Genomic DNA, 90,114 nt, shown 5'->3' with positions numbered 1-90,114 from the left:
ATACGAAGCACTATGAGCGAAAGGATGCGAATATGACCGATCCAACTCAACAAATCGCGAACGATACGGATAAGTCCAGGCATGAAGGCGATCAGATGCATCCTGCGGATCTGCTGACTATGAGGGCTCAGCGAGAGCATGCGGTCAAGGAGGATGCTGAAACATCTGACGCCTCCCGACCCGCTGGAAGCAATGCCGGTCCAATAGCACTGGCAGCGGCATTCGAAGGCTACCGCAAGAGCGAGAAGCGCACGCGTTCCGGAAAGGTGGCACTGATGCTGGCACGTTGTCGCAACATCATCCTTCCCTATCCGCGCCACATCGACGGTTTTGCGCAACTGGATGAACTCAGGCTCTTCGGACTGGAAAGGCACGGGCAACCTCAATTGGGCATGGTTTTCCTCGATCCGTCGGGAACCGGGAAGACGACTTTGGCGACGCAATATGGCGCGCTGCTCGCCTCGGAGGCGGAAGAGGGCCAGCTGCCCGCCATACACGCTGGGCTTGGCGTGGGAGGAACCGCGAGCGAACTGTATCTCTCGATCCTGTCCGCACTCGGCGATGACGTGGCAGCAGGCTCGCTCAACACGCTTCGTCGCCGTGCATTCGACGCACTGCGCGATGCGCGGACCGAGATATTGTTCATCGACGAGACGCAGATCGGAGGCAAGAAGAGCGGAATCGACACGGAGATCCTCGCCGAAGTCAAGATCATGCTCGATGATGGCTTGATGCCGATCGTCCTGCTCGGAACCCGCGGTGCGCTCGATCAGGTCCGCAAGGACACCGAACTGGTGCGCCGCATGTTCTCGCCCGGAAACCTCGCGCCGCTCGACTGGAGCCAAGACGAGGACCGGGAGATATGGACCCAGTTCCTCGCGCATTTCGACCGGGAAATGGTAGCACAAGGGATTGTTGAAAAGGAGGCAGGCTTCGCGGATAAAAATCTGGCCGAACAGTTGTGCATCCTGTGCGAGGGAATCATCGGCCAGTTCACCCGTTTGATCCTCATGGCTCTGCGCGAAGTCATCCGCGACGGACGAACACGCATCGAACTGGACGATCTCGCTCTTGCGGGCGACGAATGGTCGCTAAGGGAGGACGCAGGCAACACCAACCCCCTTTGGACTTTAGTCGATGGGGGTGCGATCGAGGATGAAAACATTGTCGATGATGACGAGGAAGGAACCTCCTTCCCAGATGAAGTATCGACCTCGATCTAATTGATGGATCCGACGCGGAATCGAAACCTCAATCAGCGATGACACGCTTGCACCATCATACCACCAAGCACCGAGCTCTCTACTTCGGCGTCGAGCCCCGCGATGGTGAGTCGCTTCGAGGTTTCATAGCCCGAGCGTGCCGCAGGAACGGAATCTCGAACACCTTCTCCGTCATGCGGCATCTCGGCCAGACGCACCGAAACAGACTACGGCCGTCCGAAGACGGATCGATCTCCAGCCAACGGCTCGCCGCCATGCTCGGATGTAGGGAAGAAGGGATAGACGCTATGCGCTATCCTGCCTTGGATTTGCGTCGGCGGTCTTTCCACGGAACTGCCATCCACCAGGATCGGATCGAAACCAGACGTCGACGCTTCTCCCCAAGCTTCCTCGCTCACGAGCAGACCCATCTCGCGCTGTGGGAACTCAGCGACCTGCCATTTTGCCCCATAGGCTGGGATCTGCTGCTGGCCCAATGTCCATGCCAACCAGGTGACGGGACAATCCAAGGATGGACGACGACGCGCTCTAGCGTAGGACATTGCGACCAATGCAACCAACGGCTTGATAGGCTAGATTCAGCGTCGGTGCCGGCAGCGATGCGGCCAATTCTCGCGATGGTGGCCGGTCTGGTCGATCCTGATCCCCTGTTCAGAAACCAAGCGACGAAGTGTCTGCCTTCCGCAATCCAGGATACGCCATCGGGGGACATCTTTGCCTTGGCGGTGAAGATCGCCAAGTTTGTCGATGCAAGAGGTGAATACGTGCCATCAATCCATACCGAACCCACGGTCGGCGGACTGCATGCGGCCGGAGAGATACTGATCGACTGGCCGAACGGCCTGGACCGGATAAACGCCTCCACACCGAACAGTTCACGCTCGCTCCAGAACCTGATCAACGATTATGTCACGCTCGGTGATATGCGAGTTGTAAACGAAGCCGAACCGGAGGCTGAAATCCGATGGGCCGAGCATGGTAGCGCGCATCTCGCGACAAAACCGGCATCCAAGATCGCAAGACTCAGCATCGAAACGCTCGAAGCGATCTGGAACGATGGATTGGTCGCCAGATATGGTCGGCGGCACGGAAACCGAATCGTTCCCGCCTTCGACGAGCCCGAACTGAGATCGCTTGCTGCGCGGTGGCATGACAGGCGCGACGCCATCGAAACCTCGACTGCTTACGGCATCGAGAGATACGGCGTCGAACAATTGGCAGCGTTGGAAATCCTGCCAGCGGACGGCATCGGCCTTTCAGGCAGCGGTCCGTATTTTACGACAGCGGCGTTAAGACGTTTCGAAGATGATCTGACCGCACTATCGGTAACCATCGTAAACGAAGACACTATTTCTCTTGGCGATGTCATGAAGATGGTTGGCGGCCGCGCAAAACCATGGGGCCCAACCATCCTCGCTCTGCTGGCGGGCAGGATCAACTTCGAATTCCGTAAGGGATGGAAGCTCACTGGAACTAGGATCGGCAGAAGCGATGCCGGCGAAGTCACTCGCTTACGCTTTAATCCCGACAACCATCCGACATCCACATTCGACCGGCATATGAACCAAGCCGATGCTTTGGGCGTGCTCAACGCCAGCGTTCATCGAACCCATCTTCTTGAAGGCCTCAGCCGCACGGTTGGCCACCCCAAGCTGTTGCTCGTCAGCGAGGTCGAAGAACTGGCAAAGCAGGTTATCACTACTGCAGAAATCGCGATGCGCCTGTCGATGAGCTTCGCCGCGGCACATGCGTTCGTCACCGAGGCCGGCCTCAAACCTGTCCGAAAGGGGGCGTTCAGTCGATCTTCCTTCGAGATCATGATAGGCGCAGAGATGCGTAGGGTGCTCTTGCGACTGAAGCGCTGGGACCCATAGGCTGGGATTACGCGAAAAGGACCGAACTATGGTTCTTTTCGACAGAATCGAGGTTTTGCGGGCTACTTGTTCACGAAATGGTATTGGGACTTGTTCACAGAATGGCGGAAAACCATGGCTAAGCTGCGTGGTTCTTAATTACAGGCTACAACCTTCCGCTGATCCCCGACTTAATCGGCGGCCTTCACCGCCATGTTGTCGATCAGCCGCGTTCCGCCGATCCTTGCCGCGACCAGCAGGCGTGCCGGCCTGTCGCCCGTCCTTTCCAGCCGTTGCAGGCTGTCCGCATCGGCCAGAGCGGCATAGTCGACACTGTCGAACCCGGATTCGCGCAGCACCCGTTCCAGCGTGGCGAGGGAGGTGGCCGCATCGCCGCGGGCCTCCATCTCGGCAATGGCGAGCTTCATGGCGTTGGGCAGGGCGGCAGCCGTGGCCCGCAATTGCGGCGACAGGTACCGGTTGCGGCTCGACATGGCGAGCCCGTCCGGCTCGCGCACGGTCGGAATACCGAGAATGTCCTCCGCCAGCGGCCGGGAGAGGTCCAGATCGCGCGCCATGCGCCTGATGACGGCCAGCTGCTGCCAGTCCTTCTCGCCGAACAGCGCCATGTCCGGCAGGACCTGGTTGAACAGCTTGCATACGACGGTGGCGACGCCCTCGAAATGACCGGGCCGGTCCGCACCGCAGAAATCGCTGCTGACGCCATCGACGCTGATCGAGCTGGCAAAGCCGCGCGGATACATGGCTTCGACTGTCGGGGCCCACAGCAGGTCGACGCCTTCCGCTTCCAGCATGGCGCTGTCTTCCGCCAGCTGGCGGGGATAGGCGTCGAGGTCCTCTCCCTCGCCGAACTGGGTCGGGTTCACGAAGATAGAGACCGCCACGTGATCGGCACGCCGCTTCGCCTCGCGGACAAGGGTAAGGTGACCGTCATGCAATGCCCCCATTGTCGGGACCAGGGCGATCGTTCCGCCCCCACCGCGCAGGCCGCTCACGGCATTTCTCAACATTTCCAGCGTGGTGACGGTTTGCACGGATTCCAGCCCTCCGGTAAAACTAGCGGCTCCTGATAGCGAGGGTGTGCCATCGCCGCCACTTTTCGTATCGCCTTTCACAAGGATGATCCCGACGTCATGAAAGCCCAGTCCGCCAGGAAGCCCCATCGCATCGTTTTCGCGAACGAGAAGGGCGGCACGGGCAAATCGACCACGGCCGTCCATATCGCGGTGGCGCTGGCCTATGGCGGGGCGAGGGTCGCGGCGATCGATCTCGATCCGCGCCAGCGGACGACCGACCGTTATCTCGAAAACCGCGCGGAGACGGCGAAGCGGCGCGGCATCACCCTGCCCACGGCGACATCGGCGGTGCTGGACAGCAGCGACCCGGCCGAGCTGGAAGCGCTGGTCGAAAGCCATGCGGGCGATGCCGATTTCGTTCTGTTCGACACGCCGGGGCGTGATGACCCGCTGGCCCGGCATGCTGCGACGCAGGCCGATACGCTGGTTACGCCGCTCAACGACAGCTTCGTCGATTTCGACCTGATCGGGCAGGTCGATGCGGAAACCTTCAAGGTCCGCCGCCTGAGCTTCTATGCCGAACTGATCTGGGAAGCGCGGCTGAAGCGGAGCAAGGCCACGATCGAGGAACAGCGCCGCGAAATGGACTGGGTCGTCGTGCGCAACCGCACCGGCCATACCGAAGCACGCAACATGGCCCGTATCGAGAAGGCGCTGACCGAACTCAGCAAACGGGTCGGTTTCCGCGTAACCGCCGGACTGTCGGAACGCGTCATCTACCGCGAACTCTTCCCCAGCGGGCTGACCCTGCTGGACAAGGGACATCTGGGCGATCTCGGCACCAGCCACCTCGTCGCGCGGCAGGAGCTCAGGCAATTGCTGAAGGGCCTGAACCTGCCCGTCATTCCCAATGTAGCGCGGCAGCTCGAACCGGCGTAGGGTGACCGCCAATGGTGCGGTTCCTTGTCATTGCAGCGCTCGTGTCGCTCGCCTGCCGGGTCGTCTTCGGCCGGTGGCCGTGGCAGTATCTGACATCGCGCAGCACACGCTCGCAGGCGATATTCAACGCGCGCAAGACGCTGGGCGTGCGCGCCGATGCCAACAGAAACGACATAATTGCCGCGCATAAGAGGCTGGTCGCCATGGTCCATCCCGACCGCGGCGGAACCAGCGCGCAGGTGCACGAGGCCAATGCCGCGCGCGATCTTTTGCTGAACGAACTTCCCGATGAAACGCCCAGAGGAACACCGCCGCGATGAGCCATGATTTCGACCCCACCATCCTGCGCGAATACGACATTCGCGGCATTATCGGCGAAACGCTGGACGCGGACGATGCCCGGGCGATCGGGCGCAGTTTCGGCACGATGCTGTCCCGCGCTGGCGGCAAGACCGTGGCGGTCGGCTATGATGGCCGGGTCAGCAGCCCGATCCTGGAAAGCGCGCTGGTCGAAGGGCTGACGGCAAGCGGCTGCGATGTCGTGACCATCGGGCTGGGGCCGACCCCCATGCTCTATTACGCCGAGGCGTCAGGCGAAGAGATAGACGGCGGCATTCAGATAACCGGCAGCCACAATCCCGCCAATTACAACGGCTTCAAGATGGTATTTCAGGGCCGGCCGTTTTTCGGGCAGGACATCCAGGATCTCGGGCGGATGGCCGCTTCCGGGGACTGGGCGGACGGGACAGGCGAGGTCGTGCACCGCCCTGTTCTCGACGATTACATAGACCGGATGCTCGCCGCACTGGACGGGGTCGATAGGGATCGTCTCTCCGACCTGCGCATCGGTTGGGATGCCGGGAACGGCGCTGCCGGACCCGCGCTCGAGAAGCTCGTCTCGAAGCTTCCGGGTGAACATCATCTCCTCTTCACGGAGGTCGACGGCAATTTTCCCAATCATCATCCCGATCCCACTGTCGAGGCCAATCTGGCCGACCTGCGCACCCTCGTCGCGGACAAGAACCTCGACTTCGGTGTGGCTTTCGACGGCGATGGCGACCGGATCGGCGCGATCGACGGCGAAGGCCGGGTCATCTGGGGGGACCAGCTGTTGATGATCTATGCAGAGGACCTCCTCGCAAAAACGCCTAACGCCACGATTATCGCCGATGTGAAGGCCAGCCGCGCCCTGTTCGATCACGTTGCCGAGCATGGCGGACAGCCGGTCATGTGGAAGACCGGGCACAGCCTGATTAAATCCAAAATGAAGGAAACGGGCGCACCGCTGGCCGGCGAGATGAGCGGCCACGTGTTCTTCGCCGACACCTATTACGGCTATGACGATGCGCTTTATGCCGGCATCCGCCTGATGACCGCCTCGGCAAATCTCGGCCGTTCGGTCACCGAGCTGCGCGGCGCGATGAAGCCGATGGTGAATACGCCCGAGATGCGCTTCCAGGTGGACGAGGAACGCAAGTTCGCCGCGATCGAGGAAGTGAAGGCGCGGCTGGCGAACAGCCCTGCTAATGTCGACGGGACGGACGGCGTGCGCGTGACGACGGATGACGGCTGGTGGCTGCTGCGCGCCTCCAACACGCAGGATGTCCTCGTCGCACGCGCCGAGAGCGAGGACGAAGCGGGGCTGGAGCGGCTGATGGCACAGATCGACGAACAACTGGCGCTGAGCGGCCTCGAACGCGGGGAAAGCGTGGGGCACTGACCCGCGAGCCTGAAACCTCGGCCGGAATGGCATGGGCTATTCTCGGCATTGCTCCGGGAGCGGGCCCGGCCGCGATAGAGGATGCCTATCGTCGCAAGCTGACAAGTCTCGACCTGTCGAGCGATGCAAATCTCTATTCGCGGCTGGCACAGGCGCGCTCGGACGCGCTTGCCCATCATGCGCGAGACAGCCGCGCTTCGGCGACAAGCGAAACGCCCGAAAATTCCCGGACCGCCGGTCGGCTCATTGTCGGCTCGAAAGAATTACCGCTAACCGGCGCAGCAATTCCGTCGCCTCGTTCTCGGGCAGGTTGGCAACTTTATGCCGGTCTCGCCGCTGTCCTCTTGCTGGTTTCAGGCCTTGCGGTGGAACGGCTGGTCGCGTTTGCCGATGCGCTGTCCGACATGGCCAGGGGCGGCACCTTTGACCCGCTGCCGGCAGGCGATCGCAGGGACAAGGCCGATGCGATGGCGCCCCTCCTGTTCGGTGAGGGCGTGACCTGGGCCGATGTCGAGGACGCCGATCCCTACATGGCAGACGCGCTGGTTCCGCCGCGAGATCCCGAAATTTCGACACACCAGGCTGCGGAAAGAGCGAGAGCAAATTTGCGTCGCGCGATGCTTTTTTCACGCAGGGACATGGGAAGGTCCGACCTTGCGCAGGTGGGACGGGTTTACCTCGGTTGGCTGAAAACCGCCCGCGCCGCTCCGGGCGATGCTTGCCGAGAGGTGACGGGGCGGGCCTTTTTCGACGAAACCCCTGTCATGGACGAGACTGCCCTGCAGGCTGAGCAAGCGTTGGCCTGGCGGCTGATGCAGGACGGTATTCTTCACTTCGACGAGCAGGAGCCACGAAGTCTGAACTACCCCCAGCCATTACTGGAGGGCGCGGTGGCGGCCACCGGCATGTCGGAGGAAGATCTGCTGCGCGCATCACACTCCCTGACGGATCCGGCCCATTGCGACGCGGTTATCGCCCTGCTCGAAGCTGCCCTGGAAAGATCGCAAACCGTACCGCTGGACGTATTGCAGGAACTCTAGTCCGCGCTGCGTGCACGCTTGCCCTGCCTTGCCAGGCGGCTACCATCGGCAGATGGGCTTCACGAAAAAGGGGGAAATCATGAGACTGACGAAATGGATCGCTGCACCGCTGGGCGCGCTGGCCCTTTGCATGGCGGCACCGGCGTCGGCCCAGGACGACGCGATGTCGGGTGGGAACATGTCGGACGCCGAAATGGCCGAGTTCGCGCAGATGATGGGCGGCGCGTTCCAGGCCGAACCGTTGACGGCAGAGCAGGAAGCCTTGCTCCCGCTGGCGAACGAGGTGGTCGCGAAACTGGTGCCGGAAGGGTTCTACGAACAATTGATGGTCGACGTCCTCGACACGACGATGCGCCCGATGCTGTCCATGTTCTCCGGACCGGATTTCGTCGTCATGGGCAGTGTTTATCTGGACGAGGGGATGCCCGAACTGACGGACGAGCAGATGGCCGAGCTCGCAGCCACGCTGGACCCTGCCTATTCGCGCCGCGCCGACGTGATGATCGAAGCCATGACCGGCGGCATGGGGGAAATGTTCGCCGCGATGGAGGGGCCGATGCGCGACGGCATGGCACGCTATTACGCGACCCGCTTCACCGGCCCTCAGCTGGGCGAGATCAAGGCTTTCTTCGAAACGCCGACCGGGGCGCTCTATGCCCGCGAATCCATGGCCATGGCAGCCGATCCGCAATTCATGTCGTCGATCATGGGATCGGTGCCCGGCATGATGGGCCAGATGGGCGATTTCGAAGCGAGGATGGAAGCCGCCATGGCCGATATTCCCGAACCGCGCGGGTTCGACGACCTGAGCGCGGAGGAACGCACACGCGCGGCCAGCCTGCTGGGCATCTCGGTTCCCGAGCTGCAAGCCGCGATGGAAGCAGCCGACGCCGAGGACACCGCTGACAGTATGGAAGACTGACAGGGCACGTCCGGAGACCCGGACCTGGAATGCCGGACCCGAGTGGCCGGGTCGCTCGTTATCCCGTCGATGACCGTTCCTCCCGAGATCACCGCCTGGTTTGCCGGGCAGGACTGGCGCGTGCGCCGGCACCAGTCGGAAATGCTGGGGGCCAGCGATGCGGGTCGCCACGCCCTGCTGGTCGCAGATACCGGCGCGGGCAAGACGCTGGCAGGATTCCTGCCTACCCTTGCCGCCTTCACCCCCTCGCGCCTTGGCGATGCGCCGCCGCCCGAGGGGCTGCATACACTCTACGTCTCGCCGCTGAAGGCGCTGGCGCACGACGTGCAGCGCAATCTCGTTCGCCCGGTCGAGGAAATGGGCCTGCCCATCAAGGTCGAGACACGCAGCGGTGATACCCCGTCCGATCGCAAGCGGCGGCAGCGGGACAAGCCCCCGCATGTCCTGCTGACGACACCGGAATCGCTGTCCCTCCTGCTCAGCTATCCGGAGGCGGAGACGCTTTTTGCCGGGCTGAAGCGCATCGTGATCGACGAGGTGCACGCCTTTGCCACCGGCAAGCGCGGCGACCTGCTCGCGCTCGCCTTGACGCGGTTGCAGGCCATTGCGCCCGACATGCAGCGCGCGGCACTGTCGGCCACGGTCGCCAATCCGGAAGGGTACCGCGAATGGCTGGCCCCGTGGGGCGATATCGATAGCGTCGCGCTGGTCGCCGGGGAGGATGGCGCGCCGGCCGATGTCGAGATCCTGCTGCCGGACGAGGAGCGTGTGCCATGGGGCGGCCACGCGGCGACCTGGGCGATCCCGCAGCTCTACGACCTTATCCGGGGCAATCGCACGACGCTGGTCTTCACCAATACGCGCTTCCTGTCCGAATATATCTTCCAGCACCTGTGGGATGTGAACGAGGACAAGCTGCCGATCGGCATCCATCATGGGTCGCTGAGCAAGGAAGCGCGGCGCAAGGTCGAAGGCGCCATGGCGCGCGGCGAACTGAGGGCGCTGGTGGCGACCGCCAGTCTCGATCTGGGAGTGGACTGGGGCGATATCGATTGCGTGGTGCAGATGGGCGCTCCGAAGGGCTCCAGCAGGCTGCTGCAGAGGATCGGTCGGGCCAATCACCGGCTCGATCTGCGAAGCCGGGCGATACTTGTGCCGGGCAACAGGTTCGAATTCCTGGAAGCAACTGCGGCGAAGGAAGCGGTCGATGCCGGACAGCGCGACGGCGAGGATTTCCGCCCGGGCGGCCTCGACGTTCTTGCCCAGCACGTGATGGGAACCGCCTGCGCCGGGCCGTTCGAAGAGGCTGCCTTGCTGGCGGAGGTACGGTCCAGCCTCGCCTATGCATGGATCGACGAAGAGATCTGGGACCGCGTGCTGACTTTCGTTGCGACCGGCGGATATGCGCTCAAGGCCTATGACAAGTTCCGCCGCATCGTGCGGGAGAAAGGTGCGGGCGGAGACGGGGCGGTCTGGCGGTTGAGACATCCCGAACAAGCGGCGCGCCACCGGCTGAATGCCGGGATCATCATGGACGGCGAGATGCTGGACGTGCGTTTCCGTAACGGCCGCTCGCTGGGCAGGGTCGAGGAACGCTTCGCCGCCCAGCTATCGCCGGGTGACACCTTCGCCTTTGCCGGGACGTCGCTGGAGGTCGAACAGCTGCGTGACATGGAAGTGGTGGTGCGGGCCTCTACCAAGGCGGCGATGATCCCGTCCTATGGCGGGGCGCGCATGCCGTTGACCACGCACCTGGCCGACAGGGTGCGGGCCATGCTGGTCGACCGGGCTGGGTGGGCACGCTTTCCCGACGATGTTCGGGAATGGCTGGAAGTGCAGGACTGGCGCAGCGAAATGCCGGGCCCGGACAACCTGCTGGTCGAAAGCTTCCCCCATGCGAAGCGGCATTACACGGTCTATTACACTTTCACCGGGTGGAACGCGAACCAGTCGCTCGGGATGCTGATCACGAAGCGCATGGAGGATCGCGGGCTGATGCCCGGCGGGTTCGTGGCGAACGATTACTCGCTGGCCGTCTGGGGCCTGAAACCGGTGGCCGATCCGGCGCCGCTCCTTTCCCCGGACATCCTGGCGCATGAATTCGTGGACTGGGTGCAGGACAGCCATCTGCTGCGCCGTTCCTTCCGCGAAGTGGCGGTGATCGGCGGACTGGTGGAGCGGCAGCACCCGGGCAAGCGCAAGAGCGGCAAGCAGGTCACCTTCAGCACCGACCTGATCTACGATGTGCTGCGAAAATACGAACCCGAGCACGTCCTCCTGGAAGCGGCATGGGCCGATGCACGGGAAAGGATGACGGATGTGGGGCGGCTTGGCGACCTGCTCGATACGGCAGCCGAACGGCTGGTCCATGTCGAACTCGACCGGGTAAGCCCGCTTGCCGTGCCCGTCATGGTGATGATCGGGCGCGAGGCGACACCGCAAGGGGCGGTGGACGACGAACTGCTGCTGGAGGCGGAGAGCCTGGCGGGACAGGCCATGCGGGTCGACGGCCTCGATGGGCTTGGCGAGGCTTAGCCGGCGCAGCGGGGGCCGGTATCCAGATGCATGGGGCAAGAAAAAAGGGGCGGATCGCTCCGCCCCTTCTCGAAAGTCTGTTGCAGCTACGCGGTTATTCGGCCTTGCCGAATGCCCGGTACTGTTCGTTTCCGACGAAGCCGAAGCGGCTGACGCCCGAACCCTTGATCACGTTGAGAACGCGAGCCGACAGGTCGTAACTAGCGGTCGCTTCCGGTTCGAACTGCAATTCGGGTTCCGGATTGATGTTCTTCGTGTAGTTGAGGTTCCTCACCAGCTCGTTCTGGTTGATCGAATCGCCGTTCCAGAGAATTTCTCCGGCTTGCGTCAGAACGATTTTGTTCTGGATCGGGTCAATATCGTTCGGGTCTACCGGCTCGTTGCTGGGCTGCGGGAGGTCGATATTTACCGCGTGAGTCGCGACGGGGATGGTGATGATGAACATGATGAGCAGAACGAGCAGAACGTCGATCAGCGGGGTCATGTTCATATCAAGCATCGGCGAACCGTCGTCTTTGCCGCCTGACATTGCCATGGTGTGTGCTCCTTAAATCTCTTCTACCCGATCAGCCGTTGGGGTCGACCGGATTGGAGATGAATCCGACAGTCGGGTAACCGGCTGCCTGGACGTTGTAGATGGTCCCGGCAACGCAGCGCCACGGCGCATCCTTGTCTCCGCGGATGTGAACCTGCGGAATCGCATCGGGGTCTTCCAGGATGGCTTCCGGGCCACCTGCGCGCTGCACGATTGCGTCGAGACGGCGGAACGCCTCGTCATACAGTTCTTCCGAGGTCACGGGGGTGATATTGTTGAAATAGACGCGGCATTCGCCCTGGCGCGAGGCGCCAAGATAGCCGGACTCACCGGCGCTAAGGCCGTTTTCGTCGGACGTGCTGACGGTAAGAAGAAGGTTTTCCACCTTATCTTCCGACTCGACCGATTCCATGATGGGGACTTCCAGCTGGTCGATCGTCTGGATAGCGACCGGAACCGCAATCAGGAAGATGATCAGCAGAACCAGCATCACATCCACGAGCGGCGTGGTGTTGATGTCGGACATCGGCGTTTCGCCGCCTGCCATCGAAATTGCCATGGTTACATCCTATCCGTTGGCCAGTTTTCGAGGGTGGAAGCGGGGCCGCCGGGACGGCCCCGCATTCGCACTTACTTCTTGACCGTGGTGGTGGTGGTCGTCGTGGCGGGCTTTGCAGCCGGTGCCTTGGCAGCGGTTGCGGCCGTCTTCGTCGAGGTCGAGGTCATCACAGCCGGCTTGATCGCGCCGTTCGAGTTGATGTTCGCCAGCAGGTCGGTCGAGAAGCTGGAGAGCTTTTCGGCAATCCGGCGGTTACGGCTCTGCAGCCAGTTGTACGCAAGCACGGCCGGGACGGCCACGAGCAGACCGATGGCGGTCATGATCAGGGCTTCACCGACCGGGCCTGCGACCTTGTCGATCGAAGCCGAACCGGCGAGACCGATGTTGATCAGGGCGCGGTAGATACCGATCACGGTACCGAGCAGACCGATGAACGGTGCGGTAGCGCCGACCGATGCCAGGAACGGCAGACCGCCAGCCAGCTTGGCATTGATGCTGTCTTCCGAACGCTGCAGCGAACCGTGCATCCAGTCGTGAGCTTCGAGCTTGTCGGTCATCTTGCCGTGACGTTCCTCGGCGACGAGGGCGTCGTCGACGAGCTGACGCCATGCGCTGTTCTTCTCGAGCTTGGTAGCGCCGTCCTTCAGCGAGTTGGTCCGCCAGAACTGCGAGCGGACCTGCTCGTACTGGCTGTTGATCTTGCGCTGTTCGAACAGCTTGGTGAACAGGATGTAGAACGAGCCCACGGACATGATCACGAGAACGCCGAAGATCGCCCATGCGATCACGCCGCCCTGTTCCATAGCTTCCATGAAGCCGAACTGGTTCTGCGGTGCGGCTTCCCCGGCCGCTGCGGTAAGAAGTTCGAAGGTCATTTGTCTGGTCCTCTCGAAAGGAGATTTAATCGAATAAAAGTCTTAGTCCGGCAGGACGTAACGGATCGCTTGCGTCGTCGTGCTGCTGATGGGGTTGCCCGCATCGTTCAGCGCAGGATTGTAGCGTGCATAACGCTGCATTCCGCGACAGGCTGCGTCGTCCAGCGAACTGGAGCCGGAGCTGCCAGTGACCGAACATGACGATACGCGTCCGTTTGCGCCCACGGTGATCCGCATCGTGACGGTACCCTGTTCCTCTGCGCGCAGTGCGCGGGAGGGGTAGTCGCCCTGGATACGGCCGGCCCAGCGCTGCAGGTTGTCCGGCGACGCTGCACGTGCCTGCGAAGGCGGCGGCGGCGGCGGGGGAGGCGGCGGCGGGGGCGGCGGGGCTGCTGCCGGCGGCGCGGGCGGCGGAATACGAACCGCAGGCGGCGACGGCGGCGGAATCGTCTGCACGGTACGGACCGGCGGAGGATTCGGCGCAATGCTGATGGGCGGCGGCGGAGCCACCGGCGGAGGCGGTGCCACCTCGGGAATTTCTTCGGGCGGGGGCGGCGGTTCTTCTTCTTCGGGCGGCGGCTCCTCGATATCGACCGTCGTCACGCGCTCCACGACCTTCTGGGCCGCTTCGTACGCAAGTCCGGTGACGAGGGTATAGCCGATAGCCACATGAATAAGAGCAACGATGATGATCGCAATTACGCGATTACCGCTCATCTCTTGGTCAGCGTAGGCCATGCAGTCGCATCACTCCGTCTGCACCGGGAAAGGATCCCGGCAGGGGGTTCTGTCAGGGGGTAAAGTCCCCGACGCTATCAATCGAATCCCGATTTCCGAACCATGATGGAGTAGAGGCGAGCCCCGCTCCGGCCGTCGACCGGGAGTGTCATGGAGAGACCGATTCTGATCGTCGCCTTCCCCAAGACCGGCTGGTTCCTTAGCATTCACCGGCATCGGCGCAAACGCTTTCTCGGTTAAGCGGTAATTCACGCCGATCATGGTCTCAATGGGTGCAAATTGCGAAAGTTCCGACTGCGGTCGGCGCCCATTCCCACCGGAGAACCCTATGCCACGCCCCTTCTGCATTCGTATCCACGGCCCTGCCCTCAAGGTGGTAGCGTCGGTCGCAGCGATGGGCGGTGCGATGGCGATGCCGGCTCCGGTACTTGCGCAAAGCGGCAGCCTGCCTGCGGCTCAGGGTGCGCCGACCTATGCCGATCTGGCGGACCTCGCCGATGGTGCGCCGCTCGTGCTGAAGGCAGAAGTGAAGCGGCAGGCGCAGGTCAAGCCGGAGCGCGCCCCCGGCCTCGCGCCGGGCCACGCGCGGCTTTATCTCGAGGCGGAAACCCTCTCGCTGATTTCGGGAACGGTCCCCGTCGGCGAATCCCTGAAATATCTCGTCGACGTGCCGCTCGATTCCCGGGGGAAGGCGCCCAAGCTGAAGAAGAGCGAAGTGATACTGTTCGCGCGACCGGTCACCGGCAGGGCGTCCGAGATCCAGCTCGTCAATCCCTCGGCGCAGCTGATGTGGTCGGCCCAGACCGAGCAGCGCCTGCGCCCCATTCTTGCCGAACTCGCGTCGGCGGATGCGCCGCCGCGCGTGACCGGCATCCGCGATGCCCTGTCCGTTGCCGGAAACCTGGTGGGCGAGTCCGAGACGCAGCTGTTCCTCGATACGGAGGGGCGGCGGCCCGCCTCGATCACCGTGACCCGCAGGCCCGACATGGAGCCTGCCTGGGGCGTGTCCTGGACGGAAATCGTCGATCGCGCCGCCATGCAGCCTCGCCCGCAAAGCCTGCGCTGGTATCGCCTCGCCTGCTTCCTTCCCGCCTCCCTGCCTGCCGATGCCAATCTGTCTTCCGACAATGACGACCGGCAGCGTGCAGAGCGCGATTACGCCTATGTGATGCAGTCGCTGGGCCCCTGTCCGCGTAATCTTTGATCCTTTTGCGAAAGGCCGCGCGCAGTCGGGCTTGCCGTCCCGATTGCAACGGGCGCTAGCGCGAGATGAAGATTAACTGCCTGCACGCGCGGCATGCGGGCAGCTATGCGCCGGTGCCATGACACATGCCGAGAAACCTGCCGCCCGAAACACCGCCCCGCTCCGCCTCGGTATAGCGGGCCTCGGGACCGTTGGCGTCGGCGTCCTTCGCCTGCTGGAGCAAAACCGGGACCTGGTGCAGGCGCGCGCGGGCCGGGCCATAGAGGTGGTCGCCGTCCATGCACGGGACCGCGCGAAGGATCGCGGTGTCGATCTCGCTCCCTATGCTTGGGCAGAGACGATGGAGGATCTGGCCTCCAACCCCGATGTCGACCTGGTGGTGGAACTGGTCGGCGGATCGGACGGTCCTGCACTGTCGCTGGCCGAAGCCGCGCTGGAGCGGGGCAAGGGCGTGGTCACCGCCAACAAGGCCATGATCGCCCATCACGGCCACCGCCTGGCCAAGCTGTCGGAATCCGGTGGCGGCGCCTTGCGCTTCGAAGCGGCGGTTGCAGGCGGCATCCCCGTCATCTCCGGCCTGCGCGAAGGCGCGGCGGGCAATGCGCTGGAGCGGGTTTACGGCATCCTCAACGGGACGTCGAACTACATCCTGTCGGAAATGGAATCCTCTGGCGCCGACTTCGCCGAAACGCTGGGGGATGCGCAGAAGCTGGGCTATGCCGAGGCCGATCCGGCCTTCGATATCGACGGGGTCGATGCGGCGCACAAGCTCGCCATCCTGTCGGCCCTGTCCTTCGGCACGCAGGTGGATTTCGACGGGGTGGAGATCGAGGGCATCCGGCAGGTGCGCGCCGTCGACATCGCCCGCGCCGACGCGCTGGGCTATGTCGTGCGCCTGATCGGTGTGGCGGATATCGATGACAATGGAAACGGTGGCGACGCGCCGCGCCTGCTCCAGCGGGTCCGGCCGTGCCTGATCCCCAAGAACCATCCGCTCGCGCCCATCGACGGGGCGACCAATGCGGTCGTCGCGGAGGGCAATTTCGCCGGCCGGCTGATGTTCCAGGGTGCAGGCGCGGGCGAGGGTCCGACGGCCAGTGCCGTGATGGCCGACATCGTGGCCGTCGCGCGCGGGGACCGCACGCCGCCCTTCTCCGTCCTTGCCGATACATTGCGCGCCGCCGAACGCGCCGATTCGGGTGCGCGCATCGCGCGGTCCTACCTGCGCTTCAGCGTGGCGGACCGCCCGGGCGTTCTGGCCGAACTGACCGCAGCGATGCGCGACGCCGACGTTTCCATCGAAAGCCTGATACAGGACGGCGAGTCGGGCGAGGACGGGGTGCTGGTCGCCATGGTGACCCATGCCGGCCCGGTGGCGAATGTCCGGCGCGCCATCGCGCTGCTCGAAAATTCGCCCAGCCTGACGGGCCAGCCGCTGGTCATGCCGATCCTGCGCAGCTGACGCCCCTGATTGCTCGACAGCGGCGGCGGTCGCGTTTAAGCGCGTCGCGACCCAACCTCCCGCGACTACAGGACCCTGCCACCATGAGCGAAACCCGCACCGAAAACGAACTCGACCGCGTTCTGGTCATGGAAATGGTCCGCGTGACCGAAGCGGCGGCAATCGCGGCATCGAAACTGATCGGGCGCGGTGACGAAAAGGCCGCCGACGCTGCAGCGGTAGAGGCGATGCGCGAGGCGTTCGACCATCTCTACATGGACGGCACCGTCGTGATCGGCGAGGGCGAACGTGACGAGGCGCCGATGCTGTATATCGGTGAAAAGGTCGGCGGCGCGCCGGGCAAGGGGCCGAAGATCGACATCGCGCTCGACCCGCTGGAAGGCACCACCATCACGGCGAAGGCCGGCCCCAATTCGCTGGCAGTGCTGGCCGCTGCGGAGCAGGGCTGCCTGCTGAATGCGCCCGACACCTATATGGACAAGCTGGCCGTGGGGCCGGGTTATCCCGAAGGCATCATCGACCTGGCGAAAAGCCCGACCGAGAACGTGAAAGCCGTGGCCGATGCCAAGGGTGTGGAACCGTCGGAAATCATCGTCTGCGTCCTCGATCGGCCGCGCCACGAAGCCATGATCGCAGAACTGCGCGAATTGGGCTGCGGCGTGGTCCTGATCGGCGATGGCGATGTCGCGGGCGTTATTGCCACGACCGACGAAGACACGACGATCGACATGTATATGGGCCAAGGCGGCGCGCCGGAAGGCGTGCTGGCGGCAGCAGCGCTGCGCTGTGTCGGCGGCCAGTTCAACGGCCGGCTCGTCTTCCGCAATGACGAAGAAAAGGCGCGGGCCCGCAAATGGGGCATCCCTGACGAGGATTTCGACCGCATCTACAAGGTCGACGAACTGGCGAAGGGCGACTGCATCTTCGCCGCGACCGGCGTCACCTCGGGCTCGCTGCTGGAAGGCGTGAAGCGCAAGCGCGGCGGCATCATGACGACCGAAAGCGTGGTCATGCGCGCCAGTTCGGGCACGGTGCGCTGGATCAAGGGTGAGCATCGCGCCTGATCGCTGAAAGGGAGCGCAACCGGGGAACCGGATGTGCGTTTCCTTGCGATTTCCCGCTGCCGGCCTAGACCGTTTGCCGACCCTCGCCCTGCTTTCGATACGTTACCTGCCAAGGACACTGCACGCATGAAAATCATGGCCGCCAATTCGAACCTGCCACTGGCCCGGGCCATTGCGGGCTATCTCGAGATGCCTCTCGTCGATGCCGGCGTTCGCCGTTTCGCGGACGAGGAAATCTTCGTGGAAATCCACGAGAACGTGCGGGGTGAAGACGTTTTCCTGGTCCAGTCGACCAGCTATCCGGCCAATGACAACCTGATGGAACTGCTGATCTGCATCGATGCGCTGCGGCGCGCATCGGCGCGGCGGATCACGGCGGTCGTCCCCTATTTCGGCTATGCCCGGCAGGACCGGAAGCCGGGGCCACGCACGCCGATCTCGGCGAAGCTGGTTGCGAACCTGATTACGGAAGCCGGCGCCGACCGCGTGCTGGCGGTCGACCTGCACGCAGGGCAGATCCAGGGCTTCTTCGATATCCCGACCGACAACCTCTATGCCGCGCCGGTCATGGCGGCCGATATCCAGGCGCGTTACGGGGACCAGGACCTGATGGTCGTGTCGCCCGACGTGGGCGGTGTGGTGCGCGCACGTGCGCTGGCAAAGCGGCTCGACAACGCGCCGCTCGCCATTGTCGACAAACGCCGCGACCGCCCCGGCGAATCGGAAGTGATGAACATCATCGGCGACGTGCAGGGCCGGCACTGCATCCTGATCGACGACATCGTGGATTCAGGCGGGACGCTGTGCAACGCGGCGCAGGCGCTGCTGGACCAGGGCGCGAAAAGCGTGGCTGCCTACATCACGCACGGCGTCCTGTCGGGCGGGGCGGTCGCCCGGGTCGACGGTTCGGCGCTGAAGGAACTGGTGATCACCGATTCGATTCGGCCCACCGATGCCGCACAGGATTCCGACCGCATCCGGCTTCTTCCCATTGCCCCCCTGATCGGCGAGGCGGTGCGCCGCATCGCGGATGAAAGCTCGGTCAGCTCGCTGTTCGATTGAGACGAGCGGGGCGGGGCCGCCCACGGCGTAGGCCCCGCCTGCTCATCGCGGGACATCATTTGCTCCAGGGCAGAGGCTCGTCCGGCGTCCACCGGCCCATCGCCTCCAGCCTGCGGCTTTGCCGGATTTCCAGGTTCACCCGCAGCAGCGGGATGGCCCGCTGGGGCAGTTCGGACGGGGTCATCCCGAAGAAGTGGCGGATTTCCTTGATGAGGTGGGACTGGTCGAAATAGCGAAGCTCCAATTCGCTCTGCTCGTCGGGCGCGACCACCCCGAGGATTGCCGCTGCCATGTCGAGTGCCCTCGCGCGGCGCAGGACCGTCTTGGGGGTCACGCCGTAATCGCGCATGACCAGCCGTTCGAGCGTGCGCGGGCTGATGCCGTGCTCCTCTGCAAAGCCGGCAATGGACATATCGGGCGTGGACAGGCTGGCCCGCTCGAACGCAGTGATGACCGGATCGGGCGGGGCCGTATCGCGCAGGCAGAGAAACTTGCGCATCTCGTCCTCCATGGCGACCAGCCAGTCCTCGTCGCTCGCCGCCGGATCGAAACGCGACGCCAGGTTTCCGTGGCCGACAATCGAATGGTGGTCGTAGATGCAGTCCCGGCTCTCGGTCTGCGCAGGCGCTTCGAGCACGGTCGATGCGCCTGCCCTGAGGTGCATGGTCAGGATGCGGAACGACCCTTGCACGGTCAGCTTCACATGCTGCGACTGCGGTCCGAAATAGAGCGCCATGCCGTCGCGCCCCGGGTCGAACTTCATCAGCCCGCTCGCCGTCTCGGCAATCCAGGTCCCGCCGGTGATGATCCGCAGGCAGGCATGGTCCGTCAGCATCCCGCCATGCAAGGCGGCTCCGGCAGGCAGGTCCAGCTTGCTGACGCCCAGCCAGTAAATCCAGTCGCGAATATCGCGCGCCGGGGCGCGCGCAGCCGAAAGCGGGCTGCCTATCGACGATCCATCGACAGGTGGCAGTCTCTTGGTCAAGAAAACTCCATAGGCAGCACCCCGACTGGCCTGTTTCCCCTACCGGACGGGCGGAGCTGTCGTTAGGGACGCGGCCCGACCCTCTCAGTGCAAGGACACCTACAGCAATGGCTTTGGAAAAGGAAATCGCGCTTGCAGGCCGGCTCGCCGATGCGGCGGGGCAGACTATCAAGCCCTTGTTTCGCGGGGATTGGGCATCGGAGCGCAAGGACGACGCCTCGCCCGTGACCGAGGCGGACCGCGCGGCCGAATCGGCCATGCGCGCCATTATCGAGGCGGAATTTCCCGGCGACGGTATCATCGGCGAGGAATACGGCACGCATAACGAAGGGGCCGGGCGGCAATGGGTGCTGGACCCGATCGACGGCACTATCAGCTTCATGGCCGGGCGCCCCATTTTCGGAACGCTCATCGCATTGCTGCAGGACGGCTGGCCGGTCATGGGCGTGATCGACCAGCCGATTGCCGGGGAGCGCTGGATCGGCAGCATCGGAGAAGGCACGACATTCAACGGCAAGCCCGCCTCGACGCGCCGCTGCCGCCAATTGTCCGATGCCACCATCGCGTCTTCCGGCCCGCAATATTTCACCGACGACCAGGGCGGCGCATTCATGTCGCTGGCCGCGCAGACATCGCAGATCGTCGTCTGGGGCGGCGATTGTTACAATTACGGGCTGCTCGCGAGCGGCCATCTCGACATCGTGTGCGAGGCCGGGCTGAAGCTCTACGACTATGCCGCGCTGGTGCCGATCGTGGAGGGCTCCGGCGGCATGATAGCCGACTGGCAGGGCAATCCTCTCGACGCGGAAAGCGCCAATAGTACTGGGGGGACGGTCATCGCGCTGGGCGAACCTGCCCGGCTGGAGGACGTGCTCGAAGCGATGGGCTGAGGCGCATGCCTATCGCTTGCATTCCGTCGGGACGTCCGGCGCTTCCGATACGGAGCCGCTGCGCAACTGCTCGTACTGCCGCCCGGCGCTGCGCCGCTCTGCCGTATCGAGCACGATGTCCCCGAATTCGTCGGCCATGTCGCTCGCCCAGCCCCACGGCATTTTCCGGCCGACTTCCAGCTCGAGCAGGCAGGTGACGTAAAGGAAGCTCGCATCCGCCGCCCTCTCGCCCAGCGCATCGTCCGACAGCCGCGCGGCCTCGAGCGAAAGCTCTCGCGCTCGCGCCCCGCGCATCTGGATAGCGAGCAGGTCGACATCGTCTGCGTATTGTTTCGCGATGCGACGCCGGACCCGGTCCGGCACGACAACATCGCCGACGATTGCGCGTTCGGCCTGGCTGGCTTCGAAGACCTCCGCAGGCAGCGCCTGAGGGGTCGCCGGCGCCGCGCTGCACGCGGCGCAGATTGCAGAGAGGATACCCGCGCGCCATAGCATCGGAGCGTTTTGCTATGAGCGCGATCGATCGTCAACGCGCAACCACGCCGGTGCCGGGCACTACCCGTATCGCCCGGCGTTGGCCCGTTATGGACAAGACAATATGCATTACTGGCGGGGCCGCCGGTATCGGTCGCGGAACCGCGCTGCACTTCCACGCGAAAGGTTGGCGCGTCTGCGTGCTCGACCTGGATGACGAGGCGCTGGACGAAATGCGCGCTTTGGTGCCGGACGACCGCTTGCTTGCAGTCGGCTGCGACGTCGGTGACGAGAGCGATGTCGGCAATGCGTTCGACAAGCTGACGCATTGGCTGGGTGATGCCCCATTGGCCGCTCTCGTCAACAACGCGGCGCTTGCCGACCCTTATTGCGGCCCTCTCGAGGAGCTGTCGCTGGACGACTGGAACCGCTGGATCGACGCCAGCCTGACCGCAACCTTCCTGTGCAGCCGCGCAGCGATCCCGCTTCTACGGCGGAAACCCGGAGCGAGCATCGTCAACATCTCCTCCACCCGCGCCCTGCAATCGGAACCGGATACCTTCGCCTATGCCGCGTCGAAGGGCGGGGTAAGCGCCCTGACGCATGCTATGGCGGTGTCGCTGGGGCCGGATATTCGCGTGAACGCTGTGCTGCCCGGCTGGATCGAGACCGGACCGTGGCAGAAGGAAAGCGAGCGCTCCGATCCGGAACACAGGGATGTCGACCGCGAGCAGCATCCGGCAGGACGCGTCGGCCGGGTCGAGGACATTGCGGGGGCCATCGACTGGCTTGTTTCCGACGCGGCAGGATTCGTCACCGGGCAGCAGATCGTCGTCGATGGCGGGATGAGCGTGAAGATGATCTACGCGCACTAGCCCATTCCTTGCGCTCGGGCATCGCGCAAAGTCTTGCGTTTCCCGCCAGGTCCGCTATCTGCGCGCTCTTCACCGACACGTGATTCCTCTGCCGGTCTGGCCGTAAGGGCTGCCAGGGCTGGTCAGTACGTGTCTTCTGAACTCGTTATCCGACAGGAGATGAAAATGCCCAAGCTGAAGACCAAGAGCGGTGTGAAGAAACGCTTCAAGATCACCGCGACCGGCAAGATCAAGCACGGCGTCGCTGGCAAGCGTCACCGTCTCATCAGCCACAATGCGAAGTACATCCGCCAGAACCGCGGCACCGAGGTCCTCGCCAAGTGCGACCAGAAGGCCGTGAAGAAATGGGCCCCTTACGGGCTCGACTGAAGCAGGAGTACTGAGACATGCCACGCATCAAACGCGGCGTTACCACGCGCCAGAAGCACAAGCGGCTGCTCGACCAGGCCAAGGGCTATCGCGGTCGCCGCAAGAACACCATCCGCGTCGCGCGCCAGGCGGTCGAAAAGGCCGGCCAGTACGCCTATCGCGACCGCAAGGTTAAGAAGCGCAATTTCCGCGCACTGTGGATCCAGCGCATCAACGCGGCCGTCCGCGCCGAAGGCCTCACCTATTCGCAGTTCATGCACGGGGTGAAGCTGGCCGGGATCGAGCTTGACCGCAAGGTCATGGCCGACCTCGCCATGAATGAAAGCGCTGCATTCGGCGCGATCATCAAGCAGGCGAAGGACGCGCTTCCCGCGTAACGCGCTTGCGCTGCCGGCGGCATCGCCCCGGCCGGAAACAACAAGGCGGCTCTCCCTCGCGGGCGGGCCGCCTTTTTCGTGTCCGCGGCCATCGCGTGAAAGGGCCATGTTACCTTTGCCTTGCGAGCGATTTACGGGTAGCGGCCCAGCCCTATGGAAAGCACGGAATCTCGCCAGCAGGATACCCTGCAAGCAATCGCCGCCAGCGACACGATCGATGCGCTGGAAACGGTGCGCGTGGACGCGCTCGGCAAGAAGGGGTGGGTCAGCGCCCTCCTGAAGACGCTGGGCAAGATGTCGCCCGAGGAACGGCAGGTCGAAGGGCCGAAGATCCAGGGTGTGCGCGCCGCGATTGCCGATGCCATCACCGCCCGCAAGGCGGAACTGGAAGCAGCCGAACTGGAAGCGCGTCTGGCGTCCGAGACGCTGGACCTGACCCTGCCCGCGCCCGCTTCGCCCAAGGGCTCCGTCCACCCGGTCAGCCAGGTGATGGACGAACTGGCGGAGATTTTCGCCGATCTCGGCTTTGCCGTCGCGACAGGTCCGGAGATCGAGGACGACTGGCACAATTTCACCGCCCTCAACATGGCGGAAACGCACCCCGCACGCGCGATGCACGATACGTTCTATTTCCCCGACCACGATGCGATGGAGGCCCCCGCCTCAAGTAGCGAAGCGGTAGGCGAGAAAAGGCGCATGTTGCTCAGGACGCACACATCGCCGGTGCAGATCCGCAGCATGGTGGAACAAGGCGCGCCAATCCGCATCATCGCGCCGGGCCGCGTCTATCGCAGCGACAGCGACGCGACGCACACACCGATGTTCCACCAGGTCGAAGGGCTGGTGATCGACCGCGACATCCATCTCGGACACCTGAAATGGACGCTGGAAACCTTCCTCAAGGCGTTTTTCGAGCGTGACGACATCGTCCTGCGCCTTCGCCCCAGCTACTTCCCCTTCACCGAACCTTCGGTCGAGGTCGATGTCGGCTGGAAGGACGAGAAAGGGCCCAATGGCTCCAGGCGCGTACTCGGCGGCGACGGCGATGCGCCCGGCCATGGCTGGATGGAATTGCTCGGCAGCGGGATGGTCAATGCCCGCGTGCTCGAATTCGCCGGGCTCGACCCCAACGAATGGCAGGGCTTTGCCTTCGGCGTCGGCGTCGACCGGCTCGCCATGCTGAAATACGGGATGGACGATTTGCGCGCCTTCTTCGACGGTGACGGACGCTGGCTGGGCCATTACGGTTTCAGCGCTTTCGACCAGCCGACCCTTTCCGCCGGTGTGGGAGCACGCGCATGAAGTTCTCTCTCGAATGGCTGAAATACTTCCTCGAAACCGATGCGTCGGTGGAGGAGGTCGCTGCCATGCTCAACCGCATCGGTCACGAGGTCGAGGGCATCGACGATCCGGCGCAGAAGCTGGACGGCTTCCGCGTGGCGGAGGTGTTGACCGCCGGTCCGCATCCCGATGCGGACAAGTTGCAGGTGCTCACGGTAGACACCGGCGAAGGCGACCCGCTGCAGGTCGTGTGCGGCGCGCCCAATGCCCGGGCAAGCATGAAGGGCGTGCTGGGCCTGCCCGGCGCGGTAGTTCCGGCCAACGGGATGGAGCTTCGCAAGAGCGCCATTCGCGGGGTCGAGAGCAACGGCATGATGTGCTCGGTCCGCGAACTGGAACTGGGCGATGAGCATGACGGCATCATCGAACTGCCCGCCGATGCGCCGGTCGGACAGGGTTTCGCCGACTATCACGACGCCAGCCCGGTCTTCGACGTGGCCATTACGCCCGACCGCCCGGACTGCATGGGTGTGCAAGGCATTGCACGCGACCTTGCCGCAGCAGGCCTCGGCACGTTCAAGCCGGTCGAGCCATCGGTCATCGAAGGCGCGGTTCCCTGCCCGGTCGAAATCCGAACCGACGATGCAGAGGGCTGCCCTGCCTTTTACGGTCGCGTCATCCGCGGCGTCGACAACAAGGCGGCAACACCCGAATGGATGCGCCGCCGCCTGCTGGCTGCAGGCCAGCGCCCGATTTCGGCGATCGTCGACATCACCAATTACCTGATGCTGGCCTTCGGGCGTCCGGCCCATGCCTACGATCTCGGTAAGCTGAGCGGTCCCGTCGTCGCCCGCCGCGCGAGGGATGGCGAGACGGTCGAGGCGCTGAACGAGAAGACCTACACGCTGGACGACACCATGACCGTGATCGCGGACGACAACGGCGTCCACGACATCGCCGGCATCATGGGCGGTGAAAACTCGGGCGTCACCGAGGCGACAACCGATGTCCTCCTCGAAATCGCCTATTTCGATCCGGCGCGCATCGGCGTGACGGGGCGCAAGCTGGGCCTTGCATCCGATGCCCGTACTCGGTTCGAGCGGGGCGTTGACCCTGCGTTCCTGGACGACGGTCTGGCCATCATGACATCGCTGATCCAGCGCGTGTGCGGCGGCGAGGCGAGCGAGGTCGTGCGGGCCGGTTCGCCCCCAGCGCAGCCGATGACGGTGGCGTTCGAGCCCGACCTCGTGCGCCGGCTCGGCGGCATCGACGTGGGCGAGGAAGAGCAGCTTCGCATCCTCGACGCGCTCGATTTCGAAATCGGCAAGAAGGTCATCGGGGACGGCGCGACCCGCTGGGACGTCACGGTCCCGCTGCGCCGCCACGATGTGGAAGGCCCGGCCGACCTGGTCGAGGAAGTGGTGCGTATCCACGGTATCGACAGCGTGCAGAGCGTCGCCCTGCCGCGGATGGAAGGCGTCGCCCGTCCGACCGCCACCCCGCTGCAGGCGATGGAGCGCAAGCTGCGCCGCGCCGCAGCCGCGCGTGGTCTGGACGAGGCGGTGACCTGGTCCTTCCTGCCCGTGCCGCATGCCGATCACTTCGCTGACGGGAATGCGCTGTGGGTTCTGGAGAACCCGATCAGCGAGGACATGAAGGCCATGCGCCTCTCGCTCGTGCCCGGCCTGCTCGCCGCGGCCAAGCGCAATGCCGATCGCGGGGCTGCCGGTTCGCGCCTGTTCGAGATCGGGCGGCGCTATTTCCGGGCGGCCGACGGCTCCAGCGACGAAAAACCTACGCTGGGCGTGGTTCTTGCCGGCGAGAAAGCCGCGCGTGCTTGGGCGACCGGCAAGGCTTCACCGTTCGACGCCTACGACGCGAAAGCGGAGGCCATGGCGCTGCTGGAAGCGGCGGGCGCGCCGGTCGCAAACCTGATGGTCATGAGCGGAGAAGGCGGTGGGGCGGGCGACCAGTTCCATCCGGGCCAGTCGGCGACCCTGCGACTGGGCCCGAAAAACGTGCTCGCCCGGTTCGGCGCGCTGCATCCCTTGACGCTGAAGGCCTTCGACATCGACGGCCCAGTCGTCGCGGTCGAAATCTTCCTGGATGCGATCCCGGCGAAAAAGGGCTCTGGCGGTTTTGCCCGTCCTGCCTATTCGCCGCCCGCCTTGCAGCCGGTGTCGCGCGACTTCGCGTTCCTCGTGCCGAGCGAGCTTGCAGCGGGCGACCTGCTGCGAGCCGTGCGAGGCGCGGACAAGAAGGCCATCGTCGATGCACGCATTTTCGACGTGTTCGAAGGTCAGGGCGTACCGGAGGGCAAGAAGTCCATCGCGCTGGAAGTAATCATGCAACCGGGCGACAAGAGCTTCACCGAGGAAGAGCTGAAAGCCATCTCCGACCGTGTCGTGGCCGCTGCCGCCAAACAGGGGGCAGAGCTGCGCGGCTGAGCCCGCACGCCGAATCCAATGTCCGATAAAGCCAACTCACGGCGCACCTTCGCCATCATCTCCCATCCCGACGCGGGCAAGACCACGCTGACCGAGAAGCTGCTGCTGACCGGCGGCGCGATCCACCTGGCGGGCGAGGTGAAGGCGCGCGGGGCAGCACGGCGCGCTCGGTCCGACTGGATGAAGATCGAGCAGCAGCGCGGCATTTCCGTCACCTCGTCGGTCATGACGTTCGAGCGTGAAGGGCCGGACGGGGAAACCGTCACTTTCAACTTGCTCGACACGCCGGGCCATGAGGACTTCTCGGAAGACACCTACCGCACGCTGACCGCGGTCGATTCCGCCATCATGGTGATCGACGCGGCCAAGGGTATCGAGCCGCAGACCCGCAAGCTGTTCGAGGTATGCCGCCTGCGCAACGTGCCGATCATCACCTTCGTCAACAAGGTGGACCGCGAAGGCCGCGATCCGTTCGAGACGCTGGACGAGGTGGCCGACATGCTGGCACTGGATGTCAGCCCGCAGACCTGGCCGATCGGCATGGGCGGCGAATTCGAAGGCGTTCTCGACTTCGCGACCGGTCACGTCGCCAGGCCGCAAGGCGACTCGCGCGAGTTCCTGGGCCAGTTCGACGAGGATCCGGAAATTCCCGAGCGCTTTGCCGAACAGGCGGAACTGGCCCAGATCGGTTACCCCGAGTTCGATGCGCAGGCTTACCGCAATGGCGACCTGACCCCGGTCTATTTCGGCAGCGCGCTGAAGAATTTCGGCGTCATCAAGCTGATCGAGGCCATTGCCGAGCATGCGCCGCCCCCGCGCCCGCAGCCGGCCGGAGACGAACGGATCGAGCCCGAGCATGACGAGGTGACCGGCTTCGTGTTCAAGGTTCAGGCCAACATGGACCCCAACCACCGCGACCGCATCGCCTTCATGCGTCAGGTCTCGGGCACGTTCAAACGCGGCATGAAGCTGACGCCGAGCGGCCTCGGCAAGCCGATCGCCATCCATTCCCCGATCCTGTTCTTCGCGCAGGACCGCGAGATTGCGGACACCGCGCTTGCCGGGGACATCATCGGCATTCCCAACCATGGGACGCTGCGCGTGGGCGATACGCTGAGCGAGAAGAACGAGATCCGTTTCACCGGCCTGCCCAATTTCGCGCCCGAAATCCTGCGCAGCGTCCAGCTGAAGGACCCGACCAAGACGAAGCAGTTGCGGAAGGCGCTGGACGACCTGTCGGAAGAAGGCGTCATCCAGGTCTTCTATCCCGAGCTTGGCGCGCAGCATATCGTCGGCGTGGTCGGCCAGCTGCAGCTCGAGGTCCTCGTCTCGCGCCTGTCGGCGGAATACAAGGTGGAAGCGGGGCTTGAAGCCTCGCCCTTCGCCACCGCCCGCTGGGTAAGCGGGGACGAGAAGGCGCTCGCGGAGTTCGAGCGTTTCAACCAGGCAAACCTGGCGAAGGACCGGGACGGCGACCTCGTCTTCATGGCCAAGAGCCCGTGGGACGTGAGCTACCAGCAAGAGAAAAACCCCGACCTCGCCTTCTCGGCCACCAAGGAACGCTGACAGCACCGGTACAGCAGCGGTGACAAGCTGCGGCCCAGCGCCTAGCCTTCTGGCATGGCAGACTTCTTCGATGCGCTGGGCGACGATCACGCCGCGATGATAGCGAGCCAGCCGGTGTTCTTCGTGGCGACCGCTGCGCCTGGCGCACGAATCAATCTGAGCCCCAAGGGGTATGATGCGTTTCGCGTGCTTTCGCCGACACAGGTTGCCTATCTGGACCTTGGCGGCTCGGGTAACGAGACCCATGCGCACCTGTCCGCCGATGGCCGCATCACGGTCATGTTCTGCAATTTCCAGCAGCCTGCGCTGATCCTGCGCATTTATGGCCGGGGAAGGTCGGTGCTGCCGCAGGACGCGGAATGGGACGCGCTCGCCAGCGGGTTCACGTTGCTGCCCGGAACGCGGCAGATCTTCGTTATCGATGTCGAAAGCGTGCAGACGAGCTGCGGCTGGGGTGTCCCCTTCATGGAAATGGAGGGGGAGCGCGCAACGCTGCTCAAGGCCCATGCAAGGCAGGAGCCGGCCGCCTGGATGGAAAAAACGGCCGGCAGGACGAGCAGCATAGACGGCCTGCCAACCCGCGCGACCGACCGGTATATCGCCGGGGCACCGGGCACCCGGCCCGACTGACCGCGCCTTGGAACTGACCTTCGCCAGCTACAACATCCACAAGGCCATGGGTGTGGACCGCAAGCGTGACCCGCTGCGCATCATTGCCGTGCTTCGCGAAATTGACGCCGATATCATCGCCCTGCAGGAAGCGGACCTGCGGTTCGGGGCGCGGACCAGCGTCCTGCCGCGTGCCGCCCTGCAGGATACCGACTGGAGGGTGGTGCACGTCGCCAAGCGCCCGCAAAGCATCGGCTGGCATGGGAATGCCCTGCTGGTGCGCCGCGGCATCGATATCGTGCACGGCGAACCGCTCGATCTTCCGACGCTGGAGCCCCGCGGGGCTGTGTGTGCCGAGCTCGCCTGCGACGGGAAGCGCTTCCGCGTCGCGGGAATGCATCTCGACTTGTCGGGGCTCCGAAGGCGCGAGCAGTTCCATGCGGTGTTGAAGCACCTGGAGGACGCGCGGCCGCGCTGTCCGGAAGTGTTGATGGGCGATTTCAACCAGTGGCAGTCCCAGCGAGGCGCAATTCGCGCCTTTGGCGAGGAATGGCGGGTGCTCGCCCCCGGACCCAGCTTCCCCAGCCGCCGCCCGGTCGCGCGGCTGGACCGGATGGTGGTGTCGGCGTCGTGGGAAGTGGTGTCGCAGGACGTTCACCAATCGGCACTGTCGCACGTCGCATCGGATCACCTGCCGATCTGCGCCAGGCTCCGGCTGCCGTGATTTTAGGCACTGCTTAAAAAGTAAACACTAAATAAGCCGGTAACCGTGCCGGCAGACCACGTTCGGCCCGATGGCGGAGTTTGGCACACCTCTTGCTGCAAGTGCGAAGACCGGGAACGGGCCCGGTCGCAACAGGCACTGTTTCAGACAGGGGGCAGCACATGAAATTCATCATCGCCGTCATCAAGCCGTTCAAGCTCGACGAGGTGCGCGAAGCTCTCGGCGGCATCGGCGTGGCGGGCATGACCGTATCCGAGGTCAAGGGCTTCGGGCGTCAGAAGGGCCAGACGGAAATCTATCGCGGAGCCGAGTACAGCACCAACATGCTGCCCAAGGTGAAGCTGGAAATCGCAGCCAGCGACGATCTGGCGCCCCAGGTCGTGGAAACGATCCAGCAGACCGCCGGCACCGATGCCATCGGCGACGGAAAGATCTTCGTCTTCGACCTCTCCAGCGCCACGCGCATTCGCACCGGTGAAACCGGGGAGACCGCGCTGTGACCTTCTCCATCAACACCAAGGGAGCCGCGACCATGCGTTTCCGTTCGCTCGTTTCCGTTGCCGGTCTTTCCGGCCTGGCAATGGCCACCCCAGTCTTCGCCGCTGTGCCAACTGCGACCGATGCGGCGGCGGAGGCTGCAGCCAGCGCCGTCGGCGGCGGCACGGCCTATATCCTCAACACGCTGCTGTTCCTGATCGGCGGCTTCCTCGTCATGTGGATGGCGGCGGGCTTCGCCATGCTCGAAGCCGGCCTGGTCCGCGCCAAGAATACATCCACGCAGTGCCTCAAGAATATCGGCCTCTATTCGATTGCCGGCCTCATGTTCTGGATCGTGGGTTACAACATCGCCTATCCCGGCTTCGCCGAAGGCTCGCTGGGCCTCTTCGGCATCGGCGGCACGGCCTACGGAATGCAGGGCGTGGGCGAGGCGGACCTCGAGACGGGCTATTCCGTCGCGTCCGACTGGTTCTTCCAGATGGTCTTCTGCGCCACCACGGCCTCGATCGTGTCGGGCACCCTGGCCGAACGCATCAAGATCGTGCCGTTCTTCATCTTCGTGACCGTCCTCACGGCGATCATCTACCCGGTGGTTGTCAGCTGGGAATGGGGCGGCGGCTACCTCGATTCCGTCTGGGGTTTCTCCGATTTCGCCGGTTCCACGCTGGTTCACTCGACCGGTGGCTGGGCTGCGCTCGTCGGCGCCATCATCCTCGGCCCGCGCCTGGGACGTTTCGTCGACGGCAAGATCGCGGTCTTCCCCGGCACGAACATCCCGCTCGCAACGCTGGGTACGTTCATCCTGTGGCTCGGCTGGTTCGGCTTCAACGGCGCATCGCAGCTGGCGATGGGTACGGTCGGCGATGTCAGCGACGTGTCGAAGATCTTCGTCAACACCAACATGGCCGCATGCGGCGGCGTGGTGGCCACGATCATCCTGACGCAGCTTCGCTACAAGAAAGCCGATGTCACCATGGCGCTGAACGGCGCGCTGGCCGGCCTCGTGTCGATCACCGCAGAGCCACTGGCACCGACCGTGGGCCAGTCGATCCTGATCGGCATGATCGGCGGCGTCATCGTGGTGTTCACCATCCCGCTTCTCGACAAGCTGAAGATTGACGACGTCGTCGGCGCCATCCCGGTCCACCTGTTCGCAGGCATCTGGGGCACGCTGGTCGTCGCCTGGACGGGCGATGCGACCTTCATGGGCCAGCTCGTCGGCGTCCTGCTGACCGGTGTCTGGGTCTCGCTGGCCTCGGCCGTGGTCTGGTTCGCCCTCAAGTTCACCATCGGCCTGCGCCCGTCGCCCGAAGTCGAGACCGCCGGTCTGGACATCGCTGAGACCGGTATCGAGGCCTATCCCGAATTCGCTCGGACCACCTGAGCGTAACGAATTGGCGCTGCGGGAGGATCCTCTCCCCCTCCCGCAGCGCCAACCCTTGTTCCTCCTGCGAACAATGACTTTAACGGGCCGGAGCATGACGCTCCGGCCCCTTTTTTTGTGGAGTTTTGGTCTTATGCACTCGCATCCGCAGGCGCGTCCTTAGTGCTAGTTCAATGCTCCGCATCGAGCACCTGCGGGCGGCCGGTCGGCCTTTGTCGGTCGCCTTTCACGACCGAACTCGTCCTTCTCCGGTTGGTGGCAAAAGTATCGGCACCCCAAAGTGACGACAGCGCGTGACTACGCGCCGCCGCTCATGCGGCGAAGCAAGCGGGTCGGACGCCCCGCGCCCGCGGGGCTAGAAAAACACGCGGTCGATCAGCGTTCGGCGTTGATGACGAAGTCCGCGCAGCGCTCGCCGATCATTATACTGGGCGCGTTGGTATTGCCGGAAACGAGGCGCGGCATGATGCTGGCATCGGCGATCCAGAGGCCCTCGACGCCGCGCGCTCTCAAGGCCGTGTCGACGACGGCATCATCGTCCGAACCCATGCGGCAGGTACCGACAGGATGGTAGACCGTGTCGGCGCGGCTCCGGATCAGGTCATCGAGAGCCGCATCATCGTTGAGGTCGACCTCGTGGCGGTCCCGCGGCGCATAGTCCGCAAGCGGTGGTGCGTCCGCGATGCGGTGCGACAGGCGGACCCCTTCGCGCAACGTCGCGATGTCGCGCTCGTCATCCAGGAAGTTCGGGTCGATGCGCGGGGCATCGGCGGCGTCGGCGGAATTCAGCCTGACGGTCCCCCGGCTTTCCGGGCGCAGGACACAGGCATGGAGAGAGAAGCCGTGTCCCTTCACCTTCTCGCGTCCGTGGTCTTCCAGCATGGCCGGCACGAAATGCCACTGGACGTCGGGGGCCGGCGCTTCCGGCATCACGGTCCAGAAGCCGCCGCTCTCGGCATAGGGCGTCGTCATGATGCCCGTGCGCTTGCGGCGATGTTCCACCATCGCCTTCACCATGCGCAGCGATCCTTCCAGGCTGTCGCCGATCGGCACCCGGCTCTCGGTTTCCCAGCTGGAGACGTAATCGATGTGGTCCTGCAGGTCGCTGCCCACGGCAGGTCGGTCGACCCGCACCTCGATCCCGTTCTCCTTCAGGTGATCCGCCGGTCCGATGCCGGACAGCATCAGGATTTGCGGACTGTTAAATGCGCCGGCTGACAGGATCACGCCCTTGCGCGCGGTCAGAAGCGTGCTCCGGCCGCCTCTCTTCACCATGACGCCGGTCACCCGGCCGCCTTCGATCAGCAGGCGCTGTGTCAGCGTACCGGTGCGAATGTCGATGTTGGGCTGGTTACGAACAGGTTCGACGTAAGCGCGCGCGGCGGACCATCGCTCGCCGTGGCGCTGCGTGACCTGGTAAAGACCGAAGCCTGCCTGTTTCTCGCCATTGAAGTCGTCATTGCGGGGCAGCTGCAGCCGCGTCGCGCTCTCGACGAAGGCCTTGCTGGTGGGGTTGGCGTGTTTCTGGTCGGACACGAATAGCGGCCCGCCTTCGCCGTGATAGTCGTCGGCCCCGCGTTCGTTGGCTTCTGCCTTGCGAAACCAGGGCAGCACGTCGTCATAGGACCAGCCATCACAGCCCAGATCGGCCCAATTGTCGTAGTCCCAGCGGTTGCCGCGGATATAGACCATCGCATTGATGGCGCTCGACCCGCCCAGCCCCTTGCCGCGGGGCTGGTAGCCGATCCGGCCGTTCAGGCCTTTCTGGGGAACGGTGTCGTAGCGGTAATTGGTGTTCTTGAGCAGGAACGGCATGAAGCCGGGCGTCTTCACCAGCAGGTTGTTGTTCCGGCCGCCTGCCTCGACAAGGCAGACGCTCCGGGTTCCGTCCACCGCAAGGCGACCGGCCACGGCGGACCCCGCGCTGCCACCACCGACAACGATATAATCATACTGGCTCATGCATTCTCTCCTCGAGAGAAACAGTTACGCAGCTTGAGGAGGCTCTTCAATCGGGTTTTGATCTGCCACCGTGTTTGGCGCGGGCATATGCGGCACGGAACTCTGTTGCCGGGCCAGCCAGCGCTGGCGGATCGTGTCCGACGTTTCGCGGCTGCCGTCATGGCTCCAGCCCGGTTCGCGCAGCAGGTAGGACAGCTTGTGCCGCCAGGGCGCCGCCCGGATGTCCCGGATCATGCCGATCCATTCATGGAACACCGCCCACAGCAGGTTGAAGCTGCCCAGCTGCTTCACGATGCCATAACGAATCCGTTCCTCGTCCGGGCGCTCTTCCTCGAACGTGCCGAACATCCGGTCCCACACGATGAAGACACCGGCATAATTGCGGTCGAGATAGCGCGGGTTGGTCGCATGGTGGACGCGGTGATGGCTGGGCGTGTTCATGACCGCTTCGAACCAGCGCGGCATCCTGCCGATGGCCTCTGTATGGATCCAGAACTGGTAGATCAGGTTGAACCCGCTGCAGATGGCGATCATCAGGGGATGGAAGCCGAGCAGCACCAGCGGCAGGGCGAACAGCAGGCCGAAGGTAAAGGCGCCGGTCCAGCTTTGCCGCAGCGCAGTCGACAGGTTGTAATGCTGGCTGGAGTGATGGTTCACATGGCTCGCCCACATCCACCGGATCCGGTGTCCGGCCCGGTGGACCCAGTAATATTTCAGGTCGTCCAGCACGAAGCTCAACGGCCAGGCCCACCATTCCCAGCCGACGGTGAACAGCCGGTATTCATACGCTGCGAAAAACACAGCGACCGCCAGCCCGCCGAACAGGAGGCCTGCAACCGTGCTGCCGAGCCCGAAGCCGAGGCTGACGAGCGTATCGCGCGGCTCGTATGCATCCGGTCGGCGGAAGCGGGCCCAGACCATCTCGATCAGGACGAGCGCAACGAAGCCGGGAACGGCATAGTCTGTGGGTGAGAAGTCAGGCATCGAAAGGGGACTATAGGGCGTTGATCGCGTCGGCCCAAGCGTGAGCATCTCTCAGTTGCAGCGTGACCGCTCCGAAGCTCCGCTCCCCGCAATCGACCACCAGGCCTTCACTGTCGCCTGCAGGGCTCATTTTCGCGCTGGATGCGGGGCCGAGAATGCGGCTGGCGACATGGCTGCCATGAGGGCGCAGCAGCATTATCCGGCCATCCTCGCCTCGCGCCAGCGCGCCTCGTCCATCGGAATCGATTGCGATGGCGGCGGGCTCGAAACCGTCATGCGCATCGCGTGCCGCTTCTGCGACCTCGGCTTCGGTCAGGAGCCGCTTCTCGGGACCAAGGCCCAGCCAGCGCGCGAGCCACACCAGTAGCAGTATCGCGGCGAGAGAGCCGGCAAACTGTGCAATCAGCGATAGGGTCTCAGCGGGCACGCTTGCTGGAAATGCCTTGGCCGCAGGATCAGCTGCGCGCCTGCCCTGCGAACATGTCCATCGCCGGACGGACAGGCGAGACGTCGTAACCTGCATCGGCGGCGGCGGCGGTCACGGCATCGGGGTCTGCACCCATGCTGGCCCGGGCAAGGGACCACAGCAGGGTCGAACGGGTGCCCGAGCGGCAATAGGCCAGCACCTTGCCCTCTGCTCCGCCCAGTGCCTCGGACATTGCCTTGACCTGCGGCTGGCTGAAGCCGGCGGAGGTGACGGGAATCGCCAGATAATCGATGCCGGCTGCGGCAGCGGCGGATTCGATGTCCGCACCGGCAGGCTGGCCGGGCGATTCGCCGTCCGGACGATTGTTGACGATCAGCGTCACCCCTTGCGCCTTTGCGGCATCGATATCGGCAGGGGTAATCTGCGGGCTGGCCAGGACAGTGTCGGAAAGCTTCCTGAAATCGGTCATCGTGTCGTTCCCGTAGCGGCTGGATATGCCTGCAAATGCGTGAATTCTGCCGTGTCTAGCGAATTGCCCGGGCGGGACAAGCTTCACACATTGCAGCGAGGTCCGGCCTGAATATTTCACATGGGTTGAAGTGAATCCGCAACATATTTCGTCCAGTCCTGTCCCTGCTGTTAATTCGTTCGCATGCAGCGGCGTTATCCGCTACACAGAACGTTGAATAACTGCGTTGACTGGCTGCGGGGATCTCCGTCCGGCCATTTCGATGCGCGAACGGGTTTGCCGATTTTCCGTCCCCGGCAGGCTCTAATTGGTTTGCGGACGGGCGAGTAAGGTACACTACGAGTTATGGGTTACGACAGAGGACGTCGCAAAGGCCGCGACAAGCGGGACAATATCGGCGAAGACAGCTTCGATCCGTTTGGCGGAGGCGGCGATTTCGGCGGTAATCGTGGCGGCGACCGTGGCGGCTATGGCGGCGGTGGCGGTTACGGCGGCGGAGGCGGCGGCTTCGGCGGTGGCGATCGCGGCGGTTACGGCGGCGGTGGTCGCGGCGGCTTCGGCGGCGGCGGCGGACCTCGCGGCGGAGGCGGCGGTGGCGGTGGCGGCGGGTTCAACCGCATGCCGGCCCAGGTAGTCGGAACCGGCAAGGGAACCGTCAAGTTCTTCAACGCCCAGAAAGGCTTCGGCTTCATCCAGCAGGAAGGCGGGGGCGAAGACGTCTTCGTTCACATTTCCGCTGTCGAACGTGCCGGGCTCGAAGGTCTGGGCGAAGGACAGGGGTTGGAATTCAACCTCGTCGATCGCGGTGGCAAGGTATCCGCACAGGACCTGCAGATCGTCGGCGATGTCGTCGAAGTGCAGGGTGGCGGCGCCGGCGCTGGCGCTGATCGCGGCGGTCCGCCCCAGCGCGAGCTGACCGGCGAGAAGGCAACGGGTACGGTCAAGTTCTTCAACTCGATGAAAGGCTTCGGCTTCCTCGTCCGCGACGATGGCCAGCCCGATGCGTTCGTGCATATCAGCGCGGTCGAACGTTCCGGCCTGTCGCAGATCAACGAAGGCGAACGCTACGAGTTCGACCTGGAAGTCGACCGCCGAGGGAAGCACTCGGCAGTGAACCTGGTGCCGGCGCAGGGCTAGTCTCCGGCATTTGATCACTTCCGATGGATGTTTGACCCGTTCGGCCAGGCATCCTATCAAGACCACAAATGGCGGCTCCTTCCGGGGGTCGCCATTCGTGTTTCAGACCCAGTTTTCCATTCGGCTGAGGAGCCTTTTTCCGATGTCCATCACCCCGCTCATGCCCGTCTATCCCCGCTGCGGCGTGCGTCCGGTCCGCGGTGACAATTGCCACCTGATCGACGAGGACGGCACCCGCTATCTCGACTTCGCCAGCGGCATTGCAGTGAACCTCCTTGGCCACAGCCACGAAGGGCTCATCGGCGCGATCAAGGAACAGGCGGAGACGCTGATGCATGTCTCCAACCTCTATGGCAGCCCGCAGGGAGAGGCGTTAGCGCAGCAACTGGTCGACAACACTTTCGCCGACACCGTCTTCTTCACCAATTCCGGGGCAGAGGCGGTCGAGACCGCGATCAAGACCGCGCGTGCCTATCACCAGCATGGCGACCCCGACACGAAGCGCACGGAGATCATCACCTTCACCAATGCCTTCCACGGACGCACGATGGCGACGATCAGCGCCAGCAACCAGGAGAAGATGCATCACGGGTTCAAGCCGCTCCTGCCCGGGTTCGTGTATTGCGAATTCGACAATCTCGACATGGCGAAGAGCCTTGTCAGCGAACGGACGGCCGGTTTCCTGGTGGAGCCGATCCAGGGCGAAGGCGGTATCCGCCCTGCCAGCCAGGAATTCATGGACGGCCTGAAGGTACTGTGTGACGAGCACGACCTCATGCTGGTGCTGGACGAAGTCCAGTGCGGCGTCGCCCGTACCGGCAAGCTTTACGCCCACGAACATTACGGCGTGACGCCCGATATCGTGGCAACGGCGAAGGGCATCGGCGGAGGCTTCCCGCTGGGCGCTTGCCTGGCGACGGAGAAGGCGGCGCGCGGCATGGTGTTCGGCACCCACGGATCTACCTATGGCGGCAATCCGCTGGCGATGGCCGCGGGCAAGGCTGTGATGGACGCGGTGGCGAACGAGGCTTTCCTCGCGGAAGTGACCGAAAAGGGCGAGCGCATCCGCACGAGACTGGAACAGTTCATCGGCAACTATCCCGACCTGTTCGAACTCGTTCGCGGCAAGGGCCTCATGCTGGGGATCAAGATGAAGGTCGAAAGCCGGCCCTTCTTCGTCCACCTGCGGGACAATCACCAGCTCCTTATGGTGGCTGCCGGCGACCAGACCATCCGCGTCCTGCCCCCACTTGTCATCGGCGACGACGAGATCGAGGAATTCTTCGAGAAACTGTCGGCCGGTGCAGCCAGTTACGAGGTTCCTGAAGCAGCATGAGCAAGCGCGATTTTCTCGACCTGTCCGATGCTGGCGGCGATGCCATCGCCGCCATGATCAACGACGCACAGGACCGCAAGCTGGCCCGGCGCGACTGGGCAAAGGGCAAGCCCGACGCCGACGCCCCGCTTGCGGGACGCGTACTGGCCATGATCTTCGAGAAAAGCTCGACACGCACCCGGGTCAGTTTCGACATGGCCATGCGCCAGCTCGGCGGATCGGCCATGGTCATGGAATCGGGCAGCATGCAGCTCGGCCGCGGGGAAAGCATCGCCGACACCGCGCGCGTTCTGAGCCGAATGGTCGATGCTATCATGATCCGGACCGACGATCATGCCAAGATCGAGGAACTGGCGGCCAATGCCAGCATCCCGGTCATCAACGGCCTGACCGATCGCAGCCATCCCTGCCAGATCGTGGCCGATCTGCTGACGATGATCGAGCATGGCAAGGCGTTGCCGGGCCTCGAAGTGGCTTGGCTGGGCGATGGCAATAACGTCCTCCACTCGATATTGGAGGCGGCCGGGCTGATGAAATTCAATGTCCGTATCGGATGCCCCGCAGGATACGAGCCGGAGGAGGAGTTCGTGTCCATGGCCCGCGCCGGTGGGGCCCGCGTCGACATCGTGCAGGACGCGGCGCAGGCCGCCAGCGGCGCCGATGTCGTCATTACCGACACATGGGTTTCGATGGGGCAGGAGCATGCAGAGGCGAAGCTGGCGGCAATGCAGCCCTTCCAGGTCGACACGGCCCTGATGGGGCATGCGAAGCCGGACGCCCTGTTCCTCCACTGCCTTCCGGCGCATCCCGGCGAGGAAGTGACGAGCGAGGTCATCGAAGGGCCGCAGTCGGCCGTGTTCGACGAGGCGGAAAACCGAATCCACGCCCAGAAATCCGTGTTGCGCTGGGCGTTCGGCCAGCTCTGACGCCGGCGCTCCATGCACCGGGGTGGCGATGCCGGGCATCGTCCCCATATCGGCCGCATGGACACAATCACGGAAACATATTCGGACACGCTTCTCGGCTTCAGCCTGCCGGAGCGTGACGCACGCGGTCGCGCCGTCAGGCTCGACGATGTCGCCGACCTTATTCTCTCGGCCCACGCCTATCCGCGCCCTGTCGCAAAACTGCTCGAAGAGGCACTTGTCCTCGCTGCGCTGATCGGCGGCGCGATCGACAAGGGCGAGGGGCAGATGACGTTGCAGGCCCAGTCGAAGGGCGGCGCGGTTACGCTGCTCGTCTGCGATTACAAGGGCGGCCAGCTCAGGGGTTATGCCGATTTCGACGAGGACGCCGTAGCGGCGCTGCCCCCGCGTCCCGACCTGCAAGCTTTGTTCGGAGAGGGCCACCTGGCCATCACATTCGATATGAATGACGAGCGGGGCCGGTACCAGGGGATCGTCCCGCTGGAGGGGCCCTCACTGACCTCGGCCTGCCAGCACTATTTCATTCAGTCGGAACAGGTGCCCACCATAATCCGCACCGCGGTCAGCATGGAAGCGGACGGGGCACGTGCCGGCGGCCTGCTGATCCAGCACCTGCCCGATGGCGAGGAAGGGCGCGAGCGCCTGCATGTCCGGCTCGACAATCCGCATTGGGAGCATGTCTCCATCCTGGGCGGCAGCGTGCAGGCGGACGAACTGCTCGACCCGGACCTCTCCATGGAAGCGATCGTCTGGCGGTTGTTTCACGAGGAAAAGGAGGTGCGCGTCCTGAAAGGCGCGAAAGTCTCGCGTGGCTGCCGATGCTCGGTCGAGCACTACGAAGCGGTTATCGCCCGCTTCCCCGAAAACGAACAGGCCCAGATGCGCGACGACGATGGTAACATCCTGGTTGATTGCGCCTTCTGCTCGAAGGTTTTCACGCTCGGTTCCTAGAGACGAGATGCGCCGCTTTTTGCTTGGGGCGCGGTGCCGCATCCGCTAGCCGGAGGCGATGAACGGGAACACGGATACCACGGAAAAGGCGGCGGTCGTCCTGCTTTCGGGCGGGCTCGATTCGATGGTGACGGCAGCGATTGCGCAGGAGCACGGCTTCCGCATTCATGCCCTCACCGTCGATTACGGGCAGCGTCATGCGCGAGAATTGCAGTCCGCGCGCGGCATCGCAGAGAAGCTCGGCGTGGTGCGTCACAGCGAGATTGCGCTCGACCTCCGCAGTTTCGGCGGCTCTGCCCTGACCGACGACATCGACGTTCCGAAGGATGGCGTGGGCTCCGACATACCCGTTACCTACGTTCCGGCGCGCAACCTTGTTTTCCTCGCCCTGACTACCGCCTTTGCCGAGGCAAGCGGGGCGACGGACATCTTCATCGGCGTGAATGCGCTGGATTATTCGGGCTATCCCGACTGCCGCCCCGAGTTCATCGCCAGCTTCGCTGAGACCGCCCGCCTGGGGACGAAGGCAGGGATCGAGGGCCAGCCTTTCAACATCCATGCCCCGCTGCAGCACATGACGAAGGCGGACATCGCCCGCGAGACCGACCGCCTCGGCCTCGATCCGGCGTGGAGCTGGTCGTGCTACGATCCGCTGCCGGATGGCCGGGCGTGCGGAGAATGCGACAGTTGCCGGCTGCGCCTGAAAGGTTTTGAAGAAGCCGGGCTTGTGGATGGAACGGTTTACGGCAACAAGGACTGACAGGCGATCCCGCAAAGGGAAGCCTTTTCTGGGAGATGAGATTTGACAGCGGATTCCGCGCAGGCTGCCAAGACCGATCCGGCGTTCGATCCCGATGGGAAGGTGCCCGCCTATAGCTGGTATGCACTCAGCATCCTGGTGATCGTCTACGTTCTCAATTTCGTGGACCGCAATATCATTTCGATCCTGGCAGAGGACATCAAGGCCGACCTGGGTCTGCGCGATGACCAGATCGGCTTTCTCTACGGGACCGCGTTTGGCGTCTTCTATGCCCTGTTCGGCATCCCCTTGGGGAAACTGGCGGATAATTGGCACCGCGTGCGCCTGATGACGGCCGGCCTGTTCATCTGGTCCGCCTTCACCGCACTTTCCGGTTTCGCGAAGAATTTCACCACTCTGAGTGTGGCCCGCATCGGCGTCGGCGTGGGCGAGGCCACGGCGAGCCCCAGTGCCTATTCGCTGATTTCCGACTGGTTTCCCAAGAAGATGCGCGCCACGGCGCTCGCGATCTATTCGTCGGGACTGTATATCGGCGGCGGTATCTCGCTGCTGATCGGCGGCGCCATCGTCGAAACATGGAACGAGAGCTATCCGGTCAATGCCCCGCTCGGGCTGGCCGGCTGGCAGGCAGCCTTCATCGCGGTAGGCCTTCCGGGTATCCTCCTCGCCTGCTTGGTCTTCACGCTGAAGGAACCGCTTCGCGGCCAGAGCGAGGGGATCATCACCCCGCCTGCGAAAGACCCGTTCCGCGGGTTCGGACGCGAACTGATTGCAGTCATTCCCCCGTTCACGCTGATCGGCGCGGCACAGGGCGGGATGCGCGGCATCCTGATCAATCTTGCCGGCGCAGCCGTGATCGGCGCGGTGGCCTACTGGCTGGCCGTGGCGACGGGGAACTTCCAGCAATGGGGTGCCGTCGGCATCGGCTATTACGCGATCTTCTCCTGGGCCTCGACGCTGAAGCGCCGGGACGAGCCTACCTTCCGCCTGATCTGGGGAACCCCTGCATTCCTGACGACGATCCTTGGCTACGGCATGGTCGCCTTCATGTCCTATGCGGCCACTTTCTGGGCGGCGCCTTATGCCATCCGGATCCTGGAGGAAGCACCGTCCACCGCCGGGTGGTGGATCGGCGGGCCCGGTGCGCTTGGCGGTTTCCTTGGCGTCATTCTCGGCGGCCGGATGGCCGATTACCTGCGGCAGATAAACCCTGCAGGCCGACTGTTGGTGGTTGGCTTCGGACTGGTGGGCGCAGCGCCCTTCCTGTTCCTGATGTTCACCACGGAAACGCCGACGGTTTTCTATATTGCAGCCTTCCTGCAATCGCTGTTCGGCAGTTCGGCACTAGGCGGTGCAGCGGCGACGACGCAGGACCTGGTGCTGCCGCGCATGCGAGGCACCGCAACCGCGACATTCTTCCTGGCGACGACGCTCGTCGGCCTTGCCCTTGGTCCCTATATGGCGGGGCAGGTGTCGACGATGACCGGCAGCCTTTCGACCGGGGGCCTCAGCCTTCTGGTCGCGGTGCCTGTCGGGCTTGTGCTGTTGATCGTGGCCTATCGCACAGTCCCTACTGCCGAGCGGACCGTACTGGAAAGGGCAAGGGCAGCTGGCGAGGACGTCTGAACGTCCTGCGCCTCCTGACGCCAGCGATACTCAGCTGCGCGACAGGACCCCGCAGGCGATCCGCGGACCGGCATTGCCCGAAGGATCGGTCGTTCCGTCGTCCGGGTCGGCGTGGATCATGACCGCCGTTCCGTCGCTGTCGAACAGGTAACGCTCGATATCCGCGCGGCTGCCGCGCAGGTCCACCGTAGTTGTTACGGTTCCTGACGCCGGCACCATGAGGTTGGGGAGGTCGCCGAGGTGACTTCCGTCGGCGTCTTCAAGGCCGTGTCCTTCATTCGTGGGATTGAGGTGGCCACCTGCCGACTGGAAGTCCGGGCGTTCGCATTTGCCGGTCGTGTGAAGATGGAAGCCATGCTCGCCCGCCGGAATACCGGTGGCAGCAATTGCTAGCGATACGGTATCACCCGATGCGACGAGCTGGGCGGTGCCCGCCGGAACCCCGTTTGCCAGCGTCATGCGCGCGCTGCCGATGCGTTCGGTAGGAAGGTCGTAGACCGACTGGCATCCCGCGATAGCAAGGACGCTGGCAGCAAGTGCGAGGGCGGAAGGAATGCGCATGTGGGGTCTCCGAATTAGGTAACTCTCGACCACCCAACGAAAAAGGGGCCGGATCGCTCCGGCCCCTCTTCATTTTTTCGCTTGTCGCGAAACTTACATGCCAGATCCCGGACCGTAAGTGATTTCGACGCGACGGTTCTGCAGTTCGCGGACACCATCGGCAGTCGGGACGCGCGGCTGCGATTCGCCGAAGGCTTCGCTGCTGATGCGTGCACCCGGGACACCGCGGCCCGTGAGGTACTGACGGACAGAGTCGTTACGACGCTCGGCCAGGCCGATGTTGTACTGGACGCTGCCCGAACGGTCGGTGTGACCTGCGAGCATGACCGAAGCCGTACCACAGTTCGCGTAAGCCGAAACCGCATTGTTGAGAATGGTCGACGCTGCCGGCGTGATGTCCGACTGATCCCAGTCGAAGAACACGATGTACGGACCCGTGTTGCATTCCACGACCGGCGGAGGCGGCGGAGGCGGCGGAGGCGGCGGCGGGGGAGGCGGCGGGGGAGGCGGCGGCGGGGGCGGCGGCGGTGCTGCCGGTTCGCCGAAGTTGATTGCCAGCGTACCCAGGATCGAGTGCGAACGGAAGCGACCGTCGTTCTGACGACCGGCGCTGTCGATGATCGACACGTCGGGCTGCGTCAGCATGCGATACTTCAGGCCGACATCGATGGTTTCCGTCAGCGGAGCGCGCACACCAGCGAGAAGCTGGTAGGCAAAGCCGGTGTCGGAATCGTCGAAACCGTCGGGCAGAGCCGTATTGACCGTCGCGCCGATGTCGGTGCGTGCAACGCCGACACCGCCGCCGACGAATGCCTGCAGGCCGTCATCGGGACCGAAATCGGCCAGGCCGTTGATCATGAAGCTGAGGTTGCTGGTATCGCCGTTGGCAGGAAAGATGCCGTTGCGAGCCAGGCCAACCGGGCCACCGGCGGGGAAGCCGTCGGCCCCTGCGGTAATGCCTTCGATGTCGGCTTCGCGATAGCTGACTTCCGCTTCGAGGCGTGCGCCACCGAAGTCGTAACCGACGATACCGCCGAAGTCGAAGCCTTCGTCGTGACCGATTGCAAGGTCACCGGCCACACCGTTGATGTCGAGATCGATGTCTTCGACGACTGCAACGCCGCCATCGAGTTCGACGTACCAGGCATCTTCGCGGGCATGGGCCGGCACGGTGAGTGCCGTCGATGCCATCGCCATGCCTATGACGAGTTTCCGCATTATAAAATTCCCCTTTATCTAGCGAAATGGAGCCACCAAGAGGCCCCTCATCTAACTTTTCAACAGAGGTGAAGCAAGCAAACATCAGCGTCAAACTGTTGCAAGAATGCCGCGTTTTGCGGTCCAGCCTTACAAAACGCCTGATTCCTCCGCGTTGAACGTCGCTAACGGGGCTGGCGGGGGGAAGTTCCCGTCCTTTCGCGAGAATTCTTCGTGTCGCGGATTCGACCGATTTTCAGGCAATTCCCGCATTCCGCAAGGCTTCGACGAGACCGGCAATGGCAGCCCTGGCCTCGCTGTCCTGCGTTGCGCCGCCGGCGGGAAGTTCGGGCAGTGATGGTGTCTGCCAGTCGCCATCATGAAAGAGCGTCGCTCCGGCAGACCGGTCGTAGCAACGAAGGCCGTCCACGGGCTGCACGAAAACCCAGTCGCCACCCGACCAGCTGGCAAGAGCGCTCGCGTGCCCTTCCCATGCACCGGACGCGCCGGCGTCGACCAGCCATGATTTCCCTTCTGCCGGAGAGGATGGCGGAACGCTGCGCCGTTCCTCGATCACGGGGTGTAGCAGAGATGCCACGCGGTACAGCGCTTCGTTGACGGTGGTTTCCTTCTGCGATTGCCCTGCAAGCATAGCCGTGCTGAGGCCCGCGCAGTGCATCGGGCTCGGCCACGGAATAGAGCGTGGCCCGCGCGCCATTGCCCCAGGTCAGGCGGCGCAGGGACGGTTCGAAAAGCGGCATGCGGCCGGGCGGGGAGATGTTCAGCAAACCGCTTTCCCCCTCCACCATGACTGCGCGAACCTCAGCGATCGACGATCCGACGAGGGCGATACGGGCGTCGGGGTCCCGCTTGGCCACCAGCCGCACCCATTCCGCCCCGCAGCGCGTCTTGCCGAAGCCGCGCCCGGCGCAGATCAGCCAGGTCCGCCAGTCGCCTTCCGGCGCGGTCTGGCCGGGCCGTGCCCATAGCCGCCAGTGGCGGCGCAGCTCATCGCGCTCGGCCTCGCTCAAGGTAGCAAGAGCGGCGAAGCGCTCTTCCGGAGCCTGCCGCAACAGGTGGCGAAGCCGCGCGCGGCGGCTCTTCTCCATGTCCATTTGCGTCAGGATTTCGCAGGCATCGCTGCGCCGGACGCCGATGGGCGGCTGCGCAGGAGCGCGCGGGCTTGCAATTCGCGGCGACGCATCTGGTCGAGCTTGCGGTCGATTTCGGCGAGGATCGCGTCCTCGTCGCGATTGGCATCCATGGCCCGCTGGCGCGAGACGCTGTCGCGGTGGGCCGCCAGCAGGCGCAGGGCCACGGCATTGTCGAACTTGCGCCGTGCCTTCTTCGTGGTGCCGCCCGACAATTCCCCTTCGCGCAGACGCTGGAGCAGTTCCAGCTCGAGCTGGTCGTAGCCTTGGGCCAGTGCGGCAAGCCAGGCGCGGGAAAACTCGGCATCCTTCGCACGCGTCTTGTAGGCGTGGCCGACGCTGGTTCCGGCCTTCTTCGCCGCTGCGGACACGTTCGACGTCTCGGCCAGGATTTGGAGGAAACGTTTCTGCCAGCGCGGGGCGGCCCGCCGCCTGGCCCGTGCAGGCACGGCCACGGGCGTGCCCGGCACAGCTGCCGGAGCATTGCTCGTCATGATGGTGTTCCTGAATGTCTGGAAGCGATTTGACCTGCGAACCGGTTGGAGCAGGAGGCGCTCCGTAGCCGACTCGGTCTATCGCGATGTTCCAGTTGTCTAGGCCAATAGCGTTACGATGTCAAGAAAAAAGAACCAAATAGGTTCGCCACCCTTCATCCCAACGCGATTGCACCCCCGTCTCCACTGGCCTAAGCGCCGCAAGGCCTTTCAAGGGACCGATTTTCAGGGGCGGGACACGGCGATGCTGCGCGGATTATACGACTGGACGATGGACAAGGCGGCGCACCCCCATGCGGTGTGGTGGCTGGCCTTCTTCTGCTTCATCGAAGCGAGCTTCTTCCCCATCCCGCCGCATCCGCTGCTGGGGCTGATGTGCCTGGCGGAACCGAAGAAGGCGATTCGTTTCGGCCTGATCGCGACCGGTGCGTCGGTTCTGGGGGGCCTCTTCGGCTATGCCATCGGGGCCTTCGCCTTCGACCTTGTCGGCATTCCGCTGATGAACGCCATCGGCCTCGGCGACAGCCTTCCGCAGGCGCAGTGCACCTTCGACGAATACGGTGTGGCCGCCGTCATCATCGCGGCGGCAACCCCGGTTCCGTTCAAGCTGCTGACCATCACCGCAGGTTTCCTCGGCATGGCCATCGTGCCGTTCCTGCTGGCTAGCATCGCGGGCCGCGCGCTGATCTTCCTGACCGTCGGCATCCTGTTCCGGGCCTTCGGTGCCCCGATCAAGCGGGTGATCGACAAGTATCTGGGCACGGTCACGACCGTCTTCGTTGTCCTGGTGGTGGGCGGCATTCTCGCCATCACGCAGCTCGGGGGCGGGGAAGGCGAGGAAGCGGACGCCTGCGCCACCGCCCAACAGGCCACCGTCCAGCAGGATGCAGCGGCGGCCTAGACGCCTTCGTCTTCGAGCCGTTCCAGATCCGCGACCTCGACCTTGCCATAGCAGCGGCGAATCGCGCCCTGGCGTTCCAGGTCGCGCAGGACGGACGCGGCGGTGGCCCGGGTCACCCCCGCCAGTCCCGCAACCTCGGCCTGCGTGATGACGATCGCGCTTTGCCCCGAATGACGGGCCGCATTGGCGATGACCGACGCGATCCGGTTGCGCGCCGAACCGCCGCGAAAGCCCGCGAGATAGCCGAGCATTTCCTGCAGTTCGAGCGCCATGGCACCCAGCAGGTCGCGCAGGATCGCCGGGTCTTGCGAAATCGCCTGCTCGTACCGCCACCCGTCGATCCAGAGCAGTTCCGACGGCACGCGGGCCACGGCATCGGTTACCCGGCGGCTTTTTCCCATCAAGGCCAGCTCGCCATAGGAATCGCCCTCTCCGAGGGTCGCGATCGAGCGGAATTCCCCGTTCGAGCGAAACATGCCCAATTGCACGGCCCCGCTCTCGATCAACCAGAATCCGGACGCTCCGTCCCCGACCTGCTGGATCAGCGAACCGGTGGGAAACAGGCGCCGGACCGCCTGCTGTTTCAGCCGACCCTGGAGCGATTCGGGCAACCGGCTGAACAGGGTCGGGGCCTGCACCGTGCGCGATGTGCCGTTGCGGCTTTTGAAATGACGGGTATTTGACATTTCTCCGGGCTTTAGCTTGCTAACACCGCTGTCAGCAAGAGCGCCGCCGGTTTGGGCAAGCATTCTGGCGAAGCGCCGCGCGCGCGGCCTGTCGATGTATGGGGGTATATCGACAGGCCACGCTTGCTGCGGCCTTGCGAAAAAGATGGGAGAGAAGGCGACCGCCAAGAGTCGCTGCACGTGCCCTTCGGGTCGCCGGGGCGGGACGGGTAGCAAGGCCGGTCCCGCCCCGTTTAGCGTAGAAAATCAGCCTTCGAAGGCGGTTTCCAGCGTGATCTCGCAATCGAGCAGCTTGGAAATAGGGCAATTTGCCTTTGCGTCGGCGGCCAGTTCCTCGAACTTCGCCTGCTCCAGCCCGGGAACCGATCCCTTCGTGCTGAGAGCCGATTTCGAGACCTTGAAGCCGTCATCCACCTTTTCCAGCGTGACGACCGCATCGGTTCCGACCGTGCCGTCCTCGTGCCCGGCCTCTGCCAGCTTGAACGACAGGGCCATGGTGAAGCAGCTGGCATGGGCCGCCGCGATCAGTTCTTCCGGATTGGTCCCGGCCTTGTCCTCGAACCGGGTCTGGAAGCCGTAGGGCTGGTCCGACAGCGCGCCCGATCCGGTGGACACGTGGCCCTTGCCGCCCTTGCCGAGGCCTTCATATTTCGCGGCGCCTGTATTCGTCGTCTTCATCGTTAGTCTCCTTTGCGGGAGAGACGGATGAGACGGCGGGCCGGTTCCGTCAGATGATACCGGTTTTCTTGCCTGCCTGTTCGAACATGCCCAGGATCCGTTCCACTTCCTCGTCCGAATGTTCGGCGCATAGCGAGCAGCGAAGCAGGGTCATGTTGGCAGGCGTAGCCGGCGGCCGGGCGAGATTGACGTAAAGCCCCTCGTGCAAAAGAGCCTCCCACATCGCCGCACCCTGCGCGAGATCGGGCATGATGACCGCGATGATCGCGCTTTGGGCTTCCTTCGTACCGATATCGAAGCCGAGATCGCGCAGCCCCTTGTGAAGTCGCTTGGAATTTTCCCACAGATGCGCGCGTTTTGCGGCGCTGTCGTCCTTCAGCTTGCGAATGCTGGTCGCTGCCGTGGCCACCACGCTGGGCGGCAGGGAGGCGGTGAAGACATAGGGCCGGCAGACCAGCCGCATGACTTCGAATTTCCGATGGTTCGACACGCAGAAACCGCCGACCGTCCCGACGCTTTTCGAAAACGTGCCGATGATGAAGTCGACATCGTCCATCACGCCCTGCGCCTCGACCACGCCGCGCCCGTTCTCGCCGATGAAGCCCATCGAATGCGCTTCGTCGACCAGCACCATCGCGCCGTGCTTCTTGGCGACGGCCACCATTTCCTTCAGCGGGGCGACGTCGCCCAGCATGGAATAGACGCCTTCCAGGATCACCAGCTTGCCGGCGCCTTCGGGGATGCGTTTCAGGCGTTTTTCCATCGCCTCGATATCGTTGTGCTTGAACGGCACGATTTCCGCATCGCCCAGCTTGCACCCGTCATAGATCGAGGCGTGGCTGTCGATGTCGAGGATGATGTAATCGCCCTTGCCGGCTATCGTGGAGATGATGCCCAGATTGGCGAGATAGCCGGTGGAAAAGACCATCGCGTGGTCCATCCCGTAAAATTCCTTGAGCGCGTCCTCGCACTCCTTGTGACCCTGATAGGTGCCGTTCAGCACGCGGCTGCCCGTGGTTCCGGTGCCGAAATCCCTCAGCGCCTGCTGGCCCGCCTCGATCACCTGCGGATCGAAGGTCATGCCCATGTAATTGTAGGTGCCCAGCAGGATCGTGTCGCGCCCGTTGCAGATGGCGCGCGTGGGCGAAAGCACCCGTTCCATGACCAGCGCATAGGGATCCTGCTGCCCGGTCGAGAGCAGGTCCTCGCGCATCTTGATCAGCGGATCGAACTTGCTGAAAAGATCCTTCTCGCCGCCTTCGATTTCCTGCGGCTTTTCCGACTGGGCAATGCCTTCGCTCATCTCGGATCAGTCCCGCTGCTTGTGCACGGCATCGACCAGCTGGCCGTAGGTTTCGATTTCCGCCTGCTGGTTCATCGAGATGATAATGTCGAATTCGTCCTCGATCGCGGCGACGAAATCCATGACGGTCAGGCTGTCGAATTCCAGGTCGCCCTGGAACGTCGTGTCTTCCGTGATCGTGACGCCCTTCTTGTTGAAGGGTTCGATCTGCTCGCGAATGCGGCGGTCTGTATCTGCGCGGTCCATAGGGGAGGGTCCTTAATCGCTGTATCCTGCGAGAAGCTGAACGCTTCCCCGGTTAGCGCGTGGCGCTAGCTGCGTTTGCCAGCCTAGTCCATACAGGCCGAGGTCCGAAGGGGCTGCCCCATGCCTGTTCAGTTAGCGTCCGCCGGGACCAGCAGGCGGTCGACCGCCATTCGGAACGGGCCGATCGAGACAGGTTTCGCCAGGTAATCGTTCGCCCCGGCGCTGCGGATCCGTTCCTCGTCGCCCTTTCCGGCATAGGCGGTGACAGCCAGGATCGGCACGGCCGACAGCGCAGCATCGGCGCGTAGCGCGAGGATCAGGTCGAGGCCGGAGATATTGGGCAGCTGGATGTCCATGATGACCAGATCAGGTCCGAATGCGCGCGCGGCCGGCAGCACGCTTTCGCCGTCGGCGCACGGTTCCACCTCGTGACCGCCGGCGCGCAGCACGTCGCAGAACAGCTTGCGATTGAGGTCGTTGTCCTCGACAACGAGGATACGCTTTGCCACTGGTCCGGCCTCCTTCTTCGAAGGTCCCGCACTAGGCGAACCGAAAGGCACCTGACAATCATCCGCCAATCGAAATCACCTGCTTCCGCTCAAGCGGCCGAAACGCTGGCGCTGGGCGCGCTGGGCTGGGTCCTGACCGATCACGACCGGGCCGGGCGGCTGCTTGCGCTGACCGGCCTCACCCCGGATATCCTGCGGGAACGGCTGGCCGAGCGGCAGGTTCAGGCAGCAGTGCTCGAATTCCTCGCGCAGCACGAGCCCGACCTTGTCGGCGCAGCGGAGGCGCTGGGCGTCGAACCGCAGGACCTTATCACCGCCCACCGGACGCTGGCCGGGGCACAGACATTCGATTGAGAGACCACCCATGACCTACAATCCGGACGGCCGACCGCTGGTCATCTCCGACTGCGACGAAGTGCTGCTCTACATGGTCAGCCATTTCCGCGACTGGCTGGACGAGACGCAAGGCATCGCCTTCGACATGGAAGGCAATGATTTCGCCAATGCGCTCAAGCGCAAGGATAGCGGCGAACCGGTGGAGCAGAAGGAAATCTGGCGGCTGCTGAATGCATTCTTCGACACGGAGATGGCGCGGCAGGATCCCATCCCCGGCGCAGTCGAGGCGATTGCCGCGCTGAAGGAGCATGCCGACGTCGTGATCCTGACCAACCTGCTGGACGAGCGCCGCGAGATGCGCGCCGCGCAATTGCAGGCCGTCGGCATCGATGCGAAGGTTTACACCAACCAGGGACCGAAGGGTCCGGCGATTGCCGCCATCCTCGATGAATACCAGCCCAGCCACGCGATCTTCATCGACGACCTGGCGCAGCATCACGGCTCTGCCAAGGAAACGGTGCCCCATGTCACCCGCCTGCATCTGTGCGGCGAACCCGGCCTTGCCCCGCATATCACCTGCGGGGAGAAAGCTGGCCATGCCCATGCCCGGATCGACAGCTGGGACGAGGCCCTGCCCTGGATAATGAACAAATTGAAGGAACCGGCATGAATGTAGAAGCGCGCCTCGAGGAACTGGGCATCGTCCTGCCGGAGGCTGCCGCCCCGGTGGCAAGCTATGTCGCCGTGGTTGTCGAGGACAACATCGCCTATGTCTCGGGCCAGCTGCCTTTCGTCGACGGCGAGCTTGCGACCGGGCGGCTGGGCGAGGATGTCTCGCTGGAGGACGGGCAGGCGGCGGCCCGGGCTTGCGGCCTGATGATCCTGGCGCAGCTCAAGGGTGCGCTCATCCCGCTGGAGCGGGTGAAACGGATCGTGAAGCTGGGCGGCTTCGTCAATTGCACCGCCGATTTCACCGACCAGCCCAAGGTCGTGAACGGCGCATCGGACCTGATGTTCGAAGTGTTCGGCGACCAGGGCCGCCATTCGCGCGCCGCCGTGGGCGTGCCGTCCCTGCCGCTGGGCGCGGCTGTCGAAGTCGATGCGATCATTGCCCTCCACGGCGATTGACAGCTTCCTGGCGCCGTCCCCCGATCCAGAACGGACGGGGTGGCTGGGCCGGTGGACCTACGCCCATCGCGGACTGCACGGGGAAGGGCGGGTGGAAAACGCCCGCGCAGCCTTCGCTGCCGCACTGGAAGCGGGTGTGGGGATCGAATGCGACATCCAGCGCAGCGCCGACGACATCCCGATGGTGTTCCACGACTGGGATTTCAAACGGCTGATCGGCCGCCCCGACCGGACCGAGGCACTGACGGCGGCCGAATGGCGCAAGCTCAGCTATCTGGAGCACGAGGACGCGCCGATGGACCTAACGGAATTGCTCGCCATGGTCGACGGCAAGGTCCCGATCCTGATCGAGATAAAGTCCCGCAGGTCCTACGACGTCGAAACCACCTGCCTGAAAGTCCGCGATGCGCTGGCGGGCTATGACGGCCATCATGCCGTGATGAGCTTCGACCCCCGCGTCCCGCGCTGGCTGCGCCGCCACTCCCCTGAAACGCTACGCGGCCTCGTGATGCGGGAAGACGACAGGGGCTATACGCAAACTGCCTTGTCGCGCCGGATGGCGCTATGGATCGCGAAGCCGGATTTCATGGCCTATCACGTCGATGCGCTGCCCAGCGAATGGGTCGCCGGGTTGAGGGCGCGCGGGATGCCTATCGCGACCTGGACCGTCCGCTCGGCGGCGGAGCGCGAGAGGGCGAGGGCCTGCGCCGATGCGCCGATCTTCGAAGGCGAGCTGCCGGCATGACCGAACTGTCGGCCCGCCTGCTGGGCTCCATCAACGAAGTCGAACCCCGGGCGTGGGACGCTCTCAATAGCTCCGGCAACCCGTTCGTCAGCCACGCCTTCCTGTCGGCCTGCGAGGATTCCGGGTCGATCGGGCCTGGCACCGGCTGGCAGGCCGCGCCGATCGTCATCGAAAGCGGCGCCGCGGATGGCGAGGGCGGCGTGCTACTGGGCGCGATGCCCGCTTACCTTAAGGGCCACAGCCAGGGCGAATATGTCTTCGATCACAGCTGGGCGGATGCCTACGAGCGGGCAGGCGGGCGCTATTATCCCAAGCTCCAGATCGCTGCGCCCTTCACGCCCGCGACCGGGCCGCGCCTGCTTGTGGCAGACGACGCGCTGGCACCGGCGCTGCTGGCCGCTGCGGAGCAATTGTGCGAGCAGAACGGCCTGTCGAGCGCGCATGCGACGTTCATCGAACCCGGGCAATTGCCGCTGTTCGAGGACAATGGCTGGATGCTGCGAAGCGATATCCAGTTCCACTGGCAGAACCGGGATTATGCCGAATTCGACGCCTTCCTCGCCGACCTGGCCAGCCGCAAGCGCAAGGACCTGAGAAAGGAACGGGCAAGGGCGCAGGCGGAGGTCGATATTCGCCATCTGACGGGGGACGACATCTCGCAAGCCGACTGGGATGCGTTCTGGATTTTCTACCAGGACACAGGCGCCCGCAAATGGGGCACGCCCTATCTGACGCGGGAGGCGTTCACCCTGCTGGGCGAGAGGATGGGCGAGGACCTGCTGCTGATCATGGCTTACCGTGACGGAGAGCCGGTCGCCGGCGCGCTGAACGTCATCGGCAAGGACGCGCTATACGGGCGGTACTGGGGCTGCACGCAGCAGATCCCGTTCCTGCATTTCGAGCTATGCTACTACCAAGCCATCGACGCCGCGATCGAGCGCGGACTGTCGCGTGTGGAGGCGGGTGCGCAAGGCGGGCACAAGCTGGCGCGTGGCTATGCGCCGGTCGAGACGTGGTCTGCCCACTGGATCGCCGACCCCGGCTTTCGCGAGGCGGTGGCCGACTTTCTTGCCCGCGAGCGGAAAGGCGTTGCTGCCGACAGGAATTTCCTGGATCGACGAACGCCGTTCCGGAAGGGCGATCAGGCCGCCCCCGGATAGTCAGGCTGCGCGGCGACCCTCGGCCAGCCATTCGCGTGCCTGCCGCTGCGCTTCGGAAATCTCGCGGGCCGACATTTCGTCCGCGATATCGGCGCGGCACCAGCCTGCTTCCTCGTGCCCCTTGGATGCGGCGAGGTTGAACCATTTGTGCGCCTCGATCAGGTCGCAGGCGCAGCCGTGGCTGGCGGTCGAATACATGACGCCGAGATCGTAGAGCGCGTCGACATCCCCCGCCGCTGCATCGGTCAGCGCATTCGCCACGGCCATGTCGGGCTGGGATTCGGTCACCGGCTTTGCGGCATTTTCGATGGTGGTAAACTGCATTCTGGCTGTCCCCCTGTCCTGCGCCGCCCGAAACGAGAAGCGCGACAGCCACGGTTCTTGTCCATCATGGTCAACAAATCGTTAATGCCGGGATTAATGAAACGCGCCGCCCCTGTTCTGCCGCGCTTAAGCCACGGACGCGTAACTGTATTTTCGTATCGTCCATTCCGTGCTTGTGCGGCCTTGGGGCGATCCCTATAGGCCGCGCCATAAAGGTCGCTGGAAAGAGCCGGAAAACCGGACGAGGCGGCCTCGGGTATCGCGGACGAAGCTCTTTATGTGAGGAAGCCATGACCGCTGCGGCGCGCAAGGATAGCGAAGTTCTGGAGGCAGCCCAGCTGGCGTTGGGGCGCGATTACGTGCCGTCCGACGACGAGCCGTACATGAATTCCAACCAGCAGGAATATTTCCGTATCCTGTTACTGGAATGGAAACGCTCCATTCACGATGCCGCCGACGCGACCCTGCAATCCCTTCAGGACGGGCCGATCCGCGAACCCGATCTCAACGACAGGGCGTCCAGCGAGACCGACTGGGGCATCGAGCTGAGGACCCGCGACCGCCAGCGCAAGCTGATTGCGAAGATCGATGCCGCCCTGCGCCGCATCGACGAAGGCGAATACGGCTACTGCGACAAGACGGGCGAACCCATCGGCCTGCGGCGACTGATCGCCCGTCCGGTGGCCACCATGACGGTTGAGGCGCAGGAAGCGCACGAACGGCGTGAAAAGGTTTCGCGCGACACCTGACGAAAATACGTTTTAGCGCTGTTTTCGCAGGCTTTTCGAGAATTATCGCCGCCTCGAAACCGGCTTATTCTTAAAGCTTCATTAGGCTTTTCCGCGATAGGGGCAGACCACTACGGACGAACCGCGGGCACGGTGCCTTGCGGACATACCAGGGAGCACGCAGAGACCATGTCAGGTGTCGATACCCGTCATATCGCTCGCGACAGCCTGTTCCTCATGGCCGATCTCCAGATCGGGGACGGCTCTCCTGCCAGCAAGGTGAAGGTCCGAAACCTGTCCAATGGCGGCATGATGGCCGAATGCGATCCGGCCACTGCATCGCGGGTCCAGGGCGGCACGCATCTTTCTGTCGGACTGCGCAATATCGGCTGGGTCGAAGGAACGGTTGCCTGGGTGCAGGACAACCGCTTCGGCATCGCTTTCTCGCGAGAGATCGATGCGGCGGAGGCGCGCGCACGGCCCGCGAACACCAATGACAGCGACACGCCGCGTTACGTCCGGCCTGCCGGCCTTATGCCTTCCGCCATGGGCGACCCGTCGAAGCTGCGCAAAATCTGAACTGACGAAGGCCCGCCGGGATGCTACCCGTCTCCGGCCCATGCTGCGTCACCTTCTCTCTTTCCTGATCCCCGCTGCCCTGGCGCTGTCGTCCTGTTCCCAGGATGACGGCGGGCCGATCGATATCGTGGTGGTCGAACAGACCGACGACCTGCTGACCGGCGGAATGCGCCTGTCCTACGGGCAGCAGCTGGTGCGAGGCGCGGTGTCCGAAGGACTGGTCACGCTCGATTCGAACGGAGAGACCGTGCCCGCGCTGGCTGAAAGCTGGATCGTGGTCGACGACGGGCGCAGCTTCATCTTCCGGTTGCGGGATACGACATGGGCCGACGGTACGCCGGTCGATGCCGCAAGCGTTCGCGCTGAAATCCTGCGCCAGATCCGCGACCTGGATGGGACGTCGCTCGGCCTCGACCTCGCGCGGGTCAGCGAGATACGGGCGATGACCGGCAGGGTGATCGAAATCCGCCTGTCGCAGCCTATGCCCGCCTTCCTGCAATTGCTGGCCCAGCCGGAGCTTGGCCTGCGGCGGGACGGCAGCGGTATCGGCCCCATGCGCGCCGCGGAGGGTGCGGGCGGGGTGCTGCTGACCGCAGTGCCGCCACAATTGCGGGGCCTGCCGGAAGAACCCGGCTTCAGCGACCGTGCACGGTCGATCCGCATTCGCGCCCTCCCGGCACAAGGGGCGGTCGATGCGTTCTTCGATACCGGGTCCGACCTCGTCGTCGGCGGTACGCTGGCCAGCCTGCCGCTCGCCGAGACCGGCCCCTTGTCGCGCGGCAATGTCCGGCTGGACAGCGCGCTGGGCCTGTTCGGCCTGCAGGTGACCGACCCGGACGGTTTTCTGGCCGATGCAGGCCGCCGGGAGGCACTGTCGATGGCGATCGACCGTCCGACCCTGCTGGCGCCGTTCAATCTATCCGGCTGGCCATCGACCACGCGGATCGTGCCGCCTGCCATGCTCGCCCAGGCCGGGCAGGATGCCGGGTCCACTTTCGCCCCTGCGGAACGCTGGACGGACCTCTCGCTCGAAGTGCGCCGGTCGCGGGCCGCGCGCCGCGTCGCCGACTGGGAAGCGGCAAGCGGGCAGGAGGCAAGCGTTTCCCTCTACCTGCCGCAAGGGCCGGGATCGGACCTTTTGTTCCGCAAGCTGGCACAGGATTTCGCGACCATCGGTGTGGCGAGCGAACGGGCAGCCGACCGGTCCGGGGCAGACCTGGTTCTGGTCGACAGGCTGGCCCGCTATGCCGCTCCGCGCTGGTTCCTCAACCAGTTCCATTGCTCCGTGCGCCGCCAGGGTTGCAGCGCCGCTGCCGATGCCCTGGTGTCCGGGGAGGTCGCGGGCCAGCAAACCCCCGAGACGATGCCGCCGCTGATCGAGGCAGAGGCGCTGCTGGTCGACAGCAACAGCTATATCCCGCTGGGCGCGCCGCTGCGCTGGTCGCTGGTGCGCGGCGGGCTGGAAGGATTTGCAGAGAACCGCTGGGCCACCCATCCCTTGTTCCCCCTCGCGATGGACCCCATCTCGTAAGGAGGAAGGAAAGCGCGATGAACGGCTTTGATGACAGGGACCGGCCCACCATCCGCCCCGCGGGCGAACGGGCCACGGGCAGCACAGAGGGCCGCTTTACGGACGGGCCACAGGTCATGGGACTGGACTTGCCGACCGGGAACGATCCCGCCTCCATCCGCCGCCGGATCGAGGCGATGGAACAGATGCTGGAACGCAGCTTCCGCATTCCGGGCGTGAACTATCCCGTGGGCCTCGATTCGATCATCGGTCTGGTTCCGGTCATCGGCGATTTCGTGACGGCGGCCATGGGTGCCTACATCGTCTGGGAAGCGCGCAATCTGGGTATTCCGAAGTGGAAGTTGTGGCGCATGGGCGGCAATATCGCCTTTGACAGCCTGCTGGGCGCGGTGCCGGTCGTGGGCGACGCCTTCGACCTCGTCTACCGGTCGAACACGCGCAACCTGCGGATCATCAAGAAGCACCTCGACAAGCATCATCCTGCCCAGCGCACCCTTGAGGGCTAAGAACTGCGGGGCTGAGAACTGCGGGCCTGAATGCGTCAGGGCTGACCCTTGCTGTGGTTTGGTATAGGGCCATCGCCATGTCCTCAGACGTTACCTATTCCAGCTATCTCGATCTCGATCGCATCCTTTCAGCGCAGCACCCCGTTTCGGGGGCGCATGACGAGATGCTGTTCATCATCGTCCATCAGGCGAGCGAGCTGTGGCTCAAACTGTGCCTGCACGAGCTGGAGCTGGCGCGGGAGCGCATTGCGGCGGACGATCTTCGCCCCGCCTTCAAGATGCTGGCCCGTGTGGCGCGGGCGCAGGGCCAGCTCATTCAGAGCTGGGACGTGCTGAGCACGATGACCCCGCACGATTACTCCACGGTGCGCCCGCATCTGGGCGGGTCGAGCGGGTTCCAGAGCGCGCAGTACCGGATGATGGAATTCCTGCTGGGTGGGCGCAAACCCGGGCATGTGACCATGCACGAGGCAACGCCCGACGTCGCCGAAGAACTGCGGGCGGAATTGCGGCGGCCCAGCATCTATGCCGAGACGGTCGCGCTGCTGGCGCGGCGCGGGTTCGCCATTGCTGCAGACGTGCTGGAACGCCCGCTCGATGCGCCGTGGGAGCATGCGCCCAGCGTCGAGGCGGCGTGGGCGGATATCTACCGCGATCCGCAGACGCATTGGGACCTCTACGAGCTGGCCGAAAAGCTGGTCGATCTGGAATACCATTTCCAGCGCTGGCGCTTTGGCCATTTGAAGACGGTCGAGCGGATCATCGGCTTCAAGCAGGGCACCGGCGGAACGCCCGGCGTGCCCTACCTGGCGGGCGTGCTGAAGGCCGCATTTTTCCCCGAATTGCTGAGCGTGAGGACGGCGATATGAGTTCATGGAAAAGCCAGCGGCGCATTTGGGATATCAGCCAGGTCCTGCGCCCCTCTAATGAAAAAGGGGGCCTGCCCGTCTGGCCGGGCGACACCGATTTCGCTTTCGAACGCACATGGCGGATGGACGACGGCTCGCCGGTCAATGTCGGGCGGATGACGATGAGCACGCATTCCGGCACCCATGCCGATGCGCCGCTGCATTACGACGCCGACGGTCTGGACGCGGCGAGCATGGCGCTCGATCCATTCATAGGCGAGTGCCTGGTGGTCGATGCGCGCGGCGTCTCGGGCGAAATCGACGTCGCCGACCTGCCGCATATCGAAAGCGCGGACCGCGTACTGTTCCGCCAATGGGACGCCTTCCCACACGAGGAATGGCGCAGCGACTGGCTGCCGATCGCGGCGGAGACGGTCGCATGGCTCGCGTTGCAGGGCGTGAAGCTGATCGGCACCGATGCGCCGAGCGTCGACCCTCAGGACAGCAAGACGATGGACGCGCACAAGGCGGTGGCGAAGCACGACATGCGTATCCTCGAAGGTCTGGTGCTCGATGACGTATCGGAGGGGCGATACGAGCTGATCGCCCTGCCGTTGAAGGTCGGTGGCGGCGATGCGGGGCTCACCCGCGCGATACTGCGGGAACTGCCATGAACATCCTCGACCCCATGCTGGAGCGGGCGCGCGAAATGGATGCGGCGGACCCGCTGGCGCAATATCGCGACCGGTTCGAGCTGCCCGAAGGCGTGATCTATCTCGACGGCAATTCGCTTGGCGCGTTGCCGAAGGCGACACCTGCGCGGCTGGAACGGGTGGTCCGCGAAGAATGGGGCGGCGACCTTATCAAATCGTGGAATACGGCTGACTGGATCAGCCTTCCCCAGCGCGTCGGCGGCAAGATCGCCCCGCTGATCGGGGCCGAGGCGCACGAGGTGATCGTGGCCGACAGCGTGTCCGTGAACCTGTTCAAGCTGATCTCGGCGGCGCTGGCGATGCAATCGGGCCGCAAGGTGATCCTGAGCGAACCGGGCAACTTCCCGACCGATCTTTACATGATCCAGGGGCTGGAGAAGCAGGGCCTCGCAGAGCAGCGGCTGGCGGATCGCGATGCGATTGTCGATGCGCTGGATGACGACGTCGCGCTGCTGCTGCTGACCCACGTCCATTACAAGACCGGCCAGAAATACGACATGGCCGCGCTGACCAAGGCCGCGCACGAGGCGGGCGCGCTGGTTCTGTGGGACCTCTCGCACACCGGCGGGGCGATGCCGGTCGCGCTGAACGACTGCGAAGCCGATTTCGCGGTCGGCTGCGGCTATAAGTACTTGAATGGCGGACCGGGCGCGCCAGCCTACGCTTTCGTCGCCGAGCGGCATCACGAGCGGCTGGAGCAACCGCTCAGCGGCTGGATGGGCCACGCCCAGCCCTTCGCGTTCGACGACGCTTACCAGCCCGCCCCCGGCACCCAACGCCTGCTGTGCGGCACCGCCCCGATTCTTAGCGTCGCGGCGCTGGAGGAGGGCGTGGACCTCGTCGCCGAGATCGGTGTCGACCGGCTTTGGGAGAAGTCGCAGGCGCTGAGCGGTTTCCTGCTGGAATGCCTGTCCGAAGCCGGCGTTTCGCTCGACCTCGTCAGTCCCAACGACCCGTCGAAGCGCGGCAGCCAGCTAAGCTTCCGCCACGAGAACGCCTACGCCCTGTGCCAGGCCCTGATCGCCCGTGGCGTTATCGGAGATTTCCGCGCGCCCGACGTCCTGCGACTGGGTTTCGCCCCCGCCTACCTGCGTTTCGGAGACATAGCCGAAACCGCGCGGCACCTGGCCGAAGTACTGGAAAGCGGGGAATGGCAGCGCCCGGAATTCAGCGAGCGGGCGGCGGTGACTTAAGGCTGTTGTGTTTTGCGCGAGTACCAGCCCGTCAGTGCGATCAATAACCAAAGCACCGCGTGGGCAAGAAACCCCGCCTCTACGAAGATCGCATCGGAGATGAACCAGATTATCGCGTAAGCTGTCATCAAGGTGGCGACAGGAAGCCACCATTGCAAACGGACAATCCGCATTGTGAGAGCGATGATCGCTCCGAGCCAGAAGACGACCCGGAGTGTCAGGTTGGCCGGCTCGTTAAAGCTCCAAATGTGGTGGATTTCAAATAGCAGGCAGCACAGGGCTAAGAGGGCCGTGACTGCCACGTCGCCTAAATGTCCCCTCACTCCTCCAGCTCGATGTCCCAGTAGAGCCAGTCTCTCCACGTTTCGTGGAGGTAGTTCGGCGGGAAGCTCTTGCCGTATTGCTGCAACTGCCAGCTCGTTGGGCGGATCGGCTGGCTGGCGAGGTGCATATGCGCCTGCCGAGGCGTGCGCCCGCCCTTCTTCATGTTGCACGGCGCGCAGGCGGTGGCGATGTTCTCCCACGTCGTCTTGCCGCCGAGCCGGCGCGGGATCACGTGGTCGAAGGTCAGCGTATCGGGGCTGCCGCAATACTGGCAGGCGAACCGGTCGCGCAGGAACAGGTTGAAGCGGGTGAAGGCCGGGAATTCGGAATGCTTCACATATTGCTTCAGCGCGATCACGCTGGGTATCGCCATGTCGAGCGAGGGGGAGTGCACTTCCCGGTCGTAGCTTTCGACGATGGTCACGCGGTCGAGGAACACCGCCTTGATTGCGGTCTGCCAGGGCCACAGGCTCAGCGGATAATAGGAAAGCGGGGTGTAATCCGCGTTCAGCACCAGTGCCGGGCAAGCCGACAGATTTCGTGTCGGATCGTCGTCGGCGCTCCTGAACCGCGCCGCGGTTTCGATCATCTCGGCCCTAAACATAGGCTGTGAACACGTCTCGCGTCCCTCCCGAATTGATACGAACATCCCTAATCAGACAAAAGCGTCAAGCCCGTGACACAGGTTATATCCATGCTTTTGCCCTGCAAAACCTGCCCCTTGGGCCCTGCACTGGTGTAAGGGGCCCCCATGACCGTCACCCGCTTCGCCCCCAGTCCCAATGGACCGCTGCACTGGGGCCATGCCTACAGCGCGATTGTCGCGCACGACCTGGCGCGGCAGGCAGGCGGGCGTTTCCTGCTCAGGATAGAGGATATCGACGGGCCGCGATCGCGCCCGGAACTGGCGGACGAATTCCGCCGCGACCTGGAATGGCTGGGGCTGGAATGGGAGGAGGTGCCGGCGCAGGGCACGCGCGGGGCCAGCTACATCCTCGCAGCCCAGCGGCTGAGAGACGCCGGCCTGCTTTATCCCTGCACCTGCACCCGCGCCGAGGTAGCCGAGGCCGCTTCGACCATCGGTCCGGAGGGTCCGGTCTATCCCGGAACCTGTCGCGGACGCTCCGATGTCGGGGAAGAGGGAGGGGCATGGCGGCTCGATGTGCGCCGCGCGCTGGACCTGACCGGCCCGCTTACATGGCACGATGCGCTGGCAGGCGAGCAGGCCGCCGACCCGCTTTCGATCGGCGACCCCGTGCTGGTGCGAAAGGACCTGCCGGCCAGCTATCACCTCGCCGTGACGCTGGACGATGCCGCCGACGGCGTCACGCTGGTCATGCGCGGGCGCGACCTGTTTGCCGCCACCCATGTCCACCGGCTGCTGCAGGCGGTGCTGGGCCTGCCCGTGCCGCGGTGGCATCACCACGCCCTGCTGCTGGACGAAGACGGCCGCAAGCTCGCCAAGCGGCGCAGATCGAAAGCGCTGTCGGATCACCGGGAGGCGGGCGAAAACGGCCTCGCCTGGGCGGAAAAGGTCCGTATGGGCAAATGGCCGTGTGGAAATCGGCTGGAAAAGGACTAGATACCACCCATGCAAACGATCCTCATCATCGCCATCGTCATTCTCGCCCTGCTGGTCGTCGTATCGCTGGTGCGCGGGATCATCGCCTTCATGAAAAGCACGAAGGTCGATCTGGAAAGCGGACAGGTGGACCAGGTGTCGGAAATGCAGCTGATGCAGAACAAGATGATGTTCAACCGCATCAAGTACCAGGCGCTGGCCATCGTGGTGGTGGCAATACTCCTCGCGATTTCCCAGTAACGTCGCTAGGGCGGGCCGCATGGTCAAGCTCAACAGGATCTACACCCGCACCGGAGACGACGGCACCACCGGTCTCGTCGACGGGTCTCGCCGCGCGAAGCACGATCCGCGCATGGAAGCGATCGGGCTGGTGGACGAGGCGAACAGCGCCATCGGCCTCGCGGCCGCCGCGCTGGATGACGGCGAGAATGCTGCAACGCTGTTCCGCATCCAGAACGACATGTTCGACCTAGGCGCCGATATCGCGACACCGGGTGAGGATTTCGAACCGGGCGAGATGACGCTTCGCATGGTGGCATCGCAGACCCAGTGGCTGGAGACGCAGATCGACGCCCTGAACGATCGGCTGGAGCCGCTGGCCAGCTTCGTCCTTCCGGGCGGAAGCGAAGCGGCGGCCCGCGTCCATGTCGCCCGCGCCTCCACCCGCGCAGCCGAACGCGGCGTTGCCGCTCTCGCCGATGCAGAACCGGTCAATCCGGCGGCGCTGAGCTATATCAACCGCTTGTCCGACCTGCTTTTCGTGATGGCCCGGGTGCTGAACGACGATGGGCGCGCTGACGTGAATTGGGTGCCGGGTCAGAACCGGTAAGGCGCGTAATGCCTCTGCGGTAGCTTTCCGTGTGAGACACCGCTAACAGCGCCTCTTTGCTGCAACTGCGAAGAGACGGATATCATTATGCAGACCATTGGCGTGATCGGGGCCGGACAGATGGGGTCGGGCATTGCCCAGACCGTGGCACAGCACGGGAAGAAGGTGCTGCTGGCCGATATCGATCTCGCCACTGCGGAAGCCTCGCTCAAGAAAATCGATGCCGCCCTGGGCAAGCTGGTCGGCCGGGGCAAGATGGAAGTCGCCGATGCCGAGGCGCTGCTCGCCCGGATCGAGCCGGTCGGCGATTATTCGCCGATGGCGGAGGCCGACATGATCATCGAGGCCGCGACCGAGAAAGAGCCGATCAAGCAGGCGATCTTCGAGAAGGCGAGCGAAGTCCTGTCGCAAGGCGCGATCATGGCCTCCAACACCAGTTCCATCCCGATTACCCGGATGGCGAACTTCTCGCCCGATCCGGCACGCTTCATCGGCCTGCATTTCTTCAACCCGGTCCCCGTGATGGGCCTGATCGAAGTCATCCCGGGCCTCGCTACGGCGAAGGACGTGACCGATCGCACGATCGCCTTTGCAGAAGGTCTGGGCAAGGAAGTCGTGCTGTCGCAGGACGAGCCCGGCTTCGTCGTCAACCGCATCCTGCTGCCGATGATCAACGAGGCGGTCTTCGTGCTGGGCCAGTCCACCGCCAGCATCGAAGATATCGACAAGGGGTGCCGCCTTGGCCTGAACCACCCGATGGGTCCGCTGCAACTGGCCGATTTCGTCGGGCTCGATACCTGCCTCGACATCATCAAGGTGCTCTACAAGACCACGCGCGACACGAAGTATCGCCCAGCTCCGCTGCTGGTGAAATATGTCGAGGCCGGATGGCTCGGCCGCAAGACAGGCCGGGGCTTTTACGACTATTCCGGTGAAGCGCCCGTCGCCACGCGGTAGGAACGGGTGGGGGCCATGCCCGTTGGTCATGCAAAGGAGATTTCCGGCATGACCGATACGAACAAGACAACCCCCGACGTTGGCGAAAGCAAGGAAGAGCGGATGGCGAACCTTGCCCCTGAAAACCACAATGACGAGCAGGACGACCATCGCAACCAGGCGCAGGAAGTCGCCCGCGAAGCACAGCAGACGACCCGCGAAACCGGCAGCCCGACCGAAAGCACGAAAAGCGACAACAGCTCAGGCCTGATGGGCGATTCGACGCAGGACACGGTCGATCACATGCGCGACATGGAAAGTTCGGGCCGGGTCGACATGAACGCCTACAAGGGCGAGCCGAACCATGACGACAATGTCGACAAGTATGGCAAGGCGGCCAAGCCTGATGGCCTGCGTGGCGACGGCACCTGATTTGAACTGATCAATCCTGTTTCAGGCGGCGGCTGGTCTTAGGGATCAGCCGTCGTGCAGGATCCACAGGGCTATGGCGAGAAAGACCGCGCCGGCAGTGACGCCCCATCCCAGCCAGCGAATACTGGGTATTTCCGGCGCATGAAGCTGGTGTGCGTTGAGCCGGGTGAAGGTCCGGCAAGCGCGCCGCTCTGCCGTTAACGCGACGAATGCGCCCAGCAGGATGAAGGCGGTCGCAATGGCGCGGGCGAGCCACGGCGGGTCGAATTCGCCGAAAACGGCCCTGAATGCGAGGCCGATACCGATGGCAGCAAAGGCCGTCCGCATCCACCCGGCAAAGGTCCGCTCCATCGCCATGATGTTGCGGTCTTCCGCCAGGTCGGTCCGCTCTGCAGCAAGGTCGTTGCTGTCGGTATTCCGGTGTTTGTCGGAGATGTCGTGTTTCTCGCCCATGCGCGCCTAACGCATGAACGGCGTCCTAGGGTTCCAAAACCTCGGCGCCCGGTTGCGAGACGCCGTTCTCATTGCCTTCGACGACGCCGACCACTTCACCCTCTGCCGGGTCGTCGACGACGGGCGATGGATCGAACCCCCTGGCGTCGTCGATCAGGCTCTCGTCATCGGCAAACTCGGTGGGAAATTGGGCGGAAGGAGGCGGCGCGGCCATGTCCGTGACGGCGGCCGGGGCAGTTGCATCAGGATTGCGCAGTCCCGTTTCCGAGGACGCAGCGGCCTTTTCGGCCAATGCCTTCGTCGCCGACGTCAGGGCGCCTTCATTGTCCTCGGTACCCACAAGGCTCGCCACACCGGCCAAGGTGAGGACGACGATGGCGATGGCGGCCACCCGGTTCCGGAGCATCGGACCTGACATGCCGTAAACCTATCCACCGTGTCCTTAATCTTTGGTTTCGCCTGCCAGGCGCTTCAGATCGTAAAGCAGGTCCAGGGCTTCGCGCGGGGCGAGGGAATCGACGTCCAGTGCGTCCAGCCTGTCGCGCAAGGCATCGCTCTCGTCTGCATCCGGCTGCGCCAGCGCTGCGGCGAACAGGGGCAGGTCGCCCAGGCCCGCCGCTAGCCCGCCGGTTTCCGCGCGGCCCTTCTCGAGCCGGTCGAGCACCGATTTGGCGCGTTTGACGACGCCCTGCGGCACGCCTGCCAGCTTGGCCACGGCAAGACCGTAGCTGCGGTCCGCAGGCCCGTCTGCCAGTTCGTGAAGCAGGACCAGGTCCCCTTTCCATTCGCGGGCACGGACATGGTGCAGGCTCAGCGCATCGCAGCTATCCGCCAGCCGCGACAACTCGTGGTAATGCGTCGCGAACAGGCAGCGGCTGCGGTTCGTCTCGTGCACCGCTTCCACGACCGCCCAGGCCAGCGCCAGCCCGTCATAGGTCGACGTGCCTCGCCCGACCTCGTCCAGGATCACGAAGCTGCGCTCCGTCGCCTGGGACAGGATGGCGGCGGTCTCCACCATCTCGACCATGAAGGTGGAACGGCCACGCGCCAGATTGTCCGATGCGCCGACACGGCTGAACAGGCGATCCACCAGCCCGATCCGCGCAGCGTCCGCCGGGACATAGCCCCCGGCCTGGGCCAGCAGGACGATCAGCGCGTTCTGGCGCAGGAAGGTCGACTTGCCGCCCATGTTCGGCCCGCCGATCAGCCAGAGCCGATTGTCCGGAGCCAGCGTGCAGTCATTGGGCACGAACCGCCCGCCGGACGCGGCAAGAGCGCTCTCGACCACAGGATGCCGGCCGGCCGTAATCTCGAGGCAGGCTTCGTCCATTATCTCGGGCCGGGCCCAGTTTCCGTCGGCCGCCCGCTCCGCCTGCCCGGCGGATACGTCGATCCGGGCCAGTGCGTCGGCGGTCGCGGCGATGGCTTCGCGGCTGGCGGCAACCTGTTCGCACAATTCCTCGAAATGCGCCTCTTCCGCCGCCAGCGCCCTGCCGCCCGCTTCGCTGATGCGTCCGGCTTCCTCGTGCAGTTGCAGCGAGTTGAACCGGACGGCGCCGGCCATGGTCTGGCGATGGGTAAATCCGCTGTCCGGCGCCATCAGCGTGTCGGCATGCTTGCTCGGCACCTCGACGAAATAGCCCAGCACGCCATTATGCTTGATCTTCAGTCGCTCGACGCCGGTTTCCTCGCGGTAGCGGGCCTCCAGCGCGGCGATCGCCCGGCGTGCATTGCCGGACGTGGCGCGCAATTCGTCGAGCGCTGCGTCGAACCCCTCGGCAACGAAGCCGCCCTGGTCGCGCGAGGTCGGCGGCGATGCCACCAGTGCGCGTTGCAGCAGGTCGACCAGCGCTCCGTGGCCACCCATTGCAGGCAGCAGGCTTTCCAGCAGGGCCGGCCGGTCGGGCTGGGCCGAGAGATGGTCGCGCAGCCGCCGCGATTCGGCCAGGCCGTCGCGCACCTGCCCCAGATCGCGGGGGCTTCCCCGGGCCGAGACGATCCGGCCCAGCGCCCGGCCGATATCGGGTACGGAACGCAGGACACCGCGCAGGTCCGCCCGCAGCAGAGGATCCTCGTGGAAGAACCGCACCAGCGCGAGGCGTTCCTCGATCCCGGCGCTGTCGTATAGCGGCGCGCCCAGGTCCTCTGCCAGTTGCCGGGCACCTGCACCGGTCACGCAGCGATCGATGGCGGCCAGCAGGCTGCCTTCGCGCCGCCCGTCTTGTGCCGCCAGTATTTCCAGGCTGCTGCGCGTAGCGGCGTCCATCGCCATGTGACGCTCGCCCCCCTGCACAACAGGCGGGAGCAGGAGGGGAAGGGTGCCGCGCCCGGCATGGTCCAGATAGGCGACGAGACCGCCCGCTGCCGCCATCATGGCGCGGGAAAAGCTTCCGAACCCGTCCAGCGTCGCGACCTTGTGGATCGATTTCAGCCGCGCCTCGCCCTCGTCGCTGCCGAAATCCGTTTTGGGCCGAGCGATGGCGCCTGCCGGGGCAGGCTCCCACCCTTCGGGCACGATGACCTCGCTCGGCGAAAGGCGTGCCAGCGCCGCGTCCACTGAGCCGTGCGCGACCTCTTCCAGCGTCATCCGTCCGGTGGAAATGTCGATGGCGGCCAGCCCGATAATGCCCCGTACCTCGCATGCCGCAGCCAGCAGGTTTGCCCGGCGCGGTTCCAGCAGCGCATCTTCGGTCAGCGTACCGGCGGTGACGAAGCGCACGATGTCGCGCGCGACCAGCGCCTTCGACACCGGCGATCCTTCGCGCCTGGCGCGCTGCCTGGCCTCGTCCGGGGTCTCGGTCTGCTCCGCAATGGCGACGCGGCAGCCTGCCTTGATCAGGCGCGCGAGATACCCTTCCGCCGAATGCACCGGCACACCGCACATCGGCACCGGCTCCCCGTCCTGCTCCCCGCGAGAGGTCAGGGCGATGTCCAGCACGCCTGCCGCGACCTTCGCATCGTCGAAGAACAGTTCGAAGAAATCGCCCATGCGGTAGAACAGCAGGCACTCCCCGGCCTCTTCCTTCAGGGCCAGATATTGCTCCATCATGGGGGTCGATTTGGCTGCCACGGGGACGGCGTAGCCCCAGCGGCGACGATTCGGGAGTCACGCGGACACGGCTTTCCCCTATCGCTCGCGCCCGGCACGCGATAGTGGCACCTCCATCATTGCAAGAGGTTGGCATGGCAGACGATAACGCACCGGGTGAAAAGCAGGCCGGTTTCACGACGCGCGAGGCGCTTTTCTATCACGAGACGATCCGGCCGGGTAAGATCGAGATCGTCGCCAGCAAGCCCATGGCAACGCAGCGCGACCTGAGCCTCGCCTATTCGCCGGGCGTGGCTGCACCGGTGGAAGCGATTGCCGAAAATCCCGCCGATGCGGCGAAATACACGGCGCGCGCGAACCTCGTGGCGGTCATTTCCAACGGGACGGCCATCCTCGGCCTTGGCAATCTTGGCGCGCTGGCATCGAAGCCGGTGATGGAAGGCAAGGCCGTCCTGTTCAAACGCTTCGCCGACGTCGATTCGATCGATATCGAACTGGACACGGAAGACCCGGACAAGTTCATCGAGGCGGTCGCCCTGATGGAGCCGAGCTTTGGCGGCGTGAACCTGGAAGACATCGCCGCGCCCGAATGCTTCATCATCGAACAGGCCCTGCGCGAACGCATGAACATTCCCGTCATGCATGACGACCAGCACGGCACCGCGATCATCGCTGCCGCCGGCCTGATCAATGCCTGCCACCTGACCGGCCGCAATCTGAAGGACTGCCGCATGGTGGTGAACGGCGCAGGCGCCAGCGCTCTCGCCTGCACCGCGCTGATCAAGGCGCTCGGCATCCCGCACGATCAGGTCATCGTGTGCGATCGCTCCGGCCCGATCACTCCGGGACGCGAGAATGTCGACCAGTGGAAGAGCGCCCACGCGGTAGAAACCGACGCGAAGGACCTGCACGAAGCGCTGAAGGGCGCGGACATCTTTCTCGGCCTGTCGGCGGCCGGCGCGCTGAAGCCGGAATGGATCGAGGACATGGCGGACCAGCCGATCATCTTCGCAATGGCCAACCCCGTGCCCGAGATCATGCCGGACGAGGCCAAGAAGGTCCGCCCCGACGCGATCATCGCCACCGGGCGCAGCGACTATCCCAACCAGGTTAACAACGTGCTGGGCTTCCCCTTCATCTTTCGCGGCGCTCTGGACGTGCGCGCGACCGCCATCAACGAGGAGATGAAGGTCGCGGCGGCCGAAGCCATCGCCGCGCTGGCCCGCGAACGCGTGCCCGAGGAAGTGGCCGCCGCTTATGGTATCAACCACAAGTTCGGCAGCGATTACATCATTCCCGCCCCGTTTGACCCGCGCCTGATGGAAGTCGTGTCCTCGGCCGTGGCAAAGGCGGCGATGGATAGCGGCGTCGCGCAGGACCGGATCGAGGATTTCGATGCCTACCGCCTGAGCCTGAAGGCGCGGCTCAATCCCACCACTTCCGCGCTCACGCGGGTGTACGACCAGTGCAAGGCTAACCCGAAACGCATGGTGTTTGCAGAGGCGGAGGAAGACGTCGTCCTGCGCGCCGCCATCCAGTACCGCGATTTCGGCTACGGGACGCCCATCCTTGTCGGTCGGACGAAGAACGTCGTCGACCGCCTGCACGCCCTGGGCGTCGACGATCCGGGCAGTTTCGAGATCGAGAATTCGAACATCTCGGACAAGGTGCCGGAGATGAACGAGTTCCTGTACAAGCGCCTGCAGCGTAAGGGATACACCCAGCGCGACGTCAGCCGCATGGTCAATCAGGAACGCAATGTCTTCGCCGCGCTGCTCGTGGCGCTGGGTCATGGCGATGCGATGATTTCCGGCCTGACCCGCACCTTCTCGCAGACCGCACGCGAAGTGAACCGCGTGCTGGACCCGAAAGAGGGCGCAGTCCCGTTCGGCATTCACATGATGATCGGCAAGTCGCACACGACCTTCCTCGCCGACACCACCATAAACGAGCGCCCCACGGCGGAAGAGCTGGCGCATATCGCCAAGGAAACGGCTGCCGTCGCGCGCCGCATGGGGCACGAACCGCGCGTGGCGTTCCTGTCCTATTCCACCTTCGGCAACCCTTCCGGCCAATGGCTGAACAATATCCGCGAGGCGGTGGCCATCCTCGACGAGGAGGATGTCGGCTTCGAATATGAAGGCGAGATGGCGCCCGATGCTGCGCTGAACGAGAAAGTTATGCAGCTCTATCCCTTCAGCCGTCTTTCGGGCCCCGCCAACGTCCTCATCATGCCGGGCCTGCAAAGCGCCAACCTGTCGGCCAAACTGCTGCGCGAACTGGGCGGGGATGCGACCGTTGGCCCGATGCTGGTCGGCATGGAAAAGCCGGTCCAGATCGCGCCGATGACGGCTATCGCTCCGGATCTGCTGACACTGTCGGTGCTGGCAGCCGCAGGTGTCGTCGGATAGACTTCGCCGACCGGAGTGGGCGACTGTTCAAGGACAATCACCCACTTCCGAGCTACCGTGGATTACCCTCCGCTCAGGCGGGGTAGACCACCGTTTTCAGGTTCATGAATTCGTGCAGGCCGAACTGCGCGAGTTCGCGGCCATGGCCCGATTTCTTGATCCCGCCGAACGGGGCCTCGATCTTCGATCCGTTGACCGCGTTGAACGTGGTCATGCCGGCCTCGATATTGCGGGCGAAGAATTCCTGCTCCTCTTCGTCGGTGGTGCAAACCGCAGAGCCGAGGCCGTAGGGTATCGCATTGGCGATCCTGACCGCGTCTTCCCTGTCCTGCGCTTTATAAAGCTGCCCGACGGGCCCGAAAATCTCGTCGGTCCCTGTTTCGCTGCCCGGTTCCACATCGGTCAGCAGTCCGGCCGTCATCCATGCGCCGTCGCGATCCAGCTTTTCCGCGCCGAACATCAGGGTCGCGCCCTCCTTCTTCGCGGTTTCGACCTGTTCCAGCACGGTATCGCGCTGCTCGGTGCTCGATAGCGGTCCGAGGCGCGTATCCTCGTCCATCGGGTCGCCCGGCTCGATGTCCTTCATCGCCGCGACGAAACGGTCGGCGAAATCGTCGGAGATGTCTGCGTGGACGATCGTCCGCTTGCCGCAGATGCAGGACTGGCCGTTGTTCTGGATGCGGGCCGTCACGGCATCGGCGACAGCCTGATCGAGATCGGCGCTGGGCATGACGATGAAGGGATCGGAACCGCCCAGTTCCAGAACGACCTTCTTCAGGTGCTTTCCGGCCTGCTGAGCCACCGCGCTTCCGGCGCCTTCGCTGCCGGTCAGGGTGGCTGCCACGATGCGGTCGTCGGCAATGACGTCGCCGATGGGATCGGATGTGACGCACAGGTTCTGGAAGACGCCTTCCGGCCCGCCGGCTTCCAGGACCATTTCTTCCAGCTTCGCTGCGACGCCCTGCACGATGCTGGCATGTTTCAGCACGCCGACATTGCCTGCAAGGATGGTCGGGGCGAGAAAGCGCACGACCTGCCAATACGGAAAGTTCCACGGCATGACCGCCAGGACCGGGCCCTGTGGCAACCAGCGGCCCACCGCCTTCCCGCCATCGCCTAGTTGCCATTCCAGCGGATCCAGCATGGGCGGGCCGTTTTCAGCGTAATGGCGAAAGAGGCTGGCGCATTTCTCGACTTCGCTGCGGGCCTGCGAGATGGGCTTGCCCATTTCGGTAACGGCGAGCTTTGCCAGTTCGTCCGAATGCTGTTCATAGAGATCGCCGAGTTTCGCCAGCAGGTCGCATCGCCGGCTGATCGGGGACCTGCTCCAATCGGCATAGGCCTTGTCCGCCCGGGCCAGCTTTGCCTCGATGCCGGATGCCGACAATTCCTCGTATTCGGCGACGGTCTGGCCGGTGGCGGGGTTGGTCGTCGTGATCATGCTGCCTTCTCCAATGCCTTGCCGCTCAGGAGGTCGTGCATGTCGGACTGGCCGTCCTGTGCATTCTCGTAACAGGTCTGCAGCGCATCGGCGTCGTCAAACAGGCCCAGCCTTTTCGCGAACTCGCTCAGGGTCTTGTAACCGGCGAGACCGTAATAGGTCAGCTGCATGTATTGCGCGATGATCGCGGCATCGCGGCCAGCGTCATCGGGCAGGTCGGCATCGAACACCCGCGCCTTCGTATCGGCGACCAGCCCGGCCATCGCTTCCGATACCGGTGCGTTCCCATCGCCTGACCCATGATTCTCGAGGACGGAGAGGACTTTCTCCAGCCCCTCCTCGATCCCGCAGGTCCCGTTCTCCAGGCCTTCGCGCAAGGCGTCGTCGCTCGCCCGGTCGCTTAGCTGCTTGGTCAGCTCCAGCGATTGCCGGTCGGCGCTCGCCATGGTCTGCAATTGCGAAAGATAGACGGCTTTAAGGGAATTGTCGGCCACGGACCTGCTCCTGTTTGGTTCAGGAGATCAAGCCATCCGGACCTCTGCCGGTTCCCCCGGCCGCGCCATTTCCTCAGCCGCGGCGGCGATACCGGAAATACCAGACCTTAGTAGTCATACTATCATAATACGCTGATATATAATCATTAATCAGCATTTTTTGATGCCCATTTTCTCGGCTAGCAATCACCCGGTAATCACCATGCCAAATTTGTTAAGCACGCGCCCCCATGAACCGATTTCTGCGTTTGCGATCATGAGGCGGGTGCTGCCAACCGGAAGCAGGTTGCGAAACGCTTGCGATCAGCCGCGCTTATCCCTGCTTCTGTGAATAGGTGTTCCCACCGTGTCGCCACGATTCTGCTCATGTCTTCGGCGATTGCGTTCGCGTCATCAGGGCCGAGGTCGAAGACCGCGGCACCGGCGAGAGCATTCTCGATCGTTGCAGCGCGACCTTCCGGCCCGACGCCGAGGACGAGCCGGCGCTCCAGTCCCAGCTGCGGCTTCGGCACTACATCGTAAAGCGGCGAAAGCCGCCATCCCTCACCATCGAACAGGAAGCCATGATTACGCAGGTGATCATCATCATTGGTGACGAGGATATTGAGCAACATACGACGAAATAATTCGTGCAGATCCTGGCGCACTTCGGTTCCGAATTGCCGGATCGCTCCTGCGAGATCGGCATAGCTGAAGCTGCTGACCTCGCTCTCATGCGCCCCGAGCATTGTGAGTCCCGAAGCAAAGGGCCTGCGTTCCAGCCAGTTGCCGTGAGGAATCCGATCGAACCGCTCGATCAGATAGATGTCGCGATCAAGGACACAGCGGAAGTCGAGTGGCGGCACATCGAGACCACATTCGCTGGCAAGCCGCATTGTCGCCAGTTCGACCCGGCATTCGGGGAAGCTGTCTCCCCGCTTCTGAAATTTCGCGATCCAGGGTTTGTCGCCGATTTTTGTAGCAGCCTTCGGCCGGGCGCCGCCCAGAGATGACCCGGCGGCTAGCAACGCCCTCAAGTTCTCGTCGAGTTCGTCGACATGCTGCGCTCGTTCGGCGGCTTCTGCTAGCTCTGCGAGCGTGAACTCTTCGCCCGGAGCAGGGCCGTCCCCCCATGGTATAATTCTCTCAGGCTGCGCGGACGTCGGCCCAAAGGCGAGCGCACCCACGCGATGTTCGCCCGAGGCCAGAATGAGATCGATTTCGCTCGGCAAGCGATCGCCCATCGCCTTGTACATTAGGTATTGGCCCCAGCCGTCAGGAGCAGCATCCCGAATGCCACCGAACACGGCAAAGCCTTCTTCCGTCCTGAATGTTCGAGAAGTTCCAGCTTCGTGCAACGGCAGAGCTACAGGATCGACCGCAATACGGTCAGCGCGTTCCAGATAACGCCGCCCGTAAGCGAAGGTAGCAAACTGGTTGCGCGGTTCGTCGGTCATCGTGAGAAGGCCTGCCGGAACAGGCCCCTCCTCAAGATGCACGAAGACATAGGTGCGGATGGTCGTCACGGCTTGCTAGAAATCCAGATCATCGTCGCTGACAGCGTGGGTCTTCTGGGGCAGGCGGGACAAATCCTCGCTGATGCCAGCCCGGTCACTGTCTGGGGTTACCAGCTCGGCAAGGCGCTGTGTCATCCCTAGGACATGCAGGGCGCTCGCCAGAACCGCGAGGCCCACGGTAGGATCTCCCGCTTCGAGGCGTTGCAGCGTTTGAACCGAGACGATCATGCGCTCGGCCATTAAACGCTGAGGAAGTTTTCTCCGGCGGCGAGCAAGGGTGATATCCTTGCCTAGCCGTGTAATCGCACGTTGGCTCTGGGGCGGTAGTCCGCTAGCAGCTCGAGACGAACGGGGCATGGCCCGATATATGACATATCATGCGAAGTTCCGCAAATAGAAATGATATGTCATGTTTTTGTGCTCTTTCGCTTGAAGCAGATTTACCGAAGGAAGATGCTTCACCGCCTCCTGCACGAGGCTTACAATGACCATGACTGAGTGGAGAGGCGCTGGTGAGCGGTCGCTAGGCCGCGGCTTGACCATCGTGCTTCAAAAGTCGCTGTGCAGTTGCGCGAATTGTCTCAGCGACTATATCGCAAACGTCACGCATGTCGGCACAAGCCGACAGCTTCGGAAGAATTCCGAGGTCCCGTCCTCCAGTTGGAGGTTAACCGGCGGACCCTGCAGAGGGTTCGCCGAATTTCGTTCGAACGCTCTCGCAGGTCCAACCCGATGGAGCATCGAATGCATTATTCAGACGAGGAAATCGAACGCGCGAAGACATTATTCGCTCGTGAAAATGATCAACCCGGCCATGGCAGAATGGCGGTTGCCGCGATGGCGGGAATGAGCAAGCCCGGCAAAATCAGCCATATCACTCATCGACGGACTTGGCGGGACTACCTTCCGAAGGCACGACGCGATTTGCAAAAGGAAAGATCGGACCGGAATTTTCGATTAGGTAACGTGTCGCATGATCTAAACTGACCAGGTCGTGGGGCAGCAATAAGGATCAATGGCGCTAGTGAGAAGTCACTACGAATAATCGGTAGACCTCGCGGGTGAGCGGCGATGTCGATGTGACGCTCAAATCGACGGGCTCGCAGTGCAGACGTGAATCCCCTCCGACCTGTTCTTACAACACAGAAGGGCTGGAGGGGAGGAGGGCCTTTGTGAGCGAGCCGAAAGGATCGCGATGTGCCATGTCCCACCGATATTCCACCAAGATAAGCTCTTTGGAAGAAGCCGCCCGCCGCATCTGTGAAAACCGGGGCGGCAAATGGTCCGGCACCAAGGGCATGGCTCGTTGCCCCGCACATGACGACCGCACACCCTCGCTCGGCATATCGCTCGGGCGACAAGCCATCCTCTTCCACTGTTTTGCGGGATGCGACCAGCAGAGCGTGCTGGCTGCTCTGGCGCGTGAAGGTTTCGAGGCACCGGCGCTTTTTTCAGGTTCTGCGACCACCAACGAACCCGAATCGACCAGCACCCGCAAACCCTCGGCGGCAGCGCTGAGGATCTGGCGCGATGCACAGCCACTGCGTGCCAGTCCGGCAAAGGCATATCTTGAGAGCCGCGGCATCCTCGCCGCATCGCCGGCGCTGCGCTTCCACCCACGAACGCCGCTTGGTCCGAAGGGACGAACACGCTTTCTGCCCGCCATGATCGCGGCAGTCAGCCTCGACGAGGGGCCGATCGCCATCCATCGCACGTTCCTTTCGGGCAATGCCAAGGCCGATTTCGACAAACCGAAGCGCGCGCTCGGCGCGTTCGGGGAAGCTGCTGTCCGCCTTTTCGCTCCTACCTCCGGCAAGCTCGGCCTCGCGGAGGGCATCGAAAGCGCGATGTCGGCCTATGCTCTCACCGGCATTCCCGTCTGGGCAACCCTGGGTAATGAGCGCTTCGGTCTCGTCAGCGTGCCTGAGAGCGTGACCGAGCTTCACCTCTTCGTCGATCACGATGCTGGCGGCGAGCTGGCCGCGTCGCGTGCCCTGGCCGCCTATGCCCGCGATGGGCGGACGATCCACGTTCGCAAGCCATCGTCACGCGACACAGACTGGAACGATGAGCTGACAGCATGGCTGCGCCGCAAGGCGACGCGGTAGAGGAGAGAGGGCTTCTCGAATTCCTGATCCGGCGGAGGGCGTGTCCCGATGCCTTCATCAGGAGGACGAAATGCCATGTTTCAATCAGACCTGTTTCCCGCCGGCGAGCAGTTGCCGTCCATGCCCTTGGCCTATGCCATTGGCACCCGAGTTGCCGCGCTTCTTGCTTCGGGACGTCATCTTACCCGTACCGACATTTCCGGGCTGTTCGCCGAAGAGACCGGTGTTCTGGATTGGGGAATCGCCTGGACCATCGACGACTACAACAGCGCGGTCGAGATCGGCGCACTACTCTGGCTTCGAGAGTCCTCACGGATCGATCTGGCGACGAATGTACACGAAGCCGAAGCGCGGTTCGACTGGCTCGAAGCAGCCTTGCCGCCACGGCACGTTCGCAGCGAAGCACAGGTCGAGCTCCAGCAGTTCTCGACCCCGCCAATGCTGGCCTGTCTGATGGCGAAGGCCGCAGCTGTCTGCGCGGAAGACACGCTCCTCGAACCGTCCGCAGGCAATGGTGCCCTTGCTCTCTGGGGTTGCCTCCAGAACGCTTCGCTGCTCCTCAACGAGATCGATCCGGCAAGACGAGACGGTCTGGCCCACGTCTTCCCCACGGCCACCATCACTGCGCATGACGGGGAACTGATCGCCGACTTGCTTCGCGGCCCTGTTCCGTCTGCCGTGCTGATGAACCCGCCGTTCGCTCACAGCCTGGAACGCGGCAAGGACGGTGAGACCGCTATGCGTCACCTACGCGGTGCGATCCGGGCCGCTGCTAATCGGGCGAGGATCGTCGCCATTATGCCTGAAGGCTTCGACGCCTCCACCTTCGCCAAGGAACAGGACGAAGCATCGCTGCTCCTCGATGTTCGCCTGCAGCAGATGTTTCGCCGGACAGGGACGGGGATCGCTGTTCGCCTGGTTGTGTTCGACAAGACGCCGACTGCGTCCTCGCCTGCGATCACCGGAGATACTGCCGACCTCATCTCGCTCCACGAGCTTATCACTGCGCTTCCGCCACGCGTACAGACCTCCGCCAACATCCATCGCCTGCCTCTCGGCAAGCCAGTGCGCCTCCTTGGCAAGACTTCGGCCCAAAGCGGGCCGGTGCGGCCGGTGGCGCCGTTCGCCGCGACACCAGCAGCGACGGCGAATGCGATCGACCTTGCCTATTCGGTCCTCGCCGACCCCGCGCCTGTGCCCGAACAGGCAGGCATCTACCTGCCTTACCGGCCCAGCCGCATCGCCTTCGAAGATGCTCCGGTCCATCCCACCCCGCTCGTAGAATCGGTCGCCATGGGTTCGGTCGCGGCACCGCAGCCCGATGTTTGCCCGCGCATTCCCGCATTTTGGCAGGCCGATGGCCTGCTGTCCGAAGCGCAATGCGAGACACTGGTCTACGCTGCCCAGGCATTTGCGCGCGATCTTCCGGGTCAGTTCAAGGTGAGCCAGGAAGGCACCTCGCTTGAGCTTGCCAACGACGGCCACGCCTACCGCCAAGGCTTCTTCCTCGGCGACGGAACCGGAGCGGGCAAAGGACGGCAGATCGCCGCGGTCATCATGGATCGCTGGCTCGCCGGCGAGCGTCGCCATATCTGGATCACGAAGAACGAGGCGCTGCTCGAAGATGCACGCCGCGACTGGGAAGCGCTTGGCGGGCTGCCGCTCGATCTCCAGCCGCTCTCGCGCTGGAAACTCGGCCAGCCCGTAACGATGTCCGAAGGCATTCTCTTCGTCACCTACCCGACGCTGCGCTCGGGGCGCGCCGAGGATACGCGCCTCGACCAGATCCTTGCCTGGGCGGGTGAGGACTACGATGGCGTGATCGCCTTCGAGGAAGCCCACGCCATGGCCAATGCACTCGGGAGCGCTTCAATCCGCGGCAAGGTCAAGGGCTCCGAACAAGGGATGGCGGGTCTACGGCTCCAGAACCATCTGCCGCGCGCCCGGGTGCTTTATGCTTCGGCCACGGGTGCTTCGGATATCGCCAACCTCGGCTACACTTCCCGGCTCGGCCTGTGGGGACCCGAAACTGCCTTCCCGACCCACGAAGCGTTCATGACCGAAATCCGCGCTGGCGGTGTGGCGGCGATGGAACTCGTCGCCCGTGACCTCAAGGCCCAGGGCCTCTATCTCGCACGTGCGCTGTCCTTTGCCGGGGTCGAGTACGAAATCCTCGAACACAGCCTGACCGAAGCGCAGGTACGGATCTACGATGCCTATGCCGATGCCTGGGCGATCATTCACCGCAACCTGGAAGCGGCCCTGGAGGCAACCCGCGTGGTCGACGAGGACAGCGGCGACACGCTCAACCGCAATGCCAAGGCTGCGGCGCTATCGATCTTCGAAGGCACCAAGCAGCGCTTCTTTGCCCAGCTCCTGCTTTCGATGAAATTGCCGAGCCTGATCCCCGCGATGGAAGTAGCCCTTGGCGAAGAGCACTCGGTTGTCGTGCAGCTGGTCTCGACCGCCGAGGCCATGCTCGACCGACGTCTTGCCGACCTGTCCGACGAGGAACGCGAAGCGCTCGACATCGATCTGTCCCCGCGTGAATATGTTATCGACTATCTTGCGAAGAGCTTCCCTGTGCGCCTGATGCAGGTCTTCGCCGACGAGGATGGCAATCTTCGCTCCGAGGCAATGAGCGACGGAGAGGGCAATCCCGTTTTCTGCTCGCGTGCCATTGCCGCGCGCGATGCGCTGATCGAACAGCTCTGCGCACTGCCGCCCATCGCTACCGCGCTCGACGCGATCATCGAGCGCTTCGGGACCGAGGCGGTGGCCGAGGTGACGGGCCGCACCCGCAGGCTGATCCTGGGCCGTGACGGCCAGCAGCGGCTCGAACGGCGAAGCTCGAGCGCAAATGTCGCCGAAGCGCAAAGCTTCATGGAAGGGACCAAGCGCATCCTCGTCTTCTCGGATGCGGGCGGCACGGGGCGTTCCTATCATGCCGACCTCGGCTGTCGGAATCAGCAACGCCGGGTTCACTTCCTGCTTGAACCGGGATGGCGCGCCGACAACGCCATCCAGGGTCTCGGTCGCACGAACCGCACCAACCAGGCCTCGGCCCCGCTGTTCCGGCCGGTAACCACCGACGTGAAGGGCGAACGCCGCTTCATCTCGACCATTGCGCGAAGGCTCGATGCCTTGGGCGCGCTGACGCGCGGCCAGCGCCAGACGGGCGGACAGAACCTGTTCGACCCGGCAGACAATCTTGAAAGCGACTATGCGCGCGACGCGCTCAGCCGCTGGTTCCAGCTGCTCTATGACGGCAAGCTCGAAGCCACCACCTTTGCCAACTTCGTCGAGCGCACCGGCCTCCGGCTCGAAAACCCCGATGGTGGACTGACCGATAATCTCCCGACGATCCAGCGCTGGCTCAACCGCATTCTTGCGCTGCCGATCGCGCTCCAGAACGCAATCTTCGATGAATATCTCGGCCTCGTCGAAGCGCGGATCGAGGCTGCGCGTGAAGCCGGAACGCTCGACCAGGGACTGGAGACCGTCAGGGTCGATCACTTTACGGTCCTGACAGATGAACTTCTTCGCACCGACCCCGTGACCGTAGCCGAGACCCGTCTCGTCTCGCTCGAAGTGACCAAGCACCTTAGGCCTATGCGATTGCAACGCCTGGTGCGGACGCACGAGATCGGTAGCCCGCACGCGATCCCGATGCGCAATGCGCGGTCGGGCAAGGTTGCGCTGTCGGTTCCAGCCCGGCGCCTCATCGCTGACGACGGGGCCGTGATCGAACGCCGACGCTTGCTTCGACCGCTCAAGTCCGCGAACTGGACGCTTGAGGCGCTCGGTGAAAGCCACTGGGAAGAAATTGGCGTCACCGCGTTCACCAGCGCCTGGCGGGCCGAGGAAGAGGAGGCCGCCGCTTCACCGATGACCGAGCGCGTCCATCTCGCCACCGGGCTGCTGCTGCCGGTCTGGAAGCGCCTGCCCGGCGATCATGTCCGCGTCACCCGGCTCGTTGCCGAGGACGGCCAGTCGATCATCGGCCGCGAAGTGCTCGATATCGATCTCGCTGCGATCGCCGAAACCTTTGGCCTGTCCGGAGTTGCCGGACCATCGGCTGAGCAGATCGGCGACCTTGTCCTTGCCAGCGGCAAACCGCTGGGCCTCGCAAGCCACAATCCACTCACCGTTAAGCGCTCGCTGGTCGGCGGCGAACAGCGCCTCGAACTGACCGGGTTCTCGCCGGATCGCCTCGACTGGTACAAGAACAAGGGCTGCTTCACCGAGATCATCCGCTACCGCACGCGGCTGTTCGTCCCGGTGTCGAGGGCAGGCCAGATACTCCCAGGCATCGCAATCGGGCATTGAGCTTTGCAATTGCCAAGTCGTGGACTATATAAAGACCAAATTCAGTCCGAAGGTGTTCTATGAAGCTGGACCAGCGTATCAAACCGATCAGCTATCTGAAGGCCCACAGCGCCGAAATTATCCGGGAGATCGGAGATGGCGCCGGGCCAATGGTCATCACGCAGAATGGCGAAGCCAAGGCAGTTCTGCAGGATGTCGCCAGCTACGAGCGCGCACAGGAAACGCTCGCTCTGCTAAAACTTCTGGCGCTCGGACAGGCCGATGTTGTCGCCGGTCGGACCCGCCCGGTGGCAGGCCTTGCGTATCGCGTACGAGGTAAGTCAAACTGAATGATGGCGGTCGCCGTAGCGATCGAGATCACCTCCGGTGCGGAGCGCGATCTTGTGGGTATCTGGCAGCGCCGCCTGAAGCAGCGCGGGCCGGATGGCGATGATGGTGCGGACGCACTGCTGGATGACCTTGTCGCGTCTATCGAATCCCTTGTGAACAATCCTCAGAAAGGACCGATTCCACCGGAACTTGAGGCTCTCGGGATCACCGAATTCCGGCAATTGTCGCGCTCTCCATTCCGCATCATCTACGGGTATCGGCCCGATCCAGCACCCGGTCAGGTGACCGTGTTCGTAATTGCTGATGCGCGCCGGGATTTTCGGACGCTTCTCGAAGAGCGCTTGCTCGGCAGCGGATATGCATAGGTTCCGCTGAAGAGGTCAGGGTCCGGATGAACCCGAGCGCTGCCTCCGAATGCGCTCAAGTTTCCCCTTCTCTCCTCCCCTTCGTGTGTCTGAATGAACCGATAAGCTCCCGTGTCGCGTACGCCGGAGCCTGATCACGTCCTTCCTCAAGTCCAGGCGACTGATCTGCCTGTGCCCGCTGATGACGGGCCTGCGAATGGGTTCGCGCATTGAGAACAACTGCCCTCATGATCGGAACTTAGCCGATCCCTGATCGCCCCATCTCGGTCGTATAGATGTTCGCCACAGCCATTGAAGAGAGTGGAGGGAGCCCTTTGGGCTTGTGGGCCTCGTGATCCTCACCTGCGCCTTCATTCCATCAGGAGAAAACCCATGATCCAGTCGATCCCCTTGAAGAAGCTCGTTCCGAGCCCCCGCAACGTTCGCAAGTCGAGCGACGTGCTCGCCGACCTCCAGCTGCGGGCAGACATTGCTGCGCGCGGTCTGCTGCAGAACCTCGTCGTTCGCAAAGGAAAGCGCGGCAAGTTCGAGGTCGAGGCCGGCGGTCGTCGGCTCGCCGCGCTGCAGGCACTGGCCGAAGAGGGCACCTTGTCCCAAAACCACGAGGTCACCTGCCTCGTGATCGAAGGCGAGGAAAGCGAGGTGCGTGAAGCCAGCCTTGCCGAAAACGTCCAACGTCTCGCGATGAATCCGGCCGACGAGGCCCAGGCCTTCGCCTCCATCATCGAGGCGGGGGCTACCACAGAAGACGTGGCGCGCCGCTTCGGCCTCACTGTCCGTTTTGTCGAAGGACGGCTGCGTTTGGCAAGTCTCGCACCCTGCGTCTTCGAAGCGCTCGCCGAAGGCACCATCACGCTCGACATGGCCAAGGCCTACGGCGCAATCTCTGACATCGAGCGACAGGCGCATGTCTATGCCGAGTTGCAGGACGCCTGGTACCAGATCACGCCTGACACGATCCGCCGCATGGTGCTTGATGCCACGGTGCGCGGTTCCGATCCGCGAGCCGTTCTGGTCGGACGCGATGCGTACCTCGCCGCAGGTGGCCGGATCGAGCGCGAATTGTTCGACGATGATGCCAGCGAGAGCTGGATCGATGTCGCGCTGCTCGAGGACCTCGCGCACAAGGCCATGGAAGGGGCGGCAGAAAAGGCCGCGCTCGAATATGGCCTTGCCTGGGTCCGGCCGACGCTGGGCACCTATGTCAGCCATGACCTTGTCGACGGCCTCAATCGCTTGCCTTGCGAACCTGCACCGATGACCGAGCAGGAAGCGCAGGAGCTCGGCGAGCTCGAGGCCGACTACGACCGCGTCGCCGCCGTGCTCGAAGACGAGGACAGCGACGAGGACGAGGTCGCCAAGGCCGAACAGGAACTCGTGGTGATCGACCGCGCCATGCGCGCGCTCAATGATCGTCCCCCCGTACTCGCCGACGAACTGAAATCCGAGGCTGGTGCCTTCCTAGTCCTCTCGCGCAACGGCGAGCCGACATTCGTTCCACAGTACTACACCGAGACCGAAGTGATCGCTGACGAAGGCGTGGTCGAGGCCATTGAAGAGAGCGGTGCGGCGAAGCCCAAGGGGAGCTCGTTGTCGCAGCGCCTACTCGATGAGCTCGCGATGCAACGCCGCGATATCCTGGCGATCCATCTCGCCAACGATCCGGCACTGGCGCTCGACTTTATGGTCTTCACGCTTGCCGATGCCGATGGGCACGATTGGCGCGCCAAGAAGGCATCGACACTGCTGGGTCCGGTGGCATCAGGCCCGGTTACCGGGTTCGAAGCCAAGGACGCACCGGCAAGCGCTGCTCTGGCCGGGTTTGCCGGGTCGCTCGATGAAAGCTGGCGTTCTGGGACAAGCGATGTCGAGCGGTTTGCAAGGTTTCGGGCACTTTCCGACGAGACGCGTTCGGCCTGGCTCGGCCATCTCGTCTCGCGCACCCTTGTCGCGAGCCTTGCCTGTGAAGGCGAGCGCTCGGTGCCTATGCATGAGGCTCTGGGCTCGCTCCTCGAAATCGAGACCGCGCATTGGTGGCGTCCCACGGCGACCAACTACTTCGACCGCGTAGCCAAGGCCCGCACGCTCGAAGCGCTCGACGCCGCCGGCGGTCCCGAACTGGTCAGTCGCTATGCTGCTTCGAAGAAGGCCGAACTCGCGAGCGCTGCCGAACGCATTTTCTCGGGCAACTTCATCGGCGAGGCGGATATCAAGGAACGGGCGCAGGCCTGGGTGCCTTCGATAATGCGTTTTGCTGGTCCCGAAGAAAGCGAACCGGTTGACGCCGAAGCCGAAGAGCCGGTCAGTGACATTACGGCTGACGAGATTGCCGAGCAGGCTGCCTGACCCCTCCTGACAGGTCCAGGTCACTCGGCAGGCGGTCTGCCCCTCTTGGGGCGGGCCGCCTTTTCAATGCCAATACCTGGGCCGTATTTGCGCCATGTTCCGCCAATGTGGTGTCAGAAAGAGCAATTCGGAAAGTCGACGGTCCAAATGCCAAAAAATCGTGACAGTAGGCACCGCCATTGCCGACGTTCAACGCCGAAAGCTGTCGTTGTCGCAGGGGATATAAGCAGAGGGAAGTAGACCGAAGAGGGATCGGGATACTAATCCGCCGTCGTTAGCAGTTGCGGACATTGACCGCTCCATCGTGGGCAAGCAATCTCCACCTTCACCTGGTAGAACCGCGCCACATTAATGGCCTCATCACGCCCTAGGAAAAACCTATGCGCATGATCCCCCGGGCATTCACTGTCGCTGGCGCAGCGAACTTTGATCCTTCGTCGAACAGCCGCCGTTTCTCATTTCGGGGAACAGCTGCGCCGCTGCAAATCGCAATAGCGCGCGCCACTGTTGTCGCCGCAGCAATCGCACTTACGAAGGGGGCTGCGATCCCAATGCCTTCAAACTTGGCGGCTCCACATCCGTCTAACCCGAGCAGTTGCTCATAATCCTGTGGCGCAGGAGCCGATCGTGGAACGTCTCCTGGAAAGTGTGCAGCAACCGAATACTCAGAATCGAACACCGTCACACGGAAAACATCGAAGTCGGTATGGGCGCGACCGAGACCAGCGTCGATTACCAATTCGAAGCCGCAGCCGTCGATGAGTTTTCGAGCGGTAATCGAATCGAAGCCGCAAAGCGCCACCGTAGGCTCATTTTCCTGCACCCGTTGATGTGGGGCTAATAGGCGATCAACGCGGCGCACATCGAACCCCTTCCGCTTTGCCCATTGCTCCGCGAGTGCGGTTTTGTAGGCGCCGTATTCTCCCGACTGTACGAGCACGGAAGTTCCCCAATTTTCAGCGCTTATCTGGTCAGCATCCTGCAAAACCAGCTTTACGGCTCGCGGATTGGGATAGGGAAGCGCCGAAAGCGACCACATGAATGCTTGACCAAGATTGCCGAGGCCGAGCAGCCATAGCGCGCTGGGAAGAAAAACCTTGGCGAAGGGCGGCGGCTTGCTCACCGCTCTCTGCGGCCAAAGATCAAACTCTACAGACCCAGGCGAATGTGCATTTCGCAGCCGTGCGAAAGCATACGCCACGGTCGCCGCGCCAGCTACAATGCCGGCGAGAGGATTGTCCGCGTCTCCTGAGATTCTGGGTCCCGACGCTGCTCCGCCTTTCCAGCCATCCCACCAAGCATGAACGTCTGATGCTCCGCCGATTACATTTCCGATAATGATACGGATTGCTGCGACGCCAACGTTTTTGGTAGCGCCCAGCCGATCGACTGCCTCACGCAGCGATGTGCAACCGACTGGCATCGCGGAAACTAGCGGTACGTCGTCGTCGATCCGGACACTGACGCCGCCGACAAAGGTCTTCTTCCCGACCGCTACGGCGGTGAGGATCGCATTATGCCCAGCGATACTGTGAGCATTTTCACCGACTATGACTTCCAGAGTCATAGCGCGAAGACGCGCTTCGGCATCCGCGCCACTAATGCCTTCAGCATCAATCAGCATTTTTGCAATTCGGGATAGCTCGGGGGTCAGGTCCACAGATATTTTCCGACGTGAAAGGGAGGAAAAAGGCGGTCGCTTTCGTCTCGCCATCGACGGTTGCCCAGGTAGCGATGTACTCCGATGTGGCCTGGAAGATTCGAACCTTCAGCGAAATTCGGCAGGATCAGTGCCAAATGGTCGACCTCCGCGATGATTGGGTTCGCCTTGTCGGAGGGACTTTGCCGAAAGCTACCCGGATGGACATGAACGTCGGCAACGACGCTCATCCCTTCATTTCGGCATATTTCCCAAAGCTCGCCAAGCCGCCGACCATCGATCAGGACAATACCGCTGTTGAGGGCACCGGGATCGATATCGTCGTAGAAAATGAACTGCCGAATGGTTGAGGGCGAGCCTGCGATGCCAAGAAGAAATGCACCGCTCTCGCGTCGACCGCCGTTTGTGCGACGGCAAAGCTCCGCAGCTCCAGCATCCCATACTTTGCGATCACAGATCAACTCAGGCCGCTGTCCGAGTAGCGACCTTGCGACCGTTGCTAACCAATATGCCATAGAGATCCTCGAAGATGAAAGCCAAGTCACGGTCCTTGCTCCACGCTAGGTGGGGTTTGGCGACAGCATTGTTGTTATGCGGCCCGGTATGACGATCCCACGGCCGATAAACGGTACCCGATCCCCAGTCCTTGAAAGTCTCGGCGACCCGCTTCCCACCCGACGGTCGCTCGCCAGCGATAGGCTTGCGATCCTCTTCGAGATTCCAGAGTTTCACCTCTGGAGCGAGGCCTGGGTAGTTGGTGAGATCGGCACGAAACCCATATTCAGTCGCGGTACCGTCGGGTTCGATTGCTGAAACCTTGAAGTCGAGGCGTGGATAAGCGAAACCTATCACCCGCCAGCGTCCGTCGTCGCAGCCCGTCCGAAACTCCTCGGAAGCAAGGTCAGCTTCAATAAGTGCGATGGCGGGATCCTCCACTCTCAGAGCCTCCCATTGGCAATGTCGCCACGCACGAGGTCGAGGGTGAGTGTCGATCCGCCGGGGGCGAGGGAAGCCAAGGGTTTCGAACCCTGCAGCTCTTCGGTCGTGCCCGTGACGACGAGTTCGATCTCGGTCGCGATGGCGTCGTCGATTGAGAATGCCGTGATTGCCCATGCGAGCACCTCGGAGACCTTAGCGCCGCGCGGGAAGCTTTCTACCTTGCTCGCCGCTTGATAGTTGACTGTCACCGAAATCGCGGAACCGCCGTTGCCGTTGCCGTTGCCGTTGCCGTTGCCGTTGCCGTTGCCGTTGCCTTCCACCTGTTTAATCCCTTCATCTAAATTCGTCGTCCAAGTCCTAATGATTGCGCGGAAAGCCTTGACCCGTGCGAATCGTGGACTAGAATCGAGAAAACGTCCCGATACGGACAATATGATATTGGACTATTGGCAACGTCAAGTGCAAATATGGACTGAGGAGCAAGTATGTCGGCTGACACGCTGCCCGGTGCTCACCCGAGCTCACGGGCTTCATCGATTCCAGCTGAATTAGAAGCATTTTTCGAAATGGCGCAGCGATGGGATCTATCGACCGAACAACAGATCATCCTGCTTGGATCTCCAGGGCGATCGACATTCTTTAAGTGGAAAAAGGAGGGCGGGAGTTTGCCCAGGGACACCGGAGAACGTCTCTCGCACTTGCTCGCAATATGGAAAGCGCTCCGAATACTGTTTACGGATGATCGACGCGGCGAAGAGTGGATGCTTCGACCGAACGACTTTTTCGACGGCGAATCGGCTCTTGAAGTAATGCTGCGCGGGGGCATGGCGGACATCCTCGCGGTGCGACAATATCTTGACGCGCAGCGGGGTGGCTAAGTGAGGGAATATTTGTTCAAAGGATTTGGATATCGGCTAATCCCATCGCGCTTTCCTTCGGTGGAAGTGTATCGAGGTCTCGTCGCGAATGACCGCTTTGATGCCCTGTATGAGGCCGAGGCCCGGACGAATCCTCGTCTACTCTCAAAGGAGCAGCTGTTGGTCAGCTTTGGCGGCGAAGGATCGCCGCGGCTGCAGAACTGGAACCATGCGCCCTTCCGCTACATCAATCCCGAGGGCTCGCGGTTCTTTCCGAGCACATTGCCTGCGCTAGAGTTGGCCAGCGACCCGCAAACCGCGCTGGCGCGTGCCGTACGGCGGCGTGAGATTTTTCTAGGGCGGACGGGCGAGCCGCCAATCGGCATCGACATGCGCATGCTGAAAACCCCGGTCGAAGGTGCATTTGCAGACCTTACAAGTCTTCCCATCGGCATGAGCGACGCCGATTGCCGTGCTGCGGGAGAAGAGGTGCCTACAGAATTGGCTGGCGCCGCCTTCTACACCCCCGAACGACCTAAGGCACTTTGCCTTGCCGTGACTGACAACAGCTGCCTCGGGGCTACTATACAGACAGCGCATTATCGTTTCGAGTGGGACGGGAAGCGGATTGCGAAACTCTACGCCTTTACAGAGGCAGGCGAGGAGTGGGATCCCACCATTCTGTGCGGCGGTGAACAAGTCATCGCCGCGTAGATGCGGACATACCGGAATGATCCATTTGCGGGGAGATAGAGCCTGCTGACCCGGTGACCTCATTCAGGTCACCGTCGGCAATGCTTCAACGACCGGCGTGTGGGCGTTTAGCGTCGTCAAATAATGGAGAGAGGAGGGAGCTTTGATCTTCCTGAGCCGGGGCATCTCCGTCCTGGCAATCAGGAGACCTCCCATGACCAAATCCCGCCGCACTGCATCGACTTCGCCAGCCCAACGTATCACCGCAGCCATCATCGAGAAGCTCGAGCAAGGCACAAAACCCTGGGTCAAGCCATGGCGCGGCGTGCCAGTCTCGCGGCCCTTGCGCGCCTGCGGAACGCCCTATCGCGGCATGAACACCTTCTGGCTGTGGATGGTGGCCGATGGCTGCGGCTACGCCTCGCCTTACTGGATGACCTACCGCCAGTGCCAGAAACTCGGCGGACAGGTCCGCAAGGGCGAGAAATCGACCATCGCGATCTTCTACAAGAGCTATACCAAGGAGGTCGAGAACGCCGAAGGCGAGGCCGACAGCGAAAACCGGCGCGTGCTCAAGGCCTATGCCGTGTTCAACGCTGACCAGTGCGACGGTCTCCCCGAGTTCTATCACCCCAAGCCACTCGTTGCCGCGCTCGAGCCCGAAGGACGCGAAGACCGCCTTGATGCCTTCTTTGCCCATATCGGCGCCGACTTGCGGCATCATGGTGCGCAGGCCTATTACGAGCCGCTGCGCGACCGCGTCACAATGCCGCCAGCCGAACTCTTCGAAGCCTATGACCACTACTACGCAACGCTCGCACACGAGCTGTCGCACTGGACGGGGCATTCTTCGCGGCTCGACCGCGATCTCAAGAATCGCTTTGGCAGCGATGCCTATGCTGCCGAGGAATTGATCGCCGAGCTGTCCTCGGCCATCCTCGGGGCCGAACTGGGTCTTCCGGTCACCCACCTCGACCATCACGCCAGCTACATCGCGTCCTGGCTCAAGATCCTCAAATCGGACGAGCGCGCGATCCTCACCGCCGCGGCCAAGGCCGAGGAAGCGGCCAGCCTGTTGCTTGACCTTGGGGGTCACCAATCCTGCGAAAGCGAGACCGATGTCGATCTCGCTGATGCAGCCTGAGGAGCGGTGAGATGGGACGTTCCGTCAGCTATCCAACTGGCTCCGTGGTTGCCTTTCGCCTGCTTGATGAAGGCGAAGACCAAGATGTCGACTGGGCCTATGAGTGCCTAGTCGACGAGATCATCGATACCGCGAAGGCGGCCTTTCCTTCCTTTAAGCGCTTCGATGGATGGCGCGGCCGCGAGGACCGTATCCTCCTGCGAAACGCCTTCGCCGATTGCGGCATATCGACCTATTGTGGGCTCGCCGCGATCTGGCTCGCCGTACGCGATGATTCCCATTACTGGGAGGCGGACTTCTACGTCCCACGAACTGCAAGGGCACGGCATTGGCTCGCCCAAGTGTCGGGAAGGTTCATCGACCTGTTCGGTGAGTTGCGCCTGGTCGGGCGGTTCTCGAATGGCGAAGCGATCTTCGAGCGCTCCCGATCCACCTGCGACACCGGGTCCTGATCCTGCCTCATCCCTCTCCGCCGGGAGAGGCCCTTGGGCCGGTCGGGGCGCGCCGCAACCTGCGGCCCGTCGGCCCGTGTTACCCGCGCCAGCCTAGGGCCGCAGGTTTCCCGCTGCGCGGTGCGTCACGCCCCCTTTTCCCGGCCCTGATCGGGCTCCGGCGGACAGGGCCGAGGCAATGGTGCCTCCTCTCCTTGTCCCCGCGATCAGGAGACACCCCATGTACGACAGCTTCATCGACCAGTTGAGCGGCCTCGATCTCTCAGGCCTGAGCATCAGGCCGGCCCCCTTCAACGAGACCGACTTTCCCTGCGAGGACGCGATCGAGCAGACGCTTGGCGCCGTATGGTCCGACCTCTTCGCGATGTTTTCCGACACAGCCCTGGAAGCCGATGCCGAGGATATTGCCTGGGGCATGGTCAATCTGTTCCACCGCGCAGCCAGCCGCAAGTCGGCTCAACTTGATCGGGCCAGCGACGAGATCCGGGTCCTCCTCGCATCAGCCGACGGGTCCGAAGTGCATTCGAGCAATCTTGAAGAGCAGGTTGAGCGCGCGCAGGCTGCCGAAGCCAGCATGCTTGCCTTTGAGCAGATGCGCGAGGCGGCGGCAGCACTTTACCGCGACGAGACCGGCTCCTCTTGGAAGCCCGTTTCGGGCTCGCGCACGAGCCATTCGCGCCACTTCACATCGGCCGTGATCGATGCCCGCGATTTTCTACGCGCACGCGCTGAGAACCGTCGTCACGCCTTGATCCCTGAAGGAACTCCAGTCGTCTTTGCGGGTGGTCGCCAGAGCTTTGAAAGCGCCGAGGACGCGCGCGCCTACGCCGAGAACATCTGGGCGACGCTGGACAAGGTTCGCGATGCGGTTCCCGATCTCTTCCTGGTCCATGGCGGCGACGGCAAGGGTGCCGATCGTCTGGCAGCGAGTTGGGCCGAGCGCCGCGAAGTCCAGCAGCTGACTTATTCGCTCGATCGTCGTCTCGGTGCCCGCGCCGGGTTCAAGCGCAACGAGCAGATGCTCTCGCTCAATCCGCGTTACGTCGTCGCCTTTCCGGGCAATGGCGTAACCGAACGGCTGGTGATCGATGCCAAGACGCGCCGGATCACCGTGGTCGATCGCAGGACCGTCACGTTCCGATCCAAGATTAAGGGATAATAGTCTGTTGGTCGCCGCAGCATTTCTATGATCGGTTGGCTGCGGCGATCATCACAGACAATCGTCGTCGATTGCCTTTTCGGTTGGAGAGGGGATTTCTTGGAAAGGGCATCTCGGGGTATCAGCCTCGCATGCATCACGCCGACTCCAATCCGCTCGCCCATGATCACAACTTCCTGAGCGCCTCGCACGACGCCCATGAGCGGCGCACGCGTTATGTCGTTGCCTTGACCGCCGCGATGATGGTGGTCGAAATCGTCGCTGGCCTGTGGACCGGATCGATGGCGCTTCTCGCCGATGGTATCCACATGGCGACCCATGCAGGTGCCTTGGGCGTCGCGGCCTTCGCCTACTGGTTTGCCAGGCGCCATGCGAACAACCCGCGTTTCACATTCGGTACCGGCAAGGTAGGCGACCTGGCCGGCTTCGCGAGCGCGCTTGTCCTCGCCATCTTCGCCATCGGGATCGCGGTTGAATCGGCCCAAAGGTTCGTCAGTCCGCTCACGATTGCCTATACCGAGGCGATCTGGATCGCCGTGCTCGGCCTCGTGGTGAACCTCGCGAGTGCCTGGCTGCTTGGTGCCGATCATCACCATGGCCATGATCACGACCATCATCATCACCACGACCATGCGCATGCCGACAACAATCTGCGCTCCGCCTATTTCCACGTGCTTGTCGACGCCGAAGCGGCCTCTGAACGGTACACAGAGGTGCGCGAGGCGCTCGAGGACCGGGACGCCGCGATCGGAGATCTGCACATCTGGCGGATCGGCCCCGGCAAGTATGCGGTCATCGCCTCGCTCATCGCCGGTGATCCGCTCGCGCCCGACCATTATGCGAGCCGACTTTCAGAGCATGCAGAATATGTGCACGTCACGATCGAAGTTCATCGCTGCGAGCATCCGCATCCCGAGCTTCGCGCGGCCTGATCGCGCCGTTC

At 63.6% G+C, this 90,114-nt stretch carries 94 protein-coding genes and 2 pseudogenes; 62 read left to right on the top strand and 34 right to left on the bottom strand.

Features of this window, described 5'->3' with window-relative positions; genetic code table 11:
- From ACGHJ7_RS12010 to ACGHJ7_RS12000, 3 genes and pseudogenes are all read left to right on the top strand, one after another.
- The coding region (locus tag ACGHJ7_RS12010) for a TniB family NTP-binding protein (RefSeq protein ID WP_390477932.1) at nucleotides 1-1,223 on the top strand (1,223 nt) is incomplete at its 5' end.
- Between the two features lie 38 nt (nucleotides 1,224-1,261).
- A pseudogene (locus ACGHJ7_RS12005) lies at nucleotides 1,262-1,663 on the top strand (TniQ family protein); the annotation flags it as partial.
- A gap of 159 nt (nucleotides 1,664-1,822) precedes the next feature.
- Nucleotides 1,823-3,097 carry a hypothetical protein gene (locus tag ACGHJ7_RS12000; RefSeq protein ID WP_390477948.1) on the top strand — a complete coding sequence of 425 codons (1,275 nt, stop codon included), beginning with the start codon at nucleotides 1,823-1,825 and terminating at the stop codon, nucleotides 3,095-3,097.
- 170 nt (nucleotides 3,098-3,267) lie between these two features.
- On the opposite strand, the gene panC is transcribed toward ACGHJ7_RS12000, so the two are convergent.
- Complete coding sequence (panC, locus tag ACGHJ7_RS11995) at nucleotides 3,268-4,131, bottom strand: pantoate--beta-alanine ligase (RefSeq protein WP_390477929.1); 864 nt, start codon at nucleotides 4,129-4,131, stop codon at nucleotides 3,268-3,270.
- Nucleotides 4,132-4,230: 99 nt separating this feature from the next.
- Between panC and ACGHJ7_RS11990 the strand changes: the two genes are divergently transcribed.
- The 6 genes from ACGHJ7_RS11990 (at nucleotide 4,231) to ACGHJ7_RS11965 (ending at nucleotide 11,269) form a co-directional block, all read left to right on the top strand.
- On the top strand, nucleotides 4,231-5,052 hold the full coding sequence (locus ACGHJ7_RS11990; protein ID WP_390477926.1) for a division plane positioning ATPase MipZ: 822 nt from the start codon (nucleotides 4,231-4,233) through the stop codon (nucleotides 5,050-5,052).
- 11 nt (nucleotides 5,053-5,063) lie between these two features.
- On the top strand, nucleotides 5,064-5,372 hold the full coding sequence (locus ACGHJ7_RS11985; protein ID WP_390477923.1) for a molecular chaperone DnaJ: 309 nt from the start codon (nucleotides 5,064-5,066) through the stop codon (nucleotides 5,370-5,372).
- Nucleotides 5,369-6,772 carry a phosphoglucomutase/phosphomannomutase PgmG gene (gene pgmG, locus ACGHJ7_RS11980; RefSeq protein WP_390477920.1) on the top strand — a complete coding sequence of 468 codons (1,404 nt, stop codon included), beginning with the start codon at nucleotides 5,369-5,371 and terminating at the stop codon, nucleotides 6,770-6,772. The genes ACGHJ7_RS11985 and pgmG overlap by 4 nt, the downstream gene beginning before the upstream one ends.
- 26 nt (nucleotides 6,773-6,798) lie before the next feature.
- Entirely contained in the window at nucleotides 6,799-7,812 is a 1,014-nt protein-coding gene (locus ACGHJ7_RS11975; protein ID WP_390477917.1) for a hypothetical protein, read from the top strand.
- Nucleotides 7,813-7,891: 79 nt separating this feature from the next.
- On the top strand, nucleotides 7,892-8,734 hold the full coding sequence (locus tag ACGHJ7_RS11970) for a DUF2059 domain-containing protein (RefSeq protein ID WP_390477914.1): 843 nt from the start codon (nucleotides 7,892-7,894) through the stop codon (nucleotides 8,732-8,734).
- 69 nt (nucleotides 8,735-8,803) lie between these two features.
- Nucleotides 8,804-11,269: a ligase-associated DNA damage response DEXH box helicase gene (locus tag ACGHJ7_RS11965; RefSeq protein ID WP_390477911.1), complete on the top strand. Its 2,466-nt coding sequence runs from the start codon at nucleotides 8,804-8,806 to the stop codon at nucleotides 11,267-11,269.
- A 94-nt stretch (nucleotides 11,270-11,363) separates the two neighbouring features.
- Here ACGHJ7_RS11965 and ACGHJ7_RS11960 read toward each other — a convergent pair whose 3' ends face one another.
- The 4 genes from ACGHJ7_RS11960 to ACGHJ7_RS11945 form a co-directional block, all read right to left on the bottom strand.
- Nucleotides 11,364-11,804 carry an ExbD/TolR family protein gene (locus ACGHJ7_RS11960; protein ID WP_390477908.1) on the bottom strand — a complete coding sequence of 147 codons (441 nt, stop codon included), beginning with the start codon at nucleotides 11,802-11,804 and terminating at the stop codon, nucleotides 11,364-11,366.
- 31 nt (nucleotides 11,805-11,835) lie between these two features.
- The gene (locus ACGHJ7_RS11955; RefSeq protein ID WP_390477906.1) at nucleotides 11,836-12,363 is read right to left on the bottom strand and encodes an ExbD/TolR family protein; all 528 of its coding nucleotides are present in this window, start codon (nucleotides 12,361-12,363) and stop codon (nucleotides 11,836-11,838) included.
- Nucleotides 12,364-12,434: 71 nt separating this feature from the next.
- A complete protein-coding gene (locus tag ACGHJ7_RS11950) occupies nucleotides 12,435-13,238 on the bottom strand; it encodes a MotA/TolQ/ExbB proton channel family protein (protein WP_390477904.1) in 804 nt (267 codons plus the stop codon).
- A 42-nt stretch (nucleotides 13,239-13,280) separates the two neighbouring features.
- On the bottom strand, nucleotides 13,281-13,955 hold the full coding sequence (locus tag ACGHJ7_RS11945; RefSeq protein WP_390477901.1) for a TonB family protein: 675 nt from the start codon (nucleotides 13,953-13,955) through the stop codon (nucleotides 13,281-13,283).
- Between the two features lie 349 nt (nucleotides 13,956-14,304).
- Here ACGHJ7_RS11945 and ACGHJ7_RS11940 point away from each other — a divergent pair, with 349 nt between their 5' ends.
- The 4 genes from ACGHJ7_RS11940 (at nucleotide 14,305) to ACGHJ7_RS11925 (ending at nucleotide 18,768) form a co-directional block, all read left to right on the top strand.
- Entirely contained in the window at nucleotides 14,305-15,180 is an 876-nt protein-coding gene (locus ACGHJ7_RS11940) for a hypothetical protein (RefSeq protein ID WP_390477898.1), read from the top strand.
- Between the two features lie 118 nt (nucleotides 15,181-15,298).
- Nucleotides 15,299-16,642 (top strand): homoserine dehydrogenase, encoded by a 1,344-nt coding sequence (locus tag ACGHJ7_RS11935; RefSeq protein ID WP_390477896.1) that lies wholly within the window; start codon nucleotides 15,299-15,301, stop codon nucleotides 16,640-16,642.
- Nucleotides 16,643-16,725: 83 nt separating this feature from the next.
- Entirely contained in the window at nucleotides 16,726-17,706 is a 981-nt protein-coding gene (gene glpX / locus ACGHJ7_RS11930; RefSeq protein WP_390477893.1) for a class II fructose-bisphosphatase, read from the top strand.
- Between the two features lie 126 nt (nucleotides 17,707-17,832).
- Nucleotides 17,833-18,768 carry a ribose-phosphate pyrophosphokinase gene (locus tag ACGHJ7_RS11925; RefSeq protein WP_390477891.1) on the top strand — a complete coding sequence of 312 codons (936 nt, stop codon included), beginning with the start codon at nucleotides 17,833-17,835 and terminating at the stop codon, nucleotides 18,766-18,768.
- A gap of 55 nt (nucleotides 18,769-18,823) precedes the next feature.
- On the opposite strand, the gene ACGHJ7_RS11920 is transcribed toward ACGHJ7_RS11925, so the two are convergent.
- Entirely contained in the window at nucleotides 18,824-19,753 is a 930-nt protein-coding gene (locus ACGHJ7_RS11920) for a helix-turn-helix domain-containing protein (protein ID WP_390477889.1), read from the bottom strand.
- A gap of 107 nt (nucleotides 19,754-19,860) precedes the next feature.
- Here ACGHJ7_RS11920 and hisN point away from each other — a divergent pair, with 107 nt between their 5' ends.
- Nucleotides 19,861-20,643 (top strand): histidinol-phosphatase, encoded by a 783-nt coding sequence (gene hisN, locus ACGHJ7_RS11915; RefSeq protein WP_390477886.1) that lies wholly within the window; start codon nucleotides 19,861-19,863, stop codon nucleotides 20,641-20,643.
- Nucleotides 20,644-20,652: 9 nt separating this feature from the next.
- Here hisN and ACGHJ7_RS11910 read toward each other — a convergent pair whose 3' ends face one another.
- Nucleotides 20,653-21,138: a hypothetical protein gene (locus ACGHJ7_RS11910; protein ID WP_390477884.1), complete on the bottom strand. Its 486-nt coding sequence runs from the start codon at nucleotides 21,136-21,138 to the stop codon at nucleotides 20,653-20,655.
- An 89-nt stretch (nucleotides 21,139-21,227) separates the two neighbouring features.
- Here ACGHJ7_RS11910 and ACGHJ7_RS11905 point away from each other — a divergent pair, with 89 nt between their 5' ends.
- From ACGHJ7_RS11905 to ACGHJ7_RS11860, 10 genes are all read left to right on the top strand, one after another.
- The gene (locus tag ACGHJ7_RS11905) at nucleotides 21,228-21,992 is read left to right on the top strand and encodes an SDR family NAD(P)-dependent oxidoreductase (RefSeq protein ID WP_390477881.1); all 765 of its coding nucleotides are present in this window, start codon (nucleotides 21,228-21,230) and stop codon (nucleotides 21,990-21,992) included.
- A 165-nt stretch (nucleotides 21,993-22,157) separates the two neighbouring features.
- Complete coding sequence (gene rpmI / locus ACGHJ7_RS11900) at nucleotides 22,158-22,361, top strand: 50S ribosomal protein L35 (protein WP_390477878.1); 204 nt, start codon at nucleotides 22,158-22,160, stop codon at nucleotides 22,359-22,361.
- Between the two features lie 17 nt (nucleotides 22,362-22,378).
- Nucleotides 22,379-22,738 (top strand): 50S ribosomal protein L20, encoded by a 360-nt coding sequence (gene rplT / locus ACGHJ7_RS11895; protein ID WP_390477875.1) that lies wholly within the window; start codon nucleotides 22,379-22,381, stop codon nucleotides 22,736-22,738.
- A gap of 153 nt (nucleotides 22,739-22,891) precedes the next feature.
- Nucleotides 22,892-24,040 (top strand): phenylalanine--tRNA ligase subunit alpha, encoded by a 1,149-nt coding sequence (pheS, locus tag ACGHJ7_RS11890; RefSeq protein ID WP_390477872.1) that lies wholly within the window; start codon nucleotides 22,892-22,894, stop codon nucleotides 24,038-24,040.
- A complete protein-coding gene (pheT, locus tag ACGHJ7_RS11885; protein WP_390477869.1) occupies nucleotides 24,037-26,466 on the top strand; it encodes a phenylalanine--tRNA ligase subunit beta in 2,430 nt (809 codons plus the stop codon). The genes pheS and pheT overlap by 4 nt, the downstream gene beginning before the upstream one ends.
- An 18-nt stretch (nucleotides 26,467-26,484) precedes the next feature.
- Nucleotides 26,485-28,032, top strand: a complete 1,548-nt coding sequence (locus ACGHJ7_RS11880; RefSeq protein ID WP_390477866.1) for a peptide chain release factor 3 — start codon at nucleotides 26,485-26,487, stop codon at nucleotides 28,030-28,032.
- A gap of 54 nt (nucleotides 28,033-28,086) precedes the next feature.
- Nucleotides 28,087-28,662 (top strand): pyridoxamine 5'-phosphate oxidase family protein, encoded by a 576-nt coding sequence (locus tag ACGHJ7_RS11875; RefSeq protein WP_390477864.1) that lies wholly within the window; start codon nucleotides 28,087-28,089, stop codon nucleotides 28,660-28,662.
- A gap of 7 nt (nucleotides 28,663-28,669) precedes the next feature.
- On the top strand, nucleotides 28,670-29,365 hold the full coding sequence (locus ACGHJ7_RS11870; RefSeq protein ID WP_390477862.1) for an endonuclease/exonuclease/phosphatase family protein: 696 nt from the start codon (nucleotides 28,670-28,672) through the stop codon (nucleotides 29,363-29,365).
- A gap of 161 nt (nucleotides 29,366-29,526) precedes the next feature.
- Nucleotides 29,527-29,865: a P-II family nitrogen regulator gene (locus ACGHJ7_RS11865; RefSeq protein ID WP_390477859.1), complete on the top strand. Its 339-nt coding sequence runs from the start codon at nucleotides 29,527-29,529 to the stop codon at nucleotides 29,863-29,865.
- Nucleotides 29,862-31,247, top strand: a complete 1,386-nt coding sequence (locus ACGHJ7_RS11860) for an ammonium transporter (protein WP_390477858.1) — start codon at nucleotides 29,862-29,864, stop codon at nucleotides 31,245-31,247. The genes ACGHJ7_RS11865 and ACGHJ7_RS11860 overlap by 4 nt, the downstream gene beginning before the upstream one ends.
- A 375-nt stretch (nucleotides 31,248-31,622) precedes the next feature.
- Here the strand turns inward: ACGHJ7_RS11860 and ACGHJ7_RS11855 are convergent, their stop codons facing one another.
- The 4 genes from ACGHJ7_RS11855 to ACGHJ7_RS11840 are packed head-to-tail and all read right to left on the bottom strand — an operon-like array spanning nucleotide 31,623 to nucleotide 35,089.
- On the bottom strand, nucleotides 31,623-33,209 hold the full coding sequence (locus tag ACGHJ7_RS11855; RefSeq protein WP_390477855.1) for a GMC family oxidoreductase: 1,587 nt from the start codon (nucleotides 33,207-33,209) through the stop codon (nucleotides 31,623-31,625).
- A gap of 24 nt (nucleotides 33,210-33,233) precedes the next feature.
- Entirely contained in the window at nucleotides 33,234-34,193 is a 960-nt protein-coding gene (locus ACGHJ7_RS11850; protein ID WP_390477853.1) for a sterol desaturase family protein, read from the bottom strand.
- A gap of 10 nt (nucleotides 34,194-34,203) precedes the next feature.
- Nucleotides 34,204-34,620 (bottom strand): hypothetical protein, encoded by a 417-nt coding sequence (locus tag ACGHJ7_RS11845; protein ID WP_390477849.1) that lies wholly within the window; start codon nucleotides 34,618-34,620, stop codon nucleotides 34,204-34,206.
- Nucleotides 34,621-34,648: 28 nt separating this feature from the next.
- The gene (locus ACGHJ7_RS11840) at nucleotides 34,649-35,089 is read right to left on the bottom strand and encodes a TIGR01244 family sulfur transferase (protein ID WP_390477847.1); all 441 of its coding nucleotides are present in this window, start codon (nucleotides 35,087-35,089) and stop codon (nucleotides 34,649-34,651) included.
- A gap of 345 nt (nucleotides 35,090-35,434) precedes the next feature.
- Here ACGHJ7_RS11840 and ACGHJ7_RS11835 point away from each other — a divergent pair, with 345 nt between their 5' ends.
- From ACGHJ7_RS11835 to ACGHJ7_RS11810, 6 genes are all read left to right on the top strand, one after another.
- Nucleotides 35,435-36,226 (top strand): cold-shock protein, encoded by a 792-nt coding sequence (locus ACGHJ7_RS11835; protein ID WP_390477844.1) that lies wholly within the window; start codon nucleotides 35,435-35,437, stop codon nucleotides 36,224-36,226.
- Between the two features lie 142 nt (nucleotides 36,227-36,368).
- Nucleotides 36,369-37,562, top strand: coding sequence for an aspartate aminotransferase family protein (locus tag ACGHJ7_RS11830; RefSeq protein ID WP_390477841.1), 1,194 nt, complete (start codon nucleotides 36,369-36,371; stop codon nucleotides 37,560-37,562).
- The gene (gene argF, locus ACGHJ7_RS11825; protein WP_390477838.1) at nucleotides 37,559-38,488 is read left to right on the top strand and encodes an ornithine carbamoyltransferase; all 930 of its coding nucleotides are present in this window, start codon (nucleotides 37,559-37,561) and stop codon (nucleotides 38,486-38,488) included. Before ACGHJ7_RS11830 ends, argF begins: the two co-directional genes overlap by 4 nt.
- Before the next feature lie 57 nt (nucleotides 38,489-38,545).
- Nucleotides 38,546-39,439 carry an Hsp33 family molecular chaperone HslO gene (locus ACGHJ7_RS11820; RefSeq protein WP_390477835.1) on the top strand — a complete coding sequence of 298 codons (894 nt, stop codon included), beginning with the start codon at nucleotides 38,546-38,548 and terminating at the stop codon, nucleotides 39,437-39,439.
- Between the two features lie 58 nt (nucleotides 39,440-39,497).
- Nucleotides 39,498-40,199, top strand: a complete 702-nt coding sequence (gene queC / locus ACGHJ7_RS11815; protein WP_390477832.1) for a 7-cyano-7-deazaguanine synthase QueC — start codon at nucleotides 39,498-39,500, stop codon at nucleotides 40,197-40,199.
- A gap of 42 nt (nucleotides 40,200-40,241) precedes the next feature.
- Nucleotides 40,242-41,825, top strand: coding sequence for a spinster family MFS transporter (locus ACGHJ7_RS11810; protein WP_390477829.1), 1,584 nt, complete (start codon nucleotides 40,242-40,244; stop codon nucleotides 41,823-41,825).
- Between the two features lie 30 nt (nucleotides 41,826-41,855).
- On the opposite strand, the gene ACGHJ7_RS11805 is transcribed toward ACGHJ7_RS11810, so the two are convergent.
- The 5 genes and pseudogenes from ACGHJ7_RS11805 to ACGHJ7_RS11785 form a co-directional block, all read right to left on the bottom strand.
- Nucleotides 41,856-42,386 carry a superoxide dismutase family protein gene (locus tag ACGHJ7_RS11805; protein WP_390477826.1) on the bottom strand — a complete coding sequence of 177 codons (531 nt, stop codon included), beginning with the start codon at nucleotides 42,384-42,386 and terminating at the stop codon, nucleotides 41,856-41,858.
- Between the two features lie 93 nt (nucleotides 42,387-42,479).
- On the bottom strand, nucleotides 42,480-43,604 hold the full coding sequence (locus ACGHJ7_RS11800; protein WP_390477824.1) for an OmpA family protein: 1,125 nt from the start codon (nucleotides 43,602-43,604) through the stop codon (nucleotides 42,480-42,482).
- Between the two features lie 235 nt (nucleotides 43,605-43,839).
- A complete protein-coding gene (locus tag ACGHJ7_RS11795; protein WP_390477945.1) occupies nucleotides 43,840-44,235 on the bottom strand; it encodes a DUF2793 domain-containing protein in 396 nt (131 codons plus the stop codon).
- A 61-nt stretch (nucleotides 44,236-44,296) separates the two neighbouring features.
- Nucleotides 44,297-44,692: pseudogene (locus ACGHJ7_RS11790) on the bottom strand (ATP-binding protein); the annotation flags it as partial.
- Between the two features lie 11 nt (nucleotides 44,693-44,703).
- Nucleotides 44,704-45,228 (bottom strand): hypothetical protein, encoded by a 525-nt coding sequence (locus tag ACGHJ7_RS11785; RefSeq protein WP_390477821.1) that lies wholly within the window; start codon nucleotides 45,226-45,228, stop codon nucleotides 44,704-44,706.
- Nucleotides 45,229-45,472: 244 nt separating this feature from the next.
- On the opposite strand from ACGHJ7_RS11785, the gene ACGHJ7_RS11780 reads away from it, so the two are divergent.
- Nucleotides 45,473-46,129 (top strand): YqaA family protein, encoded by a 657-nt coding sequence (locus ACGHJ7_RS11780; RefSeq protein ID WP_390477818.1) that lies wholly within the window; start codon nucleotides 45,473-45,475, stop codon nucleotides 46,127-46,129.
- Here ACGHJ7_RS11780 and ACGHJ7_RS11775 read toward each other — a convergent pair.
- The 5 genes from ACGHJ7_RS11775 to ACGHJ7_RS11755 form a co-directional block, all read right to left on the bottom strand.
- Nucleotides 46,126-46,815: a Crp/Fnr family transcriptional regulator gene (locus ACGHJ7_RS11775; RefSeq protein ID WP_390477816.1), complete on the bottom strand. Its 690-nt coding sequence runs from the start codon at nucleotides 46,813-46,815 to the stop codon at nucleotides 46,126-46,128. The two genes, ACGHJ7_RS11780 and ACGHJ7_RS11775, sit on opposite strands and share 4 nt — an antisense overlap.
- Nucleotides 46,816-47,061: 246 nt before the next feature.
- Complete coding sequence (locus ACGHJ7_RS11770; protein ID WP_390477814.1) at nucleotides 47,062-47,493, bottom strand: OsmC family protein; 432 nt, start codon at nucleotides 47,491-47,493, stop codon at nucleotides 47,062-47,064.
- A gap of 49 nt (nucleotides 47,494-47,542) precedes the next feature.
- On the bottom strand, nucleotides 47,543-48,796 hold the full coding sequence (gene spt, locus ACGHJ7_RS11765; RefSeq protein ID WP_390477812.1) for a serine palmitoyltransferase: 1,254 nt from the start codon (nucleotides 48,794-48,796) through the stop codon (nucleotides 47,543-47,545).
- Between the two features lie 6 nt (nucleotides 48,797-48,802).
- Nucleotides 48,803-49,042, bottom strand: coding sequence for an acyl carrier protein (locus tag ACGHJ7_RS11760; RefSeq protein ID WP_390477809.1), 240 nt, complete (start codon nucleotides 49,040-49,042; stop codon nucleotides 48,803-48,805).
- A gap of 128 nt (nucleotides 49,043-49,170) precedes the next feature.
- On the bottom strand, nucleotides 49,171-49,551 hold the full coding sequence (locus tag ACGHJ7_RS11755) for a response regulator (protein ID WP_390477806.1): 381 nt from the start codon (nucleotides 49,549-49,551) through the stop codon (nucleotides 49,171-49,173).
- Here ACGHJ7_RS11755 and ACGHJ7_RS11750 point away from each other — a divergent pair.
- The 5 genes from ACGHJ7_RS11750 to ACGHJ7_RS11730 are packed head-to-tail and all read left to right on the top strand — an operon-like array spanning nucleotide 49,471 to nucleotide 52,920.
- Nucleotides 49,471-49,905 carry a DUF3572 domain-containing protein gene (locus tag ACGHJ7_RS11750; RefSeq protein WP_390477803.1) on the top strand — a complete coding sequence of 145 codons (435 nt, stop codon included), beginning with the start codon at nucleotides 49,471-49,473 and terminating at the stop codon, nucleotides 49,903-49,905. The genes ACGHJ7_RS11755 and ACGHJ7_RS11750 overlap by 81 nt on opposite strands.
- Before the next feature lie 10 nt (nucleotides 49,906-49,915).
- Entirely contained in the window at nucleotides 49,916-50,557 is a 642-nt protein-coding gene (locus ACGHJ7_RS11745) for an HAD family hydrolase (RefSeq protein ID WP_390477800.1), read from the top strand.
- Nucleotides 50,554-51,015: a RidA family protein gene (locus ACGHJ7_RS11740; protein WP_390477797.1), complete on the top strand. Its 462-nt coding sequence runs from the start codon at nucleotides 50,554-50,556 to the stop codon at nucleotides 51,013-51,015. The genes ACGHJ7_RS11745 and ACGHJ7_RS11740 overlap by 4 nt, the downstream gene beginning before the upstream one ends.
- Nucleotides 50,987-51,760 carry a glycerophosphodiester phosphodiesterase family protein gene (locus ACGHJ7_RS11735; RefSeq protein ID WP_390477793.1) on the top strand — a complete coding sequence of 258 codons (774 nt, stop codon included), beginning with the start codon at nucleotides 50,987-50,989 and terminating at the stop codon, nucleotides 51,758-51,760. Before ACGHJ7_RS11740 ends, ACGHJ7_RS11735 begins: the two co-directional genes overlap by 29 nt.
- Entirely contained in the window at nucleotides 51,757-52,920 is a 1,164-nt protein-coding gene (locus ACGHJ7_RS11730) for a GNAT family N-acetyltransferase (RefSeq protein WP_390477790.1), read from the top strand. The genes ACGHJ7_RS11735 and ACGHJ7_RS11730 overlap by 4 nt, the downstream gene beginning before the upstream one ends.
- Here ACGHJ7_RS11730 and ACGHJ7_RS11725 read toward each other — a convergent pair whose 3' ends face one another.
- A complete protein-coding gene (locus ACGHJ7_RS11725; RefSeq protein WP_390477788.1) occupies nucleotides 52,921-53,244 on the bottom strand; it encodes a hypothetical protein in 324 nt (107 codons plus the stop codon).
- A 290-nt stretch (nucleotides 53,245-53,534) separates the two neighbouring features.
- Between ACGHJ7_RS11725 and dksA the strand changes: the two genes are divergently transcribed.
- The 7 genes from dksA (at nucleotide 53,535) to kynU (ending at nucleotide 59,342) form a co-directional block, all read left to right on the top strand.
- Nucleotides 53,535-53,993: an RNA polymerase-binding protein DksA gene (dksA, locus tag ACGHJ7_RS11720; RefSeq protein WP_390477786.1), complete on the top strand. Its 459-nt coding sequence runs from the start codon at nucleotides 53,535-53,537 to the stop codon at nucleotides 53,991-53,993.
- A gap of 168 nt (nucleotides 53,994-54,161) precedes the next feature.
- The gene (locus tag ACGHJ7_RS11715) at nucleotides 54,162-54,551 is read left to right on the top strand and encodes a PilZ domain-containing protein (protein ID WP_390477783.1); all 390 of its coding nucleotides are present in this window, start codon (nucleotides 54,162-54,164) and stop codon (nucleotides 54,549-54,551) included.
- Nucleotides 54,552-54,591: 40 nt separating this feature from the next.
- A complete protein-coding gene (locus ACGHJ7_RS11710; protein ID WP_390477780.1) occupies nucleotides 54,592-56,082 on the top strand; it encodes an ABC transporter substrate-binding protein in 1,491 nt (496 codons plus the stop codon).
- Nucleotides 56,083-56,198: 116 nt separating this feature from the next.
- Nucleotides 56,199-56,588, top strand: a complete 390-nt coding sequence (locus ACGHJ7_RS11705) for a DUF4112 domain-containing protein (protein WP_390477942.1) — start codon at nucleotides 56,199-56,201, stop codon at nucleotides 56,586-56,588.
- Between the two features lie 77 nt (nucleotides 56,589-56,665).
- A complete protein-coding gene (locus ACGHJ7_RS11700; RefSeq protein WP_390477778.1) occupies nucleotides 56,666-57,457 on the top strand; it encodes a tryptophan 2,3-dioxygenase in 792 nt (263 codons plus the stop codon).
- On the top strand, nucleotides 57,454-58,110 hold the full coding sequence (kynB, locus tag ACGHJ7_RS11695; protein ID WP_390477775.1) for an arylformamidase: 657 nt from the start codon (nucleotides 57,454-57,456) through the stop codon (nucleotides 58,108-58,110). The genes ACGHJ7_RS11700 and kynB overlap by 4 nt, the downstream gene beginning before the upstream one ends.
- Before the next feature lie 14 nt (nucleotides 58,111-58,124).
- A complete protein-coding gene (kynU, locus tag ACGHJ7_RS11690; protein WP_390477940.1) occupies nucleotides 58,125-59,342 on the top strand; it encodes a kynureninase in 1,218 nt (405 codons plus the stop codon).
- Here kynU and ACGHJ7_RS11685 read toward each other — a convergent pair.
- Entirely contained in the window at nucleotides 59,339-59,644 is a 306-nt protein-coding gene (locus ACGHJ7_RS11685) for a hypothetical protein (RefSeq protein WP_390477772.1), read from the bottom strand. The two genes, kynU and ACGHJ7_RS11685, sit on opposite strands and share 4 nt — an antisense overlap.
- A gap of 17 nt (nucleotides 59,645-59,661) precedes the next feature.
- Nucleotides 59,662-60,270: an HNH endonuclease gene (locus ACGHJ7_RS11680; RefSeq protein WP_390477769.1), complete on the bottom strand. Its 609-nt coding sequence runs from the start codon at nucleotides 60,268-60,270 to the stop codon at nucleotides 59,662-59,664.
- Between the two features lie 147 nt (nucleotides 60,271-60,417).
- On the opposite strand from ACGHJ7_RS11680, the gene gluQRS reads away from it, so the two are divergent.
- The 5 genes from gluQRS to ACGHJ7_RS11655 all read left to right on the top strand — a co-directional run bounded on the left by gluQRS (nucleotide 60,418) and on the right by ACGHJ7_RS11655 (nucleotide 63,445).
- Complete coding sequence (gene gluQRS / locus ACGHJ7_RS11675; RefSeq protein ID WP_390477766.1) at nucleotides 60,418-61,248, top strand: tRNA glutamyl-Q(34) synthetase GluQRS; 831 nt, start codon at nucleotides 60,418-60,420, stop codon at nucleotides 61,246-61,248.
- Nucleotides 61,249-61,257: 9 nt separating this feature from the next.
- Nucleotides 61,258-61,488, top strand: a complete 231-nt coding sequence (locus ACGHJ7_RS11670; RefSeq protein WP_390477763.1) for a hypothetical protein — start codon at nucleotides 61,258-61,260, stop codon at nucleotides 61,486-61,488.
- A 19-nt stretch (nucleotides 61,489-61,507) separates the two neighbouring features.
- Nucleotides 61,508-62,077 (top strand): cob(I)yrinic acid a,c-diamide adenosyltransferase, encoded by a 570-nt coding sequence (locus ACGHJ7_RS11665; RefSeq protein ID WP_390477761.1) that lies wholly within the window; start codon nucleotides 61,508-61,510, stop codon nucleotides 62,075-62,077.
- Nucleotides 62,078-62,164: 87 nt separating this feature from the next.
- Entirely contained in the window at nucleotides 62,165-63,034 is an 870-nt protein-coding gene (locus ACGHJ7_RS11660; protein WP_390477758.1) for a 3-hydroxyacyl-CoA dehydrogenase family protein, read from the top strand.
- A 48-nt stretch (nucleotides 63,035-63,082) separates the two neighbouring features.
- The gene (locus ACGHJ7_RS11655) at nucleotides 63,083-63,445 is read left to right on the top strand and encodes a hypothetical protein (protein WP_390477756.1); all 363 of its coding nucleotides are present in this window, start codon (nucleotides 63,083-63,085) and stop codon (nucleotides 63,443-63,445) included.
- Nucleotides 63,446-63,490: 45 nt separating this feature from the next.
- On the opposite strand, the gene ACGHJ7_RS11650 is transcribed toward ACGHJ7_RS11655, so the two are convergent.
- From ACGHJ7_RS11650 to mutS, 3 genes are read right to left on the bottom strand one after another with little or no spacing between them, the layout of a single operon-like run.
- The gene (locus ACGHJ7_RS11650; RefSeq protein WP_390477753.1) at nucleotides 63,491-63,898 is read right to left on the bottom strand and encodes a YidH family protein; all 408 of its coding nucleotides are present in this window, start codon (nucleotides 63,896-63,898) and stop codon (nucleotides 63,491-63,493) included.
- Nucleotides 63,899-63,923: 25 nt separating this feature from the next.
- A complete protein-coding gene (locus tag ACGHJ7_RS11645; RefSeq protein ID WP_390477752.1) occupies nucleotides 63,924-64,316 on the bottom strand; it encodes a hypothetical protein in 393 nt (130 codons plus the stop codon).
- 24 nt (nucleotides 64,317-64,340) lie between these two features.
- The gene (gene mutS / locus ACGHJ7_RS11640) at nucleotides 64,341-66,947 is read right to left on the bottom strand and encodes a DNA mismatch repair protein MutS (protein WP_390477937.1); all 2,607 of its coding nucleotides are present in this window, start codon (nucleotides 66,945-66,947) and stop codon (nucleotides 64,341-64,343) included.
- 134 nt (nucleotides 66,948-67,081) lie between these two features.
- On the opposite strand from mutS, the gene ACGHJ7_RS11635 reads away from it, so the two are divergent.
- The gene (locus ACGHJ7_RS11635) at nucleotides 67,082-69,358 is read left to right on the top strand and encodes an NADP-dependent malic enzyme (protein ID WP_390477749.1); all 2,277 of its coding nucleotides are present in this window, start codon (nucleotides 67,082-67,084) and stop codon (nucleotides 69,356-69,358) included.
- Nucleotides 69,359-69,431: 73 nt separating this feature from the next.
- On the opposite strand, the gene ACGHJ7_RS11630 is transcribed toward ACGHJ7_RS11635, so the two are convergent.
- The 4 genes from ACGHJ7_RS11630 to ACGHJ7_RS11615 all read right to left on the bottom strand — a co-directional run bounded on the left by ACGHJ7_RS11630 (nucleotide 69,432) and on the right by ACGHJ7_RS11615 (nucleotide 73,029).
- Complete coding sequence (locus tag ACGHJ7_RS11630) at nucleotides 69,432-70,799, bottom strand: NAD-dependent succinate-semialdehyde dehydrogenase (RefSeq protein WP_390477746.1); 1,368 nt, start codon at nucleotides 70,797-70,799, stop codon at nucleotides 69,432-69,434.
- The gene (locus ACGHJ7_RS11625) at nucleotides 70,796-71,293 is read right to left on the bottom strand and encodes a DUF892 family protein (RefSeq protein WP_390477743.1); all 498 of its coding nucleotides are present in this window, start codon (nucleotides 71,291-71,293) and stop codon (nucleotides 70,796-70,798) included. The genes ACGHJ7_RS11630 and ACGHJ7_RS11625 overlap by 4 nt, the downstream gene beginning before the upstream one ends.
- 254 nt (nucleotides 71,294-71,547) lie before the next feature.
- Nucleotides 71,548-72,798 carry a type II toxin-antitoxin system HipA family toxin gene (locus tag ACGHJ7_RS11620; RefSeq protein ID WP_390477741.1) on the bottom strand — a complete coding sequence of 417 codons (1,251 nt, stop codon included), beginning with the start codon at nucleotides 72,796-72,798 and terminating at the stop codon, nucleotides 71,548-71,550.
- A gap of 6 nt (nucleotides 72,799-72,804) precedes the next feature.
- Complete coding sequence (locus ACGHJ7_RS11615; RefSeq protein WP_008601437.1) at nucleotides 72,805-73,029, bottom strand: XRE family transcriptional regulator; 225 nt, start codon at nucleotides 73,027-73,029, stop codon at nucleotides 72,805-72,807.
- A 504-nt stretch (nucleotides 73,030-73,533) separates the two neighbouring features.
- Here ACGHJ7_RS11615 and ACGHJ7_RS11610 point away from each other — a divergent pair.
- The 6 genes from ACGHJ7_RS11610 (at nucleotide 73,534) to ACGHJ7_RS11585 (ending at nucleotide 82,267) form a co-directional block, all read left to right on the top strand.
- Nucleotides 73,534-73,776, top strand: a complete 243-nt coding sequence (locus tag ACGHJ7_RS11610) for a hypothetical protein (protein WP_151884781.1) — start codon at nucleotides 73,534-73,536, stop codon at nucleotides 73,774-73,776.
- A 215-nt stretch (nucleotides 73,777-73,991) separates the two neighbouring features.
- Nucleotides 73,992-74,897 carry a toprim domain-containing protein gene (locus ACGHJ7_RS11605; protein WP_390477737.1) on the top strand — a complete coding sequence of 302 codons (906 nt, stop codon included), beginning with the start codon at nucleotides 73,992-73,994 and terminating at the stop codon, nucleotides 74,895-74,897.
- Nucleotides 74,898-74,972: 75 nt separating this feature from the next.
- Entirely contained in the window at nucleotides 74,973-79,226 is a 4,254-nt protein-coding gene (locus ACGHJ7_RS11600) for a strawberry notch-like NTP hydrolase domain-containing protein (RefSeq protein WP_390477736.1), read from the top strand.
- 59 nt (nucleotides 79,227-79,285) lie between these two features.
- On the top strand, nucleotides 79,286-79,555 hold the full coding sequence (locus ACGHJ7_RS11595) for a type II toxin-antitoxin system Phd/YefM family antitoxin (protein WP_390477733.1): 270 nt from the start codon (nucleotides 79,286-79,288) through the stop codon (nucleotides 79,553-79,555).
- Nucleotides 79,556-79,921 carry a type II toxin-antitoxin system RelE/ParE family toxin gene (locus ACGHJ7_RS11590; RefSeq protein ID WP_390477731.1) on the top strand — a complete coding sequence of 122 codons (366 nt, stop codon included), beginning with the start codon at nucleotides 79,556-79,558 and terminating at the stop codon, nucleotides 79,919-79,921.
- A 372-nt stretch (nucleotides 79,922-80,293) separates the two neighbouring features.
- Nucleotides 80,294-82,267, top strand: a complete 1,974-nt coding sequence (locus ACGHJ7_RS11585; RefSeq protein ID WP_390477728.1) for a ParB/RepB/Spo0J family partition protein — start codon at nucleotides 80,294-80,296, stop codon at nucleotides 82,265-82,267.
- Between the two features lie 367 nt (nucleotides 82,268-82,634).
- Here the strand turns inward: ACGHJ7_RS11585 and ACGHJ7_RS11580 are convergent, their stop codons facing one another.
- Entirely contained in the window at nucleotides 82,635-83,927 is a 1,293-nt protein-coding gene (locus ACGHJ7_RS11580; RefSeq protein ID WP_230279371.1) for a hypothetical protein, read from the bottom strand.
- A 14-nt stretch (nucleotides 83,928-83,941) separates the two neighbouring features.
- Between ACGHJ7_RS11580 and ACGHJ7_RS11575 the strand changes: the two genes are divergently transcribed.
- Nucleotides 83,942-84,277: a hypothetical protein gene (locus tag ACGHJ7_RS11575; RefSeq protein WP_390477726.1), complete on the top strand. Its 336-nt coding sequence runs from the start codon at nucleotides 83,942-83,944 to the stop codon at nucleotides 84,275-84,277.
- Nucleotides 84,278-84,389: 112 nt separating this feature from the next.
- Here ACGHJ7_RS11575 and ACGHJ7_RS11570 read toward each other — a convergent pair whose 3' ends face one another.
- Together ACGHJ7_RS11570 and ACGHJ7_RS11565 are read right to left on the bottom strand one after the other, a co-directional pair.
- Entirely contained in the window at nucleotides 84,390-84,863 is a 474-nt protein-coding gene (locus tag ACGHJ7_RS11570) for a hypothetical protein (protein WP_156843005.1), read from the bottom strand.
- Between the two features lie 2 nt (nucleotides 84,864-84,865).
- Nucleotides 84,866-85,186, bottom strand: coding sequence for a hypothetical protein (locus ACGHJ7_RS11565; RefSeq protein WP_390477723.1), 321 nt, complete (start codon nucleotides 85,184-85,186; stop codon nucleotides 84,866-84,868).
- A gap of 165 nt (nucleotides 85,187-85,351) precedes the next feature.
- Here ACGHJ7_RS11565 and ACGHJ7_RS11560 point away from each other — a divergent pair, with 165 nt between their 5' ends.
- The 6 genes from ACGHJ7_RS11560 (at nucleotide 85,352) to dmeF (ending at nucleotide 90,103) form a co-directional block, all read left to right on the top strand.
- Nucleotides 85,352-85,744, top strand: a complete 393-nt coding sequence (locus ACGHJ7_RS11560; protein WP_156843007.1) for an antitoxin Xre/MbcA/ParS toxin-binding domain-containing protein — start codon at nucleotides 85,352-85,354, stop codon at nucleotides 85,742-85,744.
- 12 nt (nucleotides 85,745-85,756) lie between these two features.
- The gene (locus tag ACGHJ7_RS11555) at nucleotides 85,757-86,437 is read left to right on the top strand and encodes an RES family NAD+ phosphorylase (protein WP_230279367.1); all 681 of its coding nucleotides are present in this window, start codon (nucleotides 85,757-85,759) and stop codon (nucleotides 86,435-86,437) included.
- A 193-nt stretch (nucleotides 86,438-86,630) separates the two neighbouring features.
- On the top strand, nucleotides 86,631-87,560 hold the full coding sequence (locus ACGHJ7_RS11550) for an ArdC family protein (protein WP_390477719.1): 930 nt from the start codon (nucleotides 86,631-86,633) through the stop codon (nucleotides 87,558-87,560).
- A gap of 11 nt (nucleotides 87,561-87,571) precedes the next feature.
- Nucleotides 87,572-88,012 carry a hypothetical protein gene (locus tag ACGHJ7_RS11545; protein ID WP_230782974.1) on the top strand — a complete coding sequence of 147 codons (441 nt, stop codon included), beginning with the start codon at nucleotides 87,572-87,574 and terminating at the stop codon, nucleotides 88,010-88,012.
- Between the two features lie 220 nt (nucleotides 88,013-88,232).
- On the top strand, nucleotides 88,233-89,171 hold the full coding sequence (locus ACGHJ7_RS11540) for a DUF2493 domain-containing protein (RefSeq protein ID WP_221597118.1): 939 nt from the start codon (nucleotides 88,233-88,235) through the stop codon (nucleotides 89,169-89,171).
- A 131-nt stretch (nucleotides 89,172-89,302) separates the two neighbouring features.
- Entirely contained in the window at nucleotides 89,303-90,103 is an 801-nt protein-coding gene (gene dmeF, locus ACGHJ7_RS11535; RefSeq protein ID WP_390477935.1) for a CDF family Co(II)/Ni(II) efflux transporter DmeF, read from the top strand.
- Nucleotides 90,104-90,114: the final 11 nt, after the last annotated feature.

It is taken from the genome of Altererythrobacter sp. MTPC7, assembly GCF_042851395.1.
In the GTDB taxonomy this organism is placed as follows: Bacteria; Pseudomonadota; Alphaproteobacteria; order Sphingomonadales; family Sphingomonadaceae; genus CAJXSN01.
Note: the sequence above shows the minus strand (reverse complement) of the source record. Positions and strands in the feature narration are given on the sequence as shown.

Coding starts and splice junctions, on each gene's coding strand:
- ACGHJ7_RS12000 (WP_390477948.1), top strand. CDS start 1,823: ATGCGGCCAATTCTCGCGATGGTGGCCGGTCTGGTCGATCCTGATCCC.
- ACGHJ7_RS11990 (WP_390477926.1), top strand. CDS start 4,231: ATGAAAGCCCAGTCCGCCAGGAAGCCCCATCGCATCGTTTTCGCGAAC.
- ACGHJ7_RS11985 (WP_390477923.1), top strand. CDS start 5,064: ATGGTGCGGTTCCTTGTCATTGCAGCGCTCGTGTCGCTCGCCTGCCGG.
- pgmG (WP_390477920.1), top strand. CDS start 5,369: ATGAGCCATGATTTCGACCCCACCATCCTGCGCGAATACGACATTCGC.
- ACGHJ7_RS11975 (WP_390477917.1), top strand. CDS start 6,799: ATGGCATGGGCTATTCTCGGCATTGCTCCGGGAGCGGGCCCGGCCGCG.
- ACGHJ7_RS11970 (WP_390477914.1), top strand. CDS start 7,892: ATGAGACTGACGAAATGGATCGCTGCACCGCTGGGCGCGCTGGCCCTT.
- ACGHJ7_RS11965 (WP_390477911.1), top strand. CDS start 8,804: ATGACCGTTCCTCCCGAGATCACCGCCTGGTTTGCCGGGCAGGACTGG.
- ACGHJ7_RS11960 (WP_390477908.1), bottom strand. CDS start 11,804: ATGGCAATGTCAGGCGGCAAAGACGACGGTTCGCCGATGCTTGATATG.
- ACGHJ7_RS11955 (WP_390477906.1), bottom strand. CDS start 12,363: ATGGCAATTTCGATGGCAGGCGGCGAAACGCCGATGTCCGACATCAAC.
- ACGHJ7_RS11950 (WP_390477904.1), bottom strand. CDS start 13,238: ATGACCTTCGAACTTCTTACCGCAGCGGCCGGGGAAGCCGCACCGCAG.
- ACGHJ7_RS11945 (WP_390477901.1), bottom strand. CDS start 13,955: ATGAGCGGTAATCGCGTAATTGCGATCATCATCGTTGCTCTTATTCAT.
- ACGHJ7_RS11940 (WP_390477898.1), top strand. CDS start 14,305: ATGCCACGCCCCTTCTGCATTCGTATCCACGGCCCTGCCCTCAAGGTG.
- ACGHJ7_RS11935 (WP_390477896.1), top strand. CDS start 15,299: ATGACACATGCCGAGAAACCTGCCGCCCGAAACACCGCCCCGCTCCGC.
- glpX (WP_390477893.1), top strand. CDS start 16,726: ATGAGCGAAACCCGCACCGAAAACGAACTCGACCGCGTTCTGGTCATG.
- ACGHJ7_RS11925 (WP_390477891.1), top strand. CDS start 17,833: ATGAAAATCATGGCCGCCAATTCGAACCTGCCACTGGCCCGGGCCATT.
- hisN (WP_390477886.1), top strand. CDS start 19,861: ATGGCTTTGGAAAAGGAAATCGCGCTTGCAGGCCGGCTCGCCGATGCG.
- ACGHJ7_RS11910 (WP_390477884.1), bottom strand. CDS start 21,138: ATGCTATGGCGCGCGGGTATCCTCTCTGCAATCTGCGCCGCGTGCAGC.
- ACGHJ7_RS11905 (WP_390477881.1), top strand. CDS start 21,228: ATGGACAAGACAATATGCATTACTGGCGGGGCCGCCGGTATCGGTCGC.
- rpmI (WP_390477878.1), top strand. CDS start 22,158: ATGCCCAAGCTGAAGACCAAGAGCGGTGTGAAGAAACGCTTCAAGATC.
- rplT (WP_390477875.1), top strand. CDS start 22,379: ATGCCACGCATCAAACGCGGCGTTACCACGCGCCAGAAGCACAAGCGG.
- pheS (WP_390477872.1), top strand. CDS start 22,892: ATGGAAAGCACGGAATCTCGCCAGCAGGATACCCTGCAAGCAATCGCC.
- pheT (WP_390477869.1), top strand. CDS start 24,037: ATGAAGTTCTCTCTCGAATGGCTGAAATACTTCCTCGAAACCGATGCG.
- ACGHJ7_RS11880 (WP_390477866.1), top strand. CDS start 26,485: ATGTCCGATAAAGCCAACTCACGGCGCACCTTCGCCATCATCTCCCAT.
- ACGHJ7_RS11875 (WP_390477864.1), top strand. CDS start 28,087: ATGGCAGACTTCTTCGATGCGCTGGGCGACGATCACGCCGCGATGATA.
- ACGHJ7_RS11865 (WP_390477859.1), top strand. CDS start 29,527: ATGAAATTCATCATCGCCGTCATCAAGCCGTTCAAGCTCGACGAGGTG.
- ACGHJ7_RS11855 (WP_390477855.1), bottom strand. CDS start 33,209: ATGAGCCAGTATGATTATATCGTTGTCGGTGGTGGCAGCGCGGGGTCC.
- ACGHJ7_RS11850 (WP_390477853.1), bottom strand. CDS start 34,193: ATGCCTGACTTCTCACCCACAGACTATGCCGTTCCCGGCTTCGTTGCG.
- ACGHJ7_RS11840 (WP_390477847.1), bottom strand. CDS start 35,089: ATGACCGATTTCAGGAAGCTTTCCGACACTGTCCTGGCCAGCCCGCAG.
- ACGHJ7_RS11835 (WP_390477844.1), top strand. CDS start 35,435: ATGGGTTACGACAGAGGACGTCGCAAAGGCCGCGACAAGCGGGACAAT.
- ACGHJ7_RS11830 (WP_390477841.1), top strand. CDS start 36,369: ATGTCCATCACCCCGCTCATGCCCGTCTATCCCCGCTGCGGCGTGCGT.
- argF (WP_390477838.1), top strand. CDS start 37,559: ATGAGCAAGCGCGATTTTCTCGACCTGTCCGATGCTGGCGGCGATGCC.
- ACGHJ7_RS11820 (WP_390477835.1), top strand. CDS start 38,546: ATGGACACAATCACGGAAACATATTCGGACACGCTTCTCGGCTTCAGC.
- queC (WP_390477832.1), top strand. CDS start 39,498: ATGAACGGGAACACGGATACCACGGAAAAGGCGGCGGTCGTCCTGCTT.
- ACGHJ7_RS11805 (WP_390477826.1), bottom strand. CDS start 42,386: ATGCGCATTCCTTCCGCCCTCGCACTTGCTGCCAGCGTCCTTGCTATC.
- ACGHJ7_RS11800 (WP_390477824.1), bottom strand. CDS start 43,604: ATGCGGAAACTCGTCATAGGCATGGCGATGGCATCGACGGCACTCACC.
- ACGHJ7_RS11795 (WP_390477945.1), bottom strand. CDS start 44,235: ATGCTTGCAGGGCAATCGCAGAAGGAAACCACCGTCAACGAAGCGCTG.
- ACGHJ7_RS11785 (WP_390477821.1), bottom strand. CDS start 45,228: ATGACGAGCAATGCTCCGGCAGCTGTGCCGGGCACGCCCGTGGCCGTG.
- ACGHJ7_RS11780 (WP_390477818.1), top strand. CDS start 45,473: ATGCTGCGCGGATTATACGACTGGACGATGGACAAGGCGGCGCACCCC.
- ACGHJ7_RS11775 (WP_390477816.1), bottom strand. CDS start 46,815: ATGTCAAATACCCGTCATTTCAAAAGCCGCAACGGCACATCGCGCACG.
- ACGHJ7_RS11770 (WP_390477814.1), bottom strand. CDS start 47,493: ATGAAGACGACGAATACAGGCGCCGCGAAATATGAAGGCCTCGGCAAG.
- spt (WP_390477812.1), bottom strand. CDS start 48,796: ATGAGCGAAGGCATTGCCCAGTCGGAAAAGCCGCAGGAAATCGAAGGC.
- ACGHJ7_RS11760 (WP_390477809.1), bottom strand. CDS start 49,042: ATGGACCGCGCAGATACAGACCGCCGCATTCGCGAGCAGATCGAACCC.
- ACGHJ7_RS11745 (WP_390477800.1), top strand. CDS start 49,916: ATGACCTACAATCCGGACGGCCGACCGCTGGTCATCTCCGACTGCGAC.
- ACGHJ7_RS11740 (WP_390477797.1), top strand. CDS start 50,554: ATGAATGTAGAAGCGCGCCTCGAGGAACTGGGCATCGTCCTGCCGGAG.
- ACGHJ7_RS11735 (WP_390477793.1), top strand. CDS start 50,987: ATGCGATCATTGCCCTCCACGGCGATTGACAGCTTCCTGGCGCCGTCC.
- ACGHJ7_RS11730 (WP_390477790.1), top strand. CDS start 51,757: ATGACCGAACTGTCGGCCCGCCTGCTGGGCTCCATCAACGAAGTCGAA.
- ACGHJ7_RS11725 (WP_390477788.1), bottom strand. CDS start 53,244: ATGCAGTTTACCACCATCGAAAATGCCGCAAAGCCGGTGACCGAATCC.
- dksA (WP_390477786.1), top strand. CDS start 53,535: ATGACCGCTGCGGCGCGCAAGGATAGCGAAGTTCTGGAGGCAGCCCAG.
- ACGHJ7_RS11715 (WP_390477783.1), top strand. CDS start 54,162: ATGTCAGGTGTCGATACCCGTCATATCGCTCGCGACAGCCTGTTCCTC.
- ACGHJ7_RS11710 (WP_390477780.1), top strand. CDS start 54,592: ATGCTGCGTCACCTTCTCTCTTTCCTGATCCCCGCTGCCCTGGCGCTG.
- ACGHJ7_RS11705 (WP_390477942.1), top strand. CDS start 56,199: ATGGGACTGGACTTGCCGACCGGGAACGATCCCGCCTCCATCCGCCGC.
- ACGHJ7_RS11700 (WP_390477778.1), top strand. CDS start 56,666: ATGTCCTCAGACGTTACCTATTCCAGCTATCTCGATCTCGATCGCATC.
- kynB (WP_390477775.1), top strand. CDS start 57,454: ATGAGTTCATGGAAAAGCCAGCGGCGCATTTGGGATATCAGCCAGGTC.
- kynU (WP_390477940.1), top strand. CDS start 58,125: ATGCTGGAGCGGGCGCGCGAAATGGATGCGGCGGACCCGCTGGCGCAA.
- ACGHJ7_RS11680 (WP_390477769.1), bottom strand. CDS start 60,270: ATGTTTAGGGCCGAGATGATCGAAACCGCGGCGCGGTTCAGGAGCGCC.
- gluQRS (WP_390477766.1), top strand. CDS start 60,418: ATGACCGTCACCCGCTTCGCCCCCAGTCCCAATGGACCGCTGCACTGG.
- ACGHJ7_RS11670 (WP_390477763.1), top strand. CDS start 61,258: ATGCAAACGATCCTCATCATCGCCATCGTCATTCTCGCCCTGCTGGTC.
- ACGHJ7_RS11665 (WP_390477761.1), top strand. CDS start 61,508: ATGGTCAAGCTCAACAGGATCTACACCCGCACCGGAGACGACGGCACC.
- ACGHJ7_RS11660 (WP_390477758.1), top strand. CDS start 62,165: ATGCAGACCATTGGCGTGATCGGGGCCGGACAGATGGGGTCGGGCATT.
- ACGHJ7_RS11655 (WP_390477756.1), top strand. CDS start 63,083: ATGACCGATACGAACAAGACAACCCCCGACGTTGGCGAAAGCAAGGAA.
- ACGHJ7_RS11650 (WP_390477753.1), bottom strand. CDS start 63,898: ATGGGCGAGAAACACGACATCTCCGACAAACACCGGAATACCGACAGC.
- ACGHJ7_RS11645 (WP_390477752.1), bottom strand. CDS start 64,316: ATGTCAGGTCCGATGCTCCGGAACCGGGTGGCCGCCATCGCCATCGTC.
- mutS (WP_390477937.1), bottom strand. CDS start 66,947: ATGATGGAGCAATATCTGGCCCTGAAGGAAGAGGCCGGGGAGTGCCTG.
- ACGHJ7_RS11635 (WP_390477749.1), top strand. CDS start 67,082: ATGGCAGACGATAACGCACCGGGTGAAAAGCAGGCCGGTTTCACGACG.
- ACGHJ7_RS11630 (WP_390477746.1), bottom strand. CDS start 70,799: ATGATCACGACGACCAACCCCGCCACCGGCCAGACCGTCGCCGAATAC.
- ACGHJ7_RS11615 (WP_008601437.1), bottom strand. CDS start 73,029: ATGGCCGAGCGCATGATCGTCTCGGTTCAAACGCTGCAACGCCTCGAA.
- ACGHJ7_RS11610 (WP_151884781.1), top strand. CDS start 73,534: ATGCATTATTCAGACGAGGAAATCGAACGCGCGAAGACATTATTCGCT.
- ACGHJ7_RS11605 (WP_390477737.1), top strand. CDS start 73,992: ATGTCCCACCGATATTCCACCAAGATAAGCTCTTTGGAAGAAGCCGCC.
- ACGHJ7_RS11600 (WP_390477736.1), top strand. CDS start 74,973: ATGTTTCAATCAGACCTGTTTCCCGCCGGCGAGCAGTTGCCGTCCATG.
- ACGHJ7_RS11595 (WP_390477733.1), top strand. CDS start 79,286: ATGAAGCTGGACCAGCGTATCAAACCGATCAGCTATCTGAAGGCCCAC.
- ACGHJ7_RS11590 (WP_390477731.1), top strand. CDS start 79,556: ATGATGGCGGTCGCCGTAGCGATCGAGATCACCTCCGGTGCGGAGCGC.
- ACGHJ7_RS11585 (WP_390477728.1), top strand. CDS start 80,294: ATGATCCAGTCGATCCCCTTGAAGAAGCTCGTTCCGAGCCCCCGCAAC.
- ACGHJ7_RS11560 (WP_156843007.1), top strand. CDS start 85,352: ATGTCGGCTGACACGCTGCCCGGTGCTCACCCGAGCTCACGGGCTTCA.
- ACGHJ7_RS11550 (WP_390477719.1), top strand. CDS start 86,631: ATGACCAAATCCCGCCGCACTGCATCGACTTCGCCAGCCCAACGTATC.
- ACGHJ7_RS11545 (WP_230782974.1), top strand. CDS start 87,572: ATGGGACGTTCCGTCAGCTATCCAACTGGCTCCGTGGTTGCCTTTCGC.
- ACGHJ7_RS11540 (WP_221597118.1), top strand. CDS start 88,233: ATGTACGACAGCTTCATCGACCAGTTGAGCGGCCTCGATCTCTCAGGC.
- dmeF (WP_390477935.1), top strand. CDS start 89,303: ATGCATCACGCCGACTCCAATCCGCTCGCCCATGATCACAACTTCCTG.